This is a genomic window from Alphaproteobacteria bacterium, from assembly GCA_040220875.1.
Classification (GTDB): Bacteria; Pseudomonadota; Alphaproteobacteria; order JAVJVX01; family JAVJVX01; genus JAVJVX01.
Window position 1 is genome coordinate 1 of the sequence record JAVJVX010000006.1, and the last position, 115343, is coordinate 115343.

A 115343-nucleotide genomic window follows, 5' to 3' on the forward strand; every position below is an offset into this window, starting at 1 on the left:
TCCGAACAACGCTAGCCCCCTCCGTATTACCGCGGCTGCTGGCACGGAGTTAGCCGGGGCTTCTTCTGCGGGTACCGTCATCATCTTCCCCGCCGAAAGAGTTTTACAACCCTAGGGCCTTCTTCACTCACGCGGCATTGCTGGATCAGGGTTTCCCCCATTGTCCAATATTCCCCACTGCTGCCTCCCGTAGGAGTCTGGGCCGTGTCTCAGTCCCAGTGTGGCTGATCATCCTCTCAGACCAGCTATCGATCGTTGCCTTGGTGAGCCGTTACCTCACCAACAAGCTAATCGAACGCGGGCTCCTCCAACAGCGGCCGAAGCCTTTCCCCCGAAGGGCGTATGCGGTATTAGCCAAAGTTTCCCCTGGTTATTCCCCACTGTTAGGTAGATTCCCACGCGTTACTCACCCGTCCGCCACTTTCCACCGGACCGAAGTCCGGCTTCACGTTCGACTTGCATGTGTTAAGCATGCCGCCAGCGTTCGTTCTGAGCCAGGATCAAACTCTCAGGTTGATTCGAACCTAACTACAAACACAAACGTAACGAGTTAACGAAACGGATACGTTTGCAGCAGGCCCAAACGCTCGGACCCCGCCGCCCGCGTATCCCTTTCCCATTCACAATGTCAAACAACTGCGCGGCGTCACTTGGACGCCCGGGCTGGAGGCGATGCCACCAGTCCGCCCTGCTTTCCCGGGCTGAGCCCGGCTCTCAGATATGTCTGGGCCGGAATTCGGTCCGGCGCCGAAGAGGGACCGGGGTTATCGCTCAGCCCCGGTCTCGTGTCAAATGCTTTTCAGTGCGCCACGCAAACTTCTGCCGCACCCCCATTGGGCCCACGGAAGTCCTTGATAAATAAGAAATCAAGATTGACATTTTCAGGACCCCCCCGCATCTTTCTTCGCTGATTCTTAACGCAGGTGCGAAATCCTATGGCCTGGTGGACGGCAGCGCCGACACGGGGCCGCCAGCCGGCACGGGACGCCGGCGCGGGATCGCGGCAGCGCCGCGGGCCCTCCGGGGAGCCACCTGCGAGTTGCGCGGAAAAACGGCGGAAATCCGCTGACTCCGCACGAGTTTTTTGGGGATGGACAACCGATTGGGGTAGGTAGGCATATGAGTCGGATGCCAATCAAACGGGTCGTGCTGCAGACCTGCGTCGTGGGGGTGATTCTCGGTCTGGGAATAGGCGCCCTCACCCATCCGGTCACCGTGGACGCGGCCCGCGAAACGAGCGCGCCCTCCCGCGAGGCCCCACTGGCCCCACTGGCCCCGGCGGCCCCCGCGGCCGGTGCCCGCCAGGCGGCTCTTCCCTCCGGGGCGGAGGCGGCGGCGGCGGCGAGTGCCACCCTCCCGGCCGCGCCGGCCGAAAAACGAGTCACCCGTCCCGCCCCGCGCCCGGTCGAGGCGGCGGCGGAGCCTGTCGCGCGCACCCTGACGGTCGGCCGCGGCGACACGCTTTCGGCCGTGCTGCGCCGGGCCGACGTGCCGGCGGAAGACGTCCAGGCCACGATCGAGGCGTTGCGCCCGGTGTTCAATCCGCGCCACCTTCGCGCCGGGCAGAAGCTCGTTCTCGATTTCGAGCCGCTCGGCAACGGCACCGAGACCCGACTGGCGCTCCGGCGCCTGTCGCTGCCTGTCGAATTCGATCGCGACGTTGTGGTCGACCGGACCGAGATCGGCTTCACCGGGCGGGAGATCGTCAAGGAATTCGATTCACGTCTGGCGCGCATGGGTGCCACGATTTCGACCAGCCTGTTCGGTGCCGCGGGCCTCGCCGGCGTACCGCGCCAAGTGCTCTTCGACCTCATCCGGCTTTACAGTTTCGACGTCGACTTCCAGCGCGATTTGCATCCGGGCGACAATTTCGAGGTTGTCTTCGAGCGACTTTATGACGAGGAGGGCAATCATGTGGCCGAGGGCGAGATTGCCTATGCGGTGCTGACCCTCAGCGGCAAGCGACATCAGCTCTTCCGCCACGTGCGCCCCGACGGGCGGCCAGGCTATTTCGACGAGAACGGGGCAAGCGCCGAGAAGGCTCTCATGCGTACGCCTATCGATGGCGCGCGCCTGTCATCGCGCTACGGGCCGCGCAAGCATCCGATCCTCGGCTACACGCGCATGCATCGCGGACTTGATTTCGCCGCGCCGCGCGGCACCCCGATCATGGCCGCCGGTTCGGGCGTGATCGAAAAGGCGGGACGCAACAAGGGTTACGGCAACTACGTCCGTATTCGCCACAATTCCGAATATTCGACTGCCTACGCCCATCTCAGCCGGTTCGCTCGCGGCATCCGTGCCGGCAGCCGGGTCGAGCAGGGCCAGGTTATCGGCTATGTGGGCACGACCGGGCTCTCGACCGGACCACATCTTCACTACGAGGTGTTGAGCAACGGACGGCAGGTCAATCCGTTCGCTCTGCGGATGCCGACGGTGAAGAAGCTCGAGGGGCCGGAACTGGAGGCGTTCCAGACCCGGGTCGCCGCGGTCGAACTCCAGATCCAGGGTCTGCCGCTCGAGACCCAGATCGCGAGCCGCTAGGCCAGAGGCCAGGGCGGACAGGCCTCAGGCGGGGCCTCAGGCGGCTTCAGCCTTTACCTCTTCGCCATTGACGACGAGCGCGCCGCCTTCCGCGGTGACGTGCACCGTCTCCCCGTCCTTGATGCGTCCTTCCAGAATCCGGGTCGCCAGCGGGTCCTGCAGATTGCGCTGGATCGTCCGCTTCAACGGCCGGGCCCCGTAGACAGGATCGTATCCGGCCTCCGCCAGCCATTCCAGCGCCGCTGGCGACAGGTCCAGCGTCACCTTGCGGTCGGCCAGCATGGCTTTGAGCCGGTCGAGCTGGATATCCACGATCCGCGTCATGTGCTCTCGGCTGAGTCGGTGGAACAGGATGATTTCGTCGAGCCGGTTGAGGAATTCGGGCCGGAAATGACCGCGCACGACCTCCATCACCTGACTGCGCAAACGCGCTTCCGCCGTGTCGTCACCGGCAACGTCATGAGCCTGACTGGCAATGATGTCGCTGCCCAGATTCGAGGTCATGATGATCATGGTATTGCGGAAATCCACCGTCCGCCCCTGACCGTCGGTCAGCCGGCCGTCATCCAGGACCTGCAGCAGCACGTTGAAGACGTCGTGATGGGCCTTTTCGACCTCGTCGAAAAGGATGACCTGATAGGGCCGGCGGCGTACGGCCTCGGTCAGCGCGCCACCTTCCTCGTAGCCGACATAGCCGGGCGGCGCGCCGATCAGGCGGGAGACGGAATGCTTTTCCATGAATTCCGACATATCGATCCGGACCATGGCACTGTCATCATCGAACAGAAAGGCGGCCAGAGCCTTGGTCAACTCGGTCTTGCCGACGCCCGTGGGGCCAAGGAACATGAATGAGCCCAGGGGCCGGTTCGGATCCTGCAATCCCGCGCGCGCCCGGCGCACCGCGTTGGAGACGGCGCGGATCGCCTCGTCCTGGCCGACGACGCGCCGGCCCAGATTGTCCTCCATGGCGAGCAGCTTCTCGCGCTCGCCTTCCAGCATCTTGTCGACCGGAATTCCAGTCCATTTAGAGACGATCGCCGCCACATCGGCCTGCGAGACTTCTTCGCGCAGCATGCTCTCGCTGGTCCCGCCATCGCCTTCCGCGATCTTGCGCTCGAGCTCCGGGATGACAGAGTAAGTCAGCTCGCCCGCGCGCGCGAGATCGCCACTGCGCTGAACGACGTCAAGCTCATGCCGGGCTTCTTCCAATTTCTCCTTGAGCTTCTGGGAGCCCATCAGCTTGTCCTTTTCCGCCTGCCAGCGGGTGGTCAGCTCATGGTTCTCCTTCTCGAGCGTCGCGAGTTCCTTTTCCAACGCCTCGAGACGTTCCTTGGAGGCCTGGTCGGTTTCCTTTTTCAGCGCCTCACGCTCGATCTTGAGCTGGATGATCTTGCGATCCAGCTCGTCGATCGCTTCCGGCTTGGAATCGGCCTCCATGCGAATGCGGCTTGCGGCCTCATCCACGAGATCGATCGCCTTGTCGGGCAGGAAACGGTCGGTGATATAGCGGTTGGAGAGGGTCGCGGCCGCCACGATGGCGCCATCGGTGATCCGCACACCGTGATGCACCTCATATTTTTCCTTGAGGCCGCGCAGGATGGAGATTGTCTCCTCGACCGAGGGCTGGTCAACGAACACAGGCTGGAAGCGCCGGGCCAGGGCGGCATCGCTCTCCAGATACTTGCGATACTCGTCCAGCGTCGTCGCGCCGACGCAATGCAACTCGCCCCGCGCCAGCGCCGGCTTCAGCATGTTGGACGCGTCCATCGCCCCCTCGGCCTTGCCGGCACCGACAAGGGTGTGGATCTCGTCGATGAACAATACGATCTCGCCAGCCGCGCCGGTAACCTCCTCAAGGACGGCCTTGAGCCGTTCCTCGAATTCTCCGCGAAATTTGGCGCCCGCGATCAGCGCGCCGAGATCAAGGGCCAGGAGCCGTTTGCGCTTGAGTCCCTCGGGCACATCACCATGGGCGATCCGGAGTGCAAGCCCCTCGACGATCGCGGTTTTGCCGACGCCAGGCTCGCCGATCAGGACAGGGTTATTCTTGGTTCGCCGCGACAACACCTGGATCGTTCGCCGGATCTCCTCGTCCCGGCCGATCACGGGGTCGAGCTTCCCGTCCCGGGCCGCCTTCGTCAGGTCACGCGCATATTTCTTGAGCGCATCGTAGGAATCCTCGGCCGACGCGCTGTCCGCGGTCCGGCCCTGGCGCAGGTCGTCGATCGCCCGGCTAAGCGCCTGCGGCGTGACGCCGGCGTCGGTGAGCACTTTCTCCGCCTTGCTGCCCTTTGCCATCGCGAGCGCCAGCAGCAGCCGCTCGGCGGTCACGAAGCTGTCGCCGGCCTTTTCGGCGAGCTGGCCGGCCTGGTCCAGGACGCGCGCGGTTTCCTGCGCCATGTACATCTGGCTGGCGCCCGATCCCTCGACCTTGGGAATGGCATTGCACGCCGCCTCCGTCCGGGCGCGCGCCTGCGCCGCATCGCCCCCGGCGGCCGAGATCAGATTGGCCGCGAGCCCTTCCTCGTCATCGAGGAGGACTTTCAGCAAATGCTCTGGCAGAAGCTGCTGGTTGTTGTTGCGAAGCGCCAGGGTTTGCGCGTTCTGGATGAAGCCCTTGCTACGCTCGGTGAATTTCTCGAAATCCATCGCCCAGTCTCCGGAAGCCTTGTCCCCCTCTCGCGAGGCGGGAGAAAACAGCGGACCCGCGAGGCGGCGTCCAGGACTAATATGGCAACGATTCGAACCGGCTCAAGAGCCGGCAGCAAATCTCCATGATTTTTTAGGGGTTTCGTGCCAGCCGCCGCGGCCGGCCTCGCCTGGCCCGGCCGACAGGGCGGATCAGTAGAAAGCCGCTTCCGGCCTTTGCGCCTCCCAGGCCCGGTACATGGCCTCGGCCGCGTGGCCCAGCATCTGCTCGCCCCCCTCACCATGGGTCGGATAGAGGGCCACCCCGACATGAAGTGAAAATCCCCGTGCCGACCGGTCACCCGGCAGCAGCACCATGTTGCGCGGCAGGGCGGAGATTTTTTCGGCCACGATCTGGATCGAATCGAGACGTTTCATACTGTCGATCAGGACCGCCAGCTTGTCGCTGTCGAACCGGGCCACCAGATCGCTTGCCCGCAGCATTCCTGTGATCTCGCCACCCACCTCCGCCATGACGGCATCGAGACGACCGGCGGCCTTGGCCCGAAGAATGGCCGGGCCGTCGAAGGCTACGAAGAGGACCGCGAAGAGTTCGCCGGTCCTGGCGGCCCGCGCCTCTGTCCGGGTGAGGAAATCAAGAAAGAGCGCCCGGCTCGCAAGGCCTGTACCGGGGTCCGAGAGCGTCATGGATTCGAGAGCGCCCTTCATATCCGCTAATTGGCGCGCGTGCCCCATGGCGCGGTAAAGCCCTTCCGCGGTGGCGCGGCCCAGACAGACCACGTCGGCCGCGCCCATGCGGATCGCGGTCAGGTCGAGATCATTATCGGCGCTGGCCGACAGCACCACGATCGGCGGCAGGGAGTTGCCGGCCTTGAGGGCGACGAATTCCTGCGCCAGCGTGCCGCCGTCGGCATCGCCGTCGATCAGGACAATGTCCATTGCCGAGAATCCGTTACTGGTCAGAAACCGGATCGCGTCCTGTGCCGATCCGCAAATATCGAGGGAGAGGCCGGGACCGGGCTCGACCTCGTCGGCGTCGGCCCCCAGGAGCTTGCGCACCGCGCGATCGACGGCCTCGTTATCGGTAACCAGAAGGACGCGGTCGGGAATCCAGGCGCGGTCGAGCGGACGGCCCTCAAATCGTCGGTGTGGGTCCGATGCACGGTCCGCTGGCTGTGCCATGGCATTCTCTCCCGCCGGGGTCTGTCCGGCGCCCAGGCGTGCCGGGGCCGGTCCAGCGGCAGAATGCTTGATTACGATTAAGAAAGTCTTGCCAGCGCCGCGTGCCCGCGATCGAACCGCCCTCAGGCGCTATTCGGAATTCTGCGCCTCTGAATCGGCGACCAGTTGGGCCGGCGACTGGGACCGGCGGCGTCCTCGCCCCGATGTGCCTGCGGTCGTCTTGCCCGACGCCCCCTTGCGGCCGGTAGAGCGGGTCGTGCGGGGCCGACGTTTCGCCTCCTCGTCAGCCTCCCCGGCAGCCTCGGCCGCCTCCGCCCCTTCGTCGTCTTTGGCCGTCTCATCGTCGAGCTCAGCCACGTCTTCGTCGCTGTCAGCACCATTGCCGGCATTCGTGGAATTGCCGTTGCTCCTGGCCGGGGCCCGGTGATCCGGATCACCGCCCTCACGTCCCGTTTCCCGGGTCTGGTCCCGGCCCTGGGTGGCGGCGCCACTGGCCAGCATCACCCGGAAATAGTGCTCCGCGTGCTGGAGCAGGTTCTCGGCCATGATCGAATCGCCCGACGACGCGGCGTCGCGCGCCAGGCCCTGGTACTTTTCGAACACCTGCTGCGCGTTGCCGCGCACGCGCCCGGCTGGGCCGTTGCTGTCGAAGGTTCCGTTTGGCCGGCCGCCACCACCCTGGCGGCGTCCATTCCCGCGCGTGCGCGGTCGTCTCGAGTGAGATCCCTGTCTCATACCTTATGTCACTTGGTTGGTTATCATGGTTTTCATTGCAGCCGCGCACCCGCGAGCCTGATGTCGCATCCGTCAGGCTTTGGCGACGGCATTAGGCAGAATATTGTTTGGGGCCTTTCGTCCAGACGGTCCGTGTCCAGAGCCGCCGATCCAGAACGTGATTTTCCGGAAATCGAGGCCGGTTCGCGAAGCCCCCCAGGCCGCGACCGCCTTCAGCAGAAGTCACGTTAGTCATCTGCTCCCGGCTTTCCAAGTCTTTTTTTCGCCGCAGATTCGCTCCCCCCGCGCCCCGGTTTGCCGCCCTCAGCACCGCGCGAAAACCAGCGCACGCTCGTGTCCCCCAAGATCGCGGGCCCCTCGAACATGACGAAGCCCCGCCGCCATGGCCAGTGCCGTCACGGCTTCGGACTGCCCTGCTCCGATCTCCACAATGGCGCGGCCAGCGTCAGCGACGACATCGCGCACCACCGGCAACAGGCACCGATAGGCGTCCAGCCCGTCGGCCCCGCCATCGAGTGCCAGGCGAGGCTCATACCGCGCCACTTCGGGCGCGAGGGCGTCGATATCACCGGTCGGGATATACGGGGGGTTGGCCAGAACCAGATCGGCCGGGACACCATCCGCGTGGCCGGGAAAATCCTCCCAAGGCAGATGAAGGAAACTGGCGCGCGCGGCCAGCCCCAGGCGGGCCGCATTTCGCTGCGCCACCGTCACGGCCCCTGCGGCGGCATCGATCCCCATGCCCGTGGCGGCAGGAAATTCGACGAGCGCCGCCAGCAGCAGACAGCCCGAGCCAGCGCCGAAATCCAGAATCCGCGAAACCGCGTGCCGGTCGGGAAAGAGATCCACGGCCGCCTCGATCAGGGTCTCACTATCGGGTCTGGGGTCGAGCGTGTCGCCGGTCACCTCGAGGGTGAGCGACCAGAACTCCCGCTTTCCCAGTATCTGTGCGAGCGGCTGACGCGTCCGGCGCCTGGCGACCCAGTCGCGAAACCGCGCGGTTTCGCGAGGATCGACCGGCCGGGCGGGATCACGCACCAGATCGGCCGGATCGATTGACAGGGCCGCACATAGCAGGAGCCGCGCTTCCAGGCGGGCCTGCACGATTCCAGCGCCACCCAGGTCACGAGCTGCCTCATTCAGGAGGCTGCCCGCCGTCCCATCGGCCACCGCCGTCACGCCGCATCCTCAGCGATCTGCGACAGCCGGACCGCCTGGTCCTCCGCCGTCAGCGAATCGATGATTTCGTCCAGCCCCGTCCCCCCCTGAAGCACATCTTCAAGCTGATGGGTCGTGAAATTGATACGGTGATCGGTGACACGTCCTTGCGGAAAATTATATGTCCGAATCCGCTCCGACCGGTCGCCGGTTCCCACCTGACTGCGGCGCGCTTGCGCGCGCTCGCCAGCCACGCGCTCCCGTTCGGCCTCATAAAGCCGGGCACGCAGGATCTTCATCGCCTTGGCGCGGTTCTTGTGCTGTGACTTTTCATCCTGCTGGGACACGACGATCCCCGTGGGCAAATGGGTAATGCGCACGGCACTGTCGGTCGTATTAACCGATTGACCGCCCGGCCCGCTGGACCGGAATACATCGATCCGAAGGTCATTCTCGTTGATCTCCACATCGACCTCTTCCGCTTCGGGCAGAACGGCCACGGTCGCGGCCGAGGTATGGATACGCCCGCTGCTTTCCGTCGACGGGACGCGTTGAACCCTGTGCACGCCGGATTCGAACTTGAGACGGGCGAACACGTTACGCCCGGAAATGGACGCGATGGCTTCCTTGTAGCCGCCCATATCCGCCTCGTTGATCTCCATGATCTCCATTTTCCAGCCGAGCCTGTCGGCGTAACGCTGATACATGCGGAAAAGACTGGCCGCGAAGAGTGCCGCCTCCTCTCCGCCCGTGCCGGCGCGCACCTCGAGAATGGCGTTCTTGGCATCGGCCTCATCCTTGGGGATGAGAAGCAGCTTCAGCCGGTTTTCCACCGGTGTGCGGCGATGCTGGAGAGTATAGAGCTCGCCTTCGGCCAGCTTGCGCATTTCCGAATCGTCACCCGATTCGTCAATCAGGGTCTGAAGGTCCGAGATTTCCCGCTCGACTGCCCGCAATTCGTTGATGCATCCGACCACTTCGGAAAGTTCGGCATATTCCTTGGAGAGCCGGGCAAAGTCCTGTGCCGCCAGCTTCGCCTCGCCAGACAGCTTCCGGCCGAGTTCCTCGTGCCGGGTAATGATGCCATCCAGTTTTGAATCCAAACTCACGTCAGTCTTTCCCGTCGGGGGCGCGGCCCCGGCGCGTCATGGCCACATCACCCGGTGTGCCGATATCGGGCAGCCGGAACAGCCGGCGTGCCGCGCGCTCGAGCGCGGGCTGCTGGGCGGCTTCGGTATTCGCTCCGGGAGGCGAAGCGGCCGCGCTCTCCCTTAGCACTTCCTGCGGGTCATGGAGAAGCCGATTGACAAGCCGGCGGGTCGCTTCGGCCGCGGACAGGTCCTCATCCTCGCGGAGGACGAGTTCGCGCATATTCTCGAAATGCTGGCGCAGCACCCGGACGGCCGGGGCCGCCTGCTGCATCAGGCGCTGGGCGTGGACGCGCTCCAGCGCGCCGTCCAGTATGGCCCGCGCCGCCCGCGCCGCCTCCAGCCGGCCGGCGCGATTCTCCATCGCGGTCCGCTCCAGATCGTCGAGCGTGTAGCGGAAAGCCGGCTCCAGCCTATCCACCTCCGCACTCACATCGCCCGGTATGGCAACGTCCACGAGGAACACCGGCCGCTGACGTCGCCGGGTCAGCACGCGCTCCATCAGCGCGCCGTCAATGACTGTCTCGCGCCGACCCAGCGCCGTGATCACGATATCGGACGCGACGAGCGCGTCTTCCAGTCGCTCGAATGGCGCCACATGGCAGCCCAGCCGGTGCGCGAGGCGCTCGGCCCGCAAATTCTGCGGCGCCGTGACCGCAAGCCGGCCGAGGCCGCCCGCCTGCAGGGTCTCGGCCAGGATTCCGCCCATATCGCCGAGGCCAAGGACGAGGCCGCCGCGCCGGGACAGATCGCCGTGCACATGACGCGCGACCTGAAGCGCGGCCGAGGCGAGCGAAACCGGCCCTTCGGCGATCGCCGTCTCGCGCCGCACCCGTTTGGCCGCGCCGTAAGCCTGGCCAAGGATGGTCTCCAATTCGCCCCCGACCGTCCCCGCTCCCCGGGCCGCCCGGTGCGCCGCCTTGATCTGTCCCAGCACCTGCGGCTCGCCGATGACCTGGCTGTCGAGCGAGGCACAGACGGAAAAAATATGATCGAGCGCCGCCGCGCCCTCCTTCACGTAGGCATGGGCGATGACGCGGCCCACCGACAGACCCGAGGGCGCGACCAGCAGGTCGAGCAGGCGCTCGCCCCTCTCCGGTTCATCCGGCGCGCCGCTGCCACCCGCGCGCCCGTCCACCGCCGCCGCTCCCATGGCCCAGATCTCGACCCGATCGCAGGTTGCCAGAACCAGGGCTTCGGCAAATCCGGCTGCGCGGCAAGCCGTCAGCACCGGCCCCTCGGCCCCTTCCTCGACGAACAGGGCCTCGCGCAGGCTGAGTGGGGCCGAACGATGATTGAGCCCGACAACCACCAGACCCGGGACGTCATGGCCCCCTGTCATTCCTGAAAAATCCGCCATATCCCTGTCTCGCTCACCCGGCGCAGCCGGCCCCAATGCGGTTACCTGTAGCGCGCCAGCGCACTCTCGATCCCGGACAGCGCCACGAGCTTCTGCTCGCCGGTGTCCAGGTCGCGCACCGTGACCGCGTTCTGCGCCGCCTCGTCCTCGCCCAGGATCAGTGCGACCGCTGCGTTCATCCGGTTGGCCCGGGCGAGGCGCTTCTTGAGATTCCCGCTGAAGCCCATTTCCGCACGGTAGCCATGATCCCGTAAATGATTAGTGAGCGCCAGCCCGCGGGTCTGCAATCCGTCCCCAAGGGGGACGACGACAACCGGCCCCTTTTCCGCCGCCGCTTCGCCCAGCAGCATGGCAAGCCGCTCGATCCCGGCAGCCCAGCCGATTCCCGGCGCATGAGGCCCGCCCATGGACCGGACCAGCCCGTCATAGCGCCCGCCCGCCAGTACCGTGCCCTGTGAGCCAAGGCGGTCCGTCGTGAACTCGAAGGCCGTGTGGCAGTAATAATCGAGCCCGCGCACCAGTCGCGGATTCAAGGCATACGGAATATCCAGCTCCTCCAGCACGCTCGTGACTCCGGCAAAAAATTCCCGCGAAGCCGGATTAAGGTAATCGCCGTAATCGGGTGCGCCGGCGATGATTTCCTGATCGCCGGTGTCCTTGCTGTCGAGAATGCGCAGCGGGTTGCGCGACAATCGGGTCCGGCTGTCTGCCGATAGCTCGGACTCGAACGGCCGCAGATAGTCGACCAGCGCGTCGCGGTAGGCGTCCCGGCTGGCGCTGTCTCCGAGTGTGTTGAGTTCGAGCGTGATGGCGTCGGCGACGCCGAGTGCGCGGAGCATGGCGTGGCCCACGGCGATCGTCTCCGCATCAACCAGCGGCGTCGCCAGACCGAGGCTTTCGACTCCGACCTGATGAAACTGTCTTAGGCGGCCTTTTTGCGGTCGCTCGTAGCGGAACATCGGCCCGGCGTAAAAGAACTTGAGCGGCAAATGCTGCGCCAGCCCACCCGAGATAAGCGCACGCGCCACGCCGGCCGTACCTTCCGGCCGTAACGTGATGCTGTCGCCGCCCCGATCGGTGAAGGTGTACATCTCCTTGGTGACCACATCCGACGTCTCCCCGAGCGTGCGGGCAAAGACTTCCGTGAACTCGAAAATCGGCGTCGAGATCTCGTCAAACCCGTAGCGCCGGGCGACATCGCGGGCGATAGCTTCGATATGCCGGTGGCGTCGGGCTTCCGCACCCAGTATATCGCGGGTGCCTCGGACAGGCTGGAGATCGGACAGGACTTTGCTCCCGGTCAGGTGGCGGGGTCGCCGGCGAAAATCGGGGCTTGCGGGACGCGTCCCCGACGCCGCTCTCCCTCATGTGGCGCGACTTTATAGCCCAGTTGGCCAGCGTGCCAAACAACCGGATGACCGTGACTTGCGTACATTTCGGACAGGGCTTGCCGGCGTGGCCGGGCCGCCCTCCATACCCGGACGCTTCCGCTTGACCGGTTTCGGGCCTTCCGGCACAACATGGCCGGACCGGCTTGGATCTGGCGGGGTTCCGGGACCATCCCCCCCGCCGGCCGCCCCCGAAACCCGCAAATTTTCGGATCAGCACACCGATATGACCGCACCCGTCCTCAACCCGGAGACGCTGTCGCCACGCCGGAAAAGCGTGCCGGTCAGGATCGGTCATGTCACGGTCGGCGGCGGCGCGCCCATCGTGGTCCAGTCCATGACCAATACCGATACGGCCGATGCGTCGGGGACGGCCGCGCAGGTTGCTGCGCTGGCGCGGGCCGGCTCGGAACTGGTGCGGATCACGGTGGACCGCGAGGCCGCCGCCCAGGCAGTGCCGCGGATCCGAGACGAGCTCGACAGGATGGGTGTCGACGTGCCGCTGGTGGGCGATTTTCACTATATCGGCCATCAGCTCCTGACCAAGTATCCGGCCTGCGCCGAAGCGCTCGCAAAATACCGCATCAATCCCGGCAATGTGGGCTTCAAGGCCAAGCGGGACAAGCAGTTCGCCACCATGATCGAGACCGCCCTCGAATACGACCGACCGGTCCGCATCGGCGTCAATTGGGGCAGCCTGGATCAGGAATTGCTGACCGAACTGATGGACCAGAACGCGAAATCGTCGAAGCCGCTTCCCTCCCAGCAGGTCATGCACGAAGCCCTCGTACAATCGGCGCTCCGGAGCGCCGCGCGGGCCCGGGAGATCGGTCTCGGCGCGGACAAGATCGTTCTCTCCTGCAAGGTATCCGCCGTGCAGGACCTCATCGCCGTTTACGGCGAACTGGCCCGGCGCTGCGACTATGCCCTGCATCTCGGCCTGACCGAGGCAGGCATGGGCTCGAAGGGCATCGTCGCCTCCACCGCGGCGATGGCGGTTCTCCTGCAACAGGGTATCGGTGACACGATCCGGGTGTCACTGACGCCCGAACCCGGTGGTGACCGGACCCGGGAAGTGATCGTGGCGCAGGAAATCCTTCAGACCATGGGGCTGCGCTCCTTCGTACCGCTGGTGACAGCCTGCCCCGGTTGCGGGCGGACGACCAGCACCGTGTTTCAGGAGCTGGCCGACAAGATCCAGGCTTACGTACGCGCGCGCATGCCCGAGTGGCGCGAAACCTACGAGGGGGTCGAAAACCTCAATCTGGCAGTCATGGGCTGCATCGTGAACGGCCCTGGCGAAAGCAAACACGCCGATATCGGGATCAGCCTGCCCGGCACCGGCGAGGAGCCCACGGCACCGGTTTTCATCGACGGGAAAAAGGCGGCGACGTTGCGCGGTCCGCGCATCGCCGAGGAATTTCGCGACCTGATCGACGATTACGTCGCCCGTCGCTACGAGAGAAGAACGCCGCCCGCCTGACCGGACGGCATCCGACGAGCAACCGATCAGCTAATCCGCGGCCGCGGTCCCGGTCTTGAGCCGGTCCGGGTCAAGGGGCACGTCGCGACGCACGCTGCCGGACGCTCCGAGCGCCGGCACGACCTGACCATCCACCCGAATTTCCAGCGCCCCGGCGTTGCCCGTCATCAGCGTCAGGCCCGGCTGGTCCGGGACCCGATAGACATCGCCTTCGTAGAGTACGCGCGTCAGCAGCACGTTGGCGTTGCGGTCCCTGACCTGCACCCACGAATCGCCAACCGCGCGGATAGTGATCCGCGAGCCGGCCGCCGCCGGGGGCAGCGCCGGGCGAACCGGTGCCGCTGGCGCCTCGGCCGCGACGGGAGGACCCGGCGGCGAGGCCTCGGCGCCGGCCGCCGATTCGGCCGGATTACCGGCCTCGGCCACCGCTGCAGCATCGGGCGCCCCGAGGGCCTCGGGCGCCTCAGGGGCCTCGGACACAGGCGCCACGCTGTCTGCCGCCAGATCAGCGGCCGGTACGGAGCCGACTTCCGATGGCGTTCCAGGCGACGTGCCGGGCACTGCTTCGGTGGCCGCCGCCGGTCCGGTATCCGGACCTGCGCTTGCGGCTGCTTCCGCGGTTTCGGCGACGGCTTCGGGTCCGGCCACGTTGGCCGCCGGCGCGAGTGTGCTTTCATCGGGAAGATCGTCGACGCTCATCCCCGCATCGGCGAGGATTTCGGCCGGCGGCGGATCAATGCCTTCGTCGCCGGCCTGCTGGCCCGCGAAAAACACGTACCACCCGAGATAGACTGCGACAGCAAAGGCGACGGATACGAGGATCAGCGCGCCGCCAGGAATTCGGCCCTCCACGGCGGGGACGGGAAAATTCAGCTCCGTGCGGGTGCTGTCAGCCGCTTCCTGACGGAACCGGTCGAGCAGCATGGCCGCATCGAGCCCCAAATGATTGGCGTAGGCCCGGATAAATCCGCTCGCATAGGTCGGGCCCGGCAGGGCGGCGTAATCGCTCTCCTCGATGGCGCGCAGATGTGCCTCGCGAATGCGCAGGACGCCGGCGACCTCGCTGAGCTCCTCGCCGCGCGCCGCCCGTGCCTCGCGCAGCTGGACACCGACCGGAGGTTGGACCGGAGCTTGGCTTGGTGGTTGGCCGCCGGGCTGGCCAGTCCCGGACGGGCTCGTGGCCCCGGGATCGGGCACCCCGAGCTTGAGGCTTGAGCGTTTACGTTTGCGATGTGCCGTGTTCACGCGCCTGCCCCGTACGCATTCCCCAACGGTTCGCCCGCGTCGGGACAGGGTCCCAATCGCCGCTCGGGGCGGATCCGGCGCCGGCGGCGCCAGCCTCCCGACCTCCGTTGCCCCGGATCATAGGGGCGCAACCCCCCGAATTAAACGACAATTTTGTGGTCGTGTGCGAAGGCGCGGAGTTTCTCGCGCAGGCTGTGATCAGGCAGGGTCAGCAGGGTTTCGAGGTATCGGCTGAGCTGGTCGGCCCGCAGGGACCGCACCATCGCCCGGATCGGGCCGACGGAATGCGGGCCCATCGAAAGGCTGCGGAAGCCCAGGCCCACCAGGGTCATGGCCTCGAGTGTCCGCCCCGCCATTTCACCGCAGATCGTCACCGGGACACGAGCGGCTTCGCACAGCCCGACAAGATCCTTGAGAAAACGAAGCGCGGTGGGCGAGAGAACGTCATACCGGTCAGCCATGCGCGGGTTGCCGCGGTCGCTTGCGAAAAGGAACTGGAAAAGGTCGTTTGTCCCGACCGACAGAAAATCGAGATGCGGCAGCAGAACCGGAAGCTGCCAGAAGAGTGCCGGCACTTCGAGCATCACGCCAAGGCGGATGTCGTCCGGCACCGGATCACCCCGCTCATGCGCCCGCTTGACCTCCTTCGTGATGATTTTCTTGGCAGCATAGAACTCGGCCATTTCGGTGATCATCGGCAGCATGATGTGAAGCGGCCTGCCAGCAGCGGCGATGATCAGGGCGCGCACCTGGTGGCGGAGCATTGCGGGGCGGTCAAGCGCAATTCGGATTGACCGCCAGCCCATCGAGGGGTTGTCCTCGTCAATGCCGGGCCAGTACGGCAGACCCTTGTCGCCGCCCACGTCCAGCGTCCGGAAGCGCACGGGCCGATCGGCGGCGATCTCGAAAATCCGGGCATACAAATCCACCTGGCTGTCCACATCCGGATAACGATCCTGGGCCATGAAGTGAATTTCGGTTCGGTACAGCCCGATTCCCTCGGCACCTGTCTCGTTCAGCGCCTCGACATCCTGAAGCAGGTTGGCATTGAGCGATATCGAGACGTTGATTCCATCCGCCGTCACGGGGGGCAGGTCGCGCAGCCCGGCGTATAATTCGAGTTGCTGTGCACGCTTGTGGGCAAGCTCTTCAAAAGCGTCCTGAATATCCTCGGACGGCCGAATGAATGCCTGGCTGTGATCGCCATCCAGAATGATGGGATCGCCGGGATCGATCCGGGAAAACGCATCCGAAACGCGGCCGATGACCGGGATGTTGAGGGCGCGCGCAATGACGGACACGTGCGCGGTCTGCGAGCCTTCCTCAAGAATGAGCCCCCGGACCCTGCTGCCCTCGTAGTCGAGGATCTCGGCCGGGCCCATGGTGCGCGCCACCAGAATGATGTCCTCGGGCAAATCCTCGGCCGTCCCCGGCCCCGCGCCGGTCAGGTGCGAGAGGACACGATTGCCCAGATCCTCGAGATCCGCGAGGCGTTCGCGGAGATAAGCGTCGCCCACCTGCCCCATGCGCGCGCGGGTATCGTTGATGATTTTCTGCGTGGCGGCTTCGGCTGTCAGGCCCGAGCGGATCACTTCCTTGATCCGTTCCGTCCAGCCGCGGTCATCCGCGAACATGCGGTACGTGTCCAGAATCTCCGTATGCTCGCCCTCCTTGTCCGAAAGGATCGGCTTGTCGAAAAGCGCGTCGAGAGCGGATTTAACATCGACGAGGGCACCGTCCAATCGCGCGATCTCCTCCGCGGGATTCTCTGCGACGATGCGATCGATACGAAACTGGGGCCGATGCAGCACCGCCTGGCCCCACCCGATCCCGCCATTGATGCGCAGTCCCTCCAGGCGCTGGGGCAGCACCGCGATACCTTCGACAATATGCAGCTCTTCGAGCGGCACGAGGTCGCCCCTTGCGACGAGTTCGGCCAGCACCGTCGCCACGGTTTCCAGCGTTTCGACTTCTTCCTCGCGGTAATGGCGCTGGGTCCGGTTCTGAACCACGATGACACCGAGCAGCCGCCCGTCGCGCAGCACGGGCACACCGACCAGAGAGTGATAGATTTCCTCGCCCGTCTCCGGGCGGTAGGCGAACGCGGGGTGCGATTGCGCGTCCGACAGGGCAAGGGGCCGTGCATGCGCGGCAATGTCGCCAACGAGGCCTTCGCCGACGCGCAGGCGGGTCATGTGGACGGCTTCAGATTTCAGACCCTGGGAGGCAAAAAGCTCGAGCACGTTGCCGGCGCGGCGGAGGTAGATGGAACAGACTTCGGCCACGAAGTCGGCCGCGACCACGGAAACGATCTGGTCCAGCCGGTCCTGGGCCGAACCGCTGCCGGCCATGATGTCGCGAATCCGGCGCAACAGACGGCGCGATTCCATCCCCATGGTGCCGGCGGCAGGGGGGCCGAGCGGAGCCGGACCCGCTGGCGGACCGCCACCGGCCGAGGCACCGGAAGGCCTGCCGCCGCGCTCGCTTCCCGTGGTCATTCCGTCGCTCCGGCTCCGTCGCGCCTATTCAGGGCAGCCCCCGCCTGGTCCATCAGTTCCTGGATGATTTCCGCCGCCGGTTGTTCCTGGTTGACAAGACCAACACTCTGGCCCGCCATCACGGACCCGGCCTCAACGTCGCCGTCGATCACCGCACGGCGCAGGGCACCCGCCCAGAAATGTTCGATCTCGAGCTGGGCGTCCTTGGTATCCAATTCGCCGCGATCCACCTTGGCGATAAGCCGGCGCTGATGCGCCATAAATTCCTGCGTCGCCGCATTCTGAAGGGCACGTACGGGGATGACCGGAAAGCGCGGGTCAAGCTGAACCGAGGGAACAGCGTCCCGAGCATTGGCCAAGATAAAGCGCTTCTTGAAATTGGGATGGGCAATCGATTCGCGCGCGCAGACGAACCGCGTTCCCAACTGGCATCCGGCCGCTCCCATCTCCAGGAAGGACAGGATCGCCTCGCCGCGCCCGATGCCGCCTGCCACGAAAACCGGCACCTCCGAAATTTCCGGCAGCACTTCCTGCGCCAGCACACCCAGTGACACGGGGCCGATATGACCACCCGCCTCCATGCCCTCGATGACGAGCGCATCGACGCCGCTTTTCACCAGTCGCCGGCCGAGTCGGGCGCTCAGCGTAAAACAGATCAGTTTGGCGCCCCCATCCTTGATCCGCCGGATTGCTTCCCGCGGTGGCAATCCCCCCGCAAGAACGACATGGGAGATGTTCGCCTCGATCGCGACATCGATCAACCGGTCGAGCTGGGGATGCATCGTGATCAGGTTGACCCCGAAGGGCTTATCGGTCAGCGCGCGCGTCGCCTCGATCTCGGCCGCCAGTTGCTCGGGGCTCATGGCGCCGTTGGCGATAACGCCGAAGCCGCCGCCGTTGGAAATGGCGGCGACGAGATTGCGTTCGGAAACCCAGGTCATGGCACCGCCCAGAAGGGCGATACGCGTTCCTAGGAATTCGCAACCCCGGCGCATCAGCCGGTCCAGCTTTTCCTGGGCGGCACACTGATTCATGAAACAACCCTGATGTCGTTAGGCGGCGTCAAGTCCGTAGGCCGAATGCAGCGCACGGATGGCAAGCTCAGTATAGGCCTCATCGATAAGGACGCTCACCTTGATTTCCGACGTGGAGATGACCTGAATATTGATGCCTTTTTCAGCCAGCGTGCTGAACATCTTCTGGGCGATACCGGCGTGGGACCGCATGCCCACCCCGATGATCGAAATCTTGACGACGCGATCATCGCCGTCGAGGTCCTGATATTCCAGATCCTCGCGCACATCCTCGAGCGCGCGAACCGCGGTCGCAAGCTCCGAACGCGGCACGGTGAAGGTGATATCGGTCCGCCTGCCGTCGGCCGCGATGTTCTGCACGATCATATCGACATTGATTGCCGCATCCGTCAGCGGGCCGAAGATCCGGGCGGCGACGCCTGGCTTGTCCGAGACGCCGCGCACGGTGATCTTGGCCTCGTCACGCGTATACGCGATACCGGTGATGGCTTCCTGTTCCACGATCTCATCCTCGCCTACGACCAGTGTTCCGGGCAAATCCTCGAAGCTCGACAAGACCTGCAGTCGAACATGGCGGCGCATGGCCAGCTCGACCGATCGCGCCTGGAGGACCTTGGCGCCCAAAGACGCCATTTCGAGCATTTCCTCATAAGTCACCTTGTCGAGCTTGCGCGCCCTCGGGACGATACGCGGGTCGGTCGTGTAGACCCCGTCCACATCGGTGTAAATGTCGCACCGGTCGGCCTCAAGCGCCGCCGCAAGCGCCACGGCTGATGTATCCGACCCGCCGCGCCCCAGTGTCGTGATCCGGCCGTCGCCGGCCAATCCCTGAAACCCGGCGACGACGGCAACCTGATCCTGCTCCCACCGGGCCAGGATTTCGGAGGTCTCAATCCCGAGAATCCGGGCCTTGCCATGAATGTTGTCGGTGCTGATCGGTAATTGCCAGCCGAGCCAGGACCGGGCCGAAATCCCGAGTTGCTGGAGTGACAGCGCCATCAGCCCGGCCGTCACCTGCTCCCCCGAGGCGACGATCACGTCATATTCGCGCGCATCATGCATCGGCGCCGCCTGGCGCACCAGATCGACGAGCTGGTTGGTGGCGCCCGCCATGGCCGAAACCACGACGGCCACCTTGTTGCCGGCCATCACTTCCGCCTGAACACGCCGCGCCGCCGCCTGGATGCGCGGAATATCCGCCACCGACGTGCCACCGAATTTCTGGACGATCCGAGCCATCGATCCGCATCTGACTTTCATCGGGCCCCTGCCGGCGTGACGGGGCCCGTATTCCGCCTGTCCGCGCCGATCGCCGGCCGCCGGTCTGGAGACTGTGGTTGCAGGGCTGCTGGAGGGGCGTATACATAGTCGCCGGCCCTGAGGCAAGCGAGGCGTGGGCGGCCGAACACCGATTTTCCCCCGGAAACCGGCGGTACCATGGATAAAAGCGGGGTCGCGCCGGGCCCGGAAGCGCGGGGCAGGAACCGGAAACGGGCACCGCGCGGGGACCGAGGACGGGACTGACCGAGAACACCATGGCGAGCGAAAATAGTACAGAAACCCCGCCGGGGGCTGAGGCATATCATGGCCCGACGGCCGCATCCGTGGATGCGGCCGAAGTCGCGCGCTTCGAGAAAATGGCGATGGACTGGTGGGATCCGGCCGGCAAATTCCGCCCGCTCCACCGTTTCAACCCGATACGCCTGACCCATATCCGCGACCAGGCAGCCCGGCATTTCGGGCGCCCCCCGCTGGCGCCACTGCCGCTCAAAGGGCTTCGGGTGCTTGATATCGGCTGTGGCGGCGGGCTTCTATCGGAGCCTCTGACCCGGCTCGGCGCCCGGGTCACGGGGATCGATGCGGGGCAGCAGAATATCGAGGCCGCCAAACGTCACGCAGACGCGTCCGGCCTCGACATCGATTACCGCCACACGAGCGCCGAAGCACTGCGGGAGACCAGTGCCCGCTTCGATCTGGTCCTCAATATGGAAGTGCTGGAACACGTCTCCGACCAGCCCGGTTTTATCGACACCGTCGCGGCGCTCGCGGCCCCTGGCGGCATGGTCGTGACCGCCACGCTCAACCGCACGATGAAATCGTTTCTCTTTGCCATCCTGGGCGCGGAATACGTCCTGCGCTGGCTGCCCCGCGGTACCCATGACTGGAATCGCTTCGTGACGCCGAATGAGCTTCGGCACTGGCTGGAGTCGGCCGGACTGGTCGTGCAGGACCTGACCGGGATGGTTTATATTCCGCTCGCCGATGATTGGCGGCCAGGCCGGGACACTGGCGTGAATTACGTGATGTGTGCGACCCGCCCGGCGTAGGGACGCCGGCAGCCGGCCTTCACGAATCGTGACGGAGCTTGGGAATACGCCCGACGGCAATGCCTTCCTCGATCAGCTCCTGCGCTTCCTCGTCCGTCGCTTCGCCGTAAATGCCCCGCTGTTCCGATTCGCCGTGATGGATCTTGCGCGCTTCCTCGGGGAATCTGTCTCCCACATCCTCACAGTTTTCCTTGAGGTGCTTGTGGAACGCGCGAAGCATCTCCATTGCCGCCCGGTTCCCCATGTGATGGCTGCCGTCCGGTCGGCCGCCCCCGGCCTGCGGCAGCGACTCCGCCTCGGTGGCCACCATCGGCATCCGGCTTTCACGCTTGCGGCTCGAGCTCACATTGGGGGCCATGATTGCTTTCGTCACCGCCGTATCGCCACAGACGGGACAGGCGATATCGCCCGCCGCCTTCTGATCTTCATAGGCGGCGCTGTCTCGGAACCAGATTTCGAATTCATGCTCCTCGGAGCAGACCAGCGTGTAGACGATCATGTTCTCTGCCTGAAGAAAGATTGCCGCAAAGATGGCGTTTTTTGACTCAAGCGCAAGAGGCGGGCTCAGGCCATTGATAATATTGACCTAAAATTCCCGGCCGGCCGCGTGGCCGCATGGCATCAGGTGAATGACCGGTCATGGGTGAGCGCGGGAATGCGCCCGCGCACCGCCTCGACCTCGCCAAGATCGATCTCCGCCATGATCAGGCCGGGCGCTTCGTCCGCTTCCGCCAGGATTTCTCCCCAGGGCCCGACGATCAGGGAATGGCCGTAAGTCTGCCGGCCGCCCGCATGTTCGCCGCATTGAGCGGGCGCAAGAATGAAGCAGCCCGTTTCAATGGCCCGCGCGCGCAGCAACACCTCCCAATGGGCCCGTCCGGTGGGTCGGGTGAAGGCTGACGGGACGGAGATCATCGCCGCCCCGGCCCGGGCAAGACGCCGAAAGAGATGGGGAAAGCGCAAATCGTAACAGACTGTCAGTCCAAGCGCGCCCCAGGGCGTTTGCGCGACCACGGATTCTGCCCCGGGCTGGTAGGTCGCCGATTCGCGATAGCTTTCGCCATCGTCCAGGGACACGTCGAACATGTGGATCTTGTCGTAATGGGCCTGGATGTTGCCCGCGGAATCGAGCAGAAAAGACCGGTTGGCCAACCGGCCCTCGCCCACGGGAACGGCGAGGGAGCCGATGAGGAGCCAGACATCGAGCGATCGGGCAATATCGCGATAATGCGCCAGCACATGGTTCTGCGCTTCGGGCTCGGCCCGGGCCAGGGTGCGGTCCCGGCCGGCCTCGATGAAGCCCACCATTTCAGGCAGGAGGATGAAGTTGGCGCCCCGGTCGCGCGCCTGGCGGATCAGCGGTGTGATTTGCCGAAGATTTTCCTGAGGCTCCGGCCCCGAACTCGTCTGGATGCAGGCCACCGTGACCCTGGGCAGGGCCGAGGCGGTCACTATGCCAGCCCGAGCCTGGAATCGAGGACGCCCTGCCGCTCCAACGCGGCCAGTTCATCCGATCCACCGATATGATCACCGTCTATGAAAATCTGCGGCACCGTCCTGGCCCCGCCCGACCGGGCAATCATTTCCTCGCGCAGCCGGGGCGCCGCCATGAGATCGAACTCGGTGAATTCGACACCCTTTTTCTTCAACAGGCTCTTGGCTCGCGCGCAAAACCCGCAAAATGGCGTCGTGTAAATTTCGACCTTGGCCATGGTCTCTCCCGTCATGAAAGGCTCATCTGTTCCAAATATGGCCGGCCCGCCGGATATTTCCAAGCACCGGTCATCCGCACGGGCGGCCCGCGCCCTAGTCCGGCGCGACACGGGTCAGCGTCAGGACATTGACCTCGCCCGCCCCGGCCGCGCCCAGCGTCGCGGCACAGCTATTGGCCGTGGCGCCGCTGGTCAGCACATCGTCCACCAGGAGCACTCTCAGGCCATCGATCGGCCGGGCCCGATAATCCGGATTAAGCGCGAACGCGCCGCGCACGGTCCTTTCCCGCGCCGCGCGCCCGAGGCCGCCGAGACTCTGGGTGCGCCGCGTCCGATGGAGCAGGTCGGGCCAAACCGGAACCCCGCTCTCGCGCCCGATGACCCGGGCAAGCAAGGCGGCCTGGTTATAGCGGCGTCCGAGAAGCCGGGCGCGATGGAGCGGCACCGGCACGATCACATCTGCCCGGGCCAGGAGCTCTGCCCCGGCACGCGCCATCCAGCGACCGAAGACGGGGGCGGCGTCCGTGCGGTCGCCATATTTGAACCGCATCAGCAGGTCGCGCCCCAGTTCATTGTAAAGCAGGACCGCGCGCGCGGAATCAAAGACCGGGCGATCCTTCAGACAGGCACCGCACAAGGCACCCGTACCCAGTTCGAACTCGAGCGGCAGACCGCAAGCCGCGCAGACCGGATCGGTGATGAAGGCAAGCCCCGGCCAGCAACGGGGGCAGACGCCCTCGGTCGCATGTACGACGGCGCCGCACGCGAGGCAGCGGGGCGGCACGAACAGGTCCAGCAACGCCTGCCCCCAGCGCCGGAACGGGGCCGGGCGGTCGGGCGTGGCCGGATCGCGGGGGGCGAGGACGGACATGGCGTCATCTCAGCGAGGCGTGTGGTAACTGTCAACGAATTGCGCTACGCCTTTCGGCATGGACGAGATGCCCGTCATTTTCGACCGTCCCCTCCTGCGCCGACGCCGCGATCGGCAGGCCCGCCGACTGGCCGGCGAGCCGCGGGCGACCGCCCCCCTTTATCACGAGGTGGCCGACCGGCTGACTGACCGGTTGCGCGACGTGCGCCGCGACTTTCCCGATGCCCTCGATCTCGGAGCGGGGGCCGGCGCGTTGTCGGCCCTGTTGCGCGACCGGGGCGGCGTGAGCCGCGTGGTCGCCCTCGATATCAGCCACGAGTGGGGGCGGTGTCACCAGGCTCGGCCGAACGACGACCTGGTCGTGACGGGTGACGAGGAACTCCTGCCCTTCGCCGAAGCGAGCTTCGATCTCGTCGTGTCGTCCCTCGCCCTTCACTGGGTCAACGACCTGCCCGGGACGTTGGCCCAGATTCGCCGTGCGCTGCGCCCCGACGGGTTTTTCCTCGCCTCCTTCTGGGGCGGGGAAACGCTTCACGAATTGCGCGCCGCCTGGATGGCGGCCGAGATCGAGATGGAGGGAGGCGCGGGCCCCCGGGTCTCGCCCTTGGTCGAAACGGCGGATGCAGGCGCGCTCATGCAACGCGCGGGCTTCGCGCTGCCAGTTGTGGATGCCGACCGGATCACCGTTACCTATGAGGATGCTTTCGCGCTCATGGCCGATCTGCGCCTGATGGGCGAGGCCAATGCCATGCGCGACATGCGTCGCCATTTCTCGCGCCGCGGGACGGTGCTGCGCATGGCCGAGATTTACCGCGACCGGTTCGGCCTGTCCGACGGCCGCATTCCGGCAAGTTTCCAGGCGATCTATCTGACCGGCTGGGCACCGCACGACTCCCAGCAGAAACCGCTTCGCCCGGGGCAGGCCCGGACGCGGCTGGCAGATGCGCTTGGGACCGATGAAGTGCCGACCGGCGCCCCCACCCGGCCAGGCCCCGGCGGAACAGGCGGCGAGGGCTAGAGCAAATCGCGTAGCATCGCAACCAGCGGCCGGTCGGCGGGCGGCATTTCGTACCGAGCCAGGTCCCGGGGCAAGACCCAGGCGATTTCCGCGTGTTCAAGGGCTCGGGGCCGGCCTTCCCAGACGCGGCAGACGTAAAGCGGCATCAACAGGTGAAATTCCGGATAGGAGTGCGAGGCGAAGGTGAAGGGCGCGAGGCAACTCGCGGTGACATCGATGCCGAGCTCTTCCCGGAGTTCACGGATGAGTGCCGCCTCGGGCGTCTCCCCGGCCGCGAGCTTGCCGCCCGGAAATTCCCATAGTCCCGCCATGGCCTTGCCCGCAGGCCGCTTGCCGATCAGCACCCGACCGTCGGGATCGATCAGCGCGACTGCGGCCACCAGGACGGGCTCGGCCATCGCCCGCCCTAACTCCGGTAATCGGCATTGATGGAGATGTAGCGATGCGTGAGGTCACAGGTCCAGACCCGCGCCGCGGCATTGCCGACGCCAGCATCCACCTCGATCACGATGTCCTGGCACTTCATGTGTCGCGCCACCGGCGTTTCATCGTAATCCGGCAGGACCGCACCCTTCGCCGCCACCGGCACGCCACCGATGGCGATTTTGAGCTTCTTCTGATCGCACCGTTCGCCCGACTTGCCGATCGCCATCACGATCCGCCCCCAGTTGGCGTCTTCCCCGGCGATCGCCGTCTTGACGAGGGGCGAATTGGCGATCGCCAGTCCGAGCCGCCGGGCTGCCGCCTCGCTGGCGGCCCCCGTCACACTGACGGTGACGAACTTCGTCGCTCCCTCGCCATCGCGCACGATAAGGTGAGCAAGCTCGACCAGAAGCTCCTCCAGCTTCTCGCGAAAGTCCCGGAAGTGGCGATCGCTCGCCTTGACGATTTTCCTGTGCTTAGGCCCTTGCCCGGTCGCGGCCAGCAGCACGGTATCATTCGTCGACGTGTCGCTGTCCACCGTGATCGAGTTAAAGGAGCGTGCGTTGGCCCGGCTCAGCGCCACCTGCAGGACGTCGGCCGGAATCTTCGCATCCGTGAACACAAACCCCAGCATTGTCGCCATGTTCGGTGCGATCATGCCCGATCCCTTGGCGATCCCCGCAAGCTGCACCTTGACGCCATCGATTACCGCCGTTCGTGTCGCCGCCTTGGGAAACGTATCCGTCGTGCAGATCGCCGAAGCCGCGGCCTCCCAGTCCCTTTCGCCGAGATTGCCGGCCAGTTCCGGCAAGGCGGCGACGATCTTTTCGTCAGGCAGCAGGCCGCCGATGACACCGGTCGAGGCGATGAATACATCCCGGGCTCCGCAGCCGAGCACCCGCGCCGCTTCCGCCGCCGTGCGCCTGACCGATTCCATGCCGGCTTTGCCGGTAAACGCATTGGCGGTCCCGGCATTGACGACAATGGCGCGGATGCGCCCTCGTGGCAGGATTTTTTGGCACCATGTCACAGGCGCCGCCCGCGTCGCGGAGCGCGTGAACACTCCCGCCGCGGTGGCGCCCTTTTCCAGCGCAGCCAGGAACAGATCGCGCCGTCCGCGGTAGCGAATACCGCAGGATGTCGCACCGATCCTGAGCCCGGCGATCGCGGGCAGGCTGGGAAAGGCCTCGGGGGCCAGGGGGGATTTCTCCATCGCTTGACACCTTGTTGAAAAGCGGATTTGGAGGCTGGCTTAAAGCACATTGCACCCGCGCGTACAAGAAAGGCCGGGGCCGGCCGGCCGGAGAGCGCCCATTCCGCGGCTTCCGGACGGTCCGGGCCCGGGCCGGTATCTTCCTGCGACATTGACAGCGCCGGGCGGGCCTCCTATGTGAAGGGCTCCCCCGGCAGTGTCGGCAAGCCGCCATTTTTGGGGATCCCCGGCGGTTTCGCGGTGTCCCGCTTCAGCCCTGATTCCAGATTCCGAGAGAGTCTTCATGCTCAACGTGCTCGCCAAAAAGCTCTTCGGCTCCGCCAACGAGCGCGTTCTCAAGAGTTTCAGCGGCACCGTGCAGATCATCAATGAACTCGAGGCCGAGACGGCGGCCCTCGACGACGCGGCATTGCGCGCGCGAACCGCCGATTTCCGGGCCCGGCTGGCGGACGGTATCCCGCTCGACGAGATCCTGCCCGAAGCTTTCGCCACCGTGCGCGAAGCGGCCCGCCGTACGCTCGGCCAGCGCCATTACGACGTCCAGCTCATCGGCGGGATGGTGCTTCACAAGGGCATGATCGCGGAAATGAAGACGGGCGAGGGCAAGACGCTCGTTGCAACGCTCGCCGCCTATCTGAATGCACTTCCGGGGACCGGCGTACACGTGGTCACGGTCAACGACTATCTGGCCGAGCGAGATGCCAACTGGATGGGCGAGATTTACAGGTTTCTCGGGCTGACGGTCGGCGTGATCAAACATGGCCTGTCGGACGCGGAGCGCAAGGCCGCCTATGCGGCCGATATCACATACGCGACCAATAACGAACTGGGCTTCGATTACCTGCGCGACAACATGAAGTTCCGCCTCGATGACATGGCGCAGCGCGATTTCAACTTCGCCATCGTGGACGAGGTCGACAATATCCTGATCGACGAGGCGCGCACGCCGCTCATCATTTCCGGGCCGGCCGAAGATTCGTCAACACTCTACGCCCAGGTGGACAAGCTGATCCCGCTTCTGGGCGAGGACGATTTCGAGAAGGACGAAAAGCACCGCGCGGTCACACTTACCGAGACCGGGGCGGAGAGGGTCGAGGAACTTCTGAACGAGCACGGCCTGATCGAGGAAGGGGCGCTCTACGACGTGCAGAACGTCTCCCTCGTCCATCACGTCAACCAGGCGCTCCGCGCGCACACGCTATATGCGCGGGACACGGATTATATCGTCAAGGACGACAAGATCGTCATCATCGACGAATTTACCGGCCGCATGATGGAGGGCCGGCGTTTCTCCGAGGGGCTGCATCAGGCACTCGAAGCCAAGGAAGGCGTGACCATTCAGGTGGAGAACCAGACGCTCGCCTCCATTTCCTTCCAGAACTATTTCCGCCTTTATCCCAAGCTGTCCGGCATGACCGGCACGGCCATGACCGAGGCAGCGGAGTTCGAGGAGATTTACGGCCTTCGCGTCGTCTCGATACCAACCAACCGGCCGACGATCCGGGTGGACAATGACGACGAGGTCTACCGGACCCTCGGTGAGAAAACCGAGGCGATCCTCGATCAGATTGCGGCCTGCCAGGAACGCGACCAGCCCGTCCTTGTCGGCACTGTCAGCATCGAGAAAAGCGAACAGCTCTCGGCCGCGCTCAAAAAGCGCAAGATCAGGCACAATGTGCTGAATGCACGCTACCACGTCCAGGAAGCCGAGATCATCGTGCAGGCGGGTGAGCCGGGCGCGGTCACCATCGCCACCAACATGGCCGGCCGCGGCACCGATATCCAGCTCGGCGGTAACGCTGAGGCACTTCTCGAGAAACGGGTCTCCGACATTTCGGATCCCGCAAAACGCGCCACGGAAGAGGCGCGGCTCGCGCCCGAAATAGAGGCCGAAGTGGCGGAAAAGCGCGAACGGGTCAAGGCCGCGGGCGGGCTTTTCGTCCTCGGCACGGAGCGCCATGAAAGCCGGCGGATCGACAACCAGCTTCGCGGCCGTTCCGGCCGACAGGGCGATCCGGGTGAAAGCAAGTTTTTCCTGTCGCTCGAGGATGATCTGATGCGGATCTTCGGCTCGGATCGCATGGACGGGATGCTCCAGCGTCTCGGCCTGGAGGAGGGCGAGGCGATCACGCACCCCTGGATCAACAAGGCGCTCGAGAAGGCACAGCAGAAGGTCGAGGCCCGCAACTTCGAGATTCGCAAGAACCTCCTCAAGTACGACGATGTGATGAATGACCAGCGCAAGGTCATCTACGAGCAGCGCCGCGACATCATGATGGCGGAAGGCGTCGCCGAGACGATCCGCGACATGCGCCACGAGGTGCTTGAGGACACCGTGGCCCGCTGCATTCCGGCCAAGTCCCAGCCCGAGGAATGGGATATCGACGGCCTCCACGCGGAATGTCTGCGCCTGCTCAACCTGAACCTGCCGGTCCGGGACTGGGCCGACGAGGACGGTGTCGCCGAGGCGGAAATCCGCGAGCGCCTGATCGAGGCGGGCGACCGCAAGATGGCCGAAAAGGCCGCCACCTACGGGCCGGAGATCATGCGCTCGGCCGAGAAAAGCATCCTTCTCCAGTTGCTCGACCAGACCTGGAAGGACCATCTGCTGCAGCTCGATCACCTGCGCCAAGGCATCAATCTGCGCGCCTACGGGCAGAAGAACCCGCTCAACGAATACAAGTTCGAAGCCTTCAAGATGTTCAGCGCCATGCTGTCACGGCTGCGCGAAGAGGTGGTCTCGGTTCTCTCGCATCTGGAAATCCGCGTGGGCGGGCCCAACCCGGCCGACTCGCTGCCGCACGAGCCATCCAATGTGACCGAATCGCGCGAAGATCCCGCGCTTGCGGGCAGAGCCGCCGGCAATGGCCCGGCGCGCGAATCGGGCGGAACCGTGCGCAACGCGCCGCCCGCCGGGGTCGATGCGGACCCGCGCAATCCCGCCACCTGGGGCAAGGTCCCGCGCAACGCGCCCTGCCCGTGCGGATCAGGCAAAAAATACAAACACTGCCACGGAAAACTGGCCTAGGCGTCAACTCTGCAGAAGAAGTCCAAGGAGCGAGTGCTTTGGCAACAGATAAAGAAATTCGCGCAGAGATTGACACGGGCACGGTGAGAGCGCTGCTGCTGATGAACGGCGGCGGGGCGCTTGCTTTGTTATCAATTCTGCCTGAGGTCTTGGACAATCGCGAACTGGCAAGAGTGGTACTGTGGGGGATCATGCTCCTGATACTGGGACTATCTCTTGCTGTTTGCCATAATCGCCTTCGTCGGAAATGTTCTGAGAGATATGAAGAGTACGAGGGACAGCCGCCGAAATGGAGGATGCTCGGTATCCAACTTTGGGACTGTCGCACATGCTGCCTTAGCACCGCGCTTATGTGGTCTTCGACCTTAGCCTTTATTGCAGCAGGGCTCTTGGTCCCATTTTGTGGCCTTCAGATCATTTAGACGGGCTTGAGTCGGAAGAACACGGACGTCTAGCCAAGTCCCTTTTGGCCCATGGCCAGGAACTTGTCGCGCCGGCGCACGCGCAGCGCGCCGCCCTCGACCGACAGTAGCGGCTTGAGGGCATGGTCGATCGCCTCGCCGGTTGCCGCGATTGCCTCATTCTTGTCGCGATGGGCGCCGCCCACGGGCTCCGGCACGATGGCGTCGATCACGCCGAGCTTCTTAAGGTCTTCTGCCGTCAGCCGCATCGCGACCGCCGCCTCCTCGGCCTTTTCACTGCTCCGCCACAGGATCGAGGCGCAGCCCTCGGGCGAGATCACGGAATAGATGGCGTGCTCCATCATGACGACGGTATTGGCCGCAGCCAGCGCGATGGCGCCGCCCGAGCCCCCTTCGCCGATAATCACGGAGACGAGCGGCACGCGCACGCCGAGGCAGACCTCGATGGATTTGGCGATGGCTTCAGCCTGCCCGCGCTCTTCCGCCCCGACGCCCGGATAAGCGCCCGGCGTATCGACGAAGGTGATGATAGGCAGGCCAAAGCGGTCCGCCAGACGCATCAGGCGCTGAGACTTGCGGTATCCTTCGGGCCGGGCCATGCCGAAATTGTGCTCGACCCGCGCCTGGGTATTGTGCCCCTTCTCGGTCCCGATCACGACGACCGTCCGGCCACGAAACCGGGCCAGGCCGCCAATGATGGCGCGGTCCTCCGCAAAGCTGCGGTCGCCCGCCAGCGCCTCGAAATCAGTGAACAGACCGGCGACGTAATCCAGAAAATGCGGCCGGTCGGGGTGGCGCGCCACCTGGACCTTCTGCCAGGGCGCGAGCTTGCCGTAGGTCTGCTTGAGAATGCGCTCGGCCTTGGACTGCAGGCGCGCGACCTCTTCGGCTATGTTGATATCGCCCGCATCGCTCAGATTCCGGAGGTCGTCGATCTTGGCTTCGAGTTCCGCGATCGGCCGTTCGAAATCAAGGAAATGCTGCATGTGTCGTTCTGGTCCCTGCCCGGCAGCGGTCCTGCCCCGGACCCGTCCCGCGGGCGAATCCTGCCCTGTCCCGCGGCCGGCGTCCAGCCCCGGGGTTCGCGCGCCGCTCTAGCCCTGGGCGATCATTTCCGCCTTTTTCACGAGCACCTCCGCCTGCTTGATCGAGGCGATATCGATCAACCGGCCGTCGAGCGCCACGGCCCCCTTGCCGGTCGCCTGGGCCTCCGCCATGGCATCCAGGATGCGCTTGGCCTTGGCGACCTCGGCCTCGGATGGGCTGAAGACTTCGTTGGCCAGCGCGATTTGCGAGGGGTGAATGGCCCATTTGCCCTCGCAGCCAAGCACCGCGGCCCGATTGGCCTGTGCCTTGTAGCCGTCGGCATCGGAAAAATCGCCGAACGGTCCATCCACCGGGCGCAGCCCATTGGCGCGGGCGGCGACCACCATGCGGGCGATGGCGTAATGCCACATGTCCCCCCAATGGGTCTCGCGGTGGCCGTTCTCGGCCGGATCTGTAAGGACGGCATAGTCCGGGTTGGGCCCGCCGATATTGGTCGTCCTGGCCTTGGTCGATGCCGCGTAATCGGCGACGCCGAAATGCAGGCTTTCATTGCGCAGACTGGCGGCCGCTATCTCGTGGACATTCTGCATGCCGAGCGCGGTTTCGATGATCAGCTCGAACCCGATGCGCTTCCCGGCACCCATTGCGTCCTCGACCTGAGTGACGAGCATGTCCACCGCGTAAACATCCGACGCGGTGCCCACCTTGGGGATCATGATCAGGTCGAGCTTATCCCTGGCCTGTTCCAGCACGTCCACGACGTCGCGGTACATGTAGTGCGTGTCGAGTCCGTTGATCCGGACCGACATGACCTTGTTGCCCCAGTCGATATCGTTCAGCGCCGCGATGATATTCTTGCGCGCCTGCACCTTGTCGTCGGGTGCCACCGCGTCCTCGAGATCGAGGAAAATGACATCGACGTCGCTTTGCGCCGCCTTTTCGAACAGTTTTGGCTGACTCCCGGGCACGGCGAGTTCACTGCGATTGAGGCGTGGCGTGGCGGGTTCGATCAGTTTGAAGCTCATGGGTCCTCGTCTGTCCCTGTGGGCCTTGCCGGCCCGTTTACCGTGCGGTCGGGCGGGAACGGGTTGTCGGCATCTTGGGCGATGCCGGCGGAAAGCGCCGCTTTAGCCCGTTTTTTCCCGCGAAAAGCCCGGGCAACATGCCGAGCGCCGCCTTAAAAGTCAACGCCGCACCCGCCGCCCAGACCGGGGTTCAGCCGCGATTTCTGCGGTTTTCGGATTTCGATAGCGGGTGATGATCGCTGACTGCCGCCTTGAGGCGATCGGAGACGACATGGGTATAGATCTGGGTCGTGGCAATATCGGCATGACCCAGCAGTTTCTGGACGCTTCTCAAATCGGCACCGTGATCCAGGAGGTGGGTGGCGAAGGCGTGGCGCAGCACATGCGCCGACACCCGCCCCGGCGCCAGCCCCGCCTCCGCCGCCAGTTCGCGCAGCAGCCGGTCGAAGCGCTGACGCGTCAGATGTCCTGCCCGGCTGCGGGAGGGAAACAGAAAACGTGATGGTGGCGGTGGCGCGTCCTTGGATGCCTTGCCTGTTCCGGGAACAAACCGCGCGCGCCGCTCAAGATAGGCGCGAAGTGCCATCGCCGCCGGCTCGCCCAGCGGCACCAGCCGCTCCTTGCCGCCCTTGCCCTTGACCCGTACCACGAGACGCGCCAGGTCGACCGCCCCGAGGGGCAGGCTGACGAGTTCGGAAACACGCAGGCCCGAGGCATATAACAATTCGATCAGGGCGCGCAGGCGCAACCCTTCGTCCCCGGTCTTGGTGAAAGCGGCGGCGATCAGGGCGGCGACTTCGTCCTCGCTCAGAATTTTCGGCAGCGGCCTGCCGAGACGCGGGCTATCGAGGTGCTGAGCCGGATTGTCGGCACGAAACCCGTCGGCCTGAAGAAACGAGAAAAACTGGCGCAGCGTCGACAGGAAGCGCGCGCTCGTCCGGGCCGACATGCCGGCACGGGCAAGGCCGGCCATAAACCGGCGGAGGTTTTCGGGACCGCAAGTGTCGACGTCGGACCCGCGGGCGGCGAGAAACTCTTCCAGCCTGGCAAGATCGCGCCCATATGCCGCCAACGTGTTCCGGCCATGCCCGCGCTCGGCGGCGAGCATTTCAAGAAACACCTCTATGTGACGCGAACTGCCGGCCACTCCGCCTCCGTATCACCCGCCGGGTTTTCCGGCCGCGATGGCGGCCCCGGATCAGAGGCCGCGTAACAATACCGCCTCGACCGCGAGGCGGCGCGCCTCTTCCTCGAGGCCAACGAATCTGTAGGCCGCCACGACACGGGCAAGAAAATTCGGATCGGCCTCGGCCACAGGCGGCTTGCCCAGGCCGACGAGGCTGAGCAGCACCACCTCGCCCGTCGCCAGAGCGTCGGCCGCTGCCGACAGCCCGGCTTCCAGCCCGTCATCCACCCGCACGCGGGGCGGGGCCGCGCTGCCGTCGATCAGCGGCGACCAGAAGCCGCGATCCACCGGCTCGCCCAGCGCGGTGAGCAGGGCGAAAAGCGTTTCCGCCTGATGGTCGCGCCCGGCCGCGGCCATGGTCCCGTCCGTCGCCCGCCACCAGTCGCTGAGCCCTTCATCCTGCCAGGCATAGGTGCCAAGCCCGTCGGCCAGTTGGACGATGGGCCAGGTCCGAACGAGCCCCTCACGGGCGGCCGAATCTCTCCCCGCCTCGTCGCTCAGCACCTCGAACCAGTCGAATGCCCGCGTCCGATTGCCGAGAAACAGGAGGGCGCGCGCCGCCTCGGCCCCAAACCAGGCGAGCCCGGCCGAAGGGGGAATACTGTCGATCAGATCGCGATAGACCCGCACCTGAGCCGCATAAACGCCGTCGTCATGGGCGCGCTCGAGGGCACGGTGAATGACCTGGGCACGGGCCGAAGGTATTTTCTGTTCCAGCGCCGCGCGATACAGAAGGGCCCGCCCTTTCGGCCCGCGGGGCATGTCGGACAGAACGTCGGCCACTTCCTCGCGCGTAAAAAGCACGGAGGCGTAGATTTCCCGCAGCCGCCCGGGCGCCAGTGCATTCGTCAGAACGGCCAGTTCCGCCGCGTGAAGCCGGGTTTCCAGATTGGTCACCTCGTTCAGGGCGGCAAAGCGGTAGGTGGCCGCGTGTCCGGCCCGGACCATGTCGGCCGGAACACCGATCCCGGCAAAGTCCATCATCGCAAGATGCAAAGGTGCGGCACTTCCCATTCCCGCGACCGGCACCGGCTGGCCTTGGAGGATCGAGTCCGCGAGGGCCACGAAGAGCGGGTCGGGTGCGCCCCCCTTCTCCGATTCGATAAGAGCGGTCAGGCCGAGTTGCGCGGGCGCATGTTCGCCCCTCTGAAGCTGGCAGAAAATGAAGGCCCTTTGCCAGAAGGGGGTCTGCGCCCGGCGGATCATGACATCCGCCAGCTCGCACCCGCGCCCGAGATCACCGGTCACGAGCGCCAGGTCGAATCTTGTTTCGGCCACCTCCCCCTCGGCCGCCGGACCCGAAACCAGCGCCGCGAGGCGCTCGGCCAGATCGTATTCCCCGAGTGCCACAAGCCGTTCGAGACGCTTGGCGAGAAGCCCGTCTCCCCCGGCCCCGTGCGCACCGCCAGGGCCCTCGCCGCCAGGGCCCTCGCCGCCAGACGCCTCGCCGTCAGGGGCCTTGGCGGCGCTGGCGAGCAACCGGGCGGCCAGCTCCTGCAGGACAGGTGCCTGAAGCGAGTCGGGAACGCGCGGCACCAGGCGCAGGACGAGAGCGCGCGCCGTGCCCCGCCACATGTCGACGCCGAAGCCCCCCTCCTCTTCAGAGAGCAGGCCGACCGAATCGGGGTCGATGGCACCAAGCTGCTGGGCCGAAACGCCGGCCTCGGCCGTGTCCGTTGCTTCGCCCGACGGCTCGGCCGTTTCGGATGGGGGGTTATTTTCGGTTTCATCCGGCGTGTCTGCCGCCTCGGCCGGGCCGGGCTGCGCGTCGTCACCGGGCGGCGGCGCGGTCAGGGAGACGGGGTCGTCATCCGCCCCGAAAACCGGTGGCGCGGTCAGCAGCAGACCCGCGACCGCCAGGAGGGCGGCGGGCCAAATGTCCCCTTTGCGCCGGCCGGCGCCGCTAATCGGGAAAGCGGTCATCGGGCAGGGTCTTTTCCACCTGACGCGTGGGCGCCGGAATATCCCAGGTGGACAGGAACACGAATCCCCCCACCAGGACGATCAGAACCAGGACCACGACGCTGACGGTAAGTTTTCCCAAGATCTGCCTCCTCCCTTGGCACATCGGACCAGGCGGGTTGTCCCGCAGCCCGGGCTAAGGGTCAATGATAAAACCATTTTTAGCCCCTGGCGGCAAAAAGGCCAACCGCCCGCCGGAGGAATCGGCCACCACTCGTAAGGACAGCCCGTAAGGACAGGGTGAGTGCATTGTGCTAGCCTCCGCCTTCCAATGAGCGGGGCAGGGTCACCTCAGATCGAACGAACCATCGTTCTCGTGGGCATGATGGGCACCGGCAAGTCGTCGGTCGGCCGCAAGCTCGCGAAGCGCCTTGACGTCCCCTTCGTCGATGCCGATCAGGAAATCGAAAAGGCGGCGGGGTGTCCGATTTCCGACATCTTCGAAATCGACGGCGAAAAGATCTTTCGCGATGGCGAGCGTCGGGTGATCGCCCGGTTGCTCAAGGGCCCGCCCCACGTTCTGGCAACCGGCGGCGGGGCCTTCATGGACCCCAGAACCCGGGCCAATATCAGCCGGCACGGCACCTCTGTCTGGCTCAGGGCGGCGCCCGAGGCGCTCGTGCGCCGGCTCCGTCGGCGGACCGACCGGCCACTCCTCAGGACGGATGACCCGGCCGCGACGCTCCGCGCCCTTTTGGCCGAGCGCGAACCCGTGTATGCAAAAGCCGATATCACGGTGGCGAGTGACCAGGGCACGGCCGAGGATACGGTAAACCGCATATTATCCGCGCTTGGCGCGGCCCGGCGGAGTAAGGCGAGTTGAGCGATACGCACCGGCCGACGCCGCCGCCGCGGGAAAAGGACGCAGCACGCGTATGACCGATCGAGACTGCCTGCGCATTGATCTCAGGGACACACCCCGGCCGAGAGGCTACGACATCGTGGTCGGATCGGGCCTGCTTGAAACCGCGGCGGAGTTCATCGCCCCGCTTCTGCCCCGGCCACGGGTCGTGATCATCAGCGACGAGAACGTCGCCCCGCTCTATCTCAAGACGCTGAAGGCCAGCCTCACCGGGGCCGGTATCCGGTCCGACCATCTGATCGTGCCGCCGGGCGAGGCCAGCAAGTCGTTCGACGGTCTCGGTCGGCTGCTCGAACACCTTCTGGCCCTTCCGATCGATCGCCAAACCACGCTGGTCGCGCTGGGCGGGGGGGTCGTCGGCGATCTTACCGGAGTTACCGCCAGCCTGGCGCTCCGGGGCGTGCCTTTCATTCAGGTGCCGACCACCCTTCTGGCCCAGGTCGACAGTGCCGTGGGTGGCAAGACCGGCGTCAACAGCCTGGCCGGCAAGAATCTCATCGGCAGCTTCTACCAGCCCATTCTGGTGCTTTCAGATCTCGCCACGCTGGACAGCCTGCCGCGGCGCGAAATGCAGGCAGGCTACGCGGAGGTGGTGAAATACGCTGCCATCGGCGACCGGTCATTCTTTGACTGGCTCGAGGATAACGGCGCCCAGATTCTCAATATCGGCGACCGTGACAGCGCTCGCATGGCCATCCTCAAGAGCTGCGCGGCAAAAGCCGCCATTGTTGCGGCCGATGAGCGCGAATCGGGCCAGCGGCGCCTCTTGAATCTCGGCCACACCTTCGCCCACGCCTTCGAAGCCGCCGCGGGCTACGGTTCCATTCTTCATGGCGAGGCGGTTGCCATGGGGCTGGTGGCCGCTTTCGATCTTTCCGAGCGACTCGGACACTGTCCGGCCGGGGAGACCGATCTGCTGCACCGGCATTTCAGGGCGCTCGGCATGGCCGTCCGGCCGGGCGAGATCGTCGATTGCACCGACTGGACGGTGGACCAGCTTATGTCGCTCATGACGCGTGACAAGAAAGCGTCGGATGGCCGGGTGACCTTCGTCCTTGTGCGCCGGCTGGGAGAAGCGTTTTTGTCGGATGCGGTTGGCGAGGACGCGCTCCGCGCTACCCTGGAAAACTGCCTGTCGGGCTGACTGGCTCCAATGCGGGAAAAATCTCAATGGAAAGCGAGATACTCTGGACGCTTGCCGCGATCGGCGGCCTGATCGTCCTTTCGGGCTTTTTTTCAGGCTCGGAGACAGCCCTCACCGCCGCCTCCCGTGCCCGCCTGCACCAGGCGGAAAAATCGGGCGACAGCCGGGCCGCGACCGTCAACCGGTTGCGTGACAACCCGGATCGCCTGATCGGGACGATCCTGCTCGGTAATAATCTGGTGAATATCCTCGCGTCGGCGCTCGCGACCAACCTGCTCGTGCAGATGTACGGGCCCGAGGGCGTGGCCTTAGCAACCGTCGCCATGACCCTGACCCTCCTGGTCTTTGCCGAAGTCCTGCCCAAGACCGTCGCTTTCAGCCGCCCCTACCGGCTGGCCCGGCTGGTCGCGCCCCTGATGCTGCCGCTGGTCTGGCTGCTGGCTCCTTTCAGCCGGGCGGTCAACCTCGTGGTCCTGGGCATTCTCAAGGTGCTCGGGCTGGAAGAGCGGGACCGGGTCCGGGCGATTACCGAGGAGGAGCTTCGCGGCGCGATCGACCTGCATCGTGGCGAGGATCTGATCGTCCGGCACGAACGGTTGATGCTTCAGAACATTCTCGACCTCGAAGAGGTCGAAGTCGGCGAAATCATGACCCACCGTACGGATGTGGTGATGATCGACGCCGACGGCCCGGCCGACAAGATCGTTTCCCAGGTGGCCTCGAGCCGGCACACGCGAATACCGGTCTACCGCGGCACACCCGACAACATTATCGGCATACTGCACGCGAAAGCACTGATGGGCGAAGTTTGGGCGCGGCAGGGTAATACGACCGGCCTAGACATTGCGAAGCTCGCGAGCAAGCCGTGGTTCGTGCCTGATTCCTCCAACCTGTTCAAACAGCTCGAGGCATTCAGGCAGCGCCGCGAACATTTTGCCGTGGTCGTGGACGAATACGGCGCCTTCGAGGGCGTGGTGACGCTCGAGGATATTCTGGAGGAAATCGTCGGCGATATTATCGACGAGTACGACACGACGCAGACCGAGATTCGCCCGCAGCCGGACGGGTCCTACCTGGTCCTGGGCAGCACGACGCTCCGCGACCTTAACCGCCATTTCGAATGGAGCCTGCCGGACGAGGATGCCACGACCATCGCCGGCCTGCTGCTGCATGAGGCGCGGCAGATTCCGGAAGTCGGCCAGGTCTTCGAGTTTCACGGCCTGTCGGTCGAGGTGATGCGCCGGCGCGGTAACCAGATCACCGCGCTCCGCCTGACGGAACTGTTGGAACCACGTAGGCAGGCGGACGACGAGCCCGCCGCCGACTGAGCGGATCGGGCGGAATCCCTAGGCGGCGCCCGCCGCCCGGCGGGGCTCCGCCGGTAGCTGGCCCGCATCCTCGGGCACTGGCGCGACCGCGGGGGCCGCGGGCTGGAAAGGAGCCGGGCGAGCCAGAATCGGCCAGCCGCCGCCGAGTTGCCGGTGGGGACCGTGGCCGGCCAGGCGATGGCCCTCTTCCGTGGCCGCCCGGCGAAAATACGTCATGATGAAGACCCGAACCGCGGCGGTGAGGCTCGAGGAGGCACGGCTCCGGTCTATGCGGCCGCAAAGCTGGTGCAGGGTCAGTTGCTCGCGTCGGGCAATCTCCTCGAACCCGGCCCACATCGCCGGCTCCAGGCGCATGCTGGTGCGATGGCCATCGACCACGACATTTCTGTTGATCAGGGTGCTCATCTCTGGCTCCTCCGCCGGCTTGCCGCCACCCGTCCGCGGCAATAGGCCCTGCGGGTGTGTTTTGCCGTATGCTGAAAACAACCTATAATTGTATTTAATATATTAAAAAACAATTAAAAGTTGTTTTCAGCGGCCTGAGGAAATGGAGAAGCATGATCGCGGCCCGGAACCCCGACCCGGGCTCGACGGCCCCTATCGGGTCGCCTCGGGGATCGCCCGCAGGTCGAGCGACAGCGCGTGGACGGGGCCTGCCAGCTCGTCGGCGAGAACCGCATATACGGCGCGCTGGTTTGCCACCCGCGACTGGCCACCAAAAGCGGTCGACGACATGGCGATGCGAAAATGGGTTTCGCCTTCGGGCCGCGCGCCGGCATGGCCGGCGTGAAGGTGGGATTCGTCTGTGATCTCGAGATGGCCTGGCTCGAAAGCGGCTTCAAGCTTCTCCCGGATCCGGCTGGCAACTGTCACGGTGAATTTCCCTGCGCAATTTCCCGGCGGGCGGCCCCGGAACGCCGGCGCCAAACCTGGTGAATTTTCCCGGGTTTCCGGGGATTTCGAGAAGTCTATGGCAAAGCCCCCGGCTTGTCATTGCCCGGGCGTCTCCCCATACTCATAAAATGGCCAAGGCACGTATCCCGACCCCAGACTCACCTAAGGCGATGGCGACCGGAACCCGGCCGTGTGACCGTCCCGATTGCGCGGCTTTTGGCGAATACCGCGCGCCACGCGATCGGCAGCACCTGAACGAGTATTTCTGGTTCTGCCTCGAGCATGTGCGGGAATACAACCAGAGTTGGAATTATTACGCCGGCATGTCTCTCGAGGAGGTGGAGGCCGCGACGCGGGCCGATATCCTGGGGCAGCGTCCGACCTGGCCGCTCGGCATGCGGATGGCGGCAAGCCGGGCTCGGGAAGCCGCTGGTGGGGCGCAATCCTCGGCCGCGCCCGGCGGTCAGGCTCATGGTTTCGGGCCGCGCGGGAGTTTCACCTGGCATGATCCATTCGATCTCGGGGTCGGCGCCGATCTGGGCGCGCGGGCCGAACGGGGCCAGGCACGCGGCGAAAGCGGCGACGGAAACAGCGATCCGGCCCTGCGCCATGCCCGTAAAGTACTGGGGATCAGCGCCACTGCCGACGCGGCCCATGTGAAAACACGCTATAAGGAACTCGTGAAGAAGCACCATCCGGACGCCAATGGCGGGGATCGGATGGCCGAGGAACGCCTGAAAGAAATCAATCAGGCCTACAGCCTGCTCCGGGCCGGCTTCACCGCCTGAATTTTCCGGCCCGGCGCAACCGGGCCCCAACCCCAAACCGGAAAAGCAGATCTCCATGAAGAGCACAGATCATCAGGTTCACCCGCTCGACACGCCCGATATCGAAATTTCGGTGGGCCAGACCTTCGGCATAGACAGCAATATGCGGGTTCCAGCCTTCAGCAAGGGCAGCGAATACGTGCCGCCCCTGGATGATGCCTACCGTTTCGATCACGACACCACCCTCGCCATCCTGGCCGGCTTCGCCCATAACCGGCGCGTCATGATCCAGGGCTATCACGGGACAGGCAAATCCACTCATATCGAGCAGGTCGCAGCCCGCCTCAACTGGCCATGTGTCCGGGTCAATCTCGACAGCCATATCAGCCGCGTGGATCTGGTCGGCCGCGATGCCATCGTCATCAAGGATGGCAAGCAGGTGACCGAGTTCCGCCAGGGCATCCTGCCCTGGGCCCTGCAAAATCCCGTGGCCCTGGTCTTTGACGAGTACGACGCGGGCCGGCCTGACGTGATGTTCGTCATCCAGCGCGTGCTCGAGGTCGAGGGCCGCCTGACCCTTCTCGATCAAAACGAGGTACTCCACCCCGATCCGTCCTTCCGCCTGTTCGCCACCGCCAATACCGTCGGGCTGGGCGACACCACGGGGCTCTATCACGGGACGCAGCAGATCAATCAGGGACAGATGGACCGCTGGAATATCGTCGCGACGCTGAACTACCTTCCGCACGACGCCGAGACCGAGATCGTCCGCGCCAAGGTGCCGACCTACGGGTCGGACGAGAAACGCGAGGAGGTCGACGCCATGGTCCGGCTGGCCGAACTGACGCGCACGGGCTTCATGGCCGGCGATATCTCCACTGTGATGTCACCGCGCACCGTCATTACCTGGGCGGAGAATGCGGAGATCTTCGGCGACATCGCCTTTGCCTTCCGGCTCAGCTTCCTCAACAAGTGCGACGAGGCGGAGCGCGATATCGTGGCCGAATACTACCAGCGCTGCTTTGGCACCGAACTTCCGGTGGACGGCGCGAAGGTAGCGGTGAATTAAGCGCCACCGCCCCGCCACTCCAGCCCCGATTCCACGGCCCAAACCATGGCGAAACCACCGACACCCGTCGACACCTTCAAGCAAGTAACGGCCGCGGCCCTTCGCGCGCTCTCGAAGGATCCGGATATCGAAGTCAGCTTCGGGCTCTCGACGCCGCAACTCCGCGACAAGCAGGCGCGCCTGCCGCTGCCCGACCGGGCGCTGCGGGCCGAGGAGGTCTCGACTCTCCGGGGCGAGGCGGACGGTCTGGCAATGCGCGCGCGCCACCACAACGAAAAGGTGCATGCCCATCACCGCCCGCAATCGGCCGCCGCCGCATCGGTTTTCGACATGGTGGAACAGGTCCGGGTCGAGGCGCTGGGCGCGAACGCCTTCCGTGGCGTCCGGGCAAATTTGGAGGCGTCACTCAATGAGTACTGCCGGATGCACGGCTATGACCGCGTCGCCCGGCGCGAGGATGTTCCCCTGATCGAGGCGGTCCGTTTCCTCGCCCGCGAAACACTCACGGGCGAAAAGCCGCCCGAGAACGCCCGCCACATGGTCGACCTCTGGCGTTCTAACCTGGAGGAGGAAGTCGCGCGCGATCTCGCGGCCCTGGCCGATTCGGCGGGTGACCAGGACGCCTACGCCCTGGCGGCCCGCCGGCTGATCGCCGACCTCGACCTCGAGCCCGAGGACCAGCCGAGCGAGGAGAACGAAGAAGGCCAGGACGAAGACGAGGACAACGGGGAAGATCAGGCCGACCAGCGGGACGAGCATGGACGCGCGGACCAGGAGGCGCCCGACGGCATGAGTCCCCCCGAAGAGGACGAGGACCACTCGGCCGAGGACATGATGGCCGCGAGCGAGGAAGAGCTCGACGCGTCGACCGGCGAGGAGCAGCCGGGTGAAACAGCGGAATATCGGCCAAATTATCCCGATGGCACGAGCGAAGGCCAATTCCGCTATACCGCCTACACCACCGAGTACGACGAGGTGCTGGGGGCCGAGGAATTGTGCGATCCCGAGGAACTGACCCGACTGCGCGTCTATCTCGACAGCCAGTTGCAGCATTTGCAGGGGGTCGTCAGCCGGCTCGCCAACCGCCTGCAGCGCAAGCTCATGGCGCAACAGAACCGCGCCTGGGAGTTCAATCTGGACGAAGGCATCCTGGACCCGGCCCGCCTGGCGCGAGTTGTCGCCAACCCGACCCACCCCCTGTCCTTCAAACAGGAACAGGATATGGATTTCCGCGATACGGTGGTTTCGCTCCTGATCGACAATTCCGGCTCCATGCGCGGACGGCCCATTTCCGTCGCCGCCATGAGCACCGATATCCTGGCCCGCACCCTCGAGCGCTGCGGGGTGAAGGTTGAAATTCTGGGATTCACAACCCGCGCGTGGAAAGGCGGGCAGGCGCGCGAGAAATGGCTGCGCGAAGGGCGGCCGGCCGATCCGGGGCGGCTCAACGATCTTCGCCATATTGTCTACAAATCAGCCGACTCGCCATGGCGGCGGGCGCGCAAGAATCTCGGCCTGATGTTGCGCGAGGGCCTGCTCAAGGAGAATATCGACGGCGAGGCTCTCATGTGGGCGCATAACCGGCTGATCGCCCGATCCGAAGAGCGCCGGATCCTGATGGTAATCTCGGACGGGGCGCCGGTGGACGATTCGACCCTTTCGCTCAACTCGGGCAATTATCTCGAGCAGCACCTGCGTCAGGTCATTCGCTGGATCGAGACCCGTTCGCCCGTGGATCTCGTGGCAATCGGGATCGGCCATGACGTAACGCGCTATTACGACCGGGCCGTGACGATCATGGATGCGGAGCAGCTCGGCGGCACCATGATGGAAAAACTGACCGAGCTTTTCGATGAGCCGGGCGCCGCCAGGCACTCTCGCTCTCGCACGCCGCGTGAACAGCGCGTGGCGGCCCGCCAGCACTAGCCCCGCAGGGCCGGCTCAGGAAAGGTTCTCGGCGAAGAAGCCCGTCGTCCGTTCCCAGGCAAGGCTGGCGGCCGGCTCATCATAGCGCGCACTCGTCGGGTTGGCGAAGGCGTGGTCCGCGTCGTACCAGTGAACCGTCAGCTCCTTGCCGGCGGCGTCCATATTGGCCTCGAAACCCGCGATCATTTCGTGATTGATCCATTTGTCATGCTCGGCGAAATGGCCCAGCACCGGGCCCACGAGATTCTCGAGCCGGGCGGCGGGCAGGTCAACGCGGCCGTAATAGATGACCGTGGCATCGACCGGTGTTTCCGTCGATATCTTGAGCGACCAGCTGCCGCCAAAGCACCAGCCGACCGTGCCCAGGGCAAGGCCCGGTCCAGCCAACGCCAGCCAGTCGGCCCAGCCGGTCAGGGTCTCCACCGCTTCGGCATCATTGACCGCCCCCATCAGCTTGGGTGCCTCCTCGCGCGAGGTTGTGGACCTGCCACCATAGAGATCGACGGCAAGCGCACGATACCCCTGCTTCGCGAAATCGAAGGCCACGGATTTGATCTGGTCGTTCAGCCCCCACCATTCGTGAATGAGGAGAACACTGGCGCGTGCGGGGGCATCGGGTTCCGCCAGGGCCGCGGACACGCGGCGCCCCGAGGGCAGATCGAGAGTCTTTGTCGCCAGCGTGTCGGCCGCCGCCCGCGCCAGGCGCGGATCGGCCAGAATGGCTGCAAGCGGCAGGGCCGCCAGTGGAAGCCGGACCAGTCCGGTGACGACGTCGCGGCGGTTGAGTCCGTCCATCAAAACCTCCGGGGCGGGGTGGGTTGGCGTGAGACCAGGCTGCCTCGGGCCCGCATGCCGGGCCTTCGGGCCGGGATTAGGGGGACGATCTTGAGCCAGGAACGGTTCCCGGTCCATGACGCGACCGACGGTCCGACACAAAAAAAACCCGCCGGCGGGCGGCGGGTTCGGGGTGGCCAGGCGAACGGGATCGGGCGGGCGGCCTAGGCCCGCGCGGCCACGCGATCACGCGCCTTTTCGATCCGGCGCTTGATCCGGCGCAGATCCGGGTCCAGCCTGGAATCGGCAGTTCCCAGAAGGAACGCGTCGAGACCGCCGTTTTTCTCGATGGTGCGCAGACCCTTGGTCGAGAGTTTGAGCCGGACCGGCAGGCCCAGCGCCTCGGAAATCAGCGAGGTCTGCTGCAGATTGGGGATAAAACGGCGGCGGGTGCGGTTATTGGCGTGGCTGACGTTGTTCCCCGCCATCACTCCCTTGCCTGTCACGATACAACGGCGCGCCATGATGCGTCCTCGACTGGGGGCGGAAACCGCCCCGGTTCCAGAAAGAACCGGGTCCGGACCATACGGGGCCGGACCCTTGAAAGCGCCCGGTTTTTAGGCTGGCTGGCGCGTGCAGTCAAGCACCCCGACCCGAAAAACCCGGGAAAGATCGGGATTATTGGCCGCTGGCCGCCGTGCATCAGTCGGGATTTTCCTCGTGGCCGCCCATGAAGGCCGCCAGCAGCGCGGCCGCGGCGCGGGGCGCGGTGATCTCGCCCGCGAGCACGCGCGCCTCCAGATCGCCCAGAAGCGGTCGAATCTCGGGGTCTGCGCGCAGGAGTGATTTCAGGGTCTCGGTCACCTCGTCCCACATCCAGCGCACCGCCTGGCGCCGGCGGCGCGCCTCGAGGCGGCCGCTGGCCCGGGCCTCGTCGCGAAACCTGAGGACGGTCTCCCAGACCGCCGCGATGCCGTCACCCGTGAGGGCCGAGCACCTCAGCACCTGGGGCGCCCAGCCTTCCTCCGGAGGGCGCAGCAGTTGTAGAGCCGCGCGGTAGTCGCTCACCGCCCGGGTGGCCGCCGGAATCAGCTCGCCATCCGCCTTGTTCACGACCACAAGATCGGCCAGTTCCATTATTCCCCGCTTGAGCCCCTGCAACTCGTCCCCGCCGGCGGGCTGGATGAGCAGCAGAAAGAGATCGGCCATATGTGAAACCGCGGTCTCGCTTTGCCCGACCCCCACCGTCTCGATGAGGACCACGTCGAATCCGGCCGCCTCCGTCGCCAGGATCGCCTCACGCGTGCGCCGGGCCACACCGCCCAGCGTGCCGCTCGTCGGGCTTGGCCGTATGAAGGCGTTCGCATGGACCGAAAGTTTCTCCATCCGCGTCTTGTCGCCGAGCAGGGATCCGCCCGAGCGCTCCGAGGTGGGATCGACCGCGAGCACCGCGACCTTGTGCCCCTGATCGATGGCATAAAGACCGAAAGCCTCGATGAAGCTGGATTTGCCGACACCGGGGGTGCCGGAAATGCCGATCCGGATGGATCCGCCGGTCTCCGGCAAGAGTCGCTCGAGCAACACCTCCGCCTGCTCACGATGATCGGGCCGGGTGGATTCGATCAGCGTGATGGCCCGGGCCAGCGCCCGGCGCTCACCCGCCCGGACCGCTTTGGCCAGGGACGCCAGTTCCCCGTCGATCGTGTCGTCAGCCAAGGCGCATTTCCCGCGTGTGATGAAAGGAGGTGGCGTGGGGCGCCGCGATTATGAGCGCTTCGGCGGCTCTTCGCCAAGAGGGCCGGCGGCGCGTTCTTCAGCGTCATCCACCGCGGTGGCCGGCCGGATAAGACCGGCCGCCGCCGCCTCGGCCAGCGCGGCCTGATGTTTTTGAGCCTCCTGCTGACGTGCCCACATCTGGGCATATTTGCCCGCCGCCGCCAGAAGCTCGCCATGCCGGCCGCGCTCGACAATCCGGCCCTGCTCGAGGACCAGGATTTCATCGGCATCCACCACCGTGGAAAGCCGGTGAGCGATGACCAGTGTGGTCCGGCCGTGGGCGACTTCGCGCAGATTGGCCTGGATTTCCTTTTCGGTCTCGGAATCGAGGGCCGAGGTGGCTTCGTCAAACAGCAGGATCCGGGGGTCCTTGAGGATCGTGCGGGCAATGGCCACGCGTTGCTTCTCGCCGCCCGACAGCTTGAGACCGCGCTCGCCCACCATGGTCTCGTAGCCATCGGGCAGGCTCGTAATGAAATCGTGAATGTGAGCCAGGCGCGCCGCCCGCTCGACCTCTTCCAGCGAAGCGCCGGGCCGGCCATAGGCAATGTTGTAGTGGATCGTGTCATTAAAAAGGACCGTATCCTGGGGCACGATCCCGATGGCCTGGCGCAGGCTCTGCTGGGTCACATCCCGAATGTCCTGGCCGTCGATGGTCACCCGGCCCGAATCCACATCATAAAAGCGGAACAGGATGCGCGAGACGGTGGATTTGCCGGCCCCGCTTGGCCCGACGATTGCGAGCATCCGGCCAGGCGGCACATCGAAACTGACATCGTGCAGAATCTGCCGCCGCCGGTCGTACGAAAAATCAACATGCTCGAACCTGATCGCCGCTTCGCGGATCTCGAGCGACGGTGCGCCCGGCTTGTCACGTATTTCGGCCGACACGTCGAGAAGCTCGAACATCCGTTCCATATCGGTGAGCGAATTCTTGATTTCACGATAGACGAAACCGAGAAAATTGAGCGGAACATAGATCAGGAAGAGATAAAGCGTGATGCCAACCAGTTTTTCCATGTCCATGGTACCGGCGACAATCTCCGCCGCCGCCATCCAGATCAGCGCCGTCAGGCCGGCGCCGATCAGCACCGCCTGGCCGACGTTGAGGGCGACGAGAGAGGTACGTGTCCGGATCGCGGCCTTCTCGTAGCGCCGCATGGACGCGTCGAAACGCTCGCTCTCGTGCCGTTCGTTGTTGAAGTACTTGACCGTCTCGTAATTGAGGAGCGCGTCCACCGCCTTGGTGTTCGCCTGCTGGTCGGTCTCGTTCATCTCGCGGCGGTATTTGAGCCGCCATTCCGTAACCGAGAAAGTGAAGCTCACATAGATCACCACAGTGGCGAAGATGATCAGCGCGTACCAGAACCCGTAACGCCACCACATGATGCCGACGATAAGGAAAAATTCGATCAGGGTCGGAATGATGTTGAACAGCATGAAGGCGAGCAAAAATTCGATCGCCTTCGTGCCGCGCTCGATCACCCGGCTGAGCCCGCCCGTCTTACGCTCGAGATGAAAGCGCAGGGAAAGCCGGTGAATGTGCTGAAAAACCTGGACCGCGATGGCGCGAATGGCGCTCTGCGTCACCTTGGCAAAAATCGCATCGCGCAACTCACCAAAAAGCTGCGAGGCGACGCGCAGAAAGCCGTAGCCCAAAATAAGCGCAACAGGCACCGCCAGGATGGCGGCCTTTTCCACGTCGAGCGCGGCCAGAATCTCCTCGAAGATGAGAGGGGTGACGACGTTCGCGAGTTTGGCCAGGACGAGCAGCCCGAGGGCGATCACGACCCGCGTCTTGATTTCGGTTGCGCCGGCGCGGCGATGGGGCCCTTGCGCAGCCGGCCAAAGATAGGGCGCGAGGGTGCGGATGGTGCCCCATTGCAGGCGGTCGGTCTTTTCCGTGCGGTCGAATCCGTGAGGACTGGTCATAAGGCCTTCATGGCACCCGCCGCCCCGCCCGTCTAGAGGCGGTCGGCCAACAAATTGTTTCGATCCCTGAGGAGCACTGGTTATATCTGCGCGACACCGCCATCGACGGTGAGTTCGGCCCCGGCCATATAGGACGAGTCGCTGCTGGCAAGGAAAAGGGCGGCGCGGGCGATTTCATCGGCCTTGCCCATCCGACCGAGGGGCGTGGCCGCCTCCTGCTGCACCTTCATAGCTGCTATCTGATCCTCGGTCATGCCGAGCCGTTGATAGGCCTGCGTGTCGATGGCGCCCGGTGTGAGCGCGTTGACGCGGATGCGCCGGGGGGCGAGTTCGGCCGTGAGTGTCCGGACGAGCGAGCGGAGGGCCGCCTTGGAGGCGCCGTAAAGGCTGAGGCCGGGAAAGGCCTTTGTCGCCGATATCGAAGATACGACCACGATGGTCCCGCCGTCACGCAGGAGTGGCAACGCCTTCTGGATGGTGAAAAATGTCCCCTTGAGGGTGATGCCGACTTCGCGATCGAAAAACGCCTCGTCGATGTCGCCCACCGGTCGGATGGCCGCGCCGCCCGCATTGGCGACGAGGCAATCGATGGCGCCGAAGCGCCCCCGCACCTCGGCATAGAGCCGATCGAGATCGTCGAGCGCGAGGAGATCGCCGGCGACAGCCAGGCAGTCATCGCCAAGCTCGCCCCGCGCGGCATCGAGCGTCTCGCGGTTGCGGCCAAAAATCGCGAGTTTCGCACCCTCGGCGGCGAAGAGTCGCGCCGTCGCGAGTCCGATACCGCCATTGCCGCCGGTCACGACGGCCACCTTGTTCGCGAGCTTTCCGTCGGGTCGCGCCATGGTGCCCCTTATCCGCCCGCGCGTTCGCGCACGAGGTCGAGCACGTCCTTGGCCGCTTCGGGAATATTGGTGCCGGGGCCGTAAATCGCCGATACGCCCGCCTGTTTCAGGAAGTCGTAATCCTGCGGCGGGATGACGCCGCCCGCGATCACCACCACGTGGCCCGCCCCCTCTTTTTCGAGCGCCGCCACCAGGCCCGGCACCAGGGTCTTGTGGCCCGCCGCCTGGCTCGAGACACCCACGACATGGACATCGTTCTCCACCGCCTGGCGTGCCGCTTCTTCCGGCGTCTGGAACAACGGGCCGATATCAACATCGAAGCCGAGATCGGCGAAGGCGGTCGCGATCACCTTGGCGCCGCGGTCATGCCCGTCCTGCCCCATCTTGACGACGAGAATACGCGGCCGGCGGCCGGTTTCCTTTTCAAACGCTTCGATATCCTTCCGGAGGTTCATGAATTTCTCGTCCCCCTCATAGGCCGCGCCATAAACACCCGAAACCGCCCGGCTGATGGCCCGGTGCCGGCCGAACACCTTTTCGAGCGCGTCCGAAATCTCGCCCCCCGTGGCACGGACCCGGGCGGCCTCAATGGCGAGCCCCAGCAGATTGGCGTCGCCGGCCTCCCGGCCTGCGGCTTCCGTCAGCGCGGCGAGCGCGGATTTTACCTTCGCCTCATCCCGTCCGGCACGGAGTTTCTCGAGGCGTCTGATCTGCTGGTCGCGCACCTCGGTATTGTCGATATTGCGCACTTCCACATGATCGGGCGTGGCGGAGCGGTACTTGTTGACGCCCACGATGACCTCCTCGCCCCGGTCGATCCGCGCCTGGCGGCGCGCGGCCGCTTCCTCGATCCGCAGTTTCGGCATGCCGTCCCCGACGGCCTTGGTCATGCCGCCGAGTTCCTCGACCTCCCCGATCAGTCGCGCCGCCTCGCGAACGAGAGAATCGGTAAGCGCCTCGATGTAGTAGCTGCCGCCCAGCGGATCCACCACTTGGGGGATCCCGGTCTCGTTGGCGAGCACGAGCTGGGTGTTGCGCGCGATCTTGGCGGCAAAGTCGGAGGGCAGGGCCAATGCCTCGTCGAAGGAGTTGGTGTGGAGCGACTGGGTGCCACCGAGCACGGCGGCCATGGCCTCGATAGTGGTGCGTATGATGTTGTTGTAGGGATCCTGCTCCGTCAGGCTCCAGCCTGACGTCTGACAATGCGTGCGGAGCGCCAGGCTCTTGGGGTTCTCCGGCTCGAACTCGCTCATCATGCGCGCCCAGAGAAGCCGGGCGGCGCGCAGCTTGGCGATCTCCATGAAGAAATTCATGCCGATCCCGAAGAAGAAGGAGAGCCGCGGCGCGAAAGCGTCGATATCGAGCCCTCTGGACAAGGCCGCACGCACATATTCACGCCCGTCGGCCAGGGTGAAAGCGAGCTCCTGGACCGCGGTCGCCCCGGCTTCCTGCATGTGATACCCGGAAATGGAGATCGAATTGAATCGCGGCATGTGCCGGGCCGTATAATCGATGATGTCGGCCACGATGCGCATGCTGGGTTCGGGCGGATAAATGTAGGTGTTCCGCACCATGAACTCTTTCAGAATGTCGTTCTGAATGGTCCCGGAAAGCTTGTCCTGGCTAACACCCTGTTCCTCGGCGGCAACGATATAGCCAGCCATGACAGGCAGCACCGCGCCGTTCATGGTCATCGAGACGCTGATGCGGTCAAGCGGAATGCCGTCGAAGAGGATTTTCATATCCTCGACTGAATCGATGGCCACCCCGGCCTTGCCCACATCGCCCACCACGCGCGGATGATCGCTGTCGTACCCGCGATGGGTGGCAAGATCGAAGGCGACGGAAAGTCCGGTCTGCCCGCCCTCGAGGGCCTGGCGATAAAAGGCGTTCGATTCCTCGGCCGTGGAGAACCCCGCATACTGGCGAATCGTCCAGGGGCGGTTAGCGTACATCGTGGCCCGCGGCCCACGCATATACGGGACGAAACCCGGCAACTGGTCGAGCTGCTCGATCCCCTTGAGATCCTCGACCGTGTAAAGCGGCTTGACCGGGATCCCTTCCGCCGTCTGCCAGACGAGATCGTCCACCGAACTGCCCTTCAGTTCGTCGCCGGCAAGCTCCGTCCAATCATTCAGGCTTTTCTTTTCGAAACGCGCCATTGATCACCCTTACCCCGCCGCCGTCGCCGCCGCTTGTCCGCAGAATTTCTAGCTGGTCTCGGCGTCCCAGGCAAATCGGCCCATCACGGCCAACGGCCGAAGACCCGCCGACTGGCAGGCCTCGCTGATTTTCACGCGAAGCCCCTCGGGCGGATTCTCGGGGTCGAGCGCCGCGCCCGGCTTCAACCCCCATTCATCGCCGTGAATGCCACCCGCGACCAGGATCGAGTCCATACCGGCGTTCTGCGCGCCCCGAATGTCGGTCCTGAGGCTGTCGCCGATGGCAAGGATCCGCCGGGAATCTCGAATACCCAGAACATCGCGGCAGGTATCGTAAATTTCCGGGAAAGGCTTGCCGTGATACTGCACGCGCCCGCCCAGTTCTTCGTAGCGCTGAGCGATGGCGCCGGCGCAAATAAGGCGTTCGTCCCCGCGAATCACGACAAGATCCGGATTGGCACAGATCATGGGCACGTCCCTTTTCGCCCAGCCGCGTAACAGGTCCTCGTGGAAGGCAACATCCTTGTCGTCGGAAACCGGTCCGGTGGCGAGGACGAATTCGGCCTTTTCCGGTTGCCTCACCTCGATCAGCCTGTCGATTTCAAGCATATTGCGGTCGCGCGGCGGCCCCAGGTGAAAGCAGTGCCGGCCAAGATTTCGGTAAAATGGCAACGTGCGGTCGCAGAGCGCCGCATAGGCTTCGCGTCCGCTCGAAATCACTTCGTCATAAAGCTCGCGCGGCACCCCCATCTTCTCGAGGGCCGCGACGAGCTCGCGCGGGCGGCGCGGCGCGTTAGAGAGAAGCACCACCCGGGCTCCCTGTCCCTGCAGGCACCGCAGGGCATCGAGAGCCCAGGAAAAGGCCTCGACGCCGTTGTGAATGACGCCCCAGAGATCCAGGACGAAGCCGTCGTAATTGGGCGCCAGCTTGCTGATCCCGTGGATCAGGCGGATGGGGTGCGGGTCCGGCGATTGCGAGTCCGACATGATGGGCGGTCTTCTGCCACGGGCGCCCGGGGATGAAAAGGCCCTTTGGCGCTAACCGCCCTCGCGCGAGAGGCGCGGTTCACCGAAGAGATAGCCCTGACCGTATTCAAGACGGAAGTCGAGCAATTCCTTCAGCGCGCCCTCCGACTCGATCTTTTCCACGATCAGGTTCATGCCGAACCGGTCGAGACGGCTGCGGAAGCGATGCATCTCGGCCACCGCCGCGTCGTCAGGCAGCGAATCCCGCATCCGGTCCGCCTCCAGCTTGACGTAACGCACGCCCAGTTCCTCGAGGCCGGCGTAATCGAGATTGAGGTCGCGAACCTGATCCATGGAAAGCCGGAAACCCATCGCGGCCAGATTTTCCAGGTTCCGCCGCGTCCCGGGCCGCATTTTCTCGAGATCATCCTGCGTCATTTCGAAGATGAGCTGGCCGGCGAGGTTCCGGTTGTCGCGCATGAAATCGAGAAATTCGCCGAAGAAGCCCTGATCCTCCAGGGTGCGGAGAGATATGTTGGAAAAGAAACTCACATTCTGATTGCGGCGCTGCGCCTTGCGGACAAGCTGCACACAGCGGAACAGAAGCATATTGTCGATCGTTCCCATGATGCCGGCTTCTTCGGCCACCGAAATATAATGTTCGGGCAGGATGACCCGGCCGTCCTCGTTACGGATGCGCGAAAAGCACTCGTAATGTCGCTTGCGCCGTTGCGGCAGCTCCACGATCGGCTGCAGATACAGATCGACCCGCCCGAAATTCAGCCCGTCTTTGACGATCTCGAGCAGTTCGGCCGGATCGAGCCCGGTCATCACGGGGGCGCCTACCAGACTGAGATGCGGGCCGCGCTGAGGGACTTCGGCCTCTCCCGGTCCCGGGTCGCCCATGCCGGAATCCGATATCGGGACCGCTCTCCCGCCGCCCACCGCCACCGCCTCGGCAAGCGCACCGGTTCCGACTGCCTGCGCGCCGGCTGCCTCGAGGCTCACATTGGAAAGCTGGGCGACCAATGATTTCAGGACGCGCATTTCCTTGAGCATCGCTTCCGACTGCACGGGATTGGCGTGACGGGTGTTGAGCGATTCCAGGAGGGATTGCATCTCGGTGCGCACCAGTTCCAGTTCGCCGATCATTTCCGTCCGCTCGCGCTGGAGCTTCGCCAGATGCCGGCGCAGCAACTGCCCGTCCCGCGTGAGTGCCCAGCAGAACCACGCGCCGGCGCCGAGCCCGAAACTCGTGGCGCCACACAGGATTGCGACGAGGTTTGTCTCCGCCACCCCCGCCAGACGCAACGCGACTGCGAACAGGCCGGCGACGACGAAAGTTCCGATAAGGATGAGAATTTGCACGTGCGGCTCCGCCCGCTCCCCGGGTGTCGAGGACCGCACCTTCGCAACAACAGTTTGAGAATTCGTTAACCATGAGGCGCGAGCCGCCCCGGAATAGCGCCATTTATCGGGGACTTAGCTCACACTGGCCCAGTCCGGCGCATCGCCCCCCCGAGCAGCGGCGATGTCAGCAAACCCGTCTGCCGCCAGGCGCGCGGACAGCTCCCGCAGGATACGGCCAACCAGGGCCGGTCCGTCAAAGACCAGCGCCGTGTACAGCTGAACCAACGAGGCGCCCGCCCGGATCTTGGCATAGGCATCCGCCCCGCTTTGCACACCGCCGACACCGATCAGCGGCAAGGCGCCCTCGGCATAGAGATAGGCTTTCGCCAATGTCCGCGTGGCAAGGGGAAAAAGCGGACGGCCGCTGAGGCCACCGGCTTCATCCCGGTGAGGGCTCGCGAGGCCGGGCGGCCGCGAAACGGTTGTGTTGGAAACAATGAGGGCGGCGGCCGATTCATCCCGTGCCGTCCTCACGATGGATTCGAGCGCTTCATCGTCCAGATCGGGTGCGATCTTGACCAGAACCGGCGGCGGCTCGGGCAGGTGGGCAAGCCCGTCGCGGGTGGCGCGCAGAATGCCGCCCAGGTTCTCGGCCGACTGAAGGGCGCGCAAGCCGGGCGTGTTGGGAGACGACACATTGACCACCAGATAATCGGCAAAGGCACCCAGAATTTCGGCGCCCCGGCGATAATCGGCCGCCGCATCCGTCTGGTCCTTGTTCCGTCCGATATTGACGCCGAGCGGCCCGGGATTCCGGTGCCGGCGTGCCTGGCGCAGGTTCAACCGCTCGGCCACGCGTCCGGCACCGTCATTGTTGAAGCCCATGCGGTTGATCACCGCCCCGTCTTGCGGCAGGCGGAATAATCGCGGCCGCGGATTGCCAGGCTGCGGGTGCGGCGTGACGGTCCCCACCTCGACGAAACCGAAGCCCAGTCGAAAAGTGCCATCCACCGCTTCGGCGTTCTTGTCGAACCCGGCCGCCAGGCCCAGTGGATTGGGGAAATCCAGCCCGAAAAGGGTCTGGTGAAGACGCGGGTCGTCGGCCGGCCGAGCCGGCATCACCGATGTTGCGAGCCGGTTTGCCAGGAGCCCGACGGTCAGCCGATGGGCCGTTTCCGGCGGGAGGGCGCGCAGGAACGGAAGAGCGAGGGCGGGCAAGTCCATCATCACGAAGCTTCTAAGCGATCGGAGCCCGGCGTGCCAGCCCGACCGTCCGGCACGGCCGATTTACAGGGCAGCGTTCGCATTTTGCAAAGATTTTCGCGTTTTGCAAATAATTCAATCACATGACAGTGGCTAGGCCCTTGAAATTCTTAGGAATGCAGTCTCCCCCCTGTTGGCATCGCACTTGCTCCGGTTGACCGACTGAACACGCCCCAGGCCCGATCAGGCAGATGGGCCAACCACTCCTCCTGGAGATGATCGATGCTACGTCATGAAGATGTATGGACCGCCATTGACGCCTTGGCCAAAGAGTACGGACTGTCACCTTCCGGGTTGGCGCGCCGCGCCGGGCTCGATCCAACCACTTTCAACAAGAGCAAGCGCTTTACCCGCGAGGGCAAGCCGCGCTGGCCGAGCACGGAGAGCATTGCCAAGATCCTGAAGGCGGTCGGTGCCACGATGGCGGATTTCACCCGGTTCCTTCCCGAGGGCGGCAACGGCCAACCGGTCCGGGTACCGGTCATCGGCCTGGCCCAGGCCGGGAATATGCCGCAGATCAAGGCCGACCAGGAGGTCGCAACCATGAGCGTACCGGATACGGGCGACCCCGAGGCCTTTGCGCTGAAAATTTCGGGCGCCTGTATGGCGCCGGCGTTTCTTGACGGTGAATTCATTGTCGTCTCGCCCCGCGCCAGTGCGGCGCCCGGCGACCGGGTCGTAATCCGCACCAAGGCGGGAGAGGTCGTCACGAAGGAACTTGTTCGAGAAGACGCGGCCTTCATCGAGGTCCGGACCCTTTATCCGCGCCAGGAGGAACGGGTGTTGGCGCGGGACGAGATCGACTGGATGGCGCGCGTCATGTGGACCCAGCACTAGGCGGGGCGATCAGGCGGAGAGGTCCTCGCCCGCGATCGCGCGCCGGATCAGGGCGACCATCTCATTGAGGCCAAACAGTGCGATGAAGGAGCCCATTCGCGGCCCCGCGCTCTGGCCCAGCAACACCTCGTAAAGAGCGCGGAACCAGTCACGCAGATTTTCGAACCCGTGCGTTTTGCCGACCTCGTAGACGAGTGTCTGGATCGTCTCGCCATCGGCATCGTCAGGCAGCTCCTCGAGGCCGTCCGCCAGTGCCACCAGCGCCGCTCGCTCCTTGTCGTCCGGTGCACGGAACTTCTTGGCCGGACGCACAAAATCCTCGTAATACCGCACGGCATACCCCGCCAGGCGGTCAAGGATGGGGTCGCGCGCGGGCGAGGCTTCGGGCGCATAGCGTGAGATGAAGCCCCACAGCACCGACTTGTCGTGGGCGTTACAAACGCTCGCCAGGTTGAGCAGGATCGAAAAGCCGAGGGCGATATCCTCGTGCGGCGGCGCGCCGCTATGGATGTGCCAGACCGGATTCTCGAGCCTTTCGGCGGCATTTTGTTCGGGAAATTTTTGAAGATGGCTCAGGTAGTCGTCCACCTGGCGGGGAATCACATCGAAATGCAGCCGCTTGGCCTTGCGCGGGCTGTTGAACATATAGAGCGCGAGGCTTTCTTCAGGGGCATAGGCGAGCCATTCATCCACCGTGAGGCCGTTGCCGCGCGACTTGGAGATTTTCTCACCGTTCTCATCGAGGAACAGCTCGTAGGTAAATCCTTCGGGCGGCATGCCGCCCAGAATGCTGCAGATACGGCCCGACAGCCTGACTGAATCGATCAGATCCTTGCCGGACATTTCATAATCCACCCCAAGCGCGAACCAGCGCATCGCCCAGTCCGCCTTCCATTGCAGCTTGCAATGCCCCCCGGTCACCGGGGCTTCAACCTTGGTGCCGTCCTCGTCCTCGAAAACAATCGTGCCCGCCGCCTCGTCGCGCTCCAGGATCGGAACCTGCAGCACGCGGCCGGTCTTCGGTGATATCGGCAAAAAGGGGCTATAGGTCTGCCGCCGTTCAGGACCCAGCGTCGGCAGGATTACATCCATCACCTTGTCGTAATGCGCCAGCATCGAGAGAAGGGCGCCATCGAACCGACCCGACTTGTAGCATTCGCTCGCACTCTGAAATTCGTACTCAAAGCCGAAAGCGTCGAGAAACTTACGCAATCGGGCGTTGTTGTGATGGCCGAAGCTTTCATGCGTGCCGAAGGGATCGGGCACCGAAGTCAGGGGCATGCCCAGATGGGCTGCCATCATTTCAGGATTGGGGACGTTGTCGGGCACCTTGCGAAGCCCGTCCATGTCGTCGGAAAACGCGAACAGGCGCGCCGGGATATCGCACAGAAATTCGAAGGCACGACGCACCATCGTGGTCCGCACGACCTCGCCGAAGGTCCCGATATGGGGCAGGCCCGACGGGCCATAGCCGGTCTCGAACAACGCATAGCCCTTTTCAGGCGGCCTTTTCTCGAGGCGGGCGATGATCCTGCGCGCTTCCTCGAAAGGCCAGGCACGCGGCCCCGCGGCGGTCTCCGTCAAATCTGGTGTTTGGGCGGATCTGGACATGATCGGCGCGGGCTCGGCGGCTCTTTCGGCAATGGGCGCCGGACCCTAGGCCCAGCCTCGTGGCCAGTCAACTTCGCTGGCGGCGAAACACGCCTGGCTGGCGGGAACCAGGTTTCCTATGGTGCCGGGGCCGTGTGGCGGCCTATCCTGCCCCCACCCCGCGACCCCGACCTGGCCCGCGTACCCCGTATCGGAACGGACGGGACTATCCGAATAAGGAGACATCGATGCCGATAATCGAAGTGAACATGCTTGAAGGACGCACTGACGAGCAGAAGCGCGCCATGGTCAGCAGCATGACCGAGGCCGTGATCAAATCGCTGGACGTCCCACCCCAGTCGGTGCGGATCATGATCCGTGAAATGGAACCGCGCCATTATGCGATCGGCGGGGTGATGCGCGACGCGTCCGGCTAGGCTGCACCCGGGGCCTGCCGGCGGCCTGCATGGCGGCAACGGCAGCCGCCGCCTATACTGCGCCCGATGGATACGTCTGCCTCATCTTCCTCGCCACCCCGAACGACGGGCCGGCCGCCGGACCCCGCGACGCTACCGGTCCTGATCGCCGGATTCCAGGCCGCCACCTGGCTGACCGGCGACGGCGAGACGGCCGATCTCAGCCCCACGGAAGCGACCCGATACGCACGGGCGACCGCGCCCCTTCTCTGCCACGGGCTTGCGACGGCCCGGCGCATCGGCGCCGACCCGTTCCCCGCCTACGACCTTCTGGAGCTTTTTGCCTTCGTCCGCCCGGCGCATTTCACCGTACCCACCCCGGCCGGCGTGGCGGAAGCCGTGGGGCTCACCCCGGGTCAGGATCGCGCGAGACAGGCCGCTGGTCTCCGCCAGGCAGCGCAACGCCTTCTGACGGAGCTCTCGACACTCCCGCCAGACGATCGAAAACGCGCGCGTGGCCTGGCGGCGCGCATGGCCGGCGCCGGTTGGCCCTGGGGCAGCATGGTTCTGGCGGCGCTCGGCCCGGGCGAGGAGATCGATCAGGCATTCGGAGTCTGGCAGGTCCTCGAGGACTGGCACGAAGAGGCCCCGCCCCCGCCACCTCAGGACGCGCCGGTTTCGGCCGAGGACGCCCGGGCACGCCTCGCCGGGCTTCTGGGGCCCGGGGCCGAGCAACGCCCGGCGCAGGAAGATTACGCCGCCGCGCTGGCGCCGGCCTTTCAGCCGCGCCGCCAGGAGGGCGCGCCCCGCGCCGTCCTGGCCGAGGCAGGCACCGGCATCGGCAAGACCGCCGGTTATCTGGCCCCGGCCGGGCTCTGGGCCCGGCGCAACGGCTGGCCCGTCTGGATCTCGACCTATACGCGCAATCTCCAGCATCAACTCGACGGCGAGCTGGACCGGCTGTTTCCGGATGCGGCAGAAAAATCCCGCCGCACCGTCGTACGCAAGGGGCGCGAGAATTACCTTTGCCTTCTCAATTACGAGGAAGCGACGGCGGCGCTGGCGGCGCGGAATGCGGGCGCCGGTGCGCGCGATGTCATTGCGCTCGGCCTTGTGGCGCGCTGGATCGGCGCGACGCGGAGCGGAGACATGGTGGGCGGCGATTTCCCCAACTGGCTTTCCACCCTGCTTGGCTGGCGCAACACGGTGGCGCTGACAGACAGCCGCGGCGAATGCACCTATTCAGCCTGCACCCATTACAGGCGCTGCTTCATCGAAAGCTCGATCCGGCGCGCGCGGCGCGCCGATATCGTCGTCGCCAATCATGCGCTGGTGATGTCCCAGGCTGCCCTTGGCCAGGGCGAGGAGAGATTCCTGCCGACCCGCTATGTGTTCGACGAGGGTCATCATCTCTTTAACGCGGCCGACAGCGCCTTTTCCCTTCATCTCACAGGGATCGAAGGGCGCGAATTTCGCCGCTGGCTGCTGGGCGCCGAGGGCGGCCGAGGTCGCCGGGGAGGTGGCCGGGCGCGTGGCCTTGCGCGGCGGGTCGGCGATCTTGTGATGGACAATGCGGCGGCCGAAGAAGCACTCGGGGCCATCCGCCGGCAGGCCGCAAGGCTGCCGGGCGAGAACTGGCTCGCGCGGCTCGCGAGCGGCACACCGCAGGGTCCGTTCGAGGCCTTCCTCGCCGAACTGCGCGTCCTCGTGCATGCCCGCGCCACCCGCCGCCAGGCCGCCTATTCGCTTGAAGCCGAGATCGTCGATCCGCCAGATGCGTTGCTGGAGGCGGCGAGCGATCTCGAGGCGGCGCTGGGCGAGTTGCGCCAGCCGCTCACCCAGTTGAAGCAATCCCTGGCGCGGACGCTCGAGAACCGGACGGCCGAACTCGACACCCCCACGCGGCTGAGGATTGACGCGGCAATTCGCGGCCTCGGACGGCGAGCCGACGGGCTGGTGGCGGGCTGGCGCGACATGCTGCGATCGCTTCGGGAAGGCTCCCCCGAAGCCTTTGTCGAATGGGCCGCGATCGACCGGTCGGAGCAGCGCGACAGCGACGTGGGGCTTCATCGTCACTGGCTCGATCCGACATTGCCCTTTATCGAAACCCTTGCCGTCCCCGCGCACGGCATCGTCGTCACCTCGGCAACTTTGCGCGACAGTGACGAGGCGGAGGACGAGGGCTGGACCGGCGCGTTGCAGCGCACGGGCTTTGCCCATCTCGTGGAACCGGCGGCGCGGCTTTCGGCGCCCTCGCCCTTCGATTACGGCGATCTGACGAGGGTCCTCGTGGTGACCGACGTGGCGCGGGACGACCCCGACCAGATCGCCGCCGCCTTTCGGGCCCTGTTTGCCGCCGCCAGGGGCGGCGGGCTTGGACTTTTCACCGCGATCTCCCGCCTGCGCCAGACTTACGAGCGCCTGGCGCCGGCGCTGGAATCGGAGAACCTTCCGCTTTACGCCCAGCATGTGGATGCGATGGACACGACAACGCTGGTCGATGTTTTCCGCGCCGAGCACGATGCCTGCCTCCTGGGGACCGATGCGCTGCGCGATGGGATCGACGTGCCCGGGCCGTCCCTGCGCCTGATCGTATTCGACCGGGTACCCTGGCCACGCCCGGATGTCCTGCATCGTCACCGCCGCGCAGCCTTTGGCGGCGCGCGCTACGACGATGCGCTCGTGCGGCTGCGCCTGAAGCAGGCCTACGGCAGGCTGGTGCGGCGCAAGGACGACCGGGGCTGTTTCGTGCTGCTCGATTCGCGCATGCCTTCGCGGCTGGCCAGCGCCTTCCCCTCCTCGGTAGAGATCGAGCGCGTGGGCATCCGCGAGGCGGTGCGCATCGTGGCCGAGACGACGCATCCCGGCTGATCCGGCATATCGGCTCTAGATACTGAAGCTGGCGCCGTATTTCGCGCTGGCCCCGGTCGCCACCTTTGCCGGCGAGCCGAAATGCACCTCGACATAATCCATGAGCTGGCCCACGCATTCACCAATATCGAACTTGGTGGTATCGAGCACCAGCTCCGCCTTCTCGGGCGCCTCGTAGGGTGCGTCGATGCCGGTGAATTTGGGGATTTCGCCACGCCGCGCCTTTTTGTAGAGACCCTTCGGGTCCCGGCCTTCACAGGTCGCGAGATCGGCTTTCACATAGACCTCGTGGAACCGTTCGGGCCGGACCGCGCGTGCCTTCCGGCGATCCGCCCGGTAGGGAGAAATGAACGAGGTGATGACGATGGTGCCGGCATCCGCGAACAACCCGGCCACCTCACCCGCGCGGCGGATGTTTTCGGCCCGGTCCTTCGGGTCGAAGCCGAGATCACCATTGAGTCCGTAGCGCAGATTGTCGCCGTCCAGCACGAAGACCTGATAGCCCTTGCGGAACAGCTCATTCTCCAGCTCGAGGGCGAGAGTCGTCTTGCCCGCGCCTGAAAGCCCCGTAAACCAAAGGATTCCGGGCTTGTGACCGTTGCGGGCATCCCGCGCCGACTGGCTCACGCGGTGCTCCACGCTGACGATGTTCGCCGATTTGATCCCGGCCGCCGGGCGCTGGTCGGGGAAATCCTCCATGCTGATGATGCCGCCGCCGACAGCGTCGTAATCCTCGATGATCACGAACCTGCCGGTTCTCGCATTGACCGGAAAATCGTCCAGTGCGATCTGGGCACGCGAGCGCAGGATCACCTCGGCCACGGCGTTGCGTTCCACCTGTTCCGCCGGTGCGCCCGAGAGGTCGGCCGTGTCGATCACCCGCTCGATCGACTGCACTTCGACCGTATAGCGTGCCGTGGCCAGCTTCATCAGATAACGCTTGCCGACGGTTACCGGCTTGTCGCCCAGCCAGAAAAGATGCGCCTTGAAAACGTTGGTTTCCATGGGCGGCTCTTCGAGATGGCTGATGATCTCGCCCCGCTCGATAAAAAGCTGTTCTTCAAGCGTGATCCCGATCGACTGTCCGGCAGAGGCGGCCAGGATGGGCGCGCTGTTGTTCCAGCCTTCAATGGACTTGATCCGTGCCGTCTTGTTGGACGGTGAAAACAGGATTTCGTCTCCGACGTGAAGTCGCCCGCTTTCAATCCGGCCGGCGATGATACGCCGATCGTCGAATTTGTAGACGTCCTGGACGGGAAAGCGCAGCGCCTGATCCACGGTCGGCACCGAGGCCGGGAAGCGGTCGAGCGCTTCGAGCGTGGTGGGGCCGTCATACCAGGCCATATTGTCGGTCACCCGTGCCACACCATCGCCTTCGCGCGCCGAGACGGGGATAACGAAGGATGGCTCGATCCCCAACCCGCCAAGATATTCGCGGATCTCACGTGAGACTTCCTTGAACCGATCTTCCGCGTAATTGACGAGGTCCATCTTGTTGACCACGACCGCGACCTGACGCACGCCCAGAAGATGCAGCAGATAACCGTGGCGCCGGGATTGTTCGCGCACGCCCTCTTTCGCGTCGATGACCAGAAGCGCGGCATCACTGGCCGCCGCGCCACTGACCATGTTCTTGAGAAACTCGCGGTGGCCCGGCGCGTCGATGATGACATAATCACGCTTGCGCGTCTTGAACCAGATCTGCGAAGTATCGATGGTGATGCCCTGATCGCGCTCCGCCTGCAGCGCGTCCATCAGGAAAGCCCATTCAAACGGCATGCCGCGACGTTCGCACATCGCCTTGATCGCCTCGAACTTGCCTTCCGGCAGCGAGCCCGTGTCATGGAAAAGCCGCCCCACCAGGGTCGACTTGCCATGGTCCACATGGCCCACGATAACGATCTTGAGAAGCCCGGCGAGCCGGGCGGACGCGGCCTCGCGCGTGCTCCTGGCATCCGGCGTTTTAAGCGTGGCCTCGGGCGCCGATTGGTCGACAGCGTGAATTTTTGTCATTTTACATGTACCCGGCTGCACGAAGACGCTCGAAAGAGTCCTCGCTTTCATGGTCCATAGCCCGACCCGACCGTTCAGCGACCTTGGTCGTCTCGAGCTCTTCGATGATTTCCTCGATTGTGACGGCGTTGCTGTCCACCGGGAAGGTGATGTCCTTGTCGCCCAACGAACGGTAGCGCTTGCCATCCCTGGCGAAATACAGATCGATCACGGGAATTTTTTCGCGCTGGATGTAGCGCCAGATATCGATTTCCGTCCAGTGCAGGAGCGGATGGATCCGGAGATGGGTGCCGGGCGCGAATTCGGTCTTGAACTGGTCCCAGAATTCGGGCGGCTGGTTGCGCACATCCCAGCCTGCGTCCTCACCCCGCGGACTGAATACGCGTTCCTTGGCACGCGTCGCCTGTTCATCACGCCGGATACCGGCAAAGATTCCGGTAAACTTGCGCTCATCCAGCAGCTTGCGCAGTCCTGCCGTCTTGCGGGCGGCCGAGCGTGTCGCGGGCGGCAGATCGGGGTCCATCTCTTCCACGGGCGGGCAGTCACCCCGGATCAGGTCCAGCTCCCATTCCTTTTCAAAGCGGTCACGAAACGCATACATCTCCGGAAATTTCCGGCCAGTATCGATATGGATCAGGGGAAACGGGACGTGACCGAAGAACGCCTTTCGCGCCAGCCACAGCATGACATTTGAATCCTTGCCGAGCGACCACAGCATGGCGAGCTCGTCGAAACTGTGAAACGCTTCGCGAATGATGAAGATGCTCTGGCTTTCAAGCTGGTCGAGATGGTTCATCTGTCGTCCTGTCTTTGCCCGATTTGTGATTGCGGCGACGAAACTGCCGCCGCCTGCTCGCGGCCCAAATGAATGCCGCATTCGTTCTTGCTGGAGCCCGCCCAACGCCCGGCACGGACCTCTTCGCCGCCCACCACCCGACGGGTGCAGGTCTGGCACCCGATCGAGAGATAGCCTTCCGCCACGAGCGGATGGGCCGGCAGGTCACGTTCGGCGAAAGCGGCATCGATCTCCGCCTGGCTCCAGGGCGCGAGCGGGTTGATCTTGAATTGGCCATCCATGAATTCGATCACCGGCAGGTCAGACCGCTGACCGCCGTGAAACCGCTTGCGCCCGGTGATCCAGGCGTCGAATTCAGGCAGCGCCGCGTCGAGCGGCACCACCTTGCGAATATGGCAGCAACTGTCCGGCTCCGTTTCCCAGAGATTGCCGTCAGGGTCCCAGCGCCTCAGCCGGGCGGCATCGGGCTTCAGGCGGCGGACATCGGTCAGGCCCAGCCGCTTCGTGACCATCTCGATATAGGCATAAGTCTCGGGAAACAGCTTCAGCGTGTCGATCACCAGGACCGGTGTCGCCGGATCGACCTGCGCGACGAGATCGAGCAACACCACTGCCTCGGCCCCGAAGCTGGAGCTGAGCGCGATCCGGCCGGGAAACACATCCCGAATCATCACCTCGAGAAGCGCCTTGCCGTCGAGATGCCCGTAGGCCCGGCGCAACGCGTCGAGATCGGGGGTCGGCGATGTCCGCTCTAGACCCGAATGTTTGGCGTTGGTCGGGGTCATGTCAGCCACTCCTGTTCGGTGATGTGTTTTTCGGAAAGCCGGCGCACGCTGGCCGGGTCATGGCCGTCACGCCGCCAGGCCTCGCGCAGACGGGCCATCTCGTCAAGCCGCGCCGCCCATTCGACTCCGAAGCGTCCGGAAATCGCCTCCCGGATGCGCTGACCCAACGCCGGGCTCTTGCCCGCCGTCGAGACCGCGATCAGGAGATCTCCCCGGCGGATCAGGGACGGCATGAAAAAGTCGCAGAACGGGCGCAAATCCTCGACATTGACCAGCACCCGATGGCGGCGCGCAAGGGTGGCAAACTCGCGGGCGAGACTTTCGTCGATCCCGGCAATAAAGGCGATCCGGAATTCGCCCATTCGGGCCGCCCCCGGCCAGTCGCGGATGAGGCGTTCGCCGGCAGCCGCCGCCAGCGCGTCGTCGGCCTCTTTCGCGAACACCGTGATGTTGTCATGTGCGCCAGCGGCCTCCACCTGTTCGAGACGCATCAGCGCCTTGCTGCCCTGGCCGATCACGGCGACGGGCACGGTCGCGATATCCATCATCAGGGGCAGCATCACGCGACCCCCGCCGGGGCCGGGACGTTGCCCGCGCGGCCAAGCCGCGCCAGCCAGTCAAGTATGCCCGCGCGGTAGGCGATCAGATCCCCGTCGCGATGGCCAGAAAGACGAATGGCCAGCACCCGGTCGATATCACCTGCCAGATCGGGGCGGGTCGCCCGCAGGCGTGCCAGCGTTTGTTCCGCCCTCCCGTCAAAGGCGGCGGGGGTGCTGTTCAAAAGATCCGTCGCCGGCAGGGCCAGCGCCGCATCGCCAGCGGCAAGGGCCCCTGTCAGGTCACCGCCCGCGACGCAGCGATCGAAATGAAGAAGCTCATGCAGGGTGCGGTCGGAAGCACCGGCTTCCCGGCGGGCGGGTTGCCGGACGCCATCCCGGGCCAGAATGGAAACCAGCGCGTCGCGCCCGGCCTCTTCGCCCGCTACGCCCGAGCGCCAGACGCGATAGCGCGCGCCGCCGAGCGCCTCGAGACCGCGGGCCGCCCGGTGGTGGCCGGCGCAGCCGCGCGCGCAGCCTGAAACATGCAGCGCGTCCAATCGGTCGGCCACGGCCGGGTGCAGGCGGGCAACGAGCGTCAGCGTGTTGTCGAGCCCGTGGCGGCACACAGCATCGCCCCCGCAGGCGACGACCTGTCCGCCGCCGAAGGCATCGTTTGCGACGGCAAGTCCGGCGCGCGTCACCGCCGCCATGAAAGCCCTGATTTCCACCGGCTCGATCCCGGTCCAGACGAGAGCCTGGTCCGTCGTCACGCGCAGCGCGGCCGCACCGAATTCATCGGCGATATCGGCCACTCGCTCGAGCGTCTCGGCGCTCAACTGTCCCCCGGGCAGGTTGGCCCGCACCGCGAAAACGCCGTCGCCCTGGGGACGGACTCCGCCGGGCAGGTCAGCCGGCACCGCCGAGGCCTTGGCCGGCCGCGCCCGCGCCTCGATCCGGGTGGCGAACGCCCGGCGCCAGTCGGCAGAAAGGCCCGAGCGCGCGCGATCGAAGGCCTCGGCGAAAAGATCGACCGCCACGTCCGGGCCGAGGCGCTCGACAATCGCCGCCAGGGATTCGGACCCGGCCGCTTGCGAAAAGCGCTGCTGCAACTGAATGGCAGCCTCGACCGCGCCCGGCAACAAGTCCTCGGCTATTGCGTTCTGCGTGACCCGAAGCGCGCCCAGCCTGACTTCGTAGCCTGGCACGCCGTCCTTGAGGTGCGCGTGAATGGCGAGATCGGTCGCGCCCGCGCCGGGATGGGCCGCCTGGCACCCGACGACGCAAATGCGCAGGCGATGCGCCATGTGCTGGGTCGAGGGATGACACAGCCAGAATTGCGTCAGCCGGTCGGCCAGGGCCGCCCCGTCGACCACCTCCTCGATGCAGACACCGGCATAGGGGCAGGTCGTCACATTGCGCAGGCCACGGCCGCCTGTGTGACGGGTCTCGAGCCCGGCCGCCTGAAGATCGGCCAGGAGATCAGCGAAATCGGGCTCCCCTGCGCCATAGAGCTGGAGTCCCTGGCGCGTCGAAAGATGCATCGGCCGGTTGCCAAGCCGACGGGCCAGTCGCGCCAGTGACCGGGCCGCGCGCGGGTCGAGCTGCCCGCCCGGCAGACGGGTCCGCACCATGAAACGGCCGGGCTCTTTCTCGGCGAAAATTCCATATTGCAGTCGGAAGCTGCGCCAGCGCTCATCCGACCAGTGCCCCTCGCGATACCGCGCGAGACCGGCCCGGAATTCGGCAAGATCCAGCGCCTGACGGGCGGCACCCGATGGCTGGCCAGCGGGCAGGCTCGAGTTCGGACGGGCGGGAACTGGATGCAGCGCAGTCATGGCCGGTCCTAAAGATGTGCCGCAGTCGTCGCGCCGCTTTCGCTGGCAATATAGTCGCGCAGCACGTCGACACCCTTGCGGTCACAGAAATCACCGAAGCTTTCATGATCGCGGCGTTCACGCGCATACAGGCCGAACAGAAGGTCGAAGACCTGGGAGATCGATTCTGTCGAGGCCTTTTCGAACAACTTGGTATTGAGGCGCGTGCCCTCGAAGTCGCCGCCGACGAAGATGGCGTAGTGACCGGGCATGCGGCCGACGAAGCCGATATCGCCCACATAGGGCCGCGCGCATCCGTTGGGGCATCCGGTGACGCGGACCGAAATACGCTCGCCGTCGATGCCATGCTTGGCCATCAGCCCCTCCAGCGTGTTCATCAGATCGGGCTGGATGCGCTCCGCCTCGGTCAGCGCCAGGCCGCAGGTGGGGAGTGCCGGGCACGCCATGGCCGCGCGCCGCGTCCGCGAGGGGGTATCGCCGGGCATCACCCCGAAACCGCCGAGGAAATCCTCGATCTCCTGGCGCTTGTCGGCCGGGATATCGGCGATAAGAAAATCCTGGGTGGTGGAGAAAATGGGCCGCAACTCACGGGTCGCAAAGAGCCTGGCGAGGGCCGTCTTGAGCCGCCAGCCGGGCTTGTCCGCGATCCGGCCATTGGGCACATGGAGCCCCAGATACCAATGGCCGTCACCCTGCTCGTGCCAGCCCATATGGTCCCGGACCCGAAATCTGGCCATGGGACGGGGCTCTTCGAGCGCGCGGCCGAAATAGGATGCCAGCCTCTCCTTGACCCAGGCGAGGCCATGGTCGTCGATCGTGTATTTGAGACGCGCGTGCCGGCGGTTCGAGCGGTCACCATGATCGCGCTGCAGGGCGATGACGGCTTCGGCGATCCCGAGAAGATCGTCCGGCCCCACGAACGCGACGGGAGTAGCAAGCCGGGGATACGTTTCGGGCTTGTTGTGGGTCGTCCCCAGCCCGCCGCCGATTGCGATGTTGTAGCCCTCGAGCGTGTTGTCGCGAAACAGCGGGATGACGGCGAGATCGTTGGTCAACACGTCGACCGTGTTGTCGTCTGGCGTGGCGATGCCGATCTTGAACTTGCGCGGCAGGTAGACCTCGCCATAGAGCGGCTCGTCCACGGGGGCCGCCGGCGTCTCCTGCTTCTCGCCGTCGATCCAGATGTCGTGATAGGCGCGGGTGCGCGGCAGCAGGTGGGTGGAGAGCAGGGCCGCGTCCTCATCCATGCGCCGATGGGCGTAATCGGCGATGGGTGCGGGATTGGTCGTGACATTGCGCACGACATCGCCGCACGCGCCGAAGCTGGTGATGACCGCCTCGTTGACTTCGCGGATCGTCGCGCGCAGATCGCGTTTCAGGATGCCATGGAACTGGATGGTCTGGCGCGTGGTGATGCGCAGCGTGCCGTTGGCGTATTTATCGGCCAGGTTATCGAGCGCGAGATACTGCGCGGCCGTGAGCTTGCCTCCCGGCAGGCGGAGCCGGAGCATGAAGGAGAATTCCTTCTCCAGCCCTTCCTTCTTCCGGGTGGTCGCGGTATCGCGGTCGTATTGCTGGTAGGTGCCATGGAACTTGAGAAGCTGGATGTCCTCCGGACCGAACTGGTCCGAATCGCGCGCGAGTTCCTCCTGCAGCGTGCCGCGAAGCTGGCGGCTGGCCGTCTTGATTTCCTCGACCTTCGAGGGCTTCGGCGGCGCTTCGGTCAAAGAATTCCTGGTCATGGCGCGTCCTCGGAAACAGCGCGGATAAAGGCAGCGAGGGCGTGACACCCCTCTTTCACGAAAAATAGGTGGGAATTGTCAATATTCAACACATCTCTTTTGTGTATAAATCATATTTCACACTTAATATTTGTTCTATTTTCGTCTCCAGGGCGCCAAAATCCGCCGATGCGGCCGATCGTCCCGCCACCGCCGGATCGGTTCGGATTTCTTGACAGAGTTTTGCTGCCGGCTTACCGACGAAAGCCACACTTCCCGACCTCTTGCCCGGCGCATCAGACATGACCTCGGCCAACCCCATTCCCACCCAGCCGACCATCGGTGCTTCCGGCGTCACAGCCGACCCGCGCGCCCGGGGCCTGGCGGGATGGATGTTCACGCTTGCCGCCATGGTCTTCATCATGGTGGTGGTCGGCGGAATTACACGGCTCACCGAATCCGGTCTCTCGATCGTCGATTGGCGGCCCTTTACGGGGCTGTTCCCGCCGATGAACGAGGGCGAGTGGCAGCGGGTTTTCGAGGCTTATCAGGCCTACCCCGAATTTCAGAAAGTGAACCGCGAGATGACCCTCGCCGCCTTCAAGGGGATCTTCTGGTGGGAGTACATCCATCGCCTCTGGGGCCGATTGATCGGTGTTGTCTTTCTGCTGCCCTTTATCTATTTCCTTGCGAGCGGCACTCTGCGCGGCCCGGCCGCCTGGCGGACATCGCTCGCTTTCGTGCTGGGCGGCGCCCAGGCCGGGCTCGGCTGGTTCATGGTGAAAAGCGGCCTTGCCGACGATCCACGGGTGAGCCCCTATCGCCTCGCGGCCCATCTCGGCCTCGCGGTCATCATCTACGGCTATCTGCTCTGGCTGGCGCTGGCGTTCCGCGACCAGTACCGGGCGCCGATCCGCCTGCACACGAGGGCGCCGGCCTGGACGCGGCGGGCGGCCGGGCTGCTGCTGGCATGGGTCTTCCTTGTCATCCTGTCGGGCGCCTTCGTGGCCGGATTGGACGCAGGGCTCGCCTATAACACGTTTCCGCTGATGGGCGGCGAATGGGTCCCGCCCGACCTGTTTCATCTCACTCCGGCGTGGCGGAACTTTTTCGAGAACGTGACGCTGGTCCAGTTCGATCACCGGCTTCTGGGGACACTCACGCTCTTCCTGACGATAGCGCTGGCGCTCGCCGTGTGGCGGGCGGCGCGCCAGCAACTAATACCGGCTCCCGCCCTCGCCGGCTTTCATGTGATGGCCGGGGTTGCCGCCTTGCAGGTGATTCTGGGCGTCGCAACCCTGCTGGCCTATGTGCCGGTGAGCCTGGGCGCGCTCCACCAGGCCAACGCACTCGTCCTGTTTACGCTGGCGCTCTGGACACGCTATCGCCTGACAGACCATGGCAGACATGAGACGGGATGAAACACCATGACACGGCTTCTCTCCGATCGGCAGATTTCCGACTTCAAGCGCGACGGGTTTCTCGTCGTGCGTAGCATGTTCGATGACGCGACATTGGCGAAAATCGAAAGCTGGAGCCGCGGGTTGGAAGAGGCGGCGGACCGGCCCGATTATGTCTGGAAATATTACGAGGACAGCCTCACACAGCTCGGCACGAAGGTACTGAACCGGATCGAGAATTTCTGCGCCTACCATGACGAGTTCAGCGCCTTCGTGCGCGGCCCTCGCATGGCGGGGCCGGTGGGTGAGCTGTTCGGCGAGGAGGCGGTCCTGTTCAAGGACAAGATCAACCTGAAACGCCCCGGCGGCAGCGGCTTCACGCCGCATCAGGATGTCCAGGCTGGCTGGGACAGCTACGCCCCCTTCTTTATCACCATGCTGGTCAGCATAGACCGGGCGACCGCGGAAAACGGCTGCCTGGAACTGGCGGCCGGGTTTCACGACAAGGGGCTGATCGGCGATTACTGGGCGCCGCTAACGGAACGGGACATGGCGGACATGACCTTCGTGGCCTGTCCGACCGAGCCGGGCGACGTGGTGTTCTTCGATTCTTTCGCCCCGCATCGTTCGGGACCGAATCTGAGCTCCCATCAGCGCCGCGTGCTGTACATCACCTACAATCCGGCTTCGGACGGCGATCACCTCGCCCGGTACTACGCCGAAAAATTCGCCTCCTACCCGCCGGATGTCGCGCGCGACCCGGACAGGGACTACCGCTTCAAGGTCTAGCGCGCAAAGCCACCGGCGGGCAGCACGCGGGAAGCCTAGAAGGCCCGGGCAATGGTGAAGACCGCGCGCGCGTCGGTCAGCGGATCGTCGCTCTCATCGGCATCATGATAGGCGACGGTCATATCGAAACCGATGACCGAGGCGGTCAGCCCTACCGTCCAGTGCCAGTAATCGTCATTGGACTCCAGATCGAAGCCCTGATAGGCGAGCCCCGCATCGAGGCTCAGGCCACGCGGCAGCGGAACGCCGGCACTGAAGGCGTGGTAATAGCTGTCGCCCACTTCGCCGAAAAATTCCGGAGACCAGGCGAAGTCATAGGCGAGACCGACCACCTCGAAATCGTAGCCAAGAGCGGCGGTCAGCTCGATGAAATCATAATTCAACGACTGGTCGGCCCCCGGATACTGGTAGTAAAGCCCGCCCAGTGACCAGTCGACGCCCTGGATGTTCCCGGTCAGCCCGCCGTAGTAATCGATCTCCACCGTGCCACCCTGCGGGCCATCGTCGAAATCGATATTGGATGCCCAGGTGCCAAGATAGAAGCCGATCTCCTCGAACAGCCCCACCCCATAATCGAACCCGCCCTGTACGGCGGGGTTCCCGTTCGACGTCTGGGAAATCCCGCGATACATATAGTCCGTCGTCAGCGCGATATTGGCGGAAATTGTCCCCGGAATATCTGTTTCCGGGATCAGCGAATCCGGCGCTTCCGACTCGGCCATCGTCGGCGTGACCAGGAACGGCAGCAAGAACGCCGCCCCAAGGGTGGCAAAGGAAAGTCGCTTCTTCATGAAATCATCCCCAGTGTTGTTTCCCGGTGTAGATTTGCCTTCGCCTGTGCTGTGTTTTCCGGGCGGTCATCCGACAGGCGGCTCCTCGTCGAGGCAGCTCGGGGCTCCGACGGGTTTTCGCACTGCAAAAGAAGGACCAATGCTGAAGGTCATGGGAAATAACCCATAAAATATTGATATCTATTAAGAAAATAAGACGTGACTAAAAAATGATCTCTTCCCACGACAGGCTATTTTTTAGGCAATGGCCGAACCCCTGTCCGTCTCCTGGGCAGGCGTCAGGCGTGCCGGGGCGAAAAGCATGGCAGTCGTGACGGGCGCGGACATGGCCTCGATAAGCGAAGCGGATCTGGCCGCCGCCCTTGCCCTCGCCGTCTGGATTTATCTGATCGTCGGCCATGGCCGGTTCTGGCGCTGGCGGGCCGAACCGGTCGCTGACGAACTGCCGGCAGGTCTCGACACCCTGCCGGAAATCGTTGCGATCATCCCCGCCCGCAACGAGGCCGATGGCATCGGGACAGCGGTAACGTCACTCCTGACCCAGGATTACCCGCGTCCGGTCTCCGTCATCGTGGTCGACGACCAGAGCACGGATGGCACTGCCGAGTTGGCCCGCCAGGCGGCCGAGGCGATTGGTGCGGGTGACCGGTTGATCGTCCGGGCGGGACAGAACCTGCCGCCGGGCTGGACCGGCAAACTCTGGGCCGTCGCGCAGGGCGTCGACCTGGCGGGGGAAAAATTCCCCGATGCGCAATACTGGCTGCTGACCGACGGGGACATCCATCATGATTTTGCGAATCTGCGCGAGCTTGCCACCCGGGCCGAAACCGCCGGGCTCGATCTCGCTTCGCTCATGGTCCGGCTGCGGATCGACTCGTTCTGGGATCGCCTCCTGATCCCGGCCTTCGTTTTCTTCTTCCAGATGCTTTACCCGTTCTCGCGCGTGGCTGATCCCCGGCGGCGCGAGGCGGCGGCCGCGGGTGGCTGCATGCTGGTACGCCGTCGCGCGCTCGAGGCGGCGGGCGGGATCGGCGCCATTCGCGATCGTCTGATCGACGATTGCGCGCTGGCGGCGCTCCTGAAACGCCGGGGCGGCGCCATCTGGCTGGGCCTGTCCGACAGGACATATTCTCTCAGGCGCTACCGCGGGCTCCGGGACATTTGGGACATGGTGGCGCGCACCGCCTACACCCAGTTGCGCTATTCTCCCTGGCTTGTCGCCGGCACAGTCCTCGCGATGGGGATGGCCTATCTGGTGCCCCCGCTGGCCTTGGCCGTGGGCCTCTGGCGGGGCGAGATGCTGACGGCGGCGCTGGGCGGCGCCGGCTGGCTGCTCATGGCCGTGGCCTATCTGCCCACCGTCGGGCGGTATCGCCTGGCGCCGCCCGTCGCCTTGAGCCTGCCTGTCGCCGGTGTGTTCTACGCGCTGATGACGCTAAGCTCCGCCTGGCGCCACTATCGCGGCGCGGGCGGCGCCTGGAAGGGGCGGCACTATGACGGGCCGAGAGGCTCCCGGCCGGCGGCGGCCTTATCCGACGAGGACACCCCCAGCTCATGACGACATCGCAGCTTGAAACACCCTCTGGCAAGGGCGCCGCGGACGAGAATTTTCCTGTGGGATCGTGGTTGCTGCCGGCCGCGCTCCGCCCCCATATCGCGATTTTCTACGCCTTCGCGCGCGCGGCCGATGACATCGCCGACAATCCCGCCCTGCCGGCGGACGAAAAAATCCGCCGCCTCGATGCCTTCGATCGAGTCCTTGCCGGCGCGGGGGACGCCATGGACGGGCTTGAAAAGGCGGCGCGCATGCGCGAGAGCCTGGCCCGAACGGGCGTCAGCCCGCGCCATTGCCACGATCTTCTGAAAGCCTTCAAACAGGATGCGACCAGGGCCAGATATGCCGACTGGGACGACTTGATGGCCTACTGCAATTTGTCGGCAGCCCCGGTGGGCCGCTACCTTCTTGATCTGCATGGCGAAGACGCGGCCGACTATCCGCCCAGTGACGCCCTGTGCAACGCGCTTCAGGTCATCAACCACCTTCAGGATTGCGCCGAGGACTACCGCCGGCTCGACCGGGTCTATCTGCCGGCACCTGCCATCGAGTCCGCCGGCGGGCAGGTGGCTGACCTGGCGCGGGACACGGCAAGCCCCGCGATCCGTTTGGTCATCGACGATCTCCTGGCGCGGACCGATGAGTTGCTCGATGCGGCCGGCGAACTTCCCGGCCGGCTGCGGAGCACCCGCCTCGCGATGGAATCGGCGACGATCCTGCGCCTGGCGAGACGCCTCACCCGACGGCTCGGGCGAGAGGACCCGCTGGCCCAGCGCGTGCGGCTGCGCCCGTGGGCCGTCGGAACCTCGGCGGTGGAAGGAATTCTTTGGGGACTTTCCCGGGCAGGACGGGGCGGCCCGGCGGCCGGCCACGCCCGCCACTAAATATCTTGAGCGCCGGCGAACGCCCATATTAGGGTCGCCGGGCCCGAGCGGGACAACTCGCGGGACAACTCGCGGGACAATTTGCGGGGCGGCCCGGGCGGGGCAGCGGTACGGATGAGGGAATGACGCAGGCAGGATCGCTGGCGGAAGACGTCGGGAACGAGCAGGAAGCGCGGCTGATCGAGGAAGCGCGGCACCATGTCAGCGCCCTCACGCGTGCCTCGGGCACGTCGTTCTACTGGGGGATGCGGATCCTGCCTCCGGCCCGGCGCGAGGCCATGTTCGCAATCTATGCCTTCTGCCGCGAGGTCGACGATATTGCAGACGGGTCCCTTGAGCCGGCCGGCAAGCGCGCCGCCCTCGAGGATTGGCGCCAGGAAATCCAGAACCTGTATCTCGGCCGGGCCAATAAGGCCGTGACCCGGGCGCTCCTGCCGGCACTTCGCGACTACAAGCTTCGGCGCGAGGATTTCCTCGCCATTATCGACGGCATGGAAATGGACGCCGCCGGTCCGATCGTGGCGCCCAGGCGGGCGGAGCTCGAACGGTATTGCGATCGCGTCGCCGGCGCGGTGGGTCTTTTATCGATCCGCGCCTTTGGTGATTCGAGTTCGGCCGCAGAGGATTTCGCCCTCGCCCTCGGCCGCGCGCTGCAACTGACGAATATCCTGAGAGACCTGAAGGAGGACGCCGCCATCGGCCGGCTATATCTGCCGCGCGAAACGCTGCTCGCACACGGTATTTCGCCGGATGATCCGGCGGCCGTCCTCGACCACCCCAATCTGCCCGGGGTCTGCGCCGAGATCGCGGCCGAGGCGGCGCGACACTATGCGCTGGCCGATCGCCTGCGCCCCCGGCTGGACCGCCATGCCATGCGCCCCGCCTTCATCATGGGCGCACTCTATCGCCGTGTTCTCAACAAGCTCGTCCGGCGTGGCTGGCACGATCTGGACCGCGATGTGCGCGTTAGCAAGCCGGTCAAACTCGCCATCATATTGCGCTATGCCCTTACCTAGCCGCGCGCCAGCCGCCGGGGCGTGGCGATGAGCAGGCGCCGGTCGGGCCGTGCCCCGGGCCGCGTTCATGTCATCGGCGCGGGGCTGGCCGGGTTGGCGGCAGCCGTCGAACTGGTGCAGCGGGGCCGGACGGTGACCGTCCATGAGGCGACCCGGCAAGCGGGCGGGCGGTGCCGCTCCTTCGTCGACCCCGCCCTCGATGCCCTCATCGATAATGGCAACCACCTGCTGATGGGTGCCAACACGGCAACCTTCCGGTTTCTCGATTTGGTGGGAGAGCCGGAGGCACTGGCGGCGCCGGCGCACGCGGTATTTCCGTTTCTCGATCTCACGACCGGCGAAAGATGGACGATCCGTCCGTCGCGCGGCCCCCTGCCCTGGTGGGTGCTGCGGGCGAAAAGCCGCATTCCCGGTACCGCGCCTGGCGATTATGCCGGGGTGCTGCGCATGATGCTGGCCGGGCCGAAGAAGCGCGTGAGCGAGATCACTGGTCTGCACGGGACGATGGTCGACCGCTTCTGGGAGCCGCTCACCGTGGCCGTGCTCAATACTGAAATCGAGGCGGCGTCGGCCCGCCTTCTCGGCCGCACCCTGGCCCTCACCTTTGCCAGGGGCGAAGCGGCCAGCCGGCCCTACATGGCGCGCGACGGCCTGTCCCCTGCGCTGGTAGATCCCGCGGTCGCCTTCCTCACGCGGCTGGACAACGACCAGGCGCGGTTCGTATTCAATTCCAGGCTGCGCGGCCTCGAATTCGGCCCGGATGGCGTAACCGCGCTCGACACCACCACGGGCCTGATCCCGCTCGCGCCCGAGGACAGCGTCGTGCTCGCCGTCACCGCACCGGTCGCGCACGATCTGCTTCCCGATATCGTCCCCGATTTCGCCGGCCGGCCGATCGTGAACGCGCATTTTAGCTTGCCGGCCCCGGCCGCCTTGCCCGAGGGCAGCCCGCTCCTCGGCCTGATCGGAGGCACCGGGCAGTGGCTTTTCGTGCGAGGTTCCATCGCCTCCGTCACCGTCAGCGCCGCCACCGGCCTGGTGGACGAGGAATCGGAAACCATTGCACGGCGGATCTGGCCCGAAGTCGCCCGCGCCCTCGACCTTGGCAGCGCGCCACTCGGGGCTTACCGGATCATCAAGGAAAAACGGGCAACCTTCGCCCAGACACCGGCCAACGTCGCCGCCCGCCCGGGTCCCGATACGCCCTGGCGCAACCTGGTGCTGGCCGGAGACTGGACCGATACGGGCCTGCCGGCCACGATTGAAGGGGCTATTCGCTCGGGCTTCACCGCCGCCGGCCGGCTGGGATGAGGCCATGACACGGCGGGCCGGTCGAATGCGCGCCTCGATAGACAAAAACACGCCCATACAGTAGGTTCCCGGCCAATGTGACGGCCCGATGACAAGATTCAGGGCGGGTCGCGTTGCGAAACCCGATTTTGGTGATTCTCAGGGCCCCCATAATGGCGACAGTGTCCGAAAATATTGAATCACAGCCTGATTCGGTAACGGACGCAGCGAGTGCAGACATCCAGGGAGAAGCGCTCGATGCGCTGATCAAGGATGCGCGCGAGGCTCTCCTCGCCCGCCAGCGCGAGGACGGGCACTGGGTCTACGAGCTTGAGGCCGACGCAACGATCCCGGCCGAATACATCATGCTGCTGCACTATCTTGGCGAGGAGGCGCCCGAGACCGAGGCGCGGCTCGCCAACTACCTTCGCGCCATTCAGGGCGACGACGGGGGCTGGCCGCTCTTCCATGCCGGCGAGATGGACCTGAGCGCCACGGTGAAAGCCTATTTCGCGCTCAAGCTGGCGGGAGACGACCCGTCTGCGGCGCACATGGCGCGGGCGCGCGAGGTCATCCTCGCCGCCGGCGGCGCGGCGCGTGCCAACGTCTTCACGCGGATTGCGCTGGCGCTCTTCGGCGAAGTGCCCTGGCGCGCGGTGCCGGTGATGCCGGTCGAAATCATGCTGCTGCCGCGCTGGTTCCCCTTTCATCTGGAAAAGGTCTCTTACTGGTCGCGCACCGTCATCGTGCCGCTGCTCATCCTGATGGCGCTCAAGCCCCGTGCGCGCAATCCCGGCGACATCCATATCCGGGAGCTGTTTGCGACACCACCTGACGAAGAGCGCCACTACCTCAGGAGCGCGACAGATCGCCCGCTGGCGCGTCTCTTTCTCGGCCTCGACAGGCTCCTGCGCCTGGCCGAGCCGCATATGCCGACGCGGCCACGGGCCCGGGCAATCGAGGCGGCGCTGAACTTCACACGGGAAAGACTCAACGGCGAGGACGGGCTGGGAGCCATCTTCCCCGCCATGGCCAATGCTGTCATGGCGTTCGAGGCGCTCGGTTACGCACCCGATCACCCGGACCGGGCGATCGCGCGTCAGGCGATCGACAAACTGCTGGTCTTCCATGATGACTGGGGCTACTGCCAGCCTTGCGTCTCACCAATCTGGGATACGGCGCTGGCCGCGCATGCACTGATGGAATCGGGCGTCGAGCCCGAGCAGCCCGAGATGCAGAGCGCCCTGTCGTGGCTGCGCGATCTACAGATCCTGGACGTGAAGGGCGACTGGACAGCGCGCCGGCCCGATCTGCGTCCGGGCGGCTGGGCTTTCCAGTATCGCAACGATTTTTACCCCGATGTCGACGATACGGCCGTTGTCGGCATGGCGCTCGACCGGGCGGTTCGCGGACGGACGGACACGGCGGTGGACCGCGCGGTCGAGTGGATCGACGGGATGCAATCCGGCGACGGGGGCTGGGGTGCCTTCGATCCCGAAAACACGCATCACTACCTGAACCATATCCCCTTCGCCGATCATGGCGCGCTTCTCGATCCGCCGACCGAGGACGTGACCGCGCGCTGCCTCAGCCTTCTGGCGCAACGCGGGCGCAATCGCACCGATCCCGTGGTCGCGCGGGCACTCGCGTATCTGAAACGCACGCAACAGCCGGACGGCTCGTGGTTCGGCCGCTGGGGGACAAACTATATTTACGGCACATGGTCCGTCCTTTCGGCTCTCAACGCGGCTGGCGAGGACCCCCGGGCGCCCTACATTCGCAAGGCGGTCGACTGGCTAAAATCGCGCCAGCGCGCGGATGGCGGCTGGGGCGAGGATGGCGCCAGCTACTGGGACGACCGGAAGGACGTGGTCAAGGACAGCACGCCCTCGCAGACTGCCTGGGCGCTGCTCGGCCTTATGGCGGCGGGCGAGACTCACTCGGCAGAGGTTGCAGCCGGCATCAGGTATCTGATGAGGGCCCGACGCGACGGTGACAAATGGCACGAGACGCTTTTTACCGCTGTCGGCTTTCCACGCGTATTCTACCTGCGCTATCACGGTTACAGTGCCTACTTCCCGCTTTGGGCCCTGGCGCGATACCGGAATCTGACGCGCTCCAATCGCTCCGCCACGCCTTACGGCATGTAACGCGGTGGGGGAGCGCGCGCCGGGCCGGCCATCCACATCACCGGGGACGGCGCTCATTTGCGGCATGGCGGCGGAGTTTCACTGCCTGCCCCCCGATATTCGCGCCCGCGTCAGGGGCGCATGGTCGGGCGGCCTGGCCAGCCAGGCCTACACGCGCGCGACCGATCTGTTACAGGCGGGTGCGGGACGGCTGGTGAGCTTCGGGATCGCGGGCGGGCTCGAGCCCGGACTCACCCCCGGGACGGTCGTGATCCCCCGCATTGTTCTGGCGCCGGACGGCACTCGCTACGAGACCGATGCCGAGGAATTTGCCCGCCTGAGCGCGCTTCTGGAGGCAATCCGCATTCCCTACGTGACCCGGCCGATCCTCGGTGTGGACAGGCCTGTCACCGACCGGCGGGAGAAGCGCGCCCTGTACGACCGCTGGGGGGCGGCGGCCTGCGATATGGAGAGCCATCACGCGGCCCGGGCGGCGCGCCGGATCACAACCCCGGGCGGCCTGCCCCATCCCTTCGTGACTGTTCGCGTGATCAGCGATCCGGCCCATCGCACCCTGCCCTCGACGGCCCTCCTTGGCCTGTCGGCGACGGGTGAGGTCGATACCGCTCGTGTCCTGGGCGCGCTTCTGCGCCGACCGTGGGAGATTCCGGCGATGGCCGGCCTTGGGCTGGAGGCAGCGCGGGCCTTCCGTCGCTTACGCCGCCTCGGTGCGCTCGGCGTTCTCTAGTTTCTCGAGCTGCGCGGTAACGAGTTCCTCGTGCACATCGATCGCCGGCCTCTGGCTTCCGAGCGGTATATCCGGCGTCATCGGCTTGTCGATGTTGATGCCGCGGAGCCAAATCTTGAGCGCCTTGAGGGGATGCTTCACCGTATCGTTGACCGCCGTCGGCTCATAGCCGCAATGCACCATGCAGTTGGCGCATTTTTCGTACTTACCCGTTCCGTATTGGTCCCAATCGGTCTCCTGCATCAGCTCTGCGAAGCTCTTCGCATAGCCCTCGCTCAGCAGATAGCAGGGCCGCTGCCAGCCGAAGACATTGCGCGTGGGATTGCCCCAGGGCGTGCAGTGATATTCCTGATTCCCGGCCAGAAAATCGAGAAACAGAGTGGACTGGCTGAATTGCCATTTTGACTTTCGTTCACGACCGAGGCGAAAGACATCCCGGAACAGTTGCTTCGTCTTCTGGCGATTCAGGAAGTGGGTCTGGTCGGGCGCGCGCTCGTAGGCATAGCCGGGCGACACGGTAATCCCCTCGACATTGAGCGAGGACGCGAAATCGAAGAATTCCGCCGCGCGCTCGGGCGCCACGCCGTCGAACAGGGTGCAGTTGACGTTGACGCGAAAGCCCTGGTCACGGGCGGTCTTGATCGCGTCGATGGCTCGGACGAAGACCCCTTTCTGGGAGACGGCGCGGTCGTGTTCCTCTTCGAGGCCATCGAGGTGGACCGAAAAAGTCAGATACGGGCTAGGCTTGAAAAGATGCAGTTTCTTTTTCAGCAGCAGCGCGTTGGTGCAGAGGTAGACAAACTTCTTGCGCTCGACCAGGCCGGCGACGATCTGGTCGATCTCTTTGTGCAGCAGGGGCTCACCACCCGGGATCGAGACAATCGGCGCGCCGCATTCATCGGCCGCTTCCAGACATTCGGCGACACTGAGCCGCTGCGCCAGAATGGGGTCCGGGTAATCGATCTTGCCGCAGCCGGCACAGGCCAGGTTGCACTGGAACAACGGCTCCAGCATGAGCACCAGCGGATAGCGGTGGTTGCCTGTAAGCCGCTGCTTGAGAATGTAGGCGCCGACTCGCACTTGCTGTAACAGTGGAACCACGTAATCTGCCTTTCCTGAGTTTTTGGCCCGGCCGAATTAGCCTCGCCCGACTGGCCGGATCAGTGTATCTGGCCGCTTTCCACGCGGGCAACGTCGTCGCGAAGCTGCTCCGGAAGCTTGAACTGCACGTTTTCGTGAATACCCTCGAGAGTGCTCACGGTCACGGTCCCGAACTGACCGATCCGTTGAATCAGTTCCTTGACCAGTTCTTCCGGTGCCGAAGCGCCAGCCGTTACACCAACGGTATCGACGCCATCGAACCATTCGGGGCGCACCGAACCCGCGTCGTCGATCAGGTAACTGGGCACGTTCATTTCGCGCCCGATCTCACAAAGCCGGTTGGAATTGGAACTGTTCTGCGCACCTACGACGAGGATGAGGTCGACATGGCGCGCCAGTTCGCGCACCGCCGTCTGGCGGTTTTGCGTCGCATAACAGATGTCCTTGACATCGGGGCCAACGATCGCGGGAAAGCGCCTCTTCAATGCGTCGATCACCTCGCGCGTGTCGTCGACACTGAGCGTCGTCTGGGTCACATAGGCGACCTTGTCGGGATCTGAAACGCGGAGCGAATCCACCCCTTCCACGCTGGAGACGAGATGCACCGGCCCGGGGATACGGCCGAGCGTCCCTTCCACCTCGGGATGGCCTTCATGACCGATCAGAACAACCTCGTGCCCGCGCGCGGCATAGCGCTGGCCTTCCATATGAACCTTGGCCACCAGCGGACAGGTGGCGTCGATCACCGGGAGCTCGCGCGACTTGGCGGAATCCTCGACGGTCTGGGAGACACCATGCGCACTGAAAACCGTTACCGCGTCCTCCGGCACTTCGTCGAGCTCCTCGACGAAAACCGCACCCTTGGCCTTGAGATCCTCGACCACACGCTTGTTATGCACAATTTCGTGGCGCACGTAGACGGGTGGACCGAAAAGCTTGATCGCCCGCTCGACGATTTCGATCGCCCGCTCCACCCCGGCGCAGAAGCCGCGCGGCTCCGCCAGCAGAAGCTTGAACTCCCGCTTGCCCGGTGCCGATCCGTGCGCGTCGTCGCTTGCGTTTGTCTGAGCCTCGACCATTGCTGTCACCTGTCTCCTGCGGGCGCGCCGTCGCGCGGCCCGATGGTGGCCCCGCTAATAGCTAGCGCCCCAGCATCGTTCTAAAAACCATAAAGTTTTCCGGACTTTAGGCGGATTTTGCCGGGGTCCGCGTCCTATCCCAAGGACAGAACATGCGGATGGCGGTGCGCGCCGTCAACCAAAATTCGGGACGAATCCGGGGGCGGAATTGGAGCTGCCGACCGGGGTCGGGTCACCTGGCGCCCGGGCCGTGCGAGCGGGGCATGGTTTCGCGCACCTGCTGAAAGGCCGTCCAGAGCGCAAAGACCACCGCGCCCGCCGCGGCCAGAACGAAAAACACCGCCAGTCCGCCGAGCCAGGTGGCCGGTGCCAGAAGATAGATGCCGTCCTCGAGGTCGAATCTGCCAAACCGCGGATAGTCGCCCGCTGCCTGCCCCATCCCGTCCGATCCGCCATCCGGCCCTCGCCCGACGCGCGCCTGCCTGGCGGTCACGCGAAGCAGCATATGCGCGAAGCCCGCCAGGACACCCAGCACGGTCAGTACGAGCGCGGCCGCACCAAGCCAGCTATCCGACAGGCCTATCCCTATACCGATGAAAAGCGCCGCGTAGGACAGTGCGCCCGCGACATAATCGTAGCGCGCGCCCAACCGGCTGGCGGTTCCCTGCATACGCGCCAACTCTCCATCGCCGTGATCGAGAAAACGGGCGAGCACGAACAACCCGGCCGCGACATGAATGGCCGGGCCATGTCCCGTGGCGAAGAGGACCGCCGCCACGAGGCAAAGAATGAGAGTTGCCGTGGTCACGTGATTGGGAGCCAACCGGCTGTTCACGAAGGGCCGCATCAGCCAGCGGGCGAGCCGCTGGTCGTAGGCCCCGGGGTTATCGGCGTCTGCAATGCGACGGGACATTCTTTCGTTCCGCATGGCACTCACTCCATAACTGTCGAGCAGGCGTGCCTGGGGCCGCTTTTAACTGGGGCCGCTTTTAACTGGGGCCGCTCTTAATATGACATTCCCATTAAAGCATCGGGCGTCCGGGAACCGGTTGACGCGGATCAAACCTCAGCCGCACCGGAGGGACAGGTCAGGTGGCGGGCGGCGGGCGATGGCGCCACAAACGCTTGCCCTCGGCCAGTTGCCAGGCAAGGAGGGCGGGAAGGCCGAGGACAAGCTCGCGCACGCGCTTGACCAGCGACAGGGCCAACGCGAGCTCGGGCCCGATGCCGATCATGGCGCCGAGCGCCACCAGGCCAACTTCCTGCACGCCGAGTCCGGCCGGCACGAAAAACGCGGCCCCGCGCGCGGCCTGGCTCAGGCTTTCGAGCATCACGGCCTCCATCAGGGTGACGGGATGACCGAGGAAATACATGGCGAGCCATACTTCGCCGGCGCCAATCACCCAGCTTGCGAGCCGCCAGACGCTCGACCAGAAAAGCGCGCCAAGCCGACGATAAGCGGCGACGATCTCGTCATCGAGCGCGGCCGCTCCACCGGAGAGGGCCATAAACTCGCGCCCGCCCGCGACTTTTTCGAGCGCCCGCGCGAGCACCAGGAAGAGCCCGTAATGCTGGGCGACATAAAACCCGACGAACAACAGCGAAAAAACGCCGAGCCCGAACAGCAGCCCCTGGCCCAGGTTGCGGCTTTCGCCGGCATCGGCCACGAGGTAAAGGGCAGCGACGCCCATCAGGGAGAAGATCACTTGCGTGAAAACGCCGATCGTCATGTCGACGACGACCGTGGCACCCCCGACCGGCCCCCGGACTCCTGCCTGACTGATGAGACGGGCGCGCACGAATTCGCCGCCAAGCTGGGCGACGGGAAGAAGCTTGTTGACCGATTCGGCCACCCAGCGCGTCCAGGTAAGGGTGAACGTGCGGGGGCGATCGGTGGGCCGAAAGACATGGGCCCAGGCGAGCACATCCGCGATCAGCGGGAAGACGTGAAACGCGCTGACCCAGAACAGTCCCCAGAATCCGGCCAGCGCCATCGCATCCAGCACCTCCCCTCCGCCGTAATAGGCGATCAGCGCGATCACGGCGGTAAATCCGAGGAAGGCGAGCACCCAGCCTGCCTTGTTCATGAGCCTTTGCCGCTTTGCCCTGTCCCGAGATAGCCTGCCTGCCGGAACCAGTCGATCGCATCGACAAGCGCCTCGCGTGCGGGGCGCGGCTTGAAGCCCAGCTCATGTCGTGCGCGGTCGGCCGAGAAAAACATGGTTTTCCGGGCCATGCGCACACCGTCACGGGTGACACGCGGTTCGCCCCCGCGCGTGAGACGCGCCCAGCCCTCCGACAGATAGGCAACCGGCATGATCAGATTGTGTGGCAGCCTGACCATCGGCGGCCTGCCGCCTGTCAGGTCCGCAATGTCGCGGAGAATCTCCTTCAGATACAGATTCTCCGCACCGAGAATATAGCGTCGCCCCGGAACCCCCTTCTCAAGCGCCAGGAGATGGCCCTCGGCGACATCATCGACATGCACGACGTTCAGTCCGGTATCCACATAGGCGGGCATCCGCCCCGCCGCCGCATCGAGAATCATACGGCCGGTGGGAGTCGGTTTGACGTCAAAAGGCCCGACGGGCGCCGCCGGATTGACGAGACGCACCGGAATCTTCTCGTCGCGCACGAGCGCCATGACCGCTTCTTCCGCAAGAAACTTCGACCGCTTGTAGTGGCCGATCATGCCGGAAGCGGTCGACGGCGTCTCTTCGTCCGCCGGGCGGCCGTCGGGGTGAAGTCCCAGTACGGCGACGCTGCTGGTGTAGACGATGCGATCGATTCCCGCCTCCGCCGCGGCCAGTATGATATTGCGGCTGCCTTCAACATTGGCGGCATAGATCGTCGGCGGGTCCGGTACCCAGAGCCGGTAATCGGCCGCCACGTGGAAAAGCGTGTCGGTCCCCCGGACCGCCGCCCGCACCGAATCGCGGTCGGTCAGATCGCCCGTCACAACCTCGACATCGAGTCCGGCAAGCGCCCGGCGATCGCTGGTCGGCCGGGTCAGGACACGCACGCTCTCGCCCGCCGCCAGAAGCCGGCGAACCACGGCCGAGCCAACGAAACCTGTCCCGCCAGTGACCAGGCTGGTCATGAGGGGCGGTCCGGCGTGCCGGCGGCCGCGCGCCGGTGGCGCAGGAGGTCGCGCCCGGCGAGGGCGAGCACGATCACCGCGCCAACGGGTGCACCGATGGCGGCGGCCATCAGCAGGTACTCGATACCGCCAAGCCAGATGACCGGCGCGAGGAGGTAGAGCATATCCTCGGGCTCGACGCCGCCCTTGATCTTCTGGCGGACGTGGTGGCTGCCGATAATCTCCTCAAGCGCCAGGCGGGCGCCAAAAATCACGGCACAACCAAGACCCGCAACGATGCCCATCCAGATCGCCGTCGCCCCGAGATGGCCCTGGGCCAGCCCGATCCCCATGCCGACCCACACGCTCGTGTAATTGAAAACCGCCTGCACATGATCGAAGTAATGCCCCGCGCGGCTGGTCTTGCCGGTCATGCGGGCCAGTTCGCCATCGGTGTGGTCCATGAAGATCGCCAGCACATAGACGAACACGGCCAGGTTCTGGACCGTGCGGTCGATACCAAGCGCGAAGAGCCCGGCCGCGACCGCACCCAGCCCCAGCCCCAGCGCCGTCAGCCAATTGGGATGGAGCGCCGTGCGCGCCAGCGGGCGCACCAGAATCCGCGCCAGTTTCTGATCGAGGGCGATGGTTTCGCCGTCAGTGCCCATAATCGGCCTCCTCGATGGCCCGGATCGCGGGCATGACCTCCCGCTCCGCTCGGACGAGGTCTTCCGGAAAATCTATCTCCAGCCACGGGTAGCCCGTGACATCCTCGTAGCCGAACGTGCCGGCCGGGCTGTCCATCAAAAGATCCCGGATGGCTTCCTCATACCATTCCTCGCGTCGCCCGGTCGCCAGATAGGCCTCGGCGCGCGCCGCCAGGCGACGGCCGAACTCACCCGAAAACCGGAAAAACCCCACGGATTCGCCCGCGAAATCGTACGCGTTCCGAACCCGCTTGTGGAAATCCACAATATGGCCGTCCTGGATGCAGAGTTTAACCGGTTCCGCCCCCGGTTCGAAATCGCGATCCATCAAAAAGCAGTTGGCGTGCCGTGTTCGCGTCAGGCGGTCGATCAGGCGGCGATCGTAAAGCACGTCGCCATCCATCAGCAGAAAATCACGGCCTTCACGAAGCCGGTCGGCCAGGCAGGCCAGGCTGACGACACTGCCCTCCTCATAATCGGGATTATGGATCAGTTCGACCCGCGCGCGGGCGCCCAGCCTGTCGAGCTCGGCCTCGATGTCGCGATGGCGGTAGCCCACGACCATGACGAGGCGCTCGATGCCGGCTGCGGCCAGGATATTGAGATGACGGGCCAGCAGGGTCTGCCCGGCGATGCGCAACAGAACCTTGGGCGGTGCGTCGTCGCCCGCACCGAGGCGCCGTCCCTTGCCGGCAGCCAGCATCAGCGCCTTCATAAGCGTCCCGCCCGTCGGCGCGCGCGAAGATCGAGCAGGGCCGGGAGAACGACCAGCGTCGCCACCAGCGTGAACAGGATCGCGAGGCTCAGGAGCAATCCCATGCTGGCGGTTCCGCGGTGGCTGGAAATCGCCAGCGAACCGAACGACCCCACAGTGGTCAGGGCGCTGAACATGACCGCGCGCGGGGTCGAGCTTGCGAGCAAATCCTGGGTAGTTGCACTCTCGCGGCTGCGCAGCACGAGATGGATCGCGCTCGCGACACCAAGCCCCAGCAGCAGCGGCAGCACGATGACGTTAGCGAAGTTGAAGGCCTGACCCAGCAGAACCGATGTCGCCGCGGTAAGTATGGCCGCAAGGGCGAGCGGACCGAGCACGAGAAGTGTGTCGGCGAAACTGCGCAGCACAATCACCAGCAGGATTGTGATACCGATCAGCGCGATCACCAGCGCCTCGACCAGCGCCTTAACGACCGCGCGGCCCGACTCCAGAAGAATGACCGGGCTGTCCGTGGCATCGGGCGCGACTGCGCGCACGGCCTCGACAAAGCGGGTGAGACTTTCATTATCGCGCAGATCATCTCGGGGCAGAACCTCCACGCGAGCACGGCCATCAGCCGCCATATAACGCGCCACCAGCGAATCGGGCAGATCGTCCGGCACTACCCCTTCGGTCGAAAGCGCCAGGCGAAGATCGGCCAGACGTTCGTCGAGACCGCCAAGCAGGCGGTTCTCCAGGTCCAGGAAGTCGGCGTCATCGGGTTCGGCCAGAAGAAACTGATCGAACGCATCGGCGAGATAGGCGGCCGCCTCCGAGAGTTCGGGAAAGCGATCGAGGGCGGCGAGACTGACCACGCTCTGACGCAGGGATCTCACGGCTGCGCGCCGATCGAGCGGCGATTCGGGCGTCACTTCGGCCGGCGCCAGGGCCGGCCCCAGAAACAGAACCGCCTCGGCGACAAGCTCCAGCTTTACGCCCTGGTTCGCCGGTACGAAGCTGGCGGCAGTAATGGTGCCATCCACTTCCGGCAACGCATCGAGGCGGGACGCGATCGCCCAGGCCTCGCCCAGATCGGGCGCGAGGACGCTGATCGTATAGACCGGCTGGTCGCTCGCTTCCGTCAGATCGGCGAGCGTCCGCATGCTTTGGGTCTGCGGGTCGCGCAAACTCAGCGTATCGAAATCGAACCGGGCCGCGGGCAGGACCGTCAGGCTTGCGAGAGCGGCCAGCAGGGCGAGGGCGAGCACCGGCCGGGGCTGACGCGCCAGCCAGGTGAGCGCCGGCGATGTCGCCCGTGCCGACTTGGCGGGTGAAACCTTCACCACCGGAAACCGTGGCGGCCAAAGCCTCAGCAGAGCGGGCAGGACCGTCAGACTGGCCACCAGGGCAATCGCCATGCCGGCGCTCGAAATGACCCCCAGCTCGGAAATTCCGACGTAGCTGGTCGGTACGAACGAGAGAAAGCCGATCGCGGCCGCAACTGCACTCAGCGTCAGCGCGGCGCCGACGCCGCGCGCCGAGAGGGCCAGCGCCTCGTCGGGTGCGGAGCCGGCGCGCGCCGCTTCGCGGTAGCGCAACGCGAAATGGATGGCGAAGTCCACGCCCAGCCCGATGAACAGCACCGCGAAAGCCACGGAGATGAGATTGAGATGGCCGATGGCAAGCGTCGCGAAGGCGGCCGTCCAGACCAGCCCCATGATGAGCGTCACCAGGGCCGCCGCCACCATTCTGAACGAGCCCAGCCCCACGACCAACAGCACGCTGACCAGAACCAGCGAGATCAGCGCGGCCGTCTCGGCCCCCGCGGCGACGCTTTCGAGCTCTTCCGTCTCGAGAGCGGCCGAGCCGGTGATCCCGATCTTCACGCCATTTTGCGGGACCAGCCCGAGGTCGCGCTGCGCCTCGCGGATCCATTCCATGGCCGGCCGGGCGGGGTCGAGCCTGCCGTAATCGAGCACCGGCTGGGCCACGATGATGCGCCGGCGGGCCTCGGCCACATCGGCGGGCGATTCCATGACCTCGCGCCAGGGCATGCGGCCCGGCTGGTCCCGGCTGGCCTTGTCCACGACCGCGCCCATGTGATCGAGAAACAGCTCGAAATCGCCGGGGGCCTCTTCGCCGCGCCCGATTTCGCGGGCCGCCTCGGCCATGACCGTGGCAAGCCCCCTGAGGCTCAGGTCTTCCGTCAGGCTGGCGATGAGGGGCTGGGCCTCGGCGAGACGGGCCAGCAGCCGGTCCAGATCGTCGACGTCCAGATAAAGGAGGCCGTGCTTGCGGAAAAACGGGTCCCCCGCGGGGTAGAAGACGGATTTGAACCGCCCCGCCCCTTTTTCGCCCATTTCTGCGCGCATTTTCCCGACCAGGAGGCGCGCTGCCGTGTCGGCCCGGTCGGCCGTCGCCCCGTCGACCACGAGCACGATATTGTCGGCGAACTGCGGAAACGCCTCCTTGTAGGCGATATAGGTCTGGCGGTAATCCAGGTCCCGCGAGAGCATGTCGGCCGTATCGGTGTTGATCTTGAGGCCGCTAGCGGTGATATATCCGGCACCGGCGGTCACGACCAGGGCCGCGAGGATCACGATCAGGGCGTGTTGCTGCACACGGCCGACCCAACGGGCGAGAAATGAAACATAGGCGTCGACAAGGGATTGGATCATCGGTGGCTTCTCGACTTAACCAAGGACGCACCCTGCGGGGCGGGCTGGTGACCGTGATCCGTCAGAGGTCGCGCCGGGCGCGCCAATGGGGCGGCGCGCTCCTGGCGCTTTCCCTGCTTATAGCCTCTGGCGTGGAAGCCGGGCAAGGTACCGCCACCAATGTGGCTCAGATCGCCGGCACCACGGCTCGTGACAGCGCGGAGCAGACCGCTCGCCTCACGGTCGAGAATTTTCACGCCACACTCCTGAACATGATGCAGGAGGCCGAGCTTCTGGGATATGAGGGGCGGTACAAATGGCTGGAGCCCGCGATACATGAGAGCTTCGCTCTTGAATTCATGGCCCGCGTCGTTGCCGGCAGCAAGTGGCGCCAGTTGTCGGAAAGCGACCAGGAGCGGCTTTCCAAGGCCTTTGCGCGGATGACGGTGGCCACCTATGCCTCGCGCTTCAGCGGGTTCAGCGGTGAAACCTTCAAGACCCTGGGGGTCGAGGACGCGCCGCGCGGCACCAAGCTGGTCAAGACCCACCTGGTCAAGTCGGATGGCAGCACGGTGTCACTCAATTACGTCATGCGCGGCGACGGAAACTGGCAGGTGGTCGATATCTACCTCGATGGCCGGATCAGCGAGCTGGCGACCCGGCGTTCGGAATACAGCTCCGTCCTGCGCAATCACGGGATCGAGGAACTGCTGCGCCGGATCGATGCACGGATCGCCGATCTGGCCAGCGACGAGGCTTCCTGACGGGCGCCAGCCCCGTTTTCCGGCTGGTTTCACCCTGTCACCTCTTTGAAACAGCGAAAAATCCCGTATATTGGCGGGACTTGGAGACGTCATGCCGGGACCCGGGAACGGGCGGCTGGGGACGAGGTATGGTGAAGGCCGTCAATTTCATTCGTCATCTGCGCCAGCCGGCGGCGCCCACGAAAGCGGGCCAGTTGCGTCAGCTTCTCTACGCGCCCGAGCTTTCCTTTCTGATGGAGGCGCATAACGCGCTTTCGGCCAAGCTGGTCGAGGAGGCCGGATTTGGCGGGATCTGGGCCTCAGGGCTTTCCATGTCGGCCGCGCTCGGCGTGCGCGACAGTAACGAGGCGAGTTGGACTCAGATCCTCGAAGTGCTCGAGTTCATGTCCGACGCCACGACGGGGCCGATCCTGGTCGACGGCGATACCGGGTATGGCAATTTCAACAATGTCCGGCGTCTCGTGAAAAAACTGAGCCAACGCGACATCGCCGGTGTCTGCCTCGAGGACAAGCTCTTTCCGAAAACCAACTCCTTCATCGGCGAAGGCCAGCCGCTGGCCGATATCGACGAGTTCTGCGGCAAGATCAAGGCGGGCAAGGACAGCCAGCTCGACGACCAGTTTTGCGTGATCGCACGGGTCGAGGCGCTGATATCCGGCTGGGGGCTCGAGGAGGCGCTGCGCCGGGCCGAAGCCTACCACGATGCCGGCGCCGACGCGGTGCTCATCCATTCCAAGAAAAAAAGCCCCGACGAAATCTTCGCCTTCATGCGTGAATGGGGCCAGCGTGCCCCCGTGGTCATCGTGCCCACCATGTATTACACAACACCCACGCAACGCTTCCGGGACGAGAAAATTTCCACCGTCATCTGGGCCAATCATGGCCTCCGGGCTGCCATCACGGCGATGCGCGAGACGTATCACGAGATTCTTGAGGCCGAGAGCCTGATGGAGGTGGAAGGCCGGATCGCCTCGGTCAGGGATATCTTCGATCTCGCCGGCAACCAGGAACTCTCGCAGGCGGAAAAACGCTATCTGCCGCAGGATGCCGACCGGCCGGGGGCAATCGTGCTGGCCGCCTCGCGCGGGGCGGCCCTGGGCGAGCTCACGGCCGATCAGCCGAAATGCATGGTGGATGTGCGCGGGCGGCCCCTGCTGCACCGCCTTGTCAGCACCCTGCGCGAAGGCGGCATCCGGGATATCGCCGTCGTGCGCGGTTATCAGAAGGACAAGATCGACCTGCCGTCGGTCGCGACCTACGACAATGACGACTATGAAACCACGGGCGAGTTGCATTCGCTGGCCCGCGCCGCCGACAGGCTGACCGGCCCCAGCGTCATCACTTACGGCGATATCCTGTTCCGCCGCTATCATCTCGACAACCTGCTGGATACACCGGGCGACATCGTGGTGGTGGCCGATGCCTATTGGCAGAAGCGCGATGTCGCGCGCGAACATCGGGTATCGGACCTGGTGCAATGCTCTCGCCCCTTCACCGGCGATTATCTGGCCGACGAGGCACCCGTCCATCTGGAGGAAATCGGCGATCATCTGCCGCCGACCCATACTCACGGCGAATGGGTCGGGCTGGTCAAGCTCAGCGCCGCCGGGGCCGAGATGGTGAAGACGGCGCTGGCCGCGATGGCGGATGGTGCGGAGGGACTTGGCCGGAAGGGCATGCCCGATCTGATGAACCACCTCATCAGGCAGGGCCACAAGCCGCGCGTCGTTTACGTCACCGGCCACTGGCTCGACGTGGATGACGCCTTCGACCTCGCCAATGCGCGGAACTTCCTGTAGCGTCCGGCCATGATTGAGGCCGACGGGTTTCTCGCCCCCGCACGCGCGCGGGGCATCGACTTCTTCACCGGCGTCCCCTGCTCCTTCCTGACACCGATCATCAATCGCGTCATTTCCGACCACGCCCTCCACTACGTGGGAGCGGCAAATGAGGGCGAGGCGGTCGCAATCGCGGCCGGGGCCTGGCTTGCCGGGCGCGGGACGGCCGTGATGTGCCAGAATTCGGGGCTTGGCAACATGGTGAACCCGCTCACCAGCCTGAACTTCGCCTTCCGGATCCCGACATTGCTGATCGTCACCTGGCGCGCGCAGCCCGGCCTCAAGGACGAGCCGCAGCACGAGCTCATGGGCCAGATCACGCCCGATCTGCTGGAACTCATGCGCATCCCCCATCTGCTGTTCCCGACCGAGGCGGACCAGGTGGTGCCGGTGCTGTCGGAAGCGCGGCGCATGATGGACCGGACGGATCTGCCGGTGGCGCTCATCATGCAAAAGGACAGCGTGCGCGATGACGGGCTGGACGAGCCCGAACTTCCACGCCGGCCGCGCGGGACGCTCACCGATCTGACGACGGGCGGCGCGCGGGTGCGCCGCGTCGAGGCGCTCGAGGCATTTCTGGCGCATAACAGCGCCGCCCATCCCGTCATCGCGACGACCGGCAAATCCGGGCGCGAGCTGTTCACGCTCGACGATCGCGAAAACCACCTCTACCAGGTGGGGTCCATGGGCTGCGCCTCGGCGATGGGGCTGGGCCTGGCGCTGAACACGGAAAAACCCGTCTTCGTGCTCGATGGCGACGGCGCGCTGCTGATGCATATGGGGGTGATGAGCACGATCGGCGCGCGCCATCCCGGAAAATTCATCCATATCGTGCTCGATAACGGGGTGCACGATTCCACCGGCGGCCAGCGCACCGATTCGGCCCATGTGGACTTTGCCGCCATCGCCCTCGCTGCCGGCTACGATTGCTCTTTCGTCACTGACGATATCGGCGGCTTTGAGGCCGCGCTGAGACAGGCCGCCACCGCCGGCGGTCCGGCGCTCGTGCATATGCGGATCGCACCCGGCTCGATCAGCGGGCTCGGCCGGCCCACCATCACACCCCCCGAGGTGGCCCGCCGCTTCCGGGACTGCATTGCGCGCGCCTGAAGCGCGGCTATTTTTTCAGATAGGCGAATTTCGGATCGTCGGGGATGCCTGTCAGCGCGCCACCCTCGTTCTCGGGCCGCCAGAGCAGCACCTCGTCGATCTTGCGCGCGAGTTCGAAATCGCGGTCGGTAATGCCCATCGATTCGTGGGTCTGCAACTGCACCTGCACCCAGGGGAAGGAAGCCGTCAGCAGCGGGTGATGCCAGGCGGCCTCGGCGAGATGGGCGATGGCACCGATCGCCATCGCGGTCGCCTTCCAGTTATGGGTGTCATAGCGCCGCGTCAGATGACCGTCCGTATAGGTCCAGCCCGGCAGTTCGGCTGCGAGCCTTCGTTCGATCTCGCTTTCGCTATAGGCCTCGGGTTTTGCCATGGCGTCCCCCTCGATCGTCAGCGGATGCGGCTGATCTCGATCCCGACGCTTTCCGCGTCCTCGAACACATCGAGCTTCTCGAGGCGCACCGTCGCCCCCGCGACACGCGAATCAGTAAAGCAGGCCTCGAGAATCCGCTCGGCCAGGGTCTCCATCAGCCCGACATGAGCGCGGGTCACGACCGCCCGGATGCGGGTCACGAGGTCTTCATAGCACACCACCTCGTCGATATGCCCGCGGCCCCCGGCGGCCGGCATTTCGGCATCGAGCTCGATATTGATGCGGATGCGCTGGGCCAGTTCGCGCTCATGCGCGTGGATCCCGACCTTCGCGTCGAGCAGCAGATCGCGGACGAAAACCGTATAAAGCCCCGCCGGCTGCGGCGGTGTCACGGTGCGGGAGGAAAGATGGGTGCGGCGGTAAGCGGTCATGGACCTGTCCCTGTCATCGGAACGCCGACGGTACCAAAGCCGGGCGGGCGACGCCATCGCCACGATGAGGGCGTATCAGGCCGGCACCACTCGCCGGGTGCTGTAGCGCCGCAGGCTGGCGATGACGGAAAGCGCCGTCAGCTTGCTCGTCTTGGGATTGATGCTGGGGACGTTGGCCAGTTCCACCCTGAGTTCGCCGAACGGCCCCTTGGCATGGAGTTCCACCGTGTTGCGCGACACGGCCGGATCGGCGATCACCTGCACCCTGGTCCGGTCGAACCCGGCGCCCGCCAGCGCGAGCGCGGCGGCGATATTGGAATTGCGCGGGAAGCGCAGCGCCGTGTCCCGCGCGGTCCCGTCATAGAGCACCTGCTCGGCCGTCACCTTCACGGCTTCGGCCGGCTCCAGGAGCGCTGCCGGCGGCTTGCGCTGTATGAGGGTGACCCGGTCAAACCCCTCGGAAGCCGCGGCCGAGATCGCGTCCAGCCCCGCGATGGCGCCCGAGGGGACGAGGATTTTGCCGCCGCCCGTTTCCGCCGCCCGGTCGAGCGCCGCCTCGATATCCCGCTCGGCCAGGGTCGAGACCGACAGGCAGAGGAGATCGATCCCGCGGGCAAGCACCTCGGGCCCGAAGCGGGCGAGCACTTCGGCGCCCGCCGCCTCGATCACGAGGCGCGGGGCACGGGCGAGAAGGGCCTCGAAATCGAGGCAGAGGAGATCGGCCGGCGGGAGCGAGGCCGCCCCCTCGTCCCGCGTGAAAACACCGACGAGGCGGACGTCCGGCGCCTTGCCCGCCTCGAGCAGGCGCAGCACGTCACGCCCGATGGCGCCATAGCCGATCAGGCCGACGGGAAGGGGCTGGCGAACACTGGAATCTTCGGTCACGACGTCGTCCTCGCTGGCGCCCGGCGGGCGACCGCCGGGAGCGCGACCATACGGCCCTGGCGGGCCGCACCCAAGCGCCATCGTGGGCTCAGGGCCGATCCGGGGTTTTCGGGTGTCGATCAGAGCGTGCACGGATTTCCGGTGGCGGCGTTCTTGACTCTCGCTGCCGGGCTCTCTATCTAAAAGGCACCAAATTGGTGCTATTTGGCAGCCATGGCGGAATTCCGCCAATTTTTGCCGCCAGCAGCACCGGAAGAGGAGCCGGGAGAACAGGATGATCCGTCTGAGCCGCATGGCCGATTACAGCGTGATTGCGATGAGCCGGCTGGCCCAGCGCCCGGACCGCCAGTTCACGGCGGCCGAGCTGGCCCATGAAACGGCCCTGCCCCAGGCCACCGTCAGCAAAATCCTGAAGCTGCTGAGCCATGCCGGACTCCTCACCTCTCAGCGCGGCCCCCGAGGCGGCTACAGCCTGGCCGAGGATGCGGCCGACATCCCGGTCGCCCATATCATCGCCGCCGTCGACGGCCCCATCGCCCTGACGGAGTGTTCGAGCGACGGCGAGACGTCGTGCAACCTCGAATCCCTCTGCCCGACGAGCACCGCCTGGAAAAAAATCAACACCGCGATCAACCAGGCGCTCGACAACCTGACCCTGGCCGATCTTTCGGCCCCCGATCTGATCTTCCCCGACCCGACCCGACCCGTGCCGGCGCCGACGGTCATCAAACAAGACGAACGAGTGTAAGGAGCGCATCATGGCCTCAGTCGAGACCAGAGAAACCGTCGAGGAAGTCTCCAGGTACAAATACGGCTTCTATACGGATATCGAGTCCGAGTTCGCCCCCAAGGGGCTGAACGAGGACATCGTACGGTTCATCTCGGCCAAGAAAAAAGAGCCCGAATGGATGCTGGAATGGCGCCTCAAGGCCTTCCGCCACTGGCAGACCATGACGGAGCCGGAATGGGCGCGGGTGCATTACCCCAAAATCGATTTTCAGGACGCCTATTATTTCGCGGCCCCGAAAAGCAAGGACGACGCGCCCAAAAGCCTGGACGAAGTGGACCCCGAGCTGCTTGAGACCTACGAGAAACTCGGCATTCCGCTGGCCGAGCGGGCGGCGCTGGCAGGTGTTGCCGTGGACGCGGTCTTCGACAGTGTTTCGGTCGCCACCACCTTCAAGGAAAAGCTCTCGGAGGCCGGCGTCATCTTCTGCCCGATTTCGGAAGCCATTCAGAACCATCCCGATCTCGTACGGAAATATCTCGGCAGCGTCGTGCCGGCGGGCGATAATTTCTATGCGGCGCTCAACTCCGCGGTTTTCAGCGACGGATCCTTCGTATACATCCCGAAGGGCGTGCGCTGTCCGATGGAACTCTCCACCTATTTCCGGATCAACGCGGCCAACACGGGCCAGTTCGAGCGCACGCTGATCATCGCCGATGACGACAGCTATGTGAGTTACCTCGAGGGCTGTACGGCCCCCATGCGTGATGAGAATCAGCTTCATGCCGCCGTCGTCGAGCTGGTCACCCATGACGACGCGCAGATCAAATACTCCACGGTGCAGAACTGGTACCCGGGCGACGCGGAAGGCAAGGGCGGCATCTACAATTTCGTCACCAAGCGGGGGGCCTGTCGCGGGCGAAATTCGAAGATTTCCTGGACGCAGGTGGAGACCGGCTCCGCCATCACCTGGAAATACCCGAGCTGCATCCTGCAGGGCGAGAATTCAGTCGGTGAGTTCTACTCGGTCGCGATCGCCAATAACTACCAGCAGGCCGATACGGGCACCAAGATGGTGCATCTTGGCAAGAACACGAGATCCACGATCATCTCCAAGGGGATTTCAGCCGGGCGCGGCCAGAACACCTATCGCGGGCTGGTGCGCATTAGCCCCAAGGCCGAGAACGCGCGCAACTTCACCCAGTGCGACAGCCTGCTCCTGGGCGACAAATGCGGCGCCCACACAGTCCCTTATATCGAGACGGGCAACCGGACCGCGCGGGTCGAGCACGAGGCGACGACCTCCAAGATCAGCGATGACCAGATGTTCTATTGCCGCCAGCGCGGGCTGTCGGCCGAGGATTCGGTTTCGCTCATCGTCAACGGCTTCTGCAAGGAAGTCCTGAAGGAACTGCCGATGGAATTTGCCGTCGAGGCGCAAAAACTTCTGGGCGTCAGCCTGGAAGGCAGCGTCGGCTGACGAACCGGACATGCACCACAAGGCCACAAGGCCGGACATGCACCACAAGGAATGACGACATGCTGAACATCAAGGATCTGCACGTGACCGCCGGCGGGAAGGAAATCCTTCGCGGCATCGACCTCGAGGTCGGGGCGGGTGAGGTGCACGCCATCATGGGGCCCAACGGATCGGGCAAAAGCACGTTGTCCCACGTGCTGGCCGGGCGCGACGGATACGAAATCACAAAGGGTAGCGTCACCTACCAGGGCAGGGACCTGCTTGCGCTCGAGCCCGAGGAACGCGCCGGCGCCGGCATCTTTCTGGCCTTCCAGTATCCGGTGGAAATCCCGGGCGTGGCATCCATGAGCTTTCTCAAGGAATCCGTGAACGCGGTGCGCAAGGCGCGCGGCGAAGCCGAGCTCGACGCCATGGAGTTCCTCCAGATCATGCGCGAGAAACTCAAGCTGCTCGAGATGCGTGAGGAGCTTCTTAAACGCGCGGTCAATGTCGGGTTTTCGGGCGGCGAGAAAAAGCGCTTCGAGGTTTTCCAGATGGCGATGCTGGAACCCACGCTCGCCATCCTGGACGAGACCGATTCGGGGCTCGATATCGATGCGCTGAAGGCCGTGGCCGATGGCGTGAACCGGCTGCGGAGCCCCGAGCGCGGGTTTCTCCTGATCACCCACTACCAGCGGCTGCTGGACTATATCGTTCCTGATTTCGTCCACGTCCTGGCGCAGGGCAGGATCGTCAAGTCGGGCGGCAAGGAACTGGCCCACGAGCTGGAGAAAGAAGGCTACGGCGAGCTGGTGAACGGCCGGGCAGCCTGATCGACACTCCGACATCCGGCGATTTCGCGAGTCGCACAAGAGCGAGGCAATGAACGAGCACACGACCAGAACCGAAGACAGCGGCTACGGCACGCTGTTCGAAGAGCAGAAATCCCGCCTGCCGGGGGCCGGCACCTGGGTGGCCGAGCTTCGCGCCGAGGCGTTGGACCGGTTCCAATCCAAGGGCCTGCCCACGCCCCGCCTCGAAGCGTGGAAATACACCAATCTGCGCCCGCTGGCGCGGGCCGCCTTTGCGCCGGCGGCCGATTCCGACGCCATCGCGGCCCAGGCCGAAGGCCTCGTGCCGGCAGTCGCGAACGCGCTGAAGATGGTCTTCGTCAACGGCCATTTCCGGCCTGATCTTTCGGAAAAGATCGATATCCGCGGCCTTCGCGTGTCGTCACTGGCCGATCTGCTGGCCATGGGCGATCATGCGCTCAAGGCCGCGCTGGCGGTGGGCGAGGACACGGCCGCGCTGACGGCCCTCAATACGGCCTTCATGAGCGATGGCGCGGTGATCGAGCTGGACCCCGAAACCGTGCTGGACCGGCCGCTGCATCTTGTCTTCGTGGGCGACGGACCGGCCAGGGAAGCGACGGCCCTGCATACCCGGAACCTTCTGAGGCTGGCGGACGGGGCCGGCGCGACGGTGATCGAATCCTATATCGGGGCCCCGGGCGAGACGACCTACTGGACCAACAGCGTCACCCGGATAGACCTGGGCAAGGGTGCGCGGCTCGAGCATCTCAAGCTGCAACGCGAAAGCGATGCCGCATTCCATGTCGCGCGGACCGAGGCGACACTCGGCGAGAAATCCGCCTACCGGAATTTCGCCCTTTCGACGGGGGGCGAGATCGCGCGAAACGAAATTCACGTTCGCCTCGAGGGCGAGGCGACGCGGCTCGATCTCAACGGCGCCTATCTGGGCCGGGGCCGCCAGCATCTCGATAACACGACCGTCATCGATCACCTGAAGCCGGCCGGCTATACGAACGAGGTCTACAAGGGTGTGCTGGATGACGAGAGCACGGGCGTATTCCAGGGGCGCATCATGGTTCATCCGGACGCGCAGAAGACAGAAGCGCACCAGTTAAATCGCAACATCCTGATTTCCGACAAGTCCCACGTGGATACCAAGCCGGAGCTGCTGATCTTTGCCGACGACGTAAAGTGCAGCCACGGCGCGACGGTGGGGGATCTCGAGACCGATTCGCTCTTCTACCTGCAGTCCCGCGGCATCGAAAAGGAGAAGGCCCGGGCCCTCCTCGTCGCGGGCTTCATCGCCGAACTCGTCGACAGCATCGAGGCCCCGGCCGCGCGCGATCATGCGGCGGATCTCGTTGCCGCATGGCTCGGCACGACAAGGGACGGTGCGGATCAATGACTATTTCCACCTCCCCCGCCCTTGACGAGACCGCCAGCCGGCTGGACGCGGCCGCGGTCCGCGCCGATTTTCCGATTTTCGATGTCGAGGTCTATGACAAGCCGGTGGTGTTTCTTGATTCGGCCGCCAGCGCCCAGAAGCCCCGCGCCGTGATCGACGCCGTCAGCACCTGCTACGAGCGCTATTACGCCAACGTGCATCGCGGCGTTTACAAGTTCAGCCAGGAATCGACCCTGGCCTTCGAGGGTGCGCGGAATACGGTGGCGAAATTCCTTAATGCCGCGAGCGAAAAGGAAATCGTCTTTACCCGCGGCACGACGGAATCCATCAACCTTGTGGCCCACGGATTCGGCCGCAAGCATTTTTCGGCCGGCGACGAGGTTATCCTCACCCATCTGGAGCACCACTCAAACATCGTGCCCTGGCAGTTATTGCGCGATGAAATCGGGATCGAATTGAAAATCGTGCCGATCAACGAGGCGGGCGAAATCGATCTGGAAAGCTTCGGTGAGATGCTGGGGCCCCGGACGAAACTGGTATCCGTCGCCCACGTGTCGAACGCGCTGGGCACCATCCTGCCGGTGCGGCGGATGATCGAGATGGCCCATGCCCGGGACGTGCCGGTGCTGCTGGACGGGGCGCAGGGCGTGCCGCACATGGCCGTCGATGTCCGGGCGCTCGATGCCGATTTCTATGCCTTTTCCGGACACAAGCTGTACGGGCCGTCGGGGATCGGCGTGCTTTACGGCAAATATGATCTCCTCGAGCGGATGCAGCCCTATCAGGGCGGTGGCGACATGATCCAGTCGGTCAGCTTCGAGAGAACCGAGTTTCAGACGCCACCCTACCGGTTCGAGGCGGGGACGCCCCATATCGCGGGCGCGATCGGACTGGCGGCCGCCGTGGATTACGTCTCGGCCCTCGGGCCCGAGCGCATCGCCGCGCACGAGGCCGAGCTTCTGGCCTACGGGACGGAGAAACTCGCCGCCATCGAGGGGGTGCGCCTTTATGGCACGGCCGGCGAGAAGGCCGGCGTCCTGTCCTTTACCATCAACGGCGTCCACCCGCACGATGCCGGCACGATCCTCGACCGGGAGGGCGTGGCCGTCCGCGCCGGGCATCACTGCGCCCAGCCGGTCATGGAGTTCTATGGCGTGCCGGCGACCATCCGCGCCTCTTTCGGCTGCTATAATACGATTGAGGACATTGACCGGCTCGCCGGCGCGATCATGACGGCAAAGGACCTGTTCGGCGCATGATGGATTTACGCGATCTCTACCAGGAGGTCATCCTGGATCACAGCCGCAGCCCGCGCAATTTCGGGGGTTGCGCCCAGTGCGAGAAAAACGCGCGAGGCAACAACCCGCTTTGCGGCGACAAGCTCGAGGTGCACGCTCATCTCAAGGATGGCGTCATTGACGACATCACCTTCGAAGGGTCCGGCTGCGCGATTTCCACCGCCTCGGCCTCGGTGATGACGGAAGCGGTGCGCGGCAAGACGCCAGCGGAGGTTGCCAGGTTGTTCGACAGCTTTCATGAGGCGGTGACGGGGCGCGAAGAGCCAGACCCGGACTCGCTCGAAAAACTCGGCAAGCTGGCAGTCTTTGCCGGAGTGCGCGAATTTCCGATGCGCGTCAAATGCGCGACCCTCGCCTGGCATACGCTGAATGCGGCGCTCAAGGGCGACGTGAAGGAGATTTCGACCGAGTGACTTCGGTCGGGCACAGAGGAAAGAGAGGGCAGTCATGGTATTCGGAATGAGGACCAAATCCTCCCAGCGGCGCCGGAACGCCGATCCCGACGGCACGCAATCGGCCGCGCTGCGCGACGACGAACGCGGGCGGGCTGAAGACCCGTCGACGACGGTACCCGAGCCCGGTCCCGCGAGCGCCCCCACCTCCCTGACCTGGCGCCCGGCGGCGCCGGCCGGGACGAGCGGTCCCGAGGACATCTCGCCCGCGAACCGGACGGAGAGCGCAAGGGCCTCCGCGCCGGCGGACGCGGGCAGTGAGGCTGGTCAGGACACCGGGTCCGCCGGAAGCAGCGATCTTCCGGACCGGATCGTCATGGCGCTGCGCGAGATTTACGATCCGGAAATTCCGGTCAACATCTACGACCTGGGGCTGATCTACGATGTCGATCTCGACGCCGACAACATGGTCCGCATCCGCATGACCCTGACTGCCCCGGGCTGCCCGGTGGCCGGCGAGATGCCGGGCTGGGTGGAAGATGCGGTGCGCAAGGTCGAGGGGGTGCGCGATGTGGCGGTCGAGCTCGTCTGGGACCCGATGTGGAACCCCGAGATGATGTCCGAGGCCGCGCGCCTCGAACTGGGCTTTATGTAGCTTTAGGCAAGAGAAGAAATCATGAGCGTGGAAACCAAGCAGATCCTGACCCTCACCGACCGTGCCCGGGCGCGGGTTCGCCACCTGGTCGAAAAGGCGGACCGGCCGGTCAAGGGGATTCGGGTCAGCGTGACCAACAAGGGCTGTTCGGGCATGGCCTATGACGTCCGGTATGTCGACGACGTCGTGCCCATGGACGAAAAGGTCGAATACGGCGACGTGACCGTCTATGTCGACCCCTATGCGGTGATGTTCATTCTGGGCAGTGAGATGGATTACCAGGAAGACAAGCTGCAATCGGGATTTGTCTTCAACAATCCCAACGAGACGGCCCGCTGCGGCTGCGGCGAATCCTTCAGCGTCTAGCCCTGTCCGGGCCGGCCCCTACCCCTTCCGCCGGATCCCTTCCGCCGGATCCCGGCCGGCCGGCACCGCGGCGCCGGATCGCCGCCCGTACGCGCCCGCCGGACCCCCCTTAACCTATCGTTAACACTACTTGTGGTTGTTATACTTTATTGCCATTCTAGTGGTGTCGGATTTCGTATGTCTGGAATCAAGGCCGTTTCAGGGGCTCCCAACCTTCGGGGCCCGACAGGCCTGCCCTGATAGTAAGAGGAATTATTCTAGTTATACGTGTGAGGTAGCGACACGATGGACGTCCGAACGAATCGGGGCGCCACCCCGGGCACGGGAAGCAAGCCGGGGCAGGATGACGGCGAGGGGACCCTTCGGTCCGGCCGTCTCGCCACGCTGGTGCTGATCCTTTTTCTGGCCGCCGGGGGCCTTTTTCTCGGCATCCTGGCCGACCGGGCGGTCCATTGGGGCGATCTCAACGAAACCGCCATGCGCGGCCTTTTTTCCGGAATCGCCACCGGCGCGGCGCTCCTGATCGTTGCCCTGGCGGCCGCGCGGTATTATGCGCGCACCACGCCCGATCTTCAGATCCTGGGCATCGGCTTCTTCGGCGCCGCCCTCTTTCAGGGGCTCCTCGCCATCCTCATTATCCGCAGCAGCGTCGTGCCCGGATCGATCCGCGACAACCCCGCCCACCTCTTTGCCTTCGATCTTGTCTGGACCTCGGCCCAGGGCCTTATCGCCGTCGCCTTTGTCGCCATGCTTGTGGCGCGCTGGCTGACCTCGCGCCATGCCGCACCACAGACCGGGGAAGACGAAGCCGAAACTCCCCGCCGCTACGAGCGCCTCATCTATGCGAGCGGCGCGGCCATCATCGTGACGGTACTCATGCTCGCGGCCTGGATCTTCGATGCGGCTCTCAGGCAGGGCGACTTCACCGGCCTCGCGGGCGCCCACCTCGCCGTCGGCGCGGTTTTCGTCGCGATCTTCCTCGCCAAGCTGGAGGCGCTTCGGCGCGGGCAAAACACGACCCAGTTCTTCATTTTCGCCGGGCTGACGCTGCTCACCAGCGCCCATGTGCTGATGCTGCTGGGCGGCAGTGGACGCCCCTTTATCAGCCCCGTCCCAGGAGCTGCGGGCCTGATTGGCCGGTTTGGCGGCGAGTTGTCGATCGGCAGCCTCGCCTGTGACGCGGTGGTGGCGCTCGCTTATCTGATGATCGCCCTCGGCCTCGTGCGCCGCACCTACCAGGCGCATTTGAGCACGGAGAGCCGCGCCAGGGGGGCCATGGCGAGAAACGAGAAACTGCGCCGTGACCTCACTTTCCGGCGGGCCATCGAGGCCGAACGCAAGGGGCATATCGAGGCCCAGCGGATCATGGCCCAGCAGCTTTCCGAGGCGAAATCACGGGCGGAAGCCGCCAACCGCGCGAAATCGGAATTTCTCGCGGTCATGAGCCACGAGATCCGCACGCCCATGAATGGCGTCATGGGAATGGCCAGCGTCCTCGAGGACACGAATCTTGACCCCGAGCAGCGTCAGTACGTCCATGCCATCAGGCAATCGGGCGAGGCGCTTCTCACCATCCTCAACGACGTGCTCGATTTTTCCAAGCTCGAAGCGGGCAAGGTGGCGCTCGAATTCGTCGATTACGATCCGCAGGAACTGATGGAAAGCGTGCTCGAACTCATGGGGCCGCAAGCCTTTGCCCGCGGCATCGACCTTGCCGGCTTCGCGGCGGCGAATGTCCCGCGACGGGTACGTGGCGACCCCGCCAGAACGCGCCAGATCCTGCTCAACCTCGTCTCCAATGCGATAAAATTCACGGAACGCGGCGGCGTCGCCGTCAGCCTCAGGCGCGGCAGCGCGGCCGCCGCCGGACAGCCGCTGGTCTTTGGCGTGCACGACACCGGCGTCGGAATCCCGGCGAAGGCCCTGCCAGCCCTCTACCGGCATTTCGAGCAGGCCGATTCCTCCGTCACCCGCCGGTTTGGCGGCACCGGCCTGGGGCTCGCAATCTGCAAACACCTGTCGCAACTGATGTCCGGCCGGATCCGGTGCCGCAGTCGCGAGGGACAGGGCACGCGGTTTGAAATCACCCTGCCCTTCGAGACCACCCGCAACGCGCCAGACACTCTGGCGGCGCGACCGCTGTCCGGCCATCGCGTTCTGATTATCGACCCGGGCCTGGTTACCGGCCACGTGATGAGCCGGCAACTGGCAGACTGGGGCGCCAATGTCGTGCGCACCTCCTCTGCGGCCGAGGCCGTCAATCTCCTGCCCGGTCTGGCGGAACGCGAGGAACGGCTCGATGTCGTCGTGCTTGGCGGCGGGCTCGGCAATGACGATCTCAAGCCGCTCATGTGGCTCTTCGCCGACGAGGCGCTTTACGGGCAAACGAAGCTGGTCGCGCTCGATGGCGCCATCGCCGGCGAACAGGCCCGGAAACCGGAATCCCTGCGGGGCGCGACCATCGCCGGCACCATGCCCAGGCCGCTCGTCCCCTCGCGCATGCGCCGCCTGATGGCCGATATTCTCTCACTCGAGGAAAGCCCCGTCGGCACGGCCGAGGATGGCGCGGAACAGCCGATTGTCACCCGCGGACTGCGCATCCTTCTGGCCGAGGACAACCGGGTCAACCAGATGGTCGCCAACGCGATGCTGCTGCGCGACGGGCACCGGACCGACATCGCCAATAACGGGATCGAGGCGGTAAATGCCGTACGCAATTTTACCTATGACGTGATTCTCATGGACATCCAGATGCCGGAGATGGGCGGCATCGAAGCCACGCGAGGCATTCGCAAGCTCCAGGACGAGTCCGGTCACATACCGATCATCGCGCTGACGGCGCACGCACTTTCGGGCATGCGCGAGGAGTTTCTCGAAGCGGGGATGGATGATTTCATCGCCAAGCCGATCGATAACGACGAGCTTCGCGACGCCCTGACCCGGGCCGTGGCGCGTTTCGGCCGGCGCGTGGCCGGCGGCGAGGCAGCGCGCGAGGCGGACGCCGGCAATCACCGGCCGGCCGAACGGCCCGGTCCAGACGCTGGCGAGAACCCGGACGCGGCCGAGGCGGTGGCCGATTTCCTGAGGAAAATCGACCGGATCACGGGCACGGACGGCTAGGCCGGTGCCAGCCTGAAACGCTGTCTGGAGCCCTGCGCCAACCTTGCCTATGCTTGCCCCATGATGTGGGCGCCCGCCCCGCACGCGGGCCGGCGCCAGGGAGGTCGGCATGACGGACAGTCTCGGGTCTAACAGGCAAGCAAATCTCGAATGGCCGGATGGGACGGCGCCGAGCCGCCGGCGGGTCCTCGGCGCGATCGCGGCCCTGCCCGTGCTCGCCGCCGTCGGAATGGGCGGCGCCTCCATGGCGCGGGCCCAATCCGGCGCCGCGCCCGGCCGAGGGGCAGCGGCAGGATTCCCCGTGCCCGATCCGGCCCGGGGCTTCGTCCTGCAACCGGGTGCGGCCCTCGTCCTGCGCGACGGCCGGCACGACGTGATGCGCGCACCCGCCATCCTCGTGCGCGGCGGCGTGATCGAGGAGATCCGGACAACCGCCTTTCCCGGAGAATTTCCCCATCTTCGCCTTCCCGGGCAGTTCGTGCTGCCGGGCTTCATCAGCGCCCATACCCACACCTGCAGCGCGACACCGACCCGCGGACTGATCGAAGGGGGACGCCCTTACGGCCGGCCGCTCGAACTGGTGGAAACGCTCAGCGATACCGAGCTCGATGACCTGACCGCCTTCAACCTGATGGAGTTGCTTAAGAGCGGTTGCACCACGCAGGTCGAGATGAGCCTCTCCCAGCGCCAAATGGATTCCTATGTGCGCGTGGCCGCCCGCTGGGGCGTCCGGGGCTATCCGTCGGCCATGGTGCCGGGGATCGACCGGCTGTTCCCGATCTGGTTCCGGGCCGATGACAAGGTTCTGATGGACTCCGCATCGGGCACACTGGCCGAGATAGAGCGCAATCTCGCACAAGCACGCAAGGTGAAGGCCGATAACGATAATCGCCTGCGCCCCATGATGGCCCCGCATGCGCCCGACACCCACACGCCGGAAACGATGCGGGCCTTGGACAGGGCGGCGCGCGAGCTTGGCAATGGCCTGCACATCCATCTCTCGCAGGTGCCGGTCGAGACCGCATCGGTCCGCCGCCTCTGGGGCATGACGCCCCTGCGCTGGCTCGAGTCGCTGGGACTCCTCACCCAGCCGGTCTTTGCCGCGCATCTTAACGAGTTCGACTGGCAGGCCGATGGCGCGCTGCTCGCCGACCGGCCCGTCATCTACGCCCACTGCCCGTCGGCCGAGGGCGCCGGCGGCGGCACCCAACCCTATCCGGAAGCACTGGCGGCCGGCGTCAAGGCGGCGATCGGCATCGACACCCATTCGAACGACTTTGTGGAAAACCTCAAGCTGGCGGTTCTCTATGGCCGCCAGAGGGCGCGCCTGCTGGGCGAGGCGGATGGGACCCCCCGCCGCCTGCCCGCCGTGATGGACGGCATCGACAGCGCCACGCTGGTGCCGGCGGCGGGGCTCGGCCGCGACGATATCGGGCGAATCGAGCCTGGCGCCCGAGCCGATCTGGTTTCCATCGATGTCGCGGCCCCGCTGGTCGGATCAGGCGCCTTCCCGCCCGAGCCGGTCAACAACCTGCTTTACGCCAATGGCCGGTTCGTCCGACATGTCATGACCGACGGACAGTTCCAGGTGTTCGACGGCACGCTCGAGAGCGCGGACGAGAACGCCGTCAGGCGGAAGGGCGCGCAGGTAGCCCGCAAGATCTGGGGCTTGCTGCGGGACGAGGACTGGTTCACGCCGACGGCCGGCGGGTGAATTGTCGCGACACCCCGGGTGACCGGACCGGGCCGCCATTTCAACCATGATCGAAACAGCGCTGACCACCCGCTTCGCCCCCAGCCCGACGGGCGAGCTGCACCTCGGCCACGCCTTTGCCGCGCTGGTGGCGCGCGACGCTGCCCGGGCGTCGGGCGGGCGCTACCTGGTGCGGATCGAGGATATCGACCGGGCGCGCTGTCGCGAGGAATTCGTCACGCGCATTCTAGACGATCTGGAGTGGCTGGGCCTGTCTCCCGACGCGCCGGCCACACGACAGGAAGATTATCTGGCCGCGCATGGCGACGCGCTGCGCCGCCTCGACGCCATGGGGCTCGTCTACCCGTGTTTCTGCACCCGCGCCGAAATTCGCGCCGCCGCCTCGGCGCCGCAGGAGGACGGGGCCGGCGTGGCCGGGGGGCCCGATGGCCCGATCTACCCCGGCACCTGCCGCAGGCTGGGGGCGGATGAGCGCCGGGACCGGATCGCGTCCGGGCAGGCCTACGCGCTGCGCCTGGATATGGCCAGGGCGATAGCCCAGGCGGCAACCCGGGCCGGTCCGCTTTTCTGGCGGGACCGGAACCATGGCACGTTCCCCGCGCAGCCGGAAATCTTCGGCGACGTGGTGCTGGCGCGCAAAGAGATCGCCACCGGCTATCATCTCGCCGTCACGCTTGACGATGCGCGTCAGGGCATCACCCTCGTGACGCGCGGCGCCGACCTGATGCCCTCTACCCACGTGCACCGGCTGCTGCAGGCCCTGCTCGACCTGCCGGTGCCGCTTTACGCCCATCACCCGCTTCTGGCGGGACCGGACGGCAAGCGGCTCGCCAAGCGTCACGATGCGCTGAGCCTTCGTCATTTGCGGGAGGCCGGGTATTCACCGGCCGAGGTGGCGGCCATGGCGGCCGCGGCGCCACGTTTGCCGGAGCCGGCGGCCCCCGCCGGCAGCGGAATCTGGAGCGGGTGAAGGGAATCGAACCCTCGTCTAAAGCTTGGGAAGCTTTCGTTCTACCATTGAACTACACCCGCCCGGACCGCGATCGACCGGGCTGCGCCCGCCGGGCCGGAAGCGCCGGCGCGCGGTGCTAGCGGTTCAGGACGTCGTCGCGCGTACCGCCGACGATGGTCATGACCTGCCCGCTCAGCTCCGCCGGCACGTTAAGCTCGTCCAGGGTTGCTTGCAAGTGGCCGGCGACGGCATCGAAATGACTGTCGTTCAACCCCTGATCCACGAGCCGCTTGTGGGCGTTGCGCATGTCCTGGCCGGTATAGTTGTTGGGCCCGCCGAAGGCCATTGTCATGAAGGCGTTCATCTTGCGCCGCTGGTTGTTCATGTCGACACCGGCAAAATACGGCGCGATGCTCGAATCGCCCAGCACCTTGCCATAAAAGATTTCCACTGCCGCGCCGACGGCTGCGGCGCCCCCGATCTGCTCGTAAAGACTGCTTTCCGACATTCCTGTCTCCTCGATGGTGTTCTGGTCCTTTGTCTCCGGGCGACTATAGTCACCAAAATGCTCTTGGCCAGTTAATCGTGGGCGCCCCGGCTCACAGGGAATTGTCGTGACCCGCGACCGCACGCACCTATAGTGGCCGGACGGAGAGACGAGATGGATACTACCTATTCCGCCGACGGGCTGGCCCCGCATACGGGAGCAGGCAGCAAGTTCAGCGACCCCGTGCGCACATGCGCCGGGGCCGAGCGGGCCAGCGTGCCGCTCGCCCGGCTGGAAACACTCTGGGTCAATACGGGCACGCTCTGCAACCTGGCCTGCGCCGGGTGCTATATCGAATCGAGTCCGAAAAACGACCGGCTCGCCTATATCACGGCCGCCGAAGCAACCAAATTTTTCGACGAGATCGCGCGCGACGGGCTCGGCACGCGCGAAATCGGGTTTACCGGCGGAGAGCCTTTCCTCAATCCCGACATCATAGAGATGAGCCGCGACGCGCTGACGCGCGGTTTCGAGGTTCTCATCCTGACCAATGCAATGACGCCGCTCTGGCTGAAGCGGACGGCATTGCGCGAATTGCGCGAGGCTGGAGGCCACCGGCTCCGACTGCGTGTCTCGCTCGATCATTATGCCCGGGAGCCGCACGAGGAACTGCGGGGCGAGGGAAGCTGGGCGCCTGCGCTGCGCGGACTGAAATGGCTCGACGAGAACGGCTTTCGTCCGACGATCGCGGGGCGGACCTGCTGGGCGGAGGACATCGGCACCCTGCGCGCGGGTTTCCAACGCCTGTTCGCGGCTGAAGGGATCGGCATTGATGCGCAGGCACCCGATCAGGTGGTCCTGTTTCCCGAAATGAACCCGACCGACGAGGTGCCGGAGATCAGCCAGGCCTGCTGGGGCGTTCTCGGGGTCGACCCCCGGGACATCATGTGCGCCAGTTCGCGGATGGTGGTCAAACGCCGGGACGCGGATCGCCCGACCGTCGTTTCCTGCACCCTCCTGCCTTACGAGCCCGAGTTCGAGCTGGGCGAGACCCTGCGCGCGGCCGCGGCCCCGATCCGGCTCAATCACCCGCATTGCGCGCGGTTCTGCGTGCTCGGCGGCGCGTCCTGCAGCTGACCGGATTTTCCTTCCTGTTTTCAACCCTTTGGCGCAAGAAGGGTGGGGCGGAGCGGGCGCTTGACTTGGCCCCGGCCAGTCCTTAACTGTCCCGGCGCCCCAACCAATGAAAAGACCCGACGTATGAGCAAGCCCGAAAACCCGATCGAGGACGCCCGGCTGGCGACCCGCCTGGTGCGGGGCGGCACGCTGCGCAGCCCGTTCATGGAGACGAGCGAATCGATCTTCATGACATCGGGATATGTCTATGACAGCGCGGAAGAAGCGGAGAGCGCGTTCGAGACGGATGGCCAACGCTATGTCTATTCACGCTTCGCCAACCCGACCGTGGCAATGTTCGAGGAAAGGCTCCGCCTGATAGAGGGGGCGGAAGCCTGCCGCGCCACCGGCACCGGCATGGCCGCCGTCTTCGCCGCGCTGATGTGTCAGCTCAAGGCGGGCGACCACGTCGTCGCCGCCCGGGCGCTTTTCGGATCGTGCCGGTACATCGTCAGCGATTTGCTGCCGCGGTACGGCATCGACGTCACAATTATCGACGGGACCGACGCAGCCGCCTGGGAAGCGGCGCTCTCGCGGCCCACTGCCGCCGTCTTCATGGAGACACCGAGCAATCCCACGCTCGAGATCATTGACCTGCCGGCAGTGGCGGAGATGGCCCACGAGGCAGGTGCCCAGGTGATCGTCGACAATGTTTTCGCGACCCCCCTCCTGCAACGCCCGCTGGAGCTGGGGGCTGATATCGTCGTCTATTCGGCGACGAAGCACATCGACGGCCAGGGGCGCTCCCTGGGCGGTGCCATTCTGGGCCGGGCGGATTTCTGCACCGATATTCTCAAGCCCTTCATGCGTCATACCGGGCCCAGCCTCAGCCCGTTCAACGCCTGGGTGCTGCTCAAGGGTCTGGAGACACTGGAGCTTCGCGTCACGCGGCATGTCGAGAACGCGGAGAAGATCGCGCGACACCTGGCGGGTCGCTCGGATGTCTCCCGGGTCCTCTTTCCCTCTCTCGAAAGCCACCCCCAGTACGACCTGGCCCGGCGCCAGATGTCCGGCGGCGGCAGTGTGGTGTCATTCGAGATTCCGGGGGGCAAGGCACGCGCCTTCGCCTTCCTGAACCGGCTCCGGATCATCGATATCTCCAATAATCTGGGCGACGCCAAAAGCCTCATCACCCATCCGGCGACCACCACGCATCAGCGGATTCCCGAGCCGGAGCGACTCGCACTGGGCATCACCCCGGACCTCGTCCGGCTTTCCGTCGGGCTCGAGGATGTGGCCGATCTCCTGGCCGATCTCGACCAGGCGCTGGCGGGGATCTGAAAAACCCCTGCATTCAGAAGGGCATAAGGCTATGGCACCAGCGGCCGCGACTGCTAGGATGCGCCGGGTCCGGGCCCCTCGGCCGGGATCGCCAGCCAGGGAACCAGTCAGGAGATCGAAGATAAAATGACCGGCCGGTACCAGAAAACCACCGATCATGTCCGGGTCAGCGTCGAGAGCGACTATCTCGACGAACAATCGACGCCCGAGGACGGCCATTACGTCTGGGCCTATCATATCACCATCGATAATCTGGGCGAGGAGCCGGTCCGGCTCCTCAACCGGTATTGGCACATCACGGATGCGCTGGGCCGCATACACGAGGTACGGGGTGCGGGCGTGGTTGGCGAGCAGCCGGTGCTGGCGCCGGGCGAAAGCTACGAATACACCAGCGGCACGCCGCTCGGAACGTCATCCGGTATCATGCGGGGGTCGTATGAAATGGAAACGGGACACGGAAAGCGGCTCGAGGTGGAGATCCCCGCATTTTCCCTCGACATGCCGCAGACCAATCCGCGGCTCAACTAGCGCCCCTCGCGGCGGGGAGTGAAGCATGCGCGCAAGGAAAGGCAGTCCAGTGAGTGAAACCGGCCTCTCCAAGCTGAAGCAATGGGCAGACAACCTGCCGCCCGCCGATGAAAGACCCTCCAGGACCGACGCCGAGGACGCGATTCGCGTTCTCCTGAAATGGGCCGGCGACGATCCGGGCCGCGAGGGCCTCCTGGATACGCCGGGCCGCGTCGCCCGCGCCTTCGAGGAATGGTTCTCGGGCTACCGGCAGGACCCGGTCGAAGTACTGGCGACCACCTTCGAGGAGGTCGATGGCTATGATGAAATCGTGCTGCTTCGAAATATCGGGTTCGAGTCCCATTGCGAGCATCACCTCGCTCCCATCATCGGTGTCGCCCATGTCGGGTATCTGCCCGATCACCGCGTTGTGGGAATTAGCAAGCTCGCGCGTGTCGTGGATCTTTACGCCCGCCGACTGCAGATCCAGGAAAAAATGACGGCCCAGATTGCGACCGCCATCGAGGCCGTCCTTGAACCCCGGGGCGTGGCCGTCGTCATCGAGGCCGAGCATCAATGCATGACGACCCGCGGCGTTCACAAACGTGGCGTGACCATGGTCACCAGCCGGATGCTGGGCGTCTTTCGCGATCAGGGCGAGACGCGCCGCGAGTTTCTTTCTATGATCGGAAACCCGCAGACGACCGGATTTTAGATATGGCGTCGCTGCGCGGGGACGGGCCCCGGCCCGGCGGGAAGAAGCGCAATGACCTGGCAGACTCCGCGTGATTAGTTACCAGTCGGTTTTTTTCATCCTGGGCATTCTCCTGACCACGCTGGGGATGATGATGTGCATCCCCATGGTGGTCGACCTGTTTCTGCAGTCGCCCGACTGGCTCGTCTTCATGGCCTCGGCCGGGGTCTCCATATTCGTGGGCGTGGCACTCATCCTGACCATGCGCAGCGAGCGGATCACCTTCCGTGCCCGCGAGGCCTTCATCCTAACCACGGCGAGCTGGCTGCTGATCGCGTTATTCGGCGCGCTGCCGTTCATGTTCTCGGAACTCCGGATGTCCGTCGCGGACGCCTTCTTCGAATCCATGAGTGGCATCACGACCACCGGCGCCACGGTCATCACAACCCTCACCAACGCGCCTCCGGGCATTCTCATCTGGCGCGCCCTCCTTCAGTGGCTGGGCGGAATCGGGTTCATCGTGATGGCCATCGCGGTTCTGCCCCTCTTGCGCGTGGGCGGCATGCAGCTGTTCCAGACCGAATCCTCTGACCAGTCGGAAAAGATCATGCCTCGCGCGACGCAGATCGCAGGCGGAACAGTCGCGCTCTATGTTGGCTTTTCGTGTATCTGCGCCCTTTTATATTGGGCTGCAGGTATGTCGGGATTCGACGCCATAGCCCATGCCATGACGACAATTGCCACGGGCGGATTTTCCACGTCAGATGAATCCATTCGATTTTTCGATAACACCGCAATTGATGTGGTGGCCATCACCTTCATGCTGATCGGCAGCCTCCCCTTCGCATTGTATCTGCAGGCAATTCGCGGCCGACCGCTCATTCTCTGGCACGACAGTCAAGTGCGATGGTTTCTCACATTCCTGGTTGCAACCATCACGATTATAACAGCCTGGCTTTATCTTACCGGCCAGTACGGTTTTTCGAATTCCGTGCGCTACAGCGCTTTTAACGTGATCTCGATTGTGACTACCACAGGGTATGCGAGTGCGAACTACGACACGTGGGGCGCCTTCGCCGTGGGCGCATTTTTCTTCCTGATGGTGGTCGGCGGCTGCTCCGGCTCCACAACCTGCGGAATAAAGATTTTCCGCTTCCAGGTCATTTACGAGACGGCGCGCGTCCAGATCAGTCGCCTGCTGTCGCCCCACGGGGTCTTCGTGCCGCGCTTCAATGGCAAGGCGTTGCCCGAGGGCGTGTCCGAATCGGTGATGAGCTTTTTCTTTGTTTTCGCGCTGAGTTTCAGCGTTCTCGCACTGGGGCTGGGCTTCGTCGGGCTCGATTTCGTCACCGCCATGTCCGCCGCCGCCAGCGCCATCGCCTGCGTAGGCCCGGGGCTGGGCCACATCGTGGGGCCGGCCGGCACGTTCGCGCCGCTTCCCGATGCGGCGAAATACATGCTCGCCGCCGGCATGCTGCTTGGCCGGCTCGAGCTGTTTACCGTCCTCGTCCTGTTTGCGCCGGCCTTCTGGCGCAAGTGACGCTAGAGAGTGTAGGGCGAGAGATAGGTGGCGATATTCTGTTCCAGCGCCACATTCAGATCGCGCATCAGGCTGTCGACCAGTTCGAACCAGACGGCTTCGCGCTCATTGAGCGTCGCATCCTCCGCCACCGTGCGTGAATGGGTCGCCTTGGCCGTCACCTGCGCCGCCGGCACGCCCCCGCCATCGTAAATCTCGATGCGCACCGCAAGCTCCGCGTCATACCGCTCTCCCTGCTCGGTGGTGAAGAGCCCCCGGAGGCCCTGATTGGTCTCAAGCGGCACCTCGATGACCGCTGCCGTGACGATCACGAATCTGGCTGTGGCCGTCGTCCGCCCTGCCCCCGCGGCCGCCTGGAGCCGGTCCCTCGCCCAGCGCCGGGCCGCCTGCTGAGGCGGTTCCGCCATCAGATGTTCGACATGAGGCGAACGGAGCGTCGGAGTGTAGGTGCTGGTGACTTCGATCCGGGCAACGTCGAGGCGGATCGGATCGAGGTGGCCGTAGGTGAGTTCGGGAAAGGATGGCTGGGGTGGCGACGTCTTCGTGCAGCCGGCCAGCGCCGACAGCAACAGCGTCGAGAGCACCAGCGTGGCAAGCCGGGATCGGAATGGGGGGCACGGCATGGGCTGCGAACTCCCGACAATGGGCATCTTCTGGCGTTTACGCTTCACCGTCATCACCGGCGCTTCGCCGCCAGGCAGCGATGCGCCCGTCCAGCTCGTCGACCGGGAACATATAGACGGTACTACAGAACTGGCAGGTCACGTCGATGACACCGTCGCGCTCGAGCGTCGCCTTTTCCTCCTCGGAAAAACTGGCGAGCAGGGCCAGGACACGATCCTCGCTGCACCGACACTTGTCGCGCAACCGCTTTTCCGGGAAAACACGAACGCCGAGCTCGTGAAACAGGCGGTACAGGAGATCGCCGGTCGCGAGGTCTGGATCGAGAAGTTCGTCGTCGGTGGCACTCGACAATAGCACTTCGGCCGTATGCCAGACCTCCGCCAGACTGTCCTCGGCAAACGCCCCTGCCGCTTCTTCCAGCGGCATCCGCTGCAGCGCCAGCGCCGCGGCCCGCCAGCTGCCGTCCGCCCCCTGTCCCGCGACCAGGCGCAGGCTGGTGGCGACCTGTTCCGACTGGGTGAAATAATTGCGCGCGCAATCCGCCAAATTGGCCCCGCAGAGATCGACGATCCCCTGATAGCGCTCCGTGTCCGGTCCCTGATCGACGGTGAAGGCGAGGTACCCGCCCCCCAGGAGCCGGGGCACCGGCGCCGCGGCGAGACCGCCGGCCGCCTCGGCGGCGGCGAATTTTTCCGCATCGAAATCGGCATAGGCGCGCAGGTTGCCGTCGCTGGTGACGTCCGCGACAAGCAGGCCTACCGGCCCGTCACCGCGGGTCTGCAACGAAAAGACGCCCTCATATTTCAGCCCCCCGGCAAGCACGGCCGCGAGCGCGAGCGCTTCCGACAAAAGGGCGGAAACCGGGACCGGGTAATCATGCCGGGCGAGGATCGTGCCGAGTGCGGGGCCAAGCCGCACGATGCGCCCCAGAATACCGGCCTCACCCAGGACGAAGGATTCGATGAAGTCGCTATCAGGCGCAAGGGTCGCGCGGGCTGGAGAACCGGGCCGGTTGGGCATATCCCGATGTTACCCCCTGGCAACCGCCCGAAAAAGGGTGGGGTCGCGCATTGGCGGTGTGGCGGACGTAATCGTCCCTAGGCGTAGCACCAGGCGAGGATCGCTTTCTGGGCGTGAAGGCGGTTTTCCGCCTCGTCCCAGACAGCCGAGCGCGGCCCGTCGAGGACGCTGGCGGCCACCTCCTCATCGCGATGCGCGGGCAGGCAGTGCATGAAAATGGCGTCCTCGGCCGCCACCGCCATGATGTCCTCCGTCACCCGAAAGGGCGTCAGGGCCGGATCGGGCGCGCCATCCTGTTCAGCCGCGTCGCCCATCGAGACCCAGGTATCGGTGATCACCGCCCGCGCATCCTGAACGGCCGCGAGCGGATCGGTGGTGAAGATCAGCCGGCCGTTATGCTGCCGGGCGAGCGCCTCGCTGGCCCGGACGAGATCGGCCGCCGGGCGGCGGCTCTCGGGGATGGCGAGGCGAAGTTCCGAACCCAGCAGGGCGGCCGCCTGCATCCAGCTCACGGCGACATTGTTGCCATCCCCCAGCCAGGCGATCGGCTGGCCGGTGACGGGGCCGAACCGTTCTTCGAAGGTCAGCAGGTCGGCCACGATCTGGCACGGATGGGACCGGTCTGTCAGGCCGTTGATCACGGGCACGCTCGCGTGCCGGGCGAGCTCCTCGAGCTTGGCCGGATCGTCCGTGCGGATGAGGATGCCATCGACATAGCGCGACAGAACACGCGCTGTATCGGCAATGGTCTCGCCCCGCTTGATCTGCGTCTGCTCGCCATCCAGCACGATGGCATGCCCGCCAAGCTGGAAAGCAGCCACCTCGAATGAAACACGGGTGCGGGTCGAGGGCTTCTCGAAAATCATGGCGAGGGTCTTGCCGGCCATCACGCCGGAACCCCCGTCGCCGGCCTTGAAGCGGGCGGCGCGATCGAGAATCTGACGCAACTCACCCGGAGTCAGATCGGCCAGATCGAGAAAATGACGGGGCGGGCTCATCGGATTTGACGTCTTTCGCTTATTATCTGTCTGTCGGGCACACGCGGCCCGTCAGCCTTTGGCTTCATGAGCCCGGCAGGCCTGCTCGAGCATGTCCATCGCTTCGTCGATATGGGCTTCGGTCACGATCAGAGGCGGTGCGAAGCGTACGACATCGGCTCCCGCTGCGGCGGTCAAAAGTCCCTCTGCGCGAATCTCATCCACCATCTCCCGGTTGGACGGCAGACAGACCAGGCCCTGCAACATGCCCAGCCCGCGCCTGGCTTTGAAAATCCCCGGAAACCTGCCGGGAAAGGCCTCGAGCCGGTCCGCCAGATAGGCGGCCGTGTGCCGCACCCCATCCAGGAAGCCGGCTTCGGTCATCACCTCGAGAACCGCCTCGGCGGCCGCCATGGCAAGCGGATTGCCGCCAAAGGTCGAGCCATGGCTGCCCGGTGTCATCGCCGCCGCCGCCCTGTCCGTCGCCAGCACCGCGCCCACGGGAAATCCGCCGCCCAGCCCCTTGGCGAGAGTCATTACATCCGGCGCCACATCGAACCATTCGTAGGCGAAAAGCCGGCCCGTCCGGCCCATGCCGGTCTGGACTTCGTCGAAGATCAGCAGCAGGCCGAATTCGTCACATATCGCCCGCAGGCCCTGAAGATATTCTTTCCGCGCGACATTGATTCCGCCCTCGCCCTGGACCGGCTCGACCATGATCGCGGCCGTCTCCGGGGTGACGGCGGCGCGGGCCTCGTTGAGATTGCCGAAGGCGACGTGATCGAACCCCTCTACCGGCGGGCCGAATCCTTCCAGTGTCTTGGCCTGGCCGCCAGCCGCCATGGTGGCGAGCGTCCGGCCGTGAAAGGCGAGTTCGGCCCCGATGATGCGGTAGCGCTCCGGCGCACCGTTGAAGCTCTGATACTTCCGGGCAAGCTTGATCGCGCCCTCACAGGCCTCGGCCCCGGAATTGCAGAAAAACACCCGGTCAGCAAAGCTGTGCGCCACGAGCTGGCTTGCGACCCGATCCTGGCCCGGAATCCGGAAGATGTTCGAGCAATGCCAGAGCTTGGCGGCCTGAGCCTGGAGGGCCGCGACCAGCCGTGGATGGCTGTGGCCGAGAGAGTTCACGGCAATCCCGCTGGCGAAGTCCAGGAAGCGGCGGCCATCCTCGGTGAAGAGATAGGGCCCCTCGCCCCGCTCGAAAGCGAGGTCGCATCTCCTGTAAACATCCATCAGGGCGGTCGTCACGTCGTGCTCCATCAAGGGGCGGAAGCCGGCCGATCTTCGGCCGGCCCGGCTGAAAGCCGCGGAGTATCTGGCCCGGCCCGGCTTCTGTCAACGGAGACCGACGTGCCGGCGAGGACGATTTCGCCCGGCGACCGGCCTCAAGCCTTCAGGCGATAGCCGGTCCGGAACATCTGGTAGGCTGCCAGGATCAACAGGGCATTCACCGCCAGCATGAGCACGACGCCGATCCAGACCGGCGCGTCGGACACGCCGATAAACCCGTAGCGGAACCCGTCGATCAGGTAAAAGACCGGGTTGAGCAGGGCCAGTGTGTGCCAATAGCCCGTGAGCCGGTCCACCGAATAGAACGAGCCCGAGATCAGGGTCAGGGGGGTGATGATGAAATGGTTGGTCGCCGCCATATGGTCGAACTTCTGCGCCCAGATGCCCACGATGATTCCGACCAGCGAC

At 65.1% G+C, this 115343-nt stretch carries 99 protein-coding genes, 1 tRNA gene and 1 rRNA gene (1 of these 101 running past the window's edge); 41 read left to right on the forward strand and 60 right to left on the reverse strand.

From position 1 onward, the window contains the following. Positions 1 to 516 (reverse strand): 16S ribosomal RNA (locus RLQ26_06075); the annotation flags it as partial. A gap of 612 nt (positions 517 to 1128) precedes the next feature. Here RLQ26_06075 and RLQ26_06080 point away from each other — a divergent pair. Beyond that, positions 1129 to 2544 (forward strand): peptidoglycan DD-metalloendopeptidase family protein, encoded by a 1416-nt coding sequence (locus tag RLQ26_06080; GenBank protein MEQ9088291.1) that lies wholly within the window; start codon positions 1129 to 1131, stop codon positions 2542 to 2544. 36 nt (positions 2545 to 2580) lie between these two features. Here the strand turns inward: RLQ26_06080 and clpB are convergent, their stop codons facing one another. The 7 genes from clpB to hisS form a co-directional block, all read right to left on the reverse strand. Beyond that, positions 2581 to 5193, reverse strand: coding sequence for an ATP-dependent chaperone ClpB (clpB, locus tag RLQ26_06085; GenBank protein ID MEQ9088292.1), 2613 nt, complete (start codon positions 5191 to 5193; stop codon positions 2581 to 2583). Between the two features lie 192 nt (positions 5194 to 5385). Further along, positions 5386 to 6375: a diguanylate cyclase gene (locus tag RLQ26_06090; protein ID MEQ9088293.1), complete on the reverse strand. Its 990-nt coding sequence runs from the start codon at positions 6373 to 6375 to the stop codon at positions 5386 to 5388. Between the two features lie 129 nt (positions 6376 to 6504). Next, positions 6505 to 7110: a DUF4167 domain-containing protein gene (locus RLQ26_06095; protein MEQ9088294.1), complete on the reverse strand. Its 606-nt coding sequence runs from the start codon at positions 7108 to 7110 to the stop codon at positions 6505 to 6507. A gap of 303 nt (positions 7111 to 7413) precedes the next feature. Next, the gene (prmC, locus tag RLQ26_06100) at positions 7414 to 8289 is read right to left on the reverse strand and encodes a peptide chain release factor N(5)-glutamine methyltransferase (protein MEQ9088295.1); all 876 of its coding nucleotides are present in this window, start codon (positions 8287 to 8289) and stop codon (positions 7414 to 7416) included. Next, positions 8286 to 9377: a peptide chain release factor 1 gene (gene prfA / locus RLQ26_06105; GenBank protein ID MEQ9088296.1), complete on the reverse strand. Its 1092-nt coding sequence runs from the start codon at positions 9375 to 9377 to the stop codon at positions 8286 to 8288. Before prfA ends, prmC begins: the two co-directional genes overlap by 4 nt. 1 nt (position 9378) lies before the next feature. After that, positions 9379 to 10758 (reverse strand): glutamyl-tRNA reductase, encoded by a 1380-nt coding sequence (gene hemA, locus RLQ26_06110; protein MEQ9088297.1) that lies wholly within the window; start codon positions 10756 to 10758, stop codon positions 9379 to 9381. 59 nt (positions 10759 to 10817) lie between these two features. Beyond that, positions 10818 to 12062: a histidine--tRNA ligase gene (hisS, locus tag RLQ26_06115; GenBank protein ID MEQ9088298.1), complete on the reverse strand. Its 1245-nt coding sequence runs from the start codon at positions 12060 to 12062 to the stop codon at positions 10818 to 10820. Between the two features lie 328 nt (positions 12063 to 12390). On the opposite strand from hisS, the gene ispG reads away from it, so the two are divergent. Beyond that, the gene (gene ispG / locus RLQ26_06120) at positions 12391 to 13647 is read left to right on the forward strand and encodes a flavodoxin-dependent (E)-4-hydroxy-3-methylbut-2-enyl-diphosphate synthase (protein MEQ9088299.1); all 1257 of its coding nucleotides are present in this window, start codon (positions 12391 to 12393) and stop codon (positions 13645 to 13647) included. A gap of 30 nt (positions 13648 to 13677) precedes the next feature. Here ispG and RLQ26_06125 read toward each other — a convergent pair whose 3' ends face one another. The 4 genes from RLQ26_06125 to RLQ26_06140 all read right to left on the reverse strand — a co-directional run bounded on the left by RLQ26_06125 (position 13678) and on the right by RLQ26_06140 (position 19663). After that, positions 13678 to 14892 carry a DUF4115 domain-containing protein gene (locus RLQ26_06125; protein MEQ9088300.1) on the reverse strand — a complete coding sequence of 405 codons (1215 nt, stop codon included), beginning with the start codon at positions 14890 to 14892 and terminating at the stop codon, positions 13678 to 13680. 140 nt (positions 14893 to 15032) lie between these two features. After that, positions 15033 to 17390, reverse strand: a complete 2358-nt coding sequence (ptsP, locus tag RLQ26_06130) for a phosphoenolpyruvate--protein phosphotransferase (protein ID MEQ9088301.1) — start codon at positions 17388 to 17390, stop codon at positions 15033 to 15035. Further along, positions 17387 to 18424 (reverse strand): nitronate monooxygenase, encoded by a 1038-nt coding sequence (locus RLQ26_06135; protein MEQ9088302.1) that lies wholly within the window; start codon positions 18422 to 18424, stop codon positions 17387 to 17389. The genes ptsP and RLQ26_06135 overlap by 4 nt, the downstream gene beginning before the upstream one ends. An 18-nt stretch (positions 18425 to 18442) precedes the next feature. Continuing rightward, positions 18443 to 19663 carry an aspartate kinase gene (locus tag RLQ26_06140; protein MEQ9088303.1) on the reverse strand — a complete coding sequence of 407 codons (1221 nt, stop codon included), beginning with the start codon at positions 19661 to 19663 and terminating at the stop codon, positions 18443 to 18445. Between the two features lie 296 nt (positions 19664 to 19959). Here RLQ26_06140 and ubiG point away from each other — a divergent pair, with 296 nt between their 5' ends. Continuing rightward, positions 19960 to 20751: a bifunctional 2-polyprenyl-6-hydroxyphenol methylase/3-demethylubiquinol 3-O-methyltransferase UbiG gene (gene ubiG / locus RLQ26_06145; GenBank protein MEQ9088304.1), complete on the forward strand. Its 792-nt coding sequence runs from the start codon at positions 19960 to 19962 to the stop codon at positions 20749 to 20751. A gap of 19 nt (positions 20752 to 20770) precedes the next feature. Here ubiG and RLQ26_06150 read toward each other — a convergent pair whose 3' ends face one another. The 4 genes from RLQ26_06150 to RLQ26_06165 all read right to left on the reverse strand — a co-directional run bounded on the left by RLQ26_06150 (position 20771) and on the right by RLQ26_06165 (position 23334). Further along, a complete protein-coding gene (locus RLQ26_06150) occupies positions 20771 to 21250 on the reverse strand; it encodes a DUF1178 family protein (GenBank protein ID MEQ9088305.1) in 480 nt (159 codons plus the stop codon). A gap of 122 nt (positions 21251 to 21372) precedes the next feature. Beyond that, on the reverse strand, positions 21373 to 22203 hold the full coding sequence (locus RLQ26_06155; protein ID MEQ9088306.1) for a carbon-nitrogen hydrolase family protein: 831 nt from the start codon (positions 22201 to 22203) through the stop codon (positions 21373 to 21375). After that, positions 22203 to 22463 carry a glutaredoxin 3 gene (gene grxC, locus RLQ26_06160; protein ID MEQ9088307.1) on the reverse strand — a complete coding sequence of 87 codons (261 nt, stop codon included), beginning with the start codon at positions 22461 to 22463 and terminating at the stop codon, positions 22203 to 22205. Before grxC ends, RLQ26_06155 begins: the two co-directional genes overlap by 1 nt. A 94-nt stretch (positions 22464 to 22557) precedes the next feature. Continuing rightward, positions 22558 to 23334, reverse strand: a complete 777-nt coding sequence (locus RLQ26_06165; GenBank protein ID MEQ9088308.1) for a ComF family protein — start codon at positions 23332 to 23334, stop codon at positions 22558 to 22560. A gap of 58 nt (positions 23335 to 23392) precedes the next feature. On the opposite strand from RLQ26_06165, the gene RLQ26_06170 reads away from it, so the two are divergent. After that, the gene (locus tag RLQ26_06170; protein MEQ9088309.1) at positions 23393 to 24352 is read left to right on the forward strand and encodes a methyltransferase domain-containing protein; all 960 of its coding nucleotides are present in this window, start codon (positions 23393 to 23395) and stop codon (positions 24350 to 24352) included. Here RLQ26_06170 and mutT read toward each other — a convergent pair. Further along, complete coding sequence (mutT, locus tag RLQ26_06175; GenBank protein MEQ9088310.1) at positions 24349 to 24750, reverse strand: 8-oxo-dGTP diphosphatase MutT; 402 nt, start codon at positions 24748 to 24750, stop codon at positions 24349 to 24351. The two genes, RLQ26_06170 and mutT, sit on opposite strands and share 4 nt — an antisense overlap. A gap of 8 nt (positions 24751 to 24758) precedes the next feature. After that, positions 24759 to 25988, reverse strand: coding sequence for a bifunctional glutamate N-acetyltransferase/amino-acid acetyltransferase ArgJ (gene argJ, locus RLQ26_06180; GenBank protein MEQ9088311.1), 1230 nt, complete (start codon positions 25986 to 25988; stop codon positions 24759 to 24761). A 283-nt stretch (positions 25989 to 26271) separates the two neighbouring features. Here argJ and secA point away from each other — a divergent pair, with 283 nt between their 5' ends. Further along, on the forward strand, positions 26272 to 29016 hold the full coding sequence (gene secA / locus RLQ26_06185) for a preprotein translocase subunit SecA (GenBank protein ID MEQ9088312.1): 2745 nt from the start codon (positions 26272 to 26274) through the stop codon (positions 29014 to 29016). A 451-nt stretch (positions 29017 to 29467) separates the two neighbouring features. Here secA and RLQ26_06190 read toward each other — a convergent pair whose 3' ends face one another. The 5 genes from RLQ26_06190 to RLQ26_06210 all read right to left on the reverse strand — a co-directional run bounded on the left by RLQ26_06190 (position 29468) and on the right by RLQ26_06210 (position 34740). Further along, positions 29468 to 30424: an acetyl-CoA carboxylase carboxyltransferase subunit alpha gene (locus RLQ26_06190; GenBank protein MEQ9088313.1), complete on the reverse strand. Its 957-nt coding sequence runs from the start codon at positions 30422 to 30424 to the stop codon at positions 29468 to 29470. A gap of 108 nt (positions 30425 to 30532) precedes the next feature. After that, positions 30533 to 31510, reverse strand: coding sequence for a CoA ester lyase (locus RLQ26_06195; protein MEQ9088314.1), 978 nt, complete (start codon positions 31508 to 31510; stop codon positions 30533 to 30535). A gap of 190 nt (positions 31511 to 31700) precedes the next feature. Next, complete coding sequence (xerD, locus tag RLQ26_06200) at positions 31701 to 32657, reverse strand: site-specific tyrosine recombinase XerD (GenBank protein MEQ9088315.1); 957 nt, start codon at positions 32655 to 32657, stop codon at positions 31701 to 31703. Between the two features lie 51 nt (positions 32658 to 32708). Next, positions 32709 to 34619, reverse strand: coding sequence for a hypothetical protein (locus RLQ26_06205; GenBank protein MEQ9088316.1), 1911 nt, complete (start codon positions 34617 to 34619; stop codon positions 32709 to 32711). Then, positions 34600 to 34740 carry a hypothetical protein gene (locus tag RLQ26_06210; GenBank protein ID MEQ9088317.1) on the reverse strand — a complete coding sequence of 47 codons (141 nt, stop codon included), beginning with the start codon at positions 34738 to 34740 and terminating at the stop codon, positions 34600 to 34602. The genes RLQ26_06205 and RLQ26_06210 overlap by 20 nt, the downstream gene beginning before the upstream one ends. A 189-nt stretch (positions 34741 to 34929) precedes the next feature. Between RLQ26_06210 and RLQ26_06215 the strand changes: the two genes are divergently transcribed. The 3 genes from RLQ26_06215 to RLQ26_06225 are packed head-to-tail and all read left to right on the forward strand — an operon-like array spanning position 34930 to position 37992. Next, positions 34930 to 35481 carry a shikimate kinase gene (locus tag RLQ26_06215; protein ID MEQ9088318.1) on the forward strand — a complete coding sequence of 184 codons (552 nt, stop codon included), beginning with the start codon at positions 34930 to 34932 and terminating at the stop codon, positions 35479 to 35481. 52 nt (positions 35482 to 35533) lie between these two features. Beyond that, positions 35534 to 36664, forward strand: coding sequence for a 3-dehydroquinate synthase (gene aroB / locus RLQ26_06220; GenBank protein ID MEQ9088319.1), 1131 nt, complete (start codon positions 35534 to 35536; stop codon positions 36662 to 36664). A gap of 26 nt (positions 36665 to 36690) precedes the next feature. Beyond that, the gene (locus tag RLQ26_06225; GenBank protein ID MEQ9088320.1) at positions 36691 to 37992 is read left to right on the forward strand and encodes an HlyC/CorC family transporter; all 1302 of its coding nucleotides are present in this window, start codon (positions 36691 to 36693) and stop codon (positions 37990 to 37992) included. An 18-nt stretch (positions 37993 to 38010) separates the two neighbouring features. Here the strand turns inward: RLQ26_06225 and RLQ26_06230 are convergent, their stop codons facing one another. Together RLQ26_06230 and RLQ26_06235 are read right to left on the reverse strand one after the other, a co-directional pair. Then, a complete protein-coding gene (locus RLQ26_06230; GenBank protein ID MEQ9088321.1) occupies positions 38011 to 38397 on the reverse strand; it encodes a ribbon-helix-helix domain-containing protein in 387 nt (128 codons plus the stop codon). Positions 38398 to 38589: 192 nt separating this feature from the next. Then, a complete protein-coding gene (locus RLQ26_06235; GenBank protein MEQ9088322.1) occupies positions 38590 to 38865 on the reverse strand; it encodes a BolA family transcriptional regulator in 276 nt (91 codons plus the stop codon). A 191-nt stretch (positions 38866 to 39056) separates the two neighbouring features. Here RLQ26_06235 and RLQ26_06240 point away from each other — a divergent pair, with 191 nt between their 5' ends. From RLQ26_06240 to cobT, 3 genes are read left to right on the forward strand one after another with little or no spacing between them, the layout of a single operon-like run. Beyond that, positions 39057 to 39674 carry a J domain-containing protein gene (locus RLQ26_06240; GenBank protein ID MEQ9088323.1) on the forward strand — a complete coding sequence of 206 codons (618 nt, stop codon included), beginning with the start codon at positions 39057 to 39059 and terminating at the stop codon, positions 39672 to 39674. Positions 39675 to 39729: 55 nt separating this feature from the next. Beyond that, positions 39730 to 40722 (forward strand): cobaltochelatase subunit CobS, encoded by a 993-nt coding sequence (gene cobS, locus RLQ26_06245; GenBank protein MEQ9088324.1) that lies wholly within the window; start codon positions 39730 to 39732, stop codon positions 40720 to 40722. Between the two features lie 45 nt (positions 40723 to 40767). Next, positions 40768 to 42648: a cobaltochelatase subunit CobT gene (gene cobT / locus RLQ26_06250; protein ID MEQ9088325.1), complete on the forward strand. Its 1881-nt coding sequence runs from the start codon at positions 40768 to 40770 to the stop codon at positions 42646 to 42648. Positions 42649 to 42663: 15 nt separating this feature from the next. On the opposite strand, the gene RLQ26_06255 is transcribed toward cobT, so the two are convergent. The 9 genes from RLQ26_06255 to RLQ26_06295 form a co-directional block, all read right to left on the reverse strand. Then, positions 42664 to 43443 (reverse strand): dienelactone hydrolase family protein, encoded by a 780-nt coding sequence (locus tag RLQ26_06255; protein MEQ9088326.1) that lies wholly within the window; start codon positions 43441 to 43443, stop codon positions 42664 to 42666. Positions 43444 to 43646: 203 nt separating this feature from the next. Further along, complete coding sequence (rpmB, locus tag RLQ26_06260; protein MEQ9088327.1) at positions 43647 to 43946, reverse strand: 50S ribosomal protein L28; 300 nt, start codon at positions 43944 to 43946, stop codon at positions 43647 to 43649. 178 nt (positions 43947 to 44124) lie between these two features. Next, the gene (meaB, locus tag RLQ26_06265) at positions 44125 to 45138 is read right to left on the reverse strand and encodes a methylmalonyl Co-A mutase-associated GTPase MeaB (GenBank protein ID MEQ9088328.1); all 1014 of its coding nucleotides are present in this window, start codon (positions 45136 to 45138) and stop codon (positions 44125 to 44127) included. Between the two features lie 48 nt (positions 45139 to 45186). Beyond that, complete coding sequence (locus tag RLQ26_06270) at positions 45187 to 47130, reverse strand: ABC transporter ATP-binding protein/permease (GenBank protein ID MEQ9088329.1); 1944 nt, start codon at positions 47128 to 47130, stop codon at positions 45187 to 45189. 80 nt (positions 47131 to 47210) lie between these two features. Further along, entirely contained in the window at positions 47211 to 47972 is a 762-nt protein-coding gene (locus RLQ26_06275) for an SDR family oxidoreductase (protein ID MEQ9088330.1), read from the reverse strand. Positions 47973 to 47980: 8 nt separating this feature from the next. Beyond that, entirely contained in the window at positions 47981 to 50134 is a 2154-nt protein-coding gene (gene scpA / locus RLQ26_06280; GenBank protein ID MEQ9088331.1) for a methylmalonyl-CoA mutase, read from the reverse strand. Positions 50135 to 50182: 48 nt separating this feature from the next. Next, positions 50183 to 51121 carry a TIGR01459 family HAD-type hydrolase gene (locus RLQ26_06285; GenBank protein MEQ9088332.1) on the reverse strand — a complete coding sequence of 313 codons (939 nt, stop codon included), beginning with the start codon at positions 51119 to 51121 and terminating at the stop codon, positions 50183 to 50185. Between the two features lie 51 nt (positions 51122 to 51172). Beyond that, the gene (locus RLQ26_06290) at positions 51173 to 52468 is read right to left on the reverse strand and encodes an EAL domain-containing protein (GenBank protein ID MEQ9088333.1); all 1296 of its coding nucleotides are present in this window, start codon (positions 52466 to 52468) and stop codon (positions 51173 to 51175) included. Between the two features lie 114 nt (positions 52469 to 52582). After that, positions 52583 to 53677, reverse strand: a complete 1095-nt coding sequence (locus tag RLQ26_06295; GenBank protein ID MEQ9088334.1) for a quinone-dependent dihydroorotate dehydrogenase — start codon at positions 53675 to 53677, stop codon at positions 52583 to 52585. A 258-nt stretch (positions 53678 to 53935) separates the two neighbouring features. Here RLQ26_06295 and RLQ26_06300 point away from each other — a divergent pair, with 258 nt between their 5' ends. Further along, positions 53936 to 54550, forward strand: a complete 615-nt coding sequence (locus RLQ26_06300; GenBank protein ID MEQ9088335.1) for a helix-turn-helix transcriptional regulator — start codon at positions 53936 to 53938, stop codon at positions 54548 to 54550. Between the two features lie 9 nt (positions 54551 to 54559). On the opposite strand, the gene RLQ26_06305 is transcribed toward RLQ26_06300, so the two are convergent. After that, positions 54560 to 56134: a lysine--tRNA ligase gene (locus RLQ26_06305; GenBank protein ID MEQ9088336.1), complete on the reverse strand. Its 1575-nt coding sequence runs from the start codon at positions 56132 to 56134 to the stop codon at positions 54560 to 54562. 254 nt (positions 56135 to 56388) lie between these two features. On the opposite strand from RLQ26_06305, the gene RLQ26_06310 reads away from it, so the two are divergent. Together RLQ26_06310 and RLQ26_06315 are read left to right on the forward strand one after the other, a co-directional pair. Next, entirely contained in the window at positions 56389 to 56577 is a 189-nt protein-coding gene (locus RLQ26_06310) for a 2-hydroxymuconate tautomerase (GenBank protein ID MEQ9088337.1), read from the forward strand. A gap of 66 nt (positions 56578 to 56643) precedes the next feature. Continuing rightward, entirely contained in the window at positions 56644 to 59427 is a 2784-nt protein-coding gene (locus RLQ26_06315) for an ATP-dependent DNA helicase (GenBank protein ID MEQ9088338.1), read from the forward strand. Positions 59428 to 59442: 15 nt separating this feature from the next. On the opposite strand, the gene cysC is transcribed toward RLQ26_06315, so the two are convergent. From cysC to RLQ26_06345, 6 genes are read right to left on the reverse strand one after another with little or no spacing between them, the layout of a single operon-like run. Then, on the reverse strand, positions 59443 to 61440 hold the full coding sequence (gene cysC, locus RLQ26_06320; protein MEQ9088339.1) for an adenylyl-sulfate kinase: 1998 nt from the start codon (positions 61438 to 61440) through the stop codon (positions 59443 to 59445). 1 nt (position 61441) lies between these two features. Beyond that, a complete protein-coding gene (cysD, locus tag RLQ26_06325; protein ID MEQ9088340.1) occupies positions 61442 to 62236 on the reverse strand; it encodes a sulfate adenylyltransferase subunit CysD in 795 nt (264 codons plus the stop codon). After that, on the reverse strand, positions 62233 to 63021 hold the full coding sequence (locus RLQ26_06330) for a phosphoadenylyl-sulfate reductase (protein MEQ9088341.1): 789 nt from the start codon (positions 63019 to 63021) through the stop codon (positions 62233 to 62235). Before RLQ26_06330 ends, cysD begins: the two co-directional genes overlap by 4 nt. After that, positions 63018 to 63581, reverse strand: a complete 564-nt coding sequence (locus RLQ26_06335) for an NAD(P)-dependent oxidoreductase (protein ID MEQ9088342.1) — start codon at positions 63579 to 63581, stop codon at positions 63018 to 63020. Before RLQ26_06335 ends, RLQ26_06330 begins: the two co-directional genes overlap by 4 nt. Next, complete coding sequence (locus tag RLQ26_06340) at positions 63581 to 65395, reverse strand: nitrite/sulfite reductase (protein ID MEQ9088343.1); 1815 nt, start codon at positions 65393 to 65395, stop codon at positions 63581 to 63583. Before RLQ26_06340 ends, RLQ26_06335 begins: the two co-directional genes overlap by 1 nt. Before the next feature lie 8 nt (positions 65396 to 65403). Beyond that, positions 65404 to 67137 carry an NADPH-dependent assimilatory sulfite reductase hemoprotein subunit gene (locus tag RLQ26_06345; protein MEQ9088344.1) on the reverse strand — a complete coding sequence of 578 codons (1734 nt, stop codon included), beginning with the start codon at positions 67135 to 67137 and terminating at the stop codon, positions 65404 to 65406. Positions 67138 to 67418: 281 nt separating this feature from the next. Here RLQ26_06345 and RLQ26_06350 point away from each other — a divergent pair, with 281 nt between their 5' ends. Beyond that, a complete protein-coding gene (locus tag RLQ26_06350) occupies positions 67419 to 68537 on the forward strand; it encodes a COX15/CtaA family protein (GenBank protein ID MEQ9088345.1) in 1119 nt (372 codons plus the stop codon). A 6-nt stretch (positions 68538 to 68543) separates the two neighbouring features. Further along, entirely contained in the window at positions 68544 to 69305 is a 762-nt protein-coding gene (locus RLQ26_06355) for a phytanoyl-CoA dioxygenase family protein (GenBank protein MEQ9088346.1), read from the forward strand. 35 nt (positions 69306 to 69340) lie between these two features. Here RLQ26_06355 and RLQ26_06360 read toward each other — a convergent pair whose 3' ends face one another. After that, positions 69341 to 70096: a TorF family putative porin gene (locus RLQ26_06360; GenBank protein MEQ9088347.1), complete on the reverse strand. Its 756-nt coding sequence runs from the start codon at positions 70094 to 70096 to the stop codon at positions 69341 to 69343. 301 nt (positions 70097 to 70397) lie between these two features. Between RLQ26_06360 and RLQ26_06365 the strand changes: the two genes are divergently transcribed. From RLQ26_06365 to RLQ26_06390, 6 genes are all read left to right on the forward strand, one after another. Next, on the forward strand, positions 70398 to 71654 hold the full coding sequence (locus RLQ26_06365) for a glycosyltransferase (GenBank protein MEQ9088348.1): 1257 nt from the start codon (positions 70398 to 70400) through the stop codon (positions 71652 to 71654). Continuing rightward, positions 71651 to 72535, forward strand: a complete 885-nt coding sequence (hpnC, locus tag RLQ26_06370) for a squalene synthase HpnC (GenBank protein MEQ9088349.1) — start codon at positions 71651 to 71653, stop codon at positions 72533 to 72535. Before RLQ26_06365 ends, hpnC begins: the two co-directional genes overlap by 4 nt. Before the next feature lie 122 nt (positions 72536 to 72657). Next, positions 72658 to 73551, forward strand: coding sequence for a presqualene diphosphate synthase HpnD (gene hpnD / locus RLQ26_06375; GenBank protein ID MEQ9088350.1), 894 nt, complete (start codon positions 72658 to 72660; stop codon positions 73549 to 73551). Between the two features lie 27 nt (positions 73552 to 73578). Then, entirely contained in the window at positions 73579 to 74862 is a 1284-nt protein-coding gene (gene hpnE / locus RLQ26_06380; GenBank protein ID MEQ9088351.1) for a hydroxysqualene dehydroxylase HpnE, read from the forward strand. Between the two features lie 152 nt (positions 74863 to 75014). Then, positions 75015 to 76991, forward strand: coding sequence for a squalene--hopene cyclase (gene shc, locus RLQ26_06385; protein ID MEQ9088352.1), 1977 nt, complete (start codon positions 75015 to 75017; stop codon positions 76989 to 76991). A gap of 64 nt (positions 76992 to 77055) precedes the next feature. Next, positions 77056 to 77718: a hypothetical protein gene (locus RLQ26_06390; GenBank protein MEQ9088353.1), complete on the forward strand. Its 663-nt coding sequence runs from the start codon at positions 77056 to 77058 to the stop codon at positions 77716 to 77718. On the opposite strand, the gene hpnH is transcribed toward RLQ26_06390, so the two are convergent. The 8 genes from hpnH to RLQ26_06430 form a co-directional block, all read right to left on the reverse strand. Continuing rightward, the gene (hpnH, locus tag RLQ26_06395) at positions 77686 to 78819 is read right to left on the reverse strand and encodes an adenosyl-hopene transferase HpnH (protein ID MEQ9088354.1); all 1134 of its coding nucleotides are present in this window, start codon (positions 78817 to 78819) and stop codon (positions 77686 to 77688) included. The genes RLQ26_06390 and hpnH overlap by 33 nt on opposite strands. A 59-nt stretch (positions 78820 to 78878) precedes the next feature. Next, positions 78879 to 79898 (reverse strand): 4-hydroxy-3-methylbut-2-enyl diphosphate reductase, encoded by a 1020-nt coding sequence (ispH, locus tag RLQ26_06400; GenBank protein ID MEQ9088355.1) that lies wholly within the window; start codon positions 79896 to 79898, stop codon positions 78879 to 78881. Between the two features lie 232 nt (positions 79899 to 80130). After that, complete coding sequence (locus tag RLQ26_06405; GenBank protein ID MEQ9088356.1) at positions 80131 to 80811, reverse strand: CDP-alcohol phosphatidyltransferase family protein; 681 nt, start codon at positions 80809 to 80811, stop codon at positions 80131 to 80133. Between the two features lie 175 nt (positions 80812 to 80986). Further along, a complete protein-coding gene (locus RLQ26_06410) occupies positions 80987 to 81985 on the reverse strand; it encodes a lysylphosphatidylglycerol synthase domain-containing protein (protein ID MEQ9088357.1) in 999 nt (332 codons plus the stop codon). Further along, complete coding sequence (locus RLQ26_06415) at positions 81982 to 82998, reverse strand: NAD-dependent epimerase/dehydratase family protein (protein MEQ9088358.1); 1017 nt, start codon at positions 82996 to 82998, stop codon at positions 81982 to 81984. Before RLQ26_06415 ends, RLQ26_06410 begins: the two co-directional genes overlap by 4 nt. Beyond that, positions 82995 to 83645: a CDP-alcohol phosphatidyltransferase family protein gene (locus tag RLQ26_06420; protein MEQ9088359.1), complete on the reverse strand. Its 651-nt coding sequence runs from the start codon at positions 83643 to 83645 to the stop codon at positions 82995 to 82997. Before RLQ26_06420 ends, RLQ26_06415 begins: the two co-directional genes overlap by 4 nt. Beyond that, entirely contained in the window at positions 83635 to 84399 is a 765-nt protein-coding gene (locus tag RLQ26_06425) for a phosphocholine cytidylyltransferase family protein (protein MEQ9088360.1), read from the reverse strand. Before RLQ26_06425 ends, RLQ26_06420 begins: the two co-directional genes overlap by 11 nt. After that, the gene (locus RLQ26_06430; GenBank protein ID MEQ9088361.1) at positions 84396 to 87056 is read right to left on the reverse strand and encodes an MMPL family transporter; all 2661 of its coding nucleotides are present in this window, start codon (positions 87054 to 87056) and stop codon (positions 84396 to 84398) included. The genes RLQ26_06425 and RLQ26_06430 overlap by 4 nt, the downstream gene beginning before the upstream one ends. Positions 87057 to 87058: 2 nt before the next feature. Here RLQ26_06430 and RLQ26_06435 point away from each other — a divergent pair, with 2 nt between their 5' ends. The 3 genes from RLQ26_06435 to aepY all read left to right on the forward strand — a co-directional run bounded on the left by RLQ26_06435 (position 87059) and on the right by aepY (position 90747). Beyond that, on the forward strand, positions 87059 to 87799 hold the full coding sequence (locus tag RLQ26_06435; protein MEQ9088362.1) for an ABC transporter substrate-binding protein: 741 nt from the start codon (positions 87059 to 87061) through the stop codon (positions 87797 to 87799). A 128-nt stretch (positions 87800 to 87927) separates the two neighbouring features. Further along, positions 87928 to 89598 (forward strand): phosphoenolpyruvate mutase, encoded by a 1671-nt coding sequence (aepX, locus tag RLQ26_06440; protein MEQ9088363.1) that lies wholly within the window; start codon positions 87928 to 87930, stop codon positions 89596 to 89598. A gap of 9 nt (positions 89599 to 89607) precedes the next feature. After that, on the forward strand, positions 89608 to 90747 hold the full coding sequence (gene aepY / locus RLQ26_06445; protein ID MEQ9088364.1) for a phosphonopyruvate decarboxylase: 1140 nt from the start codon (positions 89608 to 89610) through the stop codon (positions 90745 to 90747). Between the two features lie 7 nt (positions 90748 to 90754). On the opposite strand, the gene RLQ26_06450 is transcribed toward aepY, so the two are convergent. The 3 genes from RLQ26_06450 to RLQ26_06460 form a co-directional block, all read right to left on the reverse strand. Then, positions 90755 to 91120, reverse strand: a complete 366-nt coding sequence (locus RLQ26_06450; GenBank protein MEQ9088365.1) for a 4a-hydroxytetrahydrobiopterin dehydratase — start codon at positions 91118 to 91120, stop codon at positions 90755 to 90757. Between the two features lie 17 nt (positions 91121 to 91137). Continuing rightward, the gene (gene folB / locus RLQ26_06455; GenBank protein ID MEQ9088366.1) at positions 91138 to 91551 is read right to left on the reverse strand and encodes a dihydroneopterin aldolase; all 414 of its coding nucleotides are present in this window, start codon (positions 91549 to 91551) and stop codon (positions 91138 to 91140) included. Between the two features lie 75 nt (positions 91552 to 91626). Next, positions 91627 to 92436, reverse strand: a complete 810-nt coding sequence (locus RLQ26_06460; GenBank protein MEQ9088367.1) for an aspartate dehydrogenase — start codon at positions 92434 to 92436, stop codon at positions 91627 to 91629. Positions 92437 to 92710: 274 nt separating this feature from the next. Between RLQ26_06460 and RLQ26_06465 the strand changes: the two genes are divergently transcribed. From RLQ26_06465 to gluQRS, 11 genes are all read left to right on the forward strand, one after another. Then, entirely contained in the window at positions 92711 to 93184 is a 474-nt protein-coding gene (locus tag RLQ26_06465; protein ID MEQ9088368.1) for an SUF system Fe-S cluster assembly regulator, read from the forward strand. Positions 93185 to 93191: 7 nt separating this feature from the next. After that, positions 93192 to 94643 carry a Fe-S cluster assembly protein SufB gene (gene sufB / locus RLQ26_06470; protein ID MEQ9088369.1) on the forward strand — a complete coding sequence of 484 codons (1452 nt, stop codon included), beginning with the start codon at positions 93192 to 93194 and terminating at the stop codon, positions 94641 to 94643. Positions 94644 to 94702: 59 nt separating this feature from the next. After that, positions 94703 to 95455 (forward strand): Fe-S cluster assembly ATPase SufC, encoded by a 753-nt coding sequence (gene sufC / locus RLQ26_06475; protein ID MEQ9088370.1) that lies wholly within the window; start codon positions 94703 to 94705, stop codon positions 95453 to 95455. A gap of 49 nt (positions 95456 to 95504) precedes the next feature. Further along, positions 95505 to 96839 carry a Fe-S cluster assembly protein SufD gene (gene sufD, locus RLQ26_06480; protein MEQ9088371.1) on the forward strand — a complete coding sequence of 445 codons (1335 nt, stop codon included), beginning with the start codon at positions 95505 to 95507 and terminating at the stop codon, positions 96837 to 96839. Then, positions 96836 to 98098, forward strand: a complete 1263-nt coding sequence (locus RLQ26_06485) for a cysteine desulfurase (protein ID MEQ9088372.1) — start codon at positions 96836 to 96838, stop codon at positions 98096 to 98098. Before sufD ends, RLQ26_06485 begins: the two co-directional genes overlap by 4 nt. Next, positions 98095 to 98550 carry an SUF system NifU family Fe-S cluster assembly protein gene (locus tag RLQ26_06490; GenBank protein ID MEQ9088373.1) on the forward strand — a complete coding sequence of 152 codons (456 nt, stop codon included), beginning with the start codon at positions 98095 to 98097 and terminating at the stop codon, positions 98548 to 98550. Before RLQ26_06485 ends, RLQ26_06490 begins: the two co-directional genes overlap by 4 nt. 190 nt (positions 98551 to 98740) lie before the next feature. Beyond that, positions 98741 to 99184: an SUF system Fe-S cluster assembly protein gene (locus tag RLQ26_06495; protein ID MEQ9088374.1), complete on the forward strand. Its 444-nt coding sequence runs from the start codon at positions 98741 to 98743 to the stop codon at positions 99182 to 99184. Between the two features lie 21 nt (positions 99185 to 99205). Then, complete coding sequence (locus RLQ26_06500; protein ID MEQ9088375.1) at positions 99206 to 99550, forward strand: iron-sulfur cluster assembly accessory protein; 345 nt, start codon at positions 99206 to 99208, stop codon at positions 99548 to 99550. 285 nt (positions 99551 to 99835) lie between these two features. Continuing rightward, positions 99836 to 102670, forward strand: a complete 2835-nt coding sequence (locus RLQ26_06505; protein MEQ9088376.1) for a response regulator — start codon at positions 99836 to 99838, stop codon at positions 102668 to 102670. 109 nt (positions 102671 to 102779) lie between these two features. Then, positions 102780 to 104384 carry an amidohydrolase family protein gene (locus RLQ26_06510; protein MEQ9088377.1) on the forward strand — a complete coding sequence of 535 codons (1605 nt, stop codon included), beginning with the start codon at positions 102780 to 102782 and terminating at the stop codon, positions 104382 to 104384. Positions 104385 to 104430: 46 nt separating this feature from the next. After that, complete coding sequence (gluQRS, locus tag RLQ26_06515) at positions 104431 to 105354, forward strand: tRNA glutamyl-Q(34) synthetase GluQRS (protein MEQ9088378.1); 924 nt, start codon at positions 104431 to 104433, stop codon at positions 105352 to 105354. On the opposite strand, the gene RLQ26_06520 is transcribed toward gluQRS, so the two are convergent. Both RLQ26_06520 and RLQ26_06525 read right to left on the reverse strand, forming a co-directional pair. Next, a tRNA-Gly gene (locus RLQ26_06520) sits at positions 105343 to 105416 on the reverse strand. The genes gluQRS and RLQ26_06520 overlap by 12 nt on opposite strands. Positions 105417 to 105472: 56 nt before the next feature. Next, positions 105473 to 105844 (reverse strand): group 1 truncated hemoglobin, encoded by a 372-nt coding sequence (locus RLQ26_06525; protein ID MEQ9088379.1) that lies wholly within the window; start codon positions 105842 to 105844, stop codon positions 105473 to 105475. 153 nt (positions 105845 to 105997) lie between these two features. Here RLQ26_06525 and RLQ26_06530 point away from each other — a divergent pair, with 153 nt between their 5' ends. The 5 genes from RLQ26_06530 (at position 105998) to RLQ26_06550 (ending at position 111021) form a co-directional block, all read left to right on the forward strand. Beyond that, positions 105998 to 106960 (forward strand): radical SAM protein, encoded by a 963-nt coding sequence (locus RLQ26_06530; protein MEQ9088380.1) that lies wholly within the window; start codon positions 105998 to 106000, stop codon positions 106958 to 106960. A 123-nt stretch (positions 106961 to 107083) separates the two neighbouring features. Then, the gene (metZ, locus tag RLQ26_06535) at positions 107084 to 108280 is read left to right on the forward strand and encodes an O-succinylhomoserine sulfhydrylase (protein ID MEQ9088381.1); all 1197 of its coding nucleotides are present in this window, start codon (positions 107084 to 107086) and stop codon (positions 108278 to 108280) included. A 126-nt stretch (positions 108281 to 108406) separates the two neighbouring features. Further along, a complete protein-coding gene (gene apaG, locus RLQ26_06540; GenBank protein MEQ9088382.1) occupies positions 108407 to 108808 on the forward strand; it encodes a Co2+/Mg2+ efflux protein ApaG in 402 nt (133 codons plus the stop codon). 73 nt (positions 108809 to 108881) lie between these two features. Beyond that, positions 108882 to 109502, forward strand: a complete 621-nt coding sequence (gene folE / locus RLQ26_06545) for a GTP cyclohydrolase I FolE (GenBank protein MEQ9088383.1) — start codon at positions 108882 to 108884, stop codon at positions 109500 to 109502. Between the two features lie 70 nt (positions 109503 to 109572). Beyond that, entirely contained in the window at positions 109573 to 111021 is a 1449-nt protein-coding gene (locus RLQ26_06550) for a TrkH family potassium uptake protein (GenBank protein ID MEQ9088384.1), read from the forward strand. Between the two features lie 2 nt (positions 111022 to 111023). On the opposite strand, the gene RLQ26_06555 is transcribed toward RLQ26_06550, so the two are convergent. The 5 genes from RLQ26_06555 to RLQ26_06575 form a co-directional block, all read right to left on the reverse strand. Next, positions 111024 to 111644 carry a hypothetical protein gene (locus RLQ26_06555; protein MEQ9088385.1) on the reverse strand — a complete coding sequence of 207 codons (621 nt, stop codon included), beginning with the start codon at positions 111642 to 111644 and terminating at the stop codon, positions 111024 to 111026. 37 nt (positions 111645 to 111681) lie between these two features. Then, positions 111682 to 112665, reverse strand: coding sequence for an Hsp33 family molecular chaperone HslO (locus tag RLQ26_06560; protein ID MEQ9088386.1), 984 nt, complete (start codon positions 112663 to 112665; stop codon positions 111682 to 111684). Positions 112666 to 112742: 77 nt separating this feature from the next. Continuing rightward, the gene (gene argF, locus RLQ26_06565) at positions 112743 to 113663 is read right to left on the reverse strand and encodes an ornithine carbamoyltransferase (protein ID MEQ9088387.1); all 921 of its coding nucleotides are present in this window, start codon (positions 113661 to 113663) and stop codon (positions 112743 to 112745) included. A gap of 51 nt (positions 113664 to 113714) precedes the next feature. Next, a complete protein-coding gene (locus RLQ26_06570; protein ID MEQ9088388.1) occupies positions 113715 to 114905 on the reverse strand; it encodes an aspartate aminotransferase family protein in 1191 nt (396 codons plus the stop codon). A 125-nt stretch (positions 114906 to 115030) separates the two neighbouring features. Continuing rightward, positions 115031 to 115343 carry the final stretch of an ABC transporter permease gene (locus RLQ26_06575; GenBank protein MEQ9088389.1) on the reverse strand. Its footprint extends 449 nt past the window's final position, so 313 of the gene's 762 nt are visible here — the last part of the coding sequence; its start codon lies off the right edge, out of view; the stop codon is at positions 115031 to 115033.

Coding starts and splice junctions, on each gene's coding strand:
- RLQ26_06080 (MEQ9088291.1), top strand. CDS start 1,129: ATGCCAATCAAACGGGTCGTGCTGCAGACCTGCGTCGTGGGGGTGATT.
- clpB (MEQ9088292.1), bottom strand. CDS start 5,193: ATGGATTTCGAGAAATTCACCGAGCGTAGCAAGGGCTTCATCCAGAAC.
- RLQ26_06090 (MEQ9088293.1), bottom strand. CDS start 6,375: ATGGCACAGCCAGCGGACCGTGCATCGGACCCACACCGACGATTTGAG.
- RLQ26_06095 (MEQ9088294.1), bottom strand. CDS start 7,110: ATGAGACAGGGATCTCACTCGAGACGACCGCGCACGCGCGGGAATGGA.
- hemA (MEQ9088297.1), bottom strand. CDS start 10,758: ATGACAGGGGGCCATGACGTCCCGGGTCTGGTGGTTGTCGGGCTCAAT.
- ispG (MEQ9088299.1), top strand. CDS start 12,391: ATGACCGCACCCGTCCTCAACCCGGAGACGCTGTCGCCACGCCGGAAA.
- ptsP (MEQ9088301.1), bottom strand. CDS start 17,390: ATGACCACGGGAAGCGAGCGCGGCGGCAGGCCTTCCGGTGCCTCGGCC.
- RLQ26_06135 (MEQ9088302.1), bottom strand. CDS start 18,424: ATGAATCAGTGTGCCGCCCAGGAAAAGCTGGACCGGCTGATGCGCCGG.
- RLQ26_06140 (MEQ9088303.1), bottom strand. CDS start 19,663: ATGGCTCGGATCGTCCAGAAATTCGGTGGCACGTCGGTGGCGGATATT.
- ubiG (MEQ9088304.1), top strand. CDS start 19,960: ATGGCGAGCGAAAATAGTACAGAAACCCCGCCGGGGGCTGAGGCATAT.
- RLQ26_06150 (MEQ9088305.1), bottom strand. CDS start 21,250: ATGATCGTCTACACGCTGGTCTGCTCCGAGGAGCATGAATTCGAAATC.
- grxC (MEQ9088307.1), bottom strand. CDS start 22,463: ATGGCCAAGGTCGAAATTTACACGACGCCATTTTGCGGGTTTTGCGCG.
- RLQ26_06165 (MEQ9088308.1), bottom strand. CDS start 23,334: ATGTCCGTCCTCGCCCCCCGCGATCCGGCCACGCCCGACCGCCCGGCC.
- RLQ26_06170 (MEQ9088309.1), top strand. CDS start 23,393: ATGGACGAGATGCCCGTCATTTTCGACCGTCCCCTCCTGCGCCGACGC.
- mutT (MEQ9088310.1), bottom strand. CDS start 24,750: ATGGCCGAGCCCGTCCTGGTGGCCGCAGTCGCGCTGATCGATCCCGAC.
- argJ (MEQ9088311.1), bottom strand. CDS start 25,988: ATGGAGAAATCCCCCCTGGCCCCCGAGGCCTTTCCCAGCCTGCCCGCG.
- secA (MEQ9088312.1), top strand. CDS start 26,272: ATGCTCAACGTGCTCGCCAAAAAGCTCTTCGGCTCCGCCAACGAGCGC.
- RLQ26_06190 (MEQ9088313.1), bottom strand. CDS start 30,424: ATGCAGCATTTCCTTGATTTCGAACGGCCGATCGCGGAACTCGAAGCC.
- RLQ26_06195 (MEQ9088314.1), bottom strand. CDS start 31,510: ATGAGCTTCAAACTGATCGAACCCGCCACGCCACGCCTCAATCGCAGT.
- RLQ26_06205 (MEQ9088316.1), bottom strand. CDS start 34,619: ATGACCGCTTTCCCGATTAGCGGCGCCGGCCGGCGCAAAGGGGACATT.
- RLQ26_06215 (MEQ9088318.1), top strand. CDS start 34,930: ATGAGCGGGGCAGGGTCACCTCAGATCGAACGAACCATCGTTCTCGTG.
- aroB (MEQ9088319.1), top strand. CDS start 35,534: ATGACCGATCGAGACTGCCTGCGCATTGATCTCAGGGACACACCCCGG.
- RLQ26_06225 (MEQ9088320.1), top strand. CDS start 36,691: ATGGAAAGCGAGATACTCTGGACGCTTGCCGCGATCGGCGGCCTGATC.
- RLQ26_06230 (MEQ9088321.1), bottom strand. CDS start 38,397: ATGAGCACCCTGATCAACAGAAATGTCGTGGTCGATGGCCATCGCACC.
- RLQ26_06240 (MEQ9088323.1), top strand. CDS start 39,057: ATGGCGACCGGAACCCGGCCGTGTGACCGTCCCGATTGCGCGGCTTTT.
- cobS (MEQ9088324.1), top strand. CDS start 39,730: ATGAAGAGCACAGATCATCAGGTTCACCCGCTCGACACGCCCGATATC.
- cobT (MEQ9088325.1), top strand. CDS start 40,768: ATGGCGAAACCACCGACACCCGTCGACACCTTCAAGCAAGTAACGGCC.
- RLQ26_06255 (MEQ9088326.1), bottom strand. CDS start 43,443: ATGGACGGACTCAACCGCCGCGACGTCGTCACCGGACTGGTCCGGCTT.
- rpmB (MEQ9088327.1), bottom strand. CDS start 43,946: ATGGCGCGCCGTTGTATCGTGACAGGCAAGGGAGTGATGGCGGGGAAC.
- RLQ26_06270 (MEQ9088329.1), bottom strand. CDS start 47,130: ATGACCAGTCCTCACGGATTCGACCGCACGGAAAAGACCGACCGCCTG.
- RLQ26_06275 (MEQ9088330.1), bottom strand. CDS start 47,972: ATGGCGCGACCCGACGGAAAGCTCGCGAACAAGGTGGCCGTCGTGACC.
- scpA (MEQ9088331.1), bottom strand. CDS start 50,134: ATGGCGCGTTTCGAAAAGAAAAGCCTGAATGATTGGACGGAGCTTGCC.
- RLQ26_06285 (MEQ9088332.1), bottom strand. CDS start 51,121: ATGTCGGACTCGCAATCGCCGGACCCGCACCCCATCCGCCTGATCCAC.
- RLQ26_06295 (MEQ9088334.1), bottom strand. CDS start 53,677: ATGATGGACTTGCCCGCCCTCGCTCTTCCGTTCCTGCGCGCCCTCCCG.
- RLQ26_06300 (MEQ9088335.1), top strand. CDS start 53,936: ATGCTACGTCATGAAGATGTATGGACCGCCATTGACGCCTTGGCCAAA.
- RLQ26_06310 (MEQ9088337.1), top strand. CDS start 56,389: ATGCCGATAATCGAAGTGAACATGCTTGAAGGACGCACTGACGAGCAG.
- RLQ26_06315 (MEQ9088338.1), top strand. CDS start 56,644: ATGGATACGTCTGCCTCATCTTCCTCGCCACCCCGAACGACGGGCCGG.
- cysC (MEQ9088339.1), bottom strand. CDS start 61,440: ATGACAAAAATTCACGCTGTCGACCAATCGGCGCCCGAGGCCACGCTT.
- cysD (MEQ9088340.1), bottom strand. CDS start 62,236: ATGAACCATCTCGACCAGCTTGAAAGCCAGAGCATCTTCATCATTCGC.
- RLQ26_06330 (MEQ9088341.1), bottom strand. CDS start 63,021: ATGACCCCGACCAACGCCAAACATTCGGGTCTAGAGCGGACATCGCCG.
- RLQ26_06335 (MEQ9088342.1), bottom strand. CDS start 63,581: ATGCTGCCCCTGATGATGGATATCGCGACCGTGCCCGTCGCCGTGATC.
- RLQ26_06340 (MEQ9088343.1), bottom strand. CDS start 65,395: ATGACTGCGCTGCATCCAGTTCCCGCCCGTCCGAACTCGAGCCTGCCC.
- RLQ26_06345 (MEQ9088344.1), bottom strand. CDS start 67,137: ATGACCAGGAATTCTTTGACCGAAGCGCCGCCGAAGCCCTCGAAGGTC.
- RLQ26_06350 (MEQ9088345.1), top strand. CDS start 67,419: ATGACCTCGGCCAACCCCATTCCCACCCAGCCGACCATCGGTGCTTCC.
- RLQ26_06355 (MEQ9088346.1), top strand. CDS start 68,544: ATGACACGGCTTCTCTCCGATCGGCAGATTTCCGACTTCAAGCGCGAC.
- RLQ26_06360 (MEQ9088347.1), bottom strand. CDS start 70,096: ATGAAGAAGCGACTTTCCTTTGCCACCCTTGGGGCGGCGTTCTTGCTG.
- RLQ26_06365 (MEQ9088348.1), top strand. CDS start 70,398: ATGGCAGTCGTGACGGGCGCGGACATGGCCTCGATAAGCGAAGCGGAT.
- hpnC (MEQ9088349.1), top strand. CDS start 71,651: ATGACGACATCGCAGCTTGAAACACCCTCTGGCAAGGGCGCCGCGGAC.
- hpnD (MEQ9088350.1), top strand. CDS start 72,658: ATGACGCAGGCAGGATCGCTGGCGGAAGACGTCGGGAACGAGCAGGAA.
- hpnE (MEQ9088351.1), top strand. CDS start 73,579: ATGAGCAGGCGCCGGTCGGGCCGTGCCCCGGGCCGCGTTCATGTCATC.
- shc (MEQ9088352.1), top strand. CDS start 75,015: ATGGCGACAGTGTCCGAAAATATTGAATCACAGCCTGATTCGGTAACG.
- RLQ26_06390 (MEQ9088353.1), top strand. CDS start 77,056: ATGGCGGCGGAGTTTCACTGCCTGCCCCCCGATATTCGCGCCCGCGTC.
- ispH (MEQ9088355.1), bottom strand. CDS start 79,898: ATGGTCGAGGCTCAGACAAACGCAAGCGACGACGCGCACGGATCGGCA.
- RLQ26_06405 (MEQ9088356.1), bottom strand. CDS start 80,811: ATGTCCCGTCGCATTGCAGACGCCGATAACCCCGGGGCCTACGACCAG.
- RLQ26_06410 (MEQ9088357.1), bottom strand. CDS start 81,985: ATGAACAAGGCAGGCTGGGTGCTCGCCTTCCTCGGATTTACCGCCGTG.
- RLQ26_06415 (MEQ9088358.1), bottom strand. CDS start 82,998: ATGACCAGCCTGGTCACTGGCGGGACAGGTTTCGTTGGCTCGGCCGTG.
- RLQ26_06420 (MEQ9088359.1), bottom strand. CDS start 83,645: ATGGGCACTGACGGCGAAACCATCGCCCTCGATCAGAAACTGGCGCGG.
- RLQ26_06425 (MEQ9088360.1), bottom strand. CDS start 84,399: ATGAAGGCGCTGATGCTGGCTGCCGGCAAGGGACGGCGCCTCGGTGCG.
- RLQ26_06430 (MEQ9088361.1), bottom strand. CDS start 87,056: ATGATCCAATCCCTTGTCGACGCCTATGTTTCATTTCTCGCCCGTTGG.
- aepX (MEQ9088363.1), top strand. CDS start 87,928: ATGGTGAAGGCCGTCAATTTCATTCGTCATCTGCGCCAGCCGGCGGCG.
- aepY (MEQ9088364.1), top strand. CDS start 89,608: ATGATTGAGGCCGACGGGTTTCTCGCCCCCGCACGCGCGCGGGGCATC.
- RLQ26_06450 (MEQ9088365.1), bottom strand. CDS start 91,120: ATGGCAAAACCCGAGGCCTATAGCGAAAGCGAGATCGAACGAAGGCTC.
- folB (MEQ9088366.1), bottom strand. CDS start 91,551: ATGACCGCTTACCGCCGCACCCATCTTTCCTCCCGCACCGTGACACCG.
- RLQ26_06465 (MEQ9088368.1), top strand. CDS start 92,711: ATGATCCGTCTGAGCCGCATGGCCGATTACAGCGTGATTGCGATGAGC.
- sufC (MEQ9088370.1), top strand. CDS start 94,703: ATGCTGAACATCAAGGATCTGCACGTGACCGCCGGCGGGAAGGAAATC.
- sufD (MEQ9088371.1), top strand. CDS start 95,505: ATGAACGAGCACACGACCAGAACCGAAGACAGCGGCTACGGCACGCTG.
- RLQ26_06485 (MEQ9088372.1), top strand. CDS start 96,836: ATGACTATTTCCACCTCCCCCGCCCTTGACGAGACCGCCAGCCGGCTG.
- RLQ26_06490 (MEQ9088373.1), top strand. CDS start 98,095: ATGATGGATTTACGCGATCTCTACCAGGAGGTCATCCTGGATCACAGC.
- RLQ26_06500 (MEQ9088375.1), top strand. CDS start 99,206: ATGAGCGTGGAAACCAAGCAGATCCTGACCCTCACCGACCGTGCCCGG.
- RLQ26_06505 (MEQ9088376.1), top strand. CDS start 99,836: ATGGACGTCCGAACGAATCGGGGCGCCACCCCGGGCACGGGAAGCAAG.
- RLQ26_06510 (MEQ9088377.1), top strand. CDS start 102,780: ATGACGGACAGTCTCGGGTCTAACAGGCAAGCAAATCTCGAATGGCCG.
- gluQRS (MEQ9088378.1), top strand. CDS start 104,431: ATGATCGAAACAGCGCTGACCACCCGCTTCGCCCCCAGCCCGACGGGC.
- RLQ26_06525 (MEQ9088379.1), bottom strand. CDS start 105,844: ATGTCGGAAAGCAGTCTTTACGAGCAGATCGGGGGCGCCGCAGCCGTC.
- RLQ26_06530 (MEQ9088380.1), top strand. CDS start 105,998: ATGGATACTACCTATTCCGCCGACGGGCTGGCCCCGCATACGGGAGCA.
- metZ (MEQ9088381.1), top strand. CDS start 107,084: ATGAGCAAGCCCGAAAACCCGATCGAGGACGCCCGGCTGGCGACCCGC.
- apaG (MEQ9088382.1), top strand. CDS start 108,407: ATGACCGGCCGGTACCAGAAAACCACCGATCATGTCCGGGTCAGCGTC.
- RLQ26_06555 (MEQ9088385.1), bottom strand. CDS start 111,644: ATGCCGTGCCCCCCATTCCGATCCCGGCTTGCCACGCTGGTGCTCTCG.
- RLQ26_06560 (MEQ9088386.1), bottom strand. CDS start 112,665: ATGCCCAACCGGCCCGGTTCTCCAGCCCGCGCGACCCTTGCGCCTGAT.
- argF (MEQ9088387.1), bottom strand. CDS start 113,663: ATGAGCCCGCCCCGTCATTTTCTCGATCTGGCCGATCTGACTCCGGGT.
- RLQ26_06570 (MEQ9088388.1), bottom strand. CDS start 114,905: ATGGAGCACGACGTGACGACCGCCCTGATGGATGTTTACAGGAGATGC.